The 115343-nt window shown below is 71.2% G+C and carries 104 protein-coding genes (1 of these 104 running past the window's edge); 70 read left to right on the top strand and 34 right to left on the bottom strand.

Going from position 1 to position 115343, the window contains the following annotated elements:
• Window positions 1-1081, top strand: the 3' portion of a protein-coding gene (locus tag EDF33_RS17555; RefSeq protein WP_131881262.1) for a family 1 glycosylhydrolase. It extends 110 nt beyond the left edge of the window; the window shows 1081 of its 1191 coding nt (coding positions 111-1191); the start codon falls outside the window, past its left edge; it ends in the stop codon at window positions 1079-1081.
• 13 nt (window positions 1082-1094) lie between these two features.
• Here EDF33_RS17555 and EDF33_RS17550 read toward each other — a convergent pair whose 3' ends face one another.
• Window positions 1095-2294, bottom strand: a complete 1200-nt coding sequence (locus tag EDF33_RS17550; RefSeq protein ID WP_132100724.1) for an ankyrin repeat domain-containing protein — start codon at window positions 2292-2294, stop codon at window positions 1095-1097.
• Window positions 2295-2380: 86 nt separating this feature from the next.
• Between EDF33_RS17550 and EDF33_RS17545 the strand changes: the two genes are divergently transcribed.
• Both EDF33_RS17545 and EDF33_RS17540 read left to right on the top strand, forming a co-directional pair.
• Complete coding sequence (locus EDF33_RS17545; protein WP_131922172.1) at window positions 2381-4057, top strand: glycosyl hydrolase; 1677 nt, start codon at window positions 2381-2383, stop codon at window positions 4055-4057.
• On the top strand, window positions 4050-5180 hold the full coding sequence (locus tag EDF33_RS17540) for an acyltransferase (protein WP_132100723.1): 1131 nt from the start codon (window positions 4050-4052) through the stop codon (window positions 5178-5180). The genes EDF33_RS17545 and EDF33_RS17540 overlap by 8 nt, the downstream gene beginning before the upstream one ends.
• Here the strand turns inward: EDF33_RS17540 and EDF33_RS17535 are convergent.
• From EDF33_RS17535 to EDF33_RS17520, 4 genes are read right to left on the bottom strand one after another with little or no spacing between them, the layout of a single operon-like run.
• On the bottom strand, window positions 5153-6049 hold the full coding sequence (locus tag EDF33_RS17535; protein ID WP_165918866.1) for a glycosyltransferase: 897 nt from the start codon (window positions 6047-6049) through the stop codon (window positions 5153-5155). The two genes, EDF33_RS17540 and EDF33_RS17535, sit on opposite strands and share 28 nt — an antisense overlap.
• A 33-nt stretch (window positions 6050-6082) precedes the next feature.
• Window positions 6083-7000, bottom strand: coding sequence for a glycosyltransferase (locus tag EDF33_RS17530; RefSeq protein WP_159571017.1), 918 nt, complete (start codon window positions 6998-7000; stop codon window positions 6083-6085).
• The gene (locus EDF33_RS17525; protein WP_131847617.1) at window positions 6997-8076 is read right to left on the bottom strand and encodes a polysaccharide pyruvyl transferase family protein; all 1080 of its coding nucleotides are present in this window, start codon (window positions 8074-8076) and stop codon (window positions 6997-6999) included. The genes EDF33_RS17530 and EDF33_RS17525 overlap by 4 nt, the downstream gene beginning before the upstream one ends.
• Window positions 8073-9500, bottom strand: a complete 1428-nt coding sequence (locus tag EDF33_RS17520; RefSeq protein ID WP_132100720.1) for a polysaccharide biosynthesis tyrosine autokinase — start codon at window positions 9498-9500, stop codon at window positions 8073-8075. Before EDF33_RS17520 ends, EDF33_RS17525 begins: the two co-directional genes overlap by 4 nt.
• 91 nt (window positions 9501-9591) lie before the next feature.
• Between EDF33_RS17520 and EDF33_RS17515 the strand changes: the two genes are divergently transcribed.
• From EDF33_RS17515 to EDF33_RS17510, 3 genes are read left to right on the top strand one after another with little or no spacing between them, the layout of a single operon-like run.
• The gene (locus EDF33_RS17515; protein ID WP_165901156.1) at window positions 9592-10926 is read left to right on the top strand and encodes a hypothetical protein; all 1335 of its coding nucleotides are present in this window, start codon (window positions 9592-9594) and stop codon (window positions 10924-10926) included.
• Window positions 10923-11525, top strand: coding sequence for a low molecular weight phosphatase family protein (locus EDF33_RS20280; RefSeq protein ID WP_165901510.1), 603 nt, complete (start codon window positions 10923-10925; stop codon window positions 11523-11525). Before EDF33_RS17515 ends, EDF33_RS20280 begins: the two co-directional genes overlap by 4 nt.
• The gene (locus tag EDF33_RS17510) at window positions 11503-12630 is read left to right on the top strand and encodes a glycosyltransferase (protein ID WP_131847612.1); all 1128 of its coding nucleotides are present in this window, start codon (window positions 11503-11505) and stop codon (window positions 12628-12630) included. The genes EDF33_RS20280 and EDF33_RS17510 overlap by 23 nt, the downstream gene beginning before the upstream one ends.
• 78 nt (window positions 12631-12708) lie before the next feature.
• Here the strand turns inward: EDF33_RS17510 and EDF33_RS17505 are convergent, their stop codons facing one another.
• Complete coding sequence (locus tag EDF33_RS17505) at window positions 12709-13854, bottom strand: glycosyltransferase (RefSeq protein WP_165901060.1); 1146 nt, start codon at window positions 13852-13854, stop codon at window positions 12709-12711.
• A 104-nt stretch (window positions 13855-13958) separates the two neighbouring features.
• Here EDF33_RS17505 and EDF33_RS17500 point away from each other — a divergent pair, with 104 nt between their 5' ends.
• Genes EDF33_RS17500 through EDF33_RS17490 form a run of 3 tightly spaced genes read left to right on the top strand, consistent with a single transcriptional unit; the run spans window position 13959 to window position 16828 of the window.
• Window positions 13959-14411, top strand: a complete 453-nt coding sequence (locus EDF33_RS17500) for a DUF3060 domain-containing protein (protein ID WP_123937414.1) — start codon at window positions 13959-13961, stop codon at window positions 14409-14411.
• Window positions 14412-14440: 29 nt separating this feature from the next.
• Window positions 14441-15937: a lipopolysaccharide biosynthesis protein gene (locus EDF33_RS17495; protein WP_132100719.1), complete on the top strand. Its 1497-nt coding sequence runs from the start codon at window positions 14441-14443 to the stop codon at window positions 15935-15937.
• Window positions 15938-15952: 15 nt separating this feature from the next.
• Window positions 15953-16828, top strand: a complete 876-nt coding sequence (locus tag EDF33_RS17490) for a glycosyltransferase (RefSeq protein WP_131921357.1) — start codon at window positions 15953-15955, stop codon at window positions 16826-16828.
• Window positions 16829-17117: 289 nt separating this feature from the next.
• Here the strand turns inward: EDF33_RS17490 and EDF33_RS17485 are convergent, their stop codons facing one another.
• Window positions 17118-17375, bottom strand: a complete 258-nt coding sequence (locus tag EDF33_RS17485) for a hypothetical protein (RefSeq protein WP_132100718.1) — start codon at window positions 17373-17375, stop codon at window positions 17118-17120.
• Between the two features lie 189 nt (window positions 17376-17564).
• Window positions 17565-20873: an Ig-like domain-containing protein gene (locus EDF33_RS17480; RefSeq protein WP_165918865.1), complete on the bottom strand. Its 3309-nt coding sequence runs from the start codon at window positions 20871-20873 to the stop codon at window positions 17565-17567.
• Window positions 20874-21707: 834 nt separating this feature from the next.
• Here EDF33_RS17480 and dnaK point away from each other — a divergent pair.
• The 7 genes from dnaK to EDF33_RS17445 all read left to right on the top strand — a co-directional run bounded on the left by dnaK (window position 21708) and on the right by EDF33_RS17445 (window position 31697).
• Window positions 21708-23573, top strand: a complete 1866-nt coding sequence (gene dnaK, locus EDF33_RS17475; protein WP_131847083.1) for a molecular chaperone DnaK — start codon at window positions 21708-21710, stop codon at window positions 23571-23573.
• A gap of 2 nt (window positions 23574-23575) precedes the next feature.
• Window positions 23576-24235: a nucleotide exchange factor GrpE gene (locus EDF33_RS17470; RefSeq protein WP_131921354.1), complete on the top strand. Its 660-nt coding sequence runs from the start codon at window positions 23576-23578 to the stop codon at window positions 24233-24235.
• 23 nt (window positions 24236-24258) lie between these two features.
• Entirely contained in the window at window positions 24259-25269 is a 1011-nt protein-coding gene (locus tag EDF33_RS17465) for a DnaJ C-terminal domain-containing protein (protein WP_132100716.1), read from the top strand.
• 125 nt (window positions 25270-25394) lie between these two features.
• Window positions 25395-25805 carry a MerR family transcriptional regulator gene (locus tag EDF33_RS17460; RefSeq protein ID WP_123293837.1) on the top strand — a complete coding sequence of 137 codons (411 nt, stop codon included), beginning with the start codon at window positions 25395-25397 and terminating at the stop codon, window positions 25803-25805.
• 38 nt (window positions 25806-25843) lie between these two features.
• Window positions 25844-28249: a M60 family metallopeptidase gene (locus EDF33_RS17455; protein WP_132100715.1), complete on the top strand. Its 2406-nt coding sequence runs from the start codon at window positions 25844-25846 to the stop codon at window positions 28247-28249.
• Between the two features lie 148 nt (window positions 28250-28397).
• Window positions 28398-29543 (top strand): class I SAM-dependent methyltransferase, encoded by a 1146-nt coding sequence (locus EDF33_RS17450; RefSeq protein WP_131921352.1) that lies wholly within the window; start codon window positions 28398-28400, stop codon window positions 29541-29543.
• 99 nt (window positions 29544-29642) lie between these two features.
• The gene (locus tag EDF33_RS17445; protein WP_132100714.1) at window positions 29643-31697 is read left to right on the top strand and encodes a hypothetical protein; all 2055 of its coding nucleotides are present in this window, start codon (window positions 29643-29645) and stop codon (window positions 31695-31697) included.
• Window positions 31698-31782: 85 nt separating this feature from the next.
• Here EDF33_RS17445 and EDF33_RS17440 read toward each other — a convergent pair whose 3' ends face one another.
• Window positions 31783-32613 carry an aldo/keto reductase gene (locus tag EDF33_RS17440; protein WP_131847077.1) on the bottom strand — a complete coding sequence of 277 codons (831 nt, stop codon included), beginning with the start codon at window positions 32611-32613 and terminating at the stop codon, window positions 31783-31785.
• A 90-nt stretch (window positions 32614-32703) separates the two neighbouring features.
• Between EDF33_RS17440 and EDF33_RS17435 the strand changes: the two genes are divergently transcribed.
• Window positions 32704-36924: a hypothetical protein gene (locus EDF33_RS17435; RefSeq protein ID WP_132100713.1), complete on the top strand. Its 4221-nt coding sequence runs from the start codon at window positions 32704-32706 to the stop codon at window positions 36922-36924.
• A gap of 78 nt (window positions 36925-37002) precedes the next feature.
• On the opposite strand, the gene EDF33_RS17430 is transcribed toward EDF33_RS17435, so the two are convergent.
• Window positions 37003-37422 (bottom strand): pilus assembly protein CpaE, encoded by a 420-nt coding sequence (locus EDF33_RS17430; protein ID WP_131847075.1) that lies wholly within the window; start codon window positions 37420-37422, stop codon window positions 37003-37005.
• A 256-nt stretch (window positions 37423-37678) separates the two neighbouring features.
• Between EDF33_RS17430 and EDF33_RS17425 the strand changes: the two genes are divergently transcribed.
• The 19 genes from EDF33_RS17425 (at window position 37679) to EDF33_RS17340 (ending at window position 60124) form a co-directional block, all read left to right on the top strand.
• Window positions 37679-40390, top strand: coding sequence for a glycoside hydrolase family 2 protein (locus EDF33_RS17425; RefSeq protein ID WP_132100712.1), 2712 nt, complete (start codon window positions 37679-37681; stop codon window positions 40388-40390).
• 112 nt (window positions 40391-40502) lie between these two features.
• Window positions 40503-41999 (top strand): sugar transferase, encoded by a 1497-nt coding sequence (locus EDF33_RS17420; protein ID WP_132100711.1) that lies wholly within the window; start codon window positions 40503-40505, stop codon window positions 41997-41999.
• Between the two features lie 171 nt (window positions 42000-42170).
• Window positions 42171-42458: a twin-arginine translocase TatA/TatE family subunit gene (gene tatA / locus EDF33_RS17415; protein WP_123293839.1), complete on the top strand. Its 288-nt coding sequence runs from the start codon at window positions 42171-42173 to the stop codon at window positions 42456-42458.
• 115 nt (window positions 42459-42573) lie between these two features.
• A complete protein-coding gene (locus EDF33_RS17410) occupies window positions 42574-43974 on the top strand; it encodes an MFS transporter (RefSeq protein ID WP_131881224.1) in 1401 nt (466 codons plus the stop codon).
• 53 nt (window positions 43975-44027) lie between these two features.
• Window positions 44028-46196 (top strand): AAA family ATPase, encoded by a 2169-nt coding sequence (locus EDF33_RS17405; RefSeq protein WP_131921346.1) that lies wholly within the window; start codon window positions 44028-44030, stop codon window positions 46194-46196.
• A gap of 89 nt (window positions 46197-46285) precedes the next feature.
• On the top strand, window positions 46286-46840 hold the full coding sequence (locus tag EDF33_RS17400; RefSeq protein ID WP_132100710.1) for a DUF2231 domain-containing protein: 555 nt from the start codon (window positions 46286-46288) through the stop codon (window positions 46838-46840).
• A 55-nt stretch (window positions 46841-46895) separates the two neighbouring features.
• Complete coding sequence (locus EDF33_RS20725; protein WP_260154542.1) at window positions 46896-47018, top strand: hypothetical protein; 123 nt, start codon at window positions 46896-46898, stop codon at window positions 47016-47018.
• A 6-nt stretch (window positions 47019-47024) separates the two neighbouring features.
• Complete coding sequence (locus tag EDF33_RS17395; RefSeq protein ID WP_123937429.1) at window positions 47025-47678, top strand: response regulator transcription factor; 654 nt, start codon at window positions 47025-47027, stop codon at window positions 47676-47678.
• Entirely contained in the window at window positions 47675-48841 is a 1167-nt protein-coding gene (locus EDF33_RS17390; protein WP_132100709.1) for an ATP-binding protein, read from the top strand. Before EDF33_RS17395 ends, EDF33_RS17390 begins: the two co-directional genes overlap by 4 nt.
• A gap of 47 nt (window positions 48842-48888) precedes the next feature.
• Window positions 48889-49431, top strand: a complete 543-nt coding sequence (locus EDF33_RS17385; protein ID WP_132100708.1) for a hypothetical protein — start codon at window positions 48889-48891, stop codon at window positions 49429-49431.
• Window positions 49428-50489, top strand: coding sequence for a peptidoglycan-binding protein (locus tag EDF33_RS17380; RefSeq protein ID WP_132100707.1), 1062 nt, complete (start codon window positions 49428-49430; stop codon window positions 50487-50489). The genes EDF33_RS17385 and EDF33_RS17380 overlap by 4 nt, the downstream gene beginning before the upstream one ends.
• On the top strand, window positions 50486-51208 hold the full coding sequence (locus EDF33_RS17375; protein WP_131847068.1) for an ABC transporter ATP-binding protein: 723 nt from the start codon (window positions 50486-50488) through the stop codon (window positions 51206-51208). The genes EDF33_RS17380 and EDF33_RS17375 overlap by 4 nt, the downstream gene beginning before the upstream one ends.
• A complete protein-coding gene (locus EDF33_RS17370; protein WP_243692484.1) occupies window positions 51205-52395 on the top strand; it encodes an ABC transporter permease in 1191 nt (396 codons plus the stop codon). Before EDF33_RS17375 ends, EDF33_RS17370 begins: the two co-directional genes overlap by 4 nt.
• 283 nt (window positions 52396-52678) lie before the next feature.
• Complete coding sequence (locus EDF33_RS17365) at window positions 52679-54004, top strand: sugar ABC transporter substrate-binding protein (RefSeq protein WP_131881211.1); 1326 nt, start codon at window positions 52679-52681, stop codon at window positions 54002-54004.
• Window positions 54005-54007: 3 nt separating this feature from the next.
• Entirely contained in the window at window positions 54008-55060 is a 1053-nt protein-coding gene (locus tag EDF33_RS17360; protein ID WP_132100706.1) for a sugar ABC transporter permease, read from the top strand.
• Complete coding sequence (locus EDF33_RS17355) at window positions 55057-55914, top strand: carbohydrate ABC transporter permease (RefSeq protein WP_243650121.1); 858 nt, start codon at window positions 55057-55059, stop codon at window positions 55912-55914. Before EDF33_RS17360 ends, EDF33_RS17355 begins: the two co-directional genes overlap by 4 nt.
• A gap of 280 nt (window positions 55915-56194) precedes the next feature.
• A complete protein-coding gene (locus EDF33_RS17350) occupies window positions 56195-56983 on the top strand; it encodes a DeoR/GlpR family DNA-binding transcription regulator (RefSeq protein ID WP_123340051.1) in 789 nt (262 codons plus the stop codon).
• Window positions 56980-57975, top strand: a complete 996-nt coding sequence (locus EDF33_RS17345; RefSeq protein ID WP_132100705.1) for a hexose kinase — start codon at window positions 56980-56982, stop codon at window positions 57973-57975. Before EDF33_RS17350 ends, EDF33_RS17345 begins: the two co-directional genes overlap by 4 nt.
• Window positions 57976-58057: 82 nt before the next feature.
• Window positions 58058-60124: a fructose-specific PTS transporter subunit EIIC gene (locus EDF33_RS17340; protein WP_123937437.1), complete on the top strand. Its 2067-nt coding sequence runs from the start codon at window positions 58058-58060 to the stop codon at window positions 60122-60124.
• 199 nt (window positions 60125-60323) lie between these two features.
• On the opposite strand, the gene EDF33_RS17335 is transcribed toward EDF33_RS17340, so the two are convergent.
• Window positions 60324-62069, bottom strand: a complete 1746-nt coding sequence (locus EDF33_RS17335) for a beta-N-acetylhexosaminidase (RefSeq protein ID WP_132100704.1) — start codon at window positions 62067-62069, stop codon at window positions 60324-60326.
• Window positions 62070-62105: 36 nt separating this feature from the next.
• Between EDF33_RS17335 and EDF33_RS17330 the strand changes: the two genes are divergently transcribed.
• Window positions 62106-63281: an ROK family transcriptional regulator gene (locus EDF33_RS17330; protein WP_165918864.1), complete on the top strand. Its 1176-nt coding sequence runs from the start codon at window positions 62106-62108 to the stop codon at window positions 63279-63281.
• A gap of 51 nt (window positions 63282-63332) precedes the next feature.
• A complete protein-coding gene (locus EDF33_RS17325) occupies window positions 63333-64091 on the top strand; it encodes a DedA family protein (protein ID WP_228504475.1) in 759 nt (252 codons plus the stop codon).
• Window positions 64092-64102: 11 nt separating this feature from the next.
• Here the strand turns inward: EDF33_RS17325 and EDF33_RS17320 are convergent, their stop codons facing one another.
• On the bottom strand, window positions 64103-64306 hold the full coding sequence (locus EDF33_RS17320) for a DUF2945 domain-containing protein (RefSeq protein ID WP_123293555.1): 204 nt from the start codon (window positions 64304-64306) through the stop codon (window positions 64103-64105).
• A 201-nt stretch (window positions 64307-64507) separates the two neighbouring features.
• Here EDF33_RS17320 and EDF33_RS17315 point away from each other — a divergent pair, with 201 nt between their 5' ends.
• The gene (locus EDF33_RS17315; protein WP_123293556.1) at window positions 64508-65560 is read left to right on the top strand and encodes a serine/threonine-protein kinase; all 1053 of its coding nucleotides are present in this window, start codon (window positions 64508-64510) and stop codon (window positions 65558-65560) included.
• A gap of 49 nt (window positions 65561-65609) precedes the next feature.
• The gene (locus EDF33_RS17310) at window positions 65610-66233 is read left to right on the top strand and encodes a phosphoribosylanthranilate isomerase (RefSeq protein WP_123293557.1); all 624 of its coding nucleotides are present in this window, start codon (window positions 65610-65612) and stop codon (window positions 66231-66233) included.
• A 37-nt stretch (window positions 66234-66270) separates the two neighbouring features.
• Here EDF33_RS17310 and EDF33_RS17305 read toward each other — a convergent pair whose 3' ends face one another.
• From EDF33_RS17305 to EDF33_RS17295, 3 genes are all read right to left on the bottom strand, one after another.
• Complete coding sequence (locus EDF33_RS17305) at window positions 66271-67029, bottom strand: HAD-IIB family hydrolase (RefSeq protein WP_111086181.1); 759 nt, start codon at window positions 67027-67029, stop codon at window positions 66271-66273.
• Window positions 67030-67129: 100 nt separating this feature from the next.
• A complete protein-coding gene (locus tag EDF33_RS17300; protein ID WP_111086180.1) occupies window positions 67130-67543 on the bottom strand; it encodes a hotdog domain-containing protein in 414 nt (137 codons plus the stop codon).
• Window positions 67544-67622: 79 nt separating this feature from the next.
• A complete protein-coding gene (locus tag EDF33_RS17295; protein ID WP_111086179.1) occupies window positions 67623-68219 on the bottom strand; it encodes a nitroreductase family protein in 597 nt (198 codons plus the stop codon).
• 73 nt (window positions 68220-68292) lie between these two features.
• Between EDF33_RS17295 and EDF33_RS17290 the strand changes: the two genes are divergently transcribed.
• Both EDF33_RS17290 and EDF33_RS17285 read left to right on the top strand, forming a co-directional pair.
• Complete coding sequence (locus EDF33_RS17290; protein WP_123937442.1) at window positions 68293-69216, top strand: AEC family transporter; 924 nt, start codon at window positions 68293-68295, stop codon at window positions 69214-69216.
• 222 nt (window positions 69217-69438) lie between these two features.
• Complete coding sequence (locus EDF33_RS17285; RefSeq protein WP_123293560.1) at window positions 69439-69846, top strand: aldehyde dehydrogenase; 408 nt, start codon at window positions 69439-69441, stop codon at window positions 69844-69846.
• 9 nt (window positions 69847-69855) lie between these two features.
• On the opposite strand, the gene EDF33_RS17280 is transcribed toward EDF33_RS17285, so the two are convergent.
• Window positions 69856-70104, bottom strand: coding sequence for a nuclease (locus EDF33_RS17280; protein WP_132100702.1), 249 nt, complete (start codon window positions 70102-70104; stop codon window positions 69856-69858).
• Window positions 70105-70217: 113 nt separating this feature from the next.
• Window positions 70218-71057: an exodeoxyribonuclease III gene (locus tag EDF33_RS17275; RefSeq protein ID WP_132100701.1), complete on the bottom strand. Its 840-nt coding sequence runs from the start codon at window positions 71055-71057 to the stop codon at window positions 70218-70220.
• Window positions 71058-71177: 120 nt separating this feature from the next.
• Here EDF33_RS17275 and EDF33_RS17270 point away from each other — a divergent pair, with 120 nt between their 5' ends.
• The 6 genes from EDF33_RS17270 to EDF33_RS17245 are packed head-to-tail and all read left to right on the top strand — an operon-like array spanning window position 71178 to window position 74222.
• Window positions 71178-71651 (top strand): Asp23/Gls24 family envelope stress response protein, encoded by a 474-nt coding sequence (locus EDF33_RS17270; RefSeq protein ID WP_132100700.1) that lies wholly within the window; start codon window positions 71178-71180, stop codon window positions 71649-71651.
• Window positions 71648-71839, top strand: a complete 192-nt coding sequence (locus EDF33_RS17265) for a DUF2273 domain-containing protein (protein ID WP_132100699.1) — start codon at window positions 71648-71650, stop codon at window positions 71837-71839. The genes EDF33_RS17270 and EDF33_RS17265 overlap by 4 nt, the downstream gene beginning before the upstream one ends.
• Window positions 71836-72207: a hypothetical protein gene (locus EDF33_RS17260; protein ID WP_131847060.1), complete on the top strand. Its 372-nt coding sequence runs from the start codon at window positions 71836-71838 to the stop codon at window positions 72205-72207. Before EDF33_RS17265 ends, EDF33_RS17260 begins: the two co-directional genes overlap by 4 nt.
• Window positions 72204-72842, top strand: a complete 639-nt coding sequence (locus EDF33_RS17255; protein ID WP_132100698.1) for a hypothetical protein — start codon at window positions 72204-72206, stop codon at window positions 72840-72842. The genes EDF33_RS17260 and EDF33_RS17255 overlap by 4 nt, the downstream gene beginning before the upstream one ends.
• Window positions 72839-73441, top strand: a complete 603-nt coding sequence (locus EDF33_RS17250) for a hypothetical protein (protein WP_132100697.1) — start codon at window positions 72839-72841, stop codon at window positions 73439-73441. The genes EDF33_RS17255 and EDF33_RS17250 overlap by 4 nt, the downstream gene beginning before the upstream one ends.
• Before the next feature lie 7 nt (window positions 73442-73448).
• Complete coding sequence (locus EDF33_RS17245) at window positions 73449-74222, top strand: aminoglycoside 3'-phosphotransferase (protein WP_132100696.1); 774 nt, start codon at window positions 73449-73451, stop codon at window positions 74220-74222.
• On the opposite strand, the gene EDF33_RS17240 is transcribed toward EDF33_RS17245, so the two are convergent.
• Window positions 74219-75565 carry a M23 family metallopeptidase gene (locus tag EDF33_RS17240; protein ID WP_132100695.1) on the bottom strand — a complete coding sequence of 449 codons (1347 nt, stop codon included), beginning with the start codon at window positions 75563-75565 and terminating at the stop codon, window positions 74219-74221. The genes EDF33_RS17245 and EDF33_RS17240 overlap by 4 nt on opposite strands.
• A gap of 64 nt (window positions 75566-75629) precedes the next feature.
• Window positions 75630-77297 carry a hypothetical protein gene (locus tag EDF33_RS17235; RefSeq protein WP_132100694.1) on the bottom strand — a complete coding sequence of 556 codons (1668 nt, stop codon included), beginning with the start codon at window positions 77295-77297 and terminating at the stop codon, window positions 75630-75632.
• Between the two features lie 86 nt (window positions 77298-77383).
• On the opposite strand from EDF33_RS17235, the gene pyrE reads away from it, so the two are divergent.
• Together pyrE and EDF33_RS17225 are read left to right on the top strand one after the other, a co-directional pair.
• Complete coding sequence (gene pyrE, locus EDF33_RS17230; protein WP_132100693.1) at window positions 77384-77935, top strand: orotate phosphoribosyltransferase; 552 nt, start codon at window positions 77384-77386, stop codon at window positions 77933-77935.
• Entirely contained in the window at window positions 77932-80226 is a 2295-nt protein-coding gene (locus tag EDF33_RS17225) for a septum formation family protein (protein WP_132100692.1), read from the top strand. Before pyrE ends, EDF33_RS17225 begins: the two co-directional genes overlap by 4 nt.
• Before the next feature lie 217 nt (window positions 80227-80443).
• On the opposite strand, the gene EDF33_RS17220 is transcribed toward EDF33_RS17225, so the two are convergent.
• Window positions 80444-81397, bottom strand: coding sequence for an aldo/keto reductase (locus EDF33_RS17220; protein WP_132100691.1), 954 nt, complete (start codon window positions 81395-81397; stop codon window positions 80444-80446).
• Window positions 81398-81508: 111 nt separating this feature from the next.
• Between EDF33_RS17220 and EDF33_RS17215 the strand changes: the two genes are divergently transcribed.
• Complete coding sequence (locus EDF33_RS17215; RefSeq protein ID WP_131881182.1) at window positions 81509-82153, top strand: HEAT repeat domain-containing protein; 645 nt, start codon at window positions 81509-81511, stop codon at window positions 82151-82153.
• A gap of 415 nt (window positions 82154-82568) precedes the next feature.
• Here EDF33_RS17215 and EDF33_RS17210 read toward each other — a convergent pair whose 3' ends face one another.
• Entirely contained in the window at window positions 82569-83258 is a 690-nt protein-coding gene (locus EDF33_RS17210; protein WP_123293578.1) for a metal-dependent transcriptional regulator, read from the bottom strand.
• A gap of 37 nt (window positions 83259-83295) precedes the next feature.
• Between EDF33_RS17210 and EDF33_RS17205 the strand changes: the two genes are divergently transcribed.
• On the top strand, window positions 83296-84174 hold the full coding sequence (locus tag EDF33_RS17205) for a CPBP family intramembrane glutamic endopeptidase (RefSeq protein ID WP_165918863.1): 879 nt from the start codon (window positions 83296-83298) through the stop codon (window positions 84172-84174).
• 68 nt (window positions 84175-84242) lie between these two features.
• Here the strand turns inward: EDF33_RS17205 and EDF33_RS17200 are convergent, their stop codons facing one another.
• Together EDF33_RS17200 and EDF33_RS17195 are read right to left on the bottom strand one after the other, a co-directional pair.
• Window positions 84243-85055 (bottom strand): methyltransferase domain-containing protein, encoded by an 813-nt coding sequence (locus EDF33_RS17200; RefSeq protein WP_132100689.1) that lies wholly within the window; start codon window positions 85053-85055, stop codon window positions 84243-84245.
• 2 nt (window positions 85056-85057) lie between these two features.
• A complete protein-coding gene (locus EDF33_RS17195; protein WP_111086157.1) occupies window positions 85058-85855 on the bottom strand; it encodes an HAD-IIA family hydrolase in 798 nt (265 codons plus the stop codon).
• A 182-nt stretch (window positions 85856-86037) separates the two neighbouring features.
• Here EDF33_RS17195 and EDF33_RS17190 point away from each other — a divergent pair, with 182 nt between their 5' ends.
• The 3 genes from EDF33_RS17190 (at window position 86038) to EDF33_RS17175 (ending at window position 88700) form a co-directional block, all read left to right on the top strand.
• A complete protein-coding gene (locus EDF33_RS17190) occupies window positions 86038-86733 on the top strand; it encodes a TetR/AcrR family transcriptional regulator C-terminal domain-containing protein (protein ID WP_132100688.1) in 696 nt (231 codons plus the stop codon).
• A gap of 365 nt (window positions 86734-87098) precedes the next feature.
• The gene (locus EDF33_RS17180; RefSeq protein WP_131881173.1) at window positions 87099-87965 is read left to right on the top strand and encodes a hypothetical protein; all 867 of its coding nucleotides are present in this window, start codon (window positions 87099-87101) and stop codon (window positions 87963-87965) included.
• A gap of 87 nt (window positions 87966-88052) precedes the next feature.
• Window positions 88053-88700 (top strand): TrmH family RNA methyltransferase, encoded by a 648-nt coding sequence (locus EDF33_RS17175; protein ID WP_123672028.1) that lies wholly within the window; start codon window positions 88053-88055, stop codon window positions 88698-88700.
• Between the two features lie 91 nt (window positions 88701-88791).
• On the opposite strand, the gene EDF33_RS17170 is transcribed toward EDF33_RS17175, so the two are convergent.
• Window positions 88792-89787 carry a LacI family DNA-binding transcriptional regulator gene (locus EDF33_RS17170; RefSeq protein ID WP_131881171.1) on the bottom strand — a complete coding sequence of 332 codons (996 nt, stop codon included), beginning with the start codon at window positions 89785-89787 and terminating at the stop codon, window positions 88792-88794.
• Window positions 89788-90294: 507 nt separating this feature from the next.
• Here EDF33_RS17170 and EDF33_RS17165 point away from each other — a divergent pair.
• Window positions 90295-90948, top strand: a complete 654-nt coding sequence (locus EDF33_RS17165; RefSeq protein WP_131881169.1) for a DUF559 domain-containing protein — start codon at window positions 90295-90297, stop codon at window positions 90946-90948.
• A gap of 10 nt (window positions 90949-90958) precedes the next feature.
• Window positions 90959-91762: an NAD(P)-dependent oxidoreductase gene (locus tag EDF33_RS17160; protein ID WP_207906718.1), complete on the top strand. Its 804-nt coding sequence runs from the start codon at window positions 90959-90961 to the stop codon at window positions 91760-91762.
• Window positions 91763-91860: 98 nt separating this feature from the next.
• On the opposite strand, the gene EDF33_RS17155 is transcribed toward EDF33_RS17160, so the two are convergent.
• The 3 genes from EDF33_RS17155 to EDF33_RS17145 are packed head-to-tail and all read right to left on the bottom strand — an operon-like array spanning window position 91861 to window position 95515.
• Window positions 91861-94095, bottom strand: coding sequence for a YhgE/Pip domain-containing protein (locus EDF33_RS17155; protein ID WP_132100687.1), 2235 nt, complete (start codon window positions 94093-94095; stop codon window positions 91861-91863).
• Window positions 94092-94853 (bottom strand): hypothetical protein, encoded by a 762-nt coding sequence (locus EDF33_RS17150; protein ID WP_132100686.1) that lies wholly within the window; start codon window positions 94851-94853, stop codon window positions 94092-94094. The genes EDF33_RS17155 and EDF33_RS17150 overlap by 4 nt, the downstream gene beginning before the upstream one ends.
• Window positions 94850-95515 carry a TetR/AcrR family transcriptional regulator gene (locus EDF33_RS17145; protein ID WP_132100685.1) on the bottom strand — a complete coding sequence of 222 codons (666 nt, stop codon included), beginning with the start codon at window positions 95513-95515 and terminating at the stop codon, window positions 94850-94852. Before EDF33_RS17145 ends, EDF33_RS17150 begins: the two co-directional genes overlap by 4 nt.
• Before the next feature lie 161 nt (window positions 95516-95676).
• Between EDF33_RS17145 and EDF33_RS17140 the strand changes: the two genes are divergently transcribed.
• Together EDF33_RS17140 and EDF33_RS20275 are read left to right on the top strand one after the other, a co-directional pair.
• Entirely contained in the window at window positions 95677-99351 is a 3675-nt protein-coding gene (locus tag EDF33_RS17140) for a S8 family serine peptidase (protein WP_165918862.1), read from the top strand.
• Window positions 99352-99526: 175 nt separating this feature from the next.
• Entirely contained in the window at window positions 99527-99691 is a 165-nt protein-coding gene (locus tag EDF33_RS20275; RefSeq protein ID WP_159573348.1) for a hypothetical protein, read from the top strand.
• 87 nt (window positions 99692-99778) lie between these two features.
• On the opposite strand, the gene EDF33_RS17135 is transcribed toward EDF33_RS20275, so the two are convergent.
• The 3 genes from EDF33_RS17135 to EDF33_RS17125 all read right to left on the bottom strand — a co-directional run bounded on the left by EDF33_RS17135 (window position 99779) and on the right by EDF33_RS17125 (window position 102330).
• Window positions 99779-99952, bottom strand: coding sequence for an antitoxin (locus EDF33_RS17135; protein ID WP_123293590.1), 174 nt, complete (start codon window positions 99950-99952; stop codon window positions 99779-99781).
• A gap of 106 nt (window positions 99953-100058) precedes the next feature.
• Window positions 100059-100940: a L,D-transpeptidase gene (locus tag EDF33_RS17130; protein ID WP_123293843.1), complete on the bottom strand. Its 882-nt coding sequence runs from the start codon at window positions 100938-100940 to the stop codon at window positions 100059-100061.
• 76 nt (window positions 100941-101016) lie between these two features.
• Entirely contained in the window at window positions 101017-102330 is a 1314-nt protein-coding gene (locus EDF33_RS17125) for a hypothetical protein (RefSeq protein ID WP_132100683.1), read from the bottom strand.
• A gap of 382 nt (window positions 102331-102712) precedes the next feature.
• Between EDF33_RS17125 and EDF33_RS17120 the strand changes: the two genes are divergently transcribed.
• The 5 genes from EDF33_RS17120 (at window position 102713) to EDF33_RS17100 (ending at window position 107730) form a co-directional block, all read left to right on the top strand.
• Window positions 102713-104008, top strand: a complete 1296-nt coding sequence (locus EDF33_RS17120; RefSeq protein ID WP_123293844.1) for an adenylosuccinate synthase — start codon at window positions 102713-102715, stop codon at window positions 104006-104008.
• A gap of 2 nt (window positions 104009-104010) precedes the next feature.
• Window positions 104011-104571: a low molecular weight phosphatase family protein gene (locus EDF33_RS17115; RefSeq protein WP_131847040.1), complete on the top strand. Its 561-nt coding sequence runs from the start codon at window positions 104011-104013 to the stop codon at window positions 104569-104571.
• Between the two features lie 225 nt (window positions 104572-104796).
• A complete protein-coding gene (locus EDF33_RS17110; RefSeq protein ID WP_132100682.1) occupies window positions 104797-105771 on the top strand; it encodes a type II CAAX endopeptidase family protein in 975 nt (324 codons plus the stop codon).
• Window positions 105758-107065: a histidine kinase gene (locus EDF33_RS17105; protein WP_132100681.1), complete on the top strand. Its 1308-nt coding sequence runs from the start codon at window positions 105758-105760 to the stop codon at window positions 107063-107065. The genes EDF33_RS17110 and EDF33_RS17105 overlap by 14 nt, the downstream gene beginning before the upstream one ends.
• Entirely contained in the window at window positions 107062-107730 is a 669-nt protein-coding gene (locus EDF33_RS17100) for a response regulator transcription factor (protein ID WP_132100680.1), read from the top strand. The genes EDF33_RS17105 and EDF33_RS17100 overlap by 4 nt, the downstream gene beginning before the upstream one ends.
• A 24-nt stretch (window positions 107731-107754) precedes the next feature.
• Here EDF33_RS17100 and EDF33_RS17095 read toward each other — a convergent pair whose 3' ends face one another.
• Complete coding sequence (locus EDF33_RS17095) at window positions 107755-108234, bottom strand: hypothetical protein (protein ID WP_132100679.1); 480 nt, start codon at window positions 108232-108234, stop codon at window positions 107755-107757.
• Between the two features lie 124 nt (window positions 108235-108358).
• On the opposite strand from EDF33_RS17095, the gene EDF33_RS17090 reads away from it, so the two are divergent.
• Window positions 108359-108994 carry a hypothetical protein gene (locus EDF33_RS17090; RefSeq protein WP_131881141.1) on the top strand — a complete coding sequence of 212 codons (636 nt, stop codon included), beginning with the start codon at window positions 108359-108361 and terminating at the stop codon, window positions 108992-108994.
• Between the two features lie 207 nt (window positions 108995-109201).
• Window positions 109202-109663: a GNAT family N-acetyltransferase gene (locus EDF33_RS17085; RefSeq protein WP_131881139.1), complete on the top strand. Its 462-nt coding sequence runs from the start codon at window positions 109202-109204 to the stop codon at window positions 109661-109663.
• On the opposite strand, the gene EDF33_RS17080 is transcribed toward EDF33_RS17085, so the two are convergent.
• The gene (locus tag EDF33_RS17080; RefSeq protein WP_132100678.1) at window positions 109618-110715 is read right to left on the bottom strand and encodes a BLUF domain-containing protein; all 1098 of its coding nucleotides are present in this window, start codon (window positions 110713-110715) and stop codon (window positions 109618-109620) included. The genes EDF33_RS17085 and EDF33_RS17080 overlap by 46 nt on opposite strands.
• 224 nt (window positions 110716-110939) lie before the next feature.
• Here EDF33_RS17080 and EDF33_RS17075 point away from each other — a divergent pair, with 224 nt between their 5' ends.
• Window positions 110940-111665: a hypothetical protein gene (locus EDF33_RS17075; RefSeq protein WP_132100677.1), complete on the top strand. Its 726-nt coding sequence runs from the start codon at window positions 110940-110942 to the stop codon at window positions 111663-111665.
• Window positions 111666-111694: 29 nt separating this feature from the next.
• Here EDF33_RS17075 and EDF33_RS17070 read toward each other — a convergent pair whose 3' ends face one another.
• On the bottom strand, window positions 111695-112411 hold the full coding sequence (locus EDF33_RS17070) for a TetR/AcrR family transcriptional regulator C-terminal domain-containing protein (protein ID WP_111086143.1): 717 nt from the start codon (window positions 112409-112411) through the stop codon (window positions 111695-111697).
• A gap of 230 nt (window positions 112412-112641) precedes the next feature.
• On the opposite strand from EDF33_RS17070, the gene EDF33_RS17065 reads away from it, so the two are divergent.
• The 3 genes from EDF33_RS17065 to EDF33_RS17055 all read left to right on the top strand — a co-directional run bounded on the left by EDF33_RS17065 (window position 112642) and on the right by EDF33_RS17055 (window position 114867).
• The gene (locus tag EDF33_RS17065) at window positions 112642-113451 is read left to right on the top strand and encodes a PRC and DUF2382 domain-containing protein (protein WP_132100676.1); all 810 of its coding nucleotides are present in this window, start codon (window positions 112642-112644) and stop codon (window positions 113449-113451) included.
• 105 nt (window positions 113452-113556) lie between these two features.
• The gene (locus EDF33_RS17060) at window positions 113557-114324 is read left to right on the top strand and encodes a hypothetical protein (protein WP_132100675.1); all 768 of its coding nucleotides are present in this window, start codon (window positions 113557-113559) and stop codon (window positions 114322-114324) included.
• Window positions 114325-114426: 102 nt separating this feature from the next.
• Window positions 114427-114867, top strand: a complete 441-nt coding sequence (locus tag EDF33_RS17055; protein WP_132100674.1) for a YsnF/AvaK domain-containing protein — start codon at window positions 114427-114429, stop codon at window positions 114865-114867.
• Window positions 114868-114902: 35 nt separating this feature from the next.
• Here EDF33_RS17055 and EDF33_RS17050 read toward each other — a convergent pair.
• The coding region (locus EDF33_RS17050) for a MarR family transcriptional regulator (protein ID WP_207906717.1) at window positions 114903-115343 on the bottom strand (441 nt) is incomplete at its 5' end.

Here is a 115343-nt window from a genome sequence, read left to right as displayed (position 1 = left end):
GGACACCACCATCGTCGAGCCGTCCGGCGACGCCGCGGACAGCTACCACCGCTACCGCGAGGACATCCGGATCGCCGCCGAGCTCGGCCTGAACTCGTACCGGTTCAGCATCGAGTGGGCGCGCATCGAGCCGGAACGCGGGTTCGTCAGCCGCGCCGAGATCGACCACTACCGCCGCATGGTCGACGCCTGCCACGAGTTCGGCATCGAGCCGATCGTCACGCTCATGCACTTCACGGTGCCCCGCTGGTTCGAACGCGACGGCTTCTGGCGCGCACCCGACGCGGCCGACCTGTTCGCCCGCTACACCGAAGCCGCGCTGCCCGTGGTGTCCGATGGTGTCCGGTACGTCTGCACGATCAACGAGCCGAACATCGCCGCGATGCTCGCCGGCGGCGAGGACGCGTCGAACCTGGTGGCGTACGGCCTGCCGAACCCGGACCTGGGCGTCGCCGACGCCCTGCTCGAGTCCCACAAGCGTTCGCGGGAGGTGCTCTCCCAGGTGGATGGCATCCAGAGCGGCTGGACCGTCGCGACGCAGGCGTTCAAGTCCAACGGTGAGCTCGGCGCGGACGCGATGCTCCGCGAGTACGGGTACCCGCGCGACGACTGGTACCTCGAGAACGCCGCCGGCGACGACTTCCTCGGCGTGCAGGCGTACACCCGGACGTTCATCGGCGCTTCCGGTCCGTTGCCCGTGGCGGACGACGTCGAGACGACCCTGACCGGCTGGGAGTTCTACCCGGAGGCCTCGGCCGACGGGCTGCGCAGCGCGTGGGAGCTGTCCGGCGGTGTCCCGCTGATGATCACCGAGAACGGCATCGCCACCGCCGACGACACCCGTCGCCAGGCCTACACGCAGGGCGCGCTCGAGGGCATCCACCGCTGCATCGACGACGGCATCGAGGTCCTCGGCTACCAGCACTGGTCGCTCCTGGACAACTACGAGTGGGCGTCCGGCTTCCGTCCGACCTTCGGCCTGGTGTCGTGGGACCCGGAGACGTTCGAGCGCACGCCGAAGCCGTCCGCGCACTGGTACGGGAAGGTCGCCCAGGCGAACGCCATCGAGACGGCGGAGTAGCCCGCCGGCTCGATCAGCTCCCCGAGTAGTAGTGCGCCAACTGCTCCGCGACCGCTCGGTCGCGGAGCAGTTCTGCGCGAGCGGTGGCGGTCGAGCCCTCGTCGTCCTCGGCGTTCACGTCGACGTCCAGGGCGAGCACGGACCGCACCGTGTCCAGGTCACCGGAGTCGACCGCGGCGATCAGCAGGGACGCGCCCCGTGAGCCGAGCGCCCTGGTGTCCGCACCCGCGGCGGCGAGCGACCGCACGATCGCACCGTGGCCACCCCACGCGGCGCGGACGATCGGGGTGTTGCCGTCGGTGTCCCGGGCCTCCAGGTCGGCGCCCGCAGCCACGAGCACGTCGATCGCCCGACGTGCATCGCGGTCGATCGCCAGCGTCAGCGGCGTCCGCCCCTCGGTGTCGGTGAGCTGCAGCGACGCGCCGCGACGCAGGAGCTCCTCGAGCATCTCGGGCCGGTCGAACCACGCGGCGGCGTGCAGCGGGGCGAAGCCCCAGCGCGGGTCGACGTCGTCGACGTCACTCGCGTCGTCGGCCAGGTGCAGTCCGCCCAGGTCGCCGTACGCGGCGGCACGCACCACCTCGGTGGCGTACTCGACCCAGCCGTCCGGCACCGGACCGTGCCAGCCGCGCGCTGGCCGTGCGTCGAGCTCCGTGTAGACGGACTCGGGCACGCTGCGGATCGCGACCCGGACGCCCCGGAAGCGGATCGCCACCTCGCCGACGGGGGAGACGAGCAGGCGGAGCTCCCACTGGTCGAGCTCGTGCAGGTACTCGAGCTCACCGCGCACGACGTGGGCGTCCCCGGCGAGCAGTGCTGCGGGGTCGGTGTGGGGTGGGTCCACCACGGCGTCGCGGAGTCGGAGCGTGACCCTGGCGTGGTTCCACCGGCGCCACAGGCCGTCGGGGGTGTCGAGCACCTCGTCGTTGCGGACGATGACCTCGGTGTGCACGACGACCGGGTCGGGGACACCGTGCCCGGGCAGGTCGACCGTCGTCGCGGTGTCGTCGTCGTCCTCGTCGTCCGGGTGCGCGAGGTCCGGGTGCTCGACGTCCCATCGTGCGATGCGGGAGTCCGTCCACTTGACGGTCAGGAGTGCGGCGACGGCCGGGGGAGCGTCCTCGAGCACGCGGGCGACGTGTTCCCGCTGCCCGTCGAAGTCCTCGAGGGAGACGTAGCCCACGGACGGCCAGTTCACTCGACTCCATCGCACGGCCCGAGACTAGTTGACGCCACTTCCGAACTCGGCGTCATTCAACATGTTTGGCGTCGGTACCGGCACCGGGCGAGCGTGGTGGGATGCCATCGACCCACGTCCCGTCCGACTCCCGACCTCCCGCGACCCGTCCCCGCAGGAGAGCCTCCGGCGTCGTCGTCCTCGCCGCGGCGACGACCCTGCTGCTGTTCGCCGAAGCGACTGTGCGGCAGCCGGCCCACGCCGCCGGAGCATCGACGGCGACCGCTCGACCGACGATCCAGCCGATGTCGGCCAACGGTCTCTTCGCACCGGATCAACCGGTCACGTTCGCAGTCGGTGCCGCGGGGACACCGGCGCTCGCGGACGTGGGCTGGCGGATCACCGACGCCAGAGGCGTGCTCGTCGAAGCCGGCGACGCCGTCGTCGGTTCCTCCGGACGAGCGGAGATCCGTCCGACTCGACGTCTCAACGCGGGCACGTACCGCGTGACGGCGCACGGCCCCGCTCTGCCCGAGACGTCCTTCCGGTTCGTCCGGACGCCGGGCGTCGAGCACCGTGACGCCTTCTTCAACGTCACGATGAACGGCTCGCCCGGGCCGGTCGCCGCGGCGCTCCCGACACTCGACGGGCTGGGCGCCGCGGGCTTCCGCCAGGACCTGCAGTGGTCCACCGTCGAGAAGGTGCCGGGCGTGTTCGACTTCCGTAGCACTGATGCGCGAGTGGACCCCATCGTGCGCGACCGTGGCGTCGCTCCGCTGTTCGTCCTCGACTACGGTCACATGGCGTACACCGGCGGCGCGATGACCCCGCCGGACGTCTCGGACCCGGCGCAGACAGCAGCCTGGCGCCGGTTCGTGTCCGAGGCGGTGACGCACGTGCGCGACCGGTACCCGGACGCCGACCGCTCGTTCGAGATCTGGAACGAGTGGACGAACACCCACGGCACCCGTTCCGCCGACCCTGCCGCGTACATCGCGCTGTCACGGGTCACGGCCGCGACGATCAGGAGCGTCGACCCGGAAGCACGGATCGTCGGGCCGGCCGAGGACGCCGTGTCGTCGGGCGAACTCCGCTGGCTCGACGAGTGGTTCCGGCTCGGTGGTGCCGACCACATCGATGCGATCAGCGTGCACCCGTACAACCAGCCGTACGCGCCGGAGCACTGTGTCGCGACGAACCCGTGCATCGAGAACGCGCTTCGTTGGCTCCGGGACAAAGCGGCGAAGTACCCCCGTGCGAACGGCGAACCGTTGCCGATCTGGATCACCGAGGTCGGATGGCCGACCCCGAACGGCAGGCCAGGCTGGGTCTCCGAGGACGACCAGGCGGCGTTCCTGGTCCGGACCCACGTGCTCGCCGCGCAGTACGGCGTCGAGCGGGTGTTCTCGTTCGAGATGGCCGCCCCGGACCAACCTGATCCGGACGGCAGTGCCAGGACCTTCGGGCTCGTCGACGCGCCGAGCCGCGCGTACGAGCCGAAGCCCGCTGCCGCTGCGTACGCGACGATGCAGCGCCAGCTCGCCGGCATGCGGTTCGCCGGCCAGTTCGTGACGGGTGCCGTGCGCGAAGCCCGGTTCGTCTCGGCCGACGGCACACGCTCGGTGCGGGTCGTGTGGCAGACCGCTGACCGCTTCGACGAACTGCCCATCAGTGTGGGTCTGCCCGGCGACGGCACCATCGTCGACGCCTACGGGGGCACGAAAGCCGTCCGGGGAACCGGTGGCAAGCTCGCGATGTCGGCGACGTGGAAGCCCCGGTTCGTGGTCTGGAATGGGTGAACCGGCGGACCGCCTCACGCAACTCGACGGGCTCCGCGGCCTCGCGGTCCTGCTCGTCGTCGCGTCGCACACCGCAGAGTCGGTCGTCCCCTACGGCGGGGTCGTCGGGGTGACGACCTTCTTCGTGCTCTCCGGCTTCGTGATCACCCGGGCGCTCCTCGACGAGGCCGAGCGTGCCGGGCGGATCCACCTCGGCCGGTTCTGGCTCCGCCGCGCGGCACGGCTGCTCCCGGCGTGGACGGCCGTCCTGGTGGTGGTGACCGTCGCGGTGATCGTGCTGGCAGACCCGATCCGCGGTGATCTGCCCCGCGTCCTCGCCACCGTCGGGTCCTACACGGGCAACCACGCCCGGGTGCTCGGCGTCGAGCTCGGACCGTTCGAGCACACCTGGTCGCTCGCCGTCGAAGAGCAGTTCTACCTCGTCTGGCCCCTCGTCCTCATCCTGCTCGGCGTCCTCGCCCGCACTCGGCCCCGCACTGCCGCGGTCGCACTCTGTGGACTCGTCGGTGCTGCGGTCACCTGGCGGGTCGTCGGCACGGTCGTGCTGCCGTACGACCGCCTGGCGTACGGGCTCGACACGAGCGCCGCCGCCCTGCTCGTGGGTGCGCTCGCCGCGTTCGCAGTGCGCACGGGCAGTCTCCGCGGTCTCGGTCAGATCGACTTGCGGACCGGACGTCCGAGCGCCGTCGTGCTCGGGGTCGGCGGCGTGGGCGCGACACTGCTCGTGGTGCTGTCGGTGTGCACGCTGCCGATCACGGTCGGGTCCCTGCCCGGTGCGGCTCGCTGGGTCGAGACGGCAGCGGTGGCGGTCGCAGCGCTCGTCGTCGTCGCAGGGGCGCTCGGTGGTGCTCCCGCGCTCGACCTGGCGATCGCTCGCTGGTTCGGGACCATCTCGTACGGGCTCTACTTGTGGCACTACCCGCTGCTCCGTATCGAGCCCGGGGGCGATCCGTCCACCGGTGTGGTGCGCCTGGGGCTCGCGCTGGTGGGCATCGGTGTGGCCTCGGCATCGTGGTACCTGCTCGAGCGGCCGGTGCTCCGCGCGACACGGTCGTGGGGCAGACACCCCACGACCCGTCCCGCGGCCGGCGCACCTCAGCGCGTGCGTGGGGTCACGGGGTGACGGTGCCCGGCGTCATCGCGGCCGAACCACCCCTGCCACCGCCCGGCGAGCTGGGCGTGCTGTTGCTCGACCGCGGCGGCGTCGCGCCGGACGCGAGCGATCACGAGCGCGACCACCGATCGGCTGACCCAGTAGCTCGCCTGCCCCCAGCAACCGTGCTTCCGGAGCACTCGCCCGAACCCACGGTTGTACCGCCTGACCTTTGCGAGGACCGCGGTGGTGGGCCCGTCGTCGCGGAAGTCGCCGTGGTGCACGTACAGGTCCGCGTCGAAGTCGACCCGCACCCCGGCCTCGACCGCGCGCATGACCAGGTCGTTCTCCTCGCCGGAGCCGAAGGGCTCCACACCCGACCCGAGCGTGTCGTCGAAGTCCCCGATGTCGTCGAGGACCTCTCGCCGGAAGAACACCCCGGAGCAGATGACGGTGCGCGGGACGTCCCGCACCCGGATCCGTCGGGATCGCCCGAGCCACCGGAGCATGGTGCCTCGGCCGGTCGCGTCCTTCGTCGGGATGCACAAACCGCCGAGCCGGGGTTCTTCGTCCACCCTGCTGAACCGGGCATCGATCGCGGACAGCACGCCGGTCGGGTACCAGCAGTCGTCGTCCGGGAACCCGACGAGGTCAGCGCGGAGCGTTCGCATCCCGGCGTTCCGGGCGGTACTCACACCGCTGGCGCCGGGCTGGTGGATGTACTCACCGTCGCCGTCCCGGATCATCGCCGCGAGCCGGTCGGGTACTTCGGGGACCGGGCGCTGCGCGACGACCGAGAGGAAGACCCGGTACGGCTCGGCTTGGATCGACCGGATCGCTCGGTCGAGGTACTCGGGCGGCCGGTTCGTGGCGATGATCAAGTGGAATCGATGGTGCATCGGGCCAGTGTCGTGGCGCATCTCGTCAGGATCCTACTTCTCGGTATGTTGTGGACGAAATACCACGGTTCCACAGGCCGGGTACACCCGGCCCTCGTCGTCCCGGCCCCGCCATCCCTGCAACCGAGCGCTCATCTGCGTGTGCTGGAAGCGCGCTCCGTCGCGGTCGCCACGGACGGTCCGGACGACGGTCCCGACCAGGCCGCGACCGATCCAGTACGCGGCCTGCCCGTACAGACCGTGCTTGCGGAGGACCCGACCGAAGCCGCGGTTGTACCGGCGGACCTTCGCGAGGGTCTCGGTCGTCATACCGGCGTCACGGAAGTCCGGGTGCCGCACCGACAGGTCCGGCATGTAGCGCATCCGCGCACCGGAGGCGAGGGCGCGGAGGACCATGTCGGTCTCCTCGCCGGCCCCGAAGGGCGTTCCGGAGCCCGTACCGAGGTCCTCGTCGAAATCGCCGAGGCGTTCGAGGACGTCGCGACGCATGAAGATCCCCGAGCTCACGACGGTCCGCGGCACCCGCCAACTCGTGACGTCACCCGGGCGCCGGCGCCAGCGGAGCATCGTGCCCTGCTCGTCGCTTCCGCGGGAGGGGATCGAGGCCGCGTCGAGCCCCTGCGTCGCGAACCGGTGCGAGATCGTCGCCAGGACGCCGTCGGGGTACCAGCAGTCGTCGTCCGGGAACGCGATCACCTCACCGCGGAGTCGAGTCATCCCGGCGTTCCTGCCCCGGCTGACGCCACGGACGTCCGGCTGGTGCACGTGTTCGGCGTGCCCGGCGTCGATGAGCGGCTGCAGCACGGCCAGTGCATCCGGAGTCGGTCGCTGCTCGACGACGGTGACGAACACCGACACCCCGGCGCGCTCGATCGTCTCGAGGCAGCGGGCGAGGTGGTCCGGCGTCCGGATCGTCGAGACGACGAGGTGGAAGCGGTGGTCGGCGTTCACGCGTGGGCCTTCGTGCGGGCGAAGAGCTCGGCCGTCGGCGAGCCTGCGGTCTGCCAGTCGAGGAGGCGCTGCTGGACGGAGCCCAGCCGCTCCCGGAGCTCGGCCGTCCGGGCGCGGATCCCGTCACGGTGTCGGGTGGCGATCTGCATCTCGTGGACGAGCTCGTCGACGTCGTGGCCCACCGTGAGCGGCGCGGGGCCGTCCGTGACACTGCGCCAGAAGTCGTCACACTTCGACGCGTAGGACAGCGGGACAGTGGGCACGTCGAGCGAAACCGCCGCGATGGCGCCGTGGAGTCGTTCGGACACGACCAGGTCGCATCCCGCGATGGCGGCCATCGTCGTCGGGACGTCGACGTACTCGTGCACGACCGCCGGTGTGCGCAGGCGGGCGGCCAGCCCGTGCGCCGCCATGCGGTCGGCCCCGGAGAGCGCGAACGCGACGACCTCGGTGGTGCCGGTCGCGGCCGCGTGACGGTCGACCGCCTCGGCGATCGTGTCGACGTCGAACCTCGTGGTCGGATCAGATCCGATGCTGACGCCGATCCGGCCGTCGGGCCGGACGGTGCGTTGGACGTGGACGAGCTCGGGGTAGAGCAGCGCCGGATCGCCCACGACGTCGACCGGGCACAGGTTCGTGGTGACCTCGTGTTCGGTGAGCGGCCCACGGACACCGTGCAGCGCGAACCGGTCGAGCGAGCGCCAGGCGTCCCACTGCTGCGGTTGTGTCCCGAGCGAGTAGCTGTCGTCGGCGGCAGCTGCCCCGAGACCGAGTCCGATGGTGCCGGTCGCGCCGAAGTACCGGGTCGCACGGTCGACGTGTCCGGCCCAGGACGCGAACCCGACGGTCGTGCCGCCACCGAGCAGCACGAGCCGCTCGCGGCCGACCAGCCGGGCGCGGTCGCGAACGAAGCGCGGTGAGCGGCGAGCGTAGTCCCGCCGGGTCAGGGGCGCCTCGACGTCCAAGGGGTGACGGAGCGCGGCACGCCAGGTCTCGTGCAGGAGGTCGTCGCCGAAGTTGCCGTACCCCTGCCAGCCGAGGTAGACGAACGATCGGGGCGGTGTGCTGCGGGTCATCGGGTTTCCTTCTGTTCGGTGGTGGCGGTCGAGTCGTTGCGTGCGCGTGACGAGCGGCGAGGGCTCTCGCTCACCGGCGCCGAGGGCTCGTAGTTGTAGTAGGTCTTCATGCGTCGCTGGGCTGGGAGGCGGTTCACCACGAGCCCGAGCAGTCGTGCGCCCACCTGCCGCAGGGTCTGCTCGGCCGCGACGAATTCGGCGCGCCGTGTCTGTCCGTTGACGCTCACGACGAGCAGGACCCCGGAGCAGATGGCGCCGAGGACGGCGGGGTCGGTCACCGGGAGGAGCGGCGGGGCGTCGACGATCACGACGTCGTACCGGGATTCGAGTTCGCGGACGAGGTCCGCCATCCGGCTCGAGCTCAGGAGTTCGCTCGGGTTCGGCGGCACCCGCCCCGCAGCGAGGACGTGCAGGGGGTTGTCCCCACCGACCTCCTGGATGGCATCGTCGAGCGCGACCTGTCGGGTGAGCACGGTGGACAGGCCGACGCGGCTCTCGATCCCCAAGTACGTCCCGGTCGTCGGGCGTCGCAGGTCGGCGTCGACGAGCAGGACCCGCGACCCGTTCTGCGCCAGCATGAGCGCGAGGTTCACGGCGGTCGAGGACTTGCCCTCGCCCGGGGTCGCGCTCGTCACGACGATGCTCTGCGGACCGCCGTCGAGGTTCGTGTACGTCAGGTGCGTCCGCAGCTGCCGGAAGCTCTCGGCCCGGGTGCTGTAGCGGTTGTCGACGGCGACGAGGGGGTGTTTCGCGATGGTGTCGTCCACCCCGAACTCGCCGAGCACACTCGCCGTGGTGAGGCGCCGGAGCGCGTCGAACGACCGCAGCCGGGTGTCGAGGACCTCGCGGAGGACTGCCTGCGCAACACCGAGTGCGAGGCCCGCGAGGACGCCGATCGCGAGGTTGACCGGGATCCGCGGAGCGAACGGCATCGTCGGTGCCTTCGCCTGCTGGAACACGCTCAGGTGGACGAGGTCGCTCTGCTGCGATGAGCGCTCGACCTCGTCCACGACGGCGACGAGCTGCGTGGTGACCGCGTTGGCGGTCGCCGCCGCACGGGCCGGGGACGTGGACGTCGCGCTGAGCGAGATGATCACGGTCTCGTCGGTGGAGGACGCCGTCACGACCTTCGAGAGGTCGGTGCCGGCCGGGAGTCCGAGCTGCTTCGCCGCGGCGCCGAGGACGCGCGGGGTCAGTGCCAGCGCCGTGTACGACTTCACGCGCGCCGCCGAGAAGTTGTTGCCCTGACTGAGGTCGGTGACCGACGAGCCGGCGGCGACCGAGACGAAGACCTCGCTCGAGGCGCGGTACTCCGGCGCCTGCACGAGGGTGACGCCGACGGCAGCCGACGTGGCGAGGAGGACCAGCGCGAGCGCGGAGATCCATCGCCGTCTGATCACTTCGAGGAACTGCGAGAGCGTCACTGGGGGCCTTCCGGGAGGCGATCGGATGTGTGATACTTATCGTAGATGATATGAAATACCACCGCAAGCGACAGTGGAATGGAGGGGGATCATGCCGGTCCTCGGAGCCGTCTTCACGGCTGTGCTCGCCGTTGCGCTGATCGCCCGTCGGACGTGGCTCCCCGCGGTGATCGGCGTCGCCGGCGGCCTGCCGTACACGGCTGCCGTCGTCGCCGGAGGGAACGGCGTGCCCCTGTTCTCGGCTGCGGCGCTCGCGTCGGGCATCGCGCTCCTCGGGACCCGCCCGCTGCGCACCACGCACTGGTCGGCGAACGCGCTCGCAGCCTTCGTCGCGTGGGCGACCATCGCCACCGCCGTCGCCCCCTGGATGTTCGCCGGCGTCCGTGTCCTCGTCCCACGTGGCGGTGTGGACGGTCAGGTGCTGGACCCCGGGTACCTCACCTACTCGATCAGCAACCTCGCGCAGCTCGGGTACCTGTTGCTCGCGGTGTGCGCGTTGCTGTACCTCGTCCGCGTCGGGGCGGCAGAGACCGCGCTCCGGATCGCGCTGGTCGTCGGCACGGTCGTGACCACCGTGCGCGGGGTGCTCGTGCAGGCAGGTGCGGACGTGCTGGCACCCCTGATGGACACGCTGCCGGGGGTCGCCTACGCGTGGGCGCTCCCGGGGGAGCGGTTGCGGGGGGTCTTCAGCGAACCGAGCGAGCTCGCAGCGTTCGCTCTCCCGGCCGCCGCGTACTTCGCCGTCACGGCACTGCGGTCGTCCGGCGGGCAGCGGATGATCTGGGCCGCGGCGAGTGCGTTGTCGTGCGCGAACCTCCTGCAGGCGGCGTCCGGCACCGCTGTCGTCGCCTCCGCCGTCGTGATCGCCGTCGGCCTGCTCGTGGTCGCCGTGCGGTACGTCGTCCGGGGTGGACGCGGCACCGTCTGGTTCGTCCTCGGGGGGCTGACGATCGCGATCGTGCTGCTCGCGGCCGGCCCGCAGCTCGCCGCACCGGTCGAGGCGATCGTGGACGACAAGGTCGGCAGTCAGTCGTACGACTCCCGGACCGGCGCGGACGGCTTCAGCTGGGGGGTCCTCGCCGACACCCTCGGCATCGGCGCCGGGCTCGGCGCGAACCGGCCGTCGTCCTTCGGGATGACGCTGCTGACCTGCGTCGGGATCCCGGGCACGATCGCGTTCGCCGTCTTCGCGCTCGGCGTGCTCGTGCGCGCGGCGCGGTCACCGGCGACCGTCCCGGCCTCGGTCGCGCTCGCCGCGGTGCTCGTCGCGAAGCTCGTCGGCACCCCGGACCTCTCGACGCCGATCCTCTGGCTGCTCCTCGCCGCATGTGCCTCGAGCGTCTGGCGCCCCGTCGCCGAGCCGCCGGAACCGGGACCGGACGCCGCCCGTGCACGACCCGTCACCCTGACAGGAGCCCATCAGTGATCTCGATCCTCATCGTCTGCGAGGGCAACATCTGCCGTTCGCCGTACGTCGAACGTGTCCTCCGGGCGCGCCTCGACGCAGTGCTGCCCGGAGTCTTCCGCGTGGACAGCGCCGGCACCGCTGCGACAGCGGGTACGCCGATGTTCCCGCGTTCCGCCGCCGCTGTCGGACAGGACGGCGGCGACCCGGACGCCTTCGTCTCGACGCCGCTGACCGCCGCGGTGCTGCGCGACAGGGACCTCGTGCTCACGCTCGAGCGCGCGCACCGAGCGCAGGTCCTCGACCTCGCGCCGCACCTCCTGCGGCGGACCTTCACCATTGCGGAGTTCGACCGCCTCGTCCGCCCCCTGCTGGACGCCGATGCCGTCGACGAGCGGTTCTGGGCGGAACTCCCGCGCCTCGTGTCCCGCTTCCGGGTCGCGACGGCCCCGACCGACCCGGCGCTCGACGACGTCGCCGACCCGGCACGCGGCGACGAGCACGACTTCCTGACCATGCGAGAGCGGGCGATCTCCGCCATCGCGACCATCGCGGCGTGCGCGGAACGCGCCGCCACCGACCAGAACGGAGCCGACCGTGCGCGGACTGCTCGTCCATGAGTGGATCGAGGCGGTGGGCGGCGCCGAGCGTGTCGTCGACGCATTCGCCGATGCCTACCCTGCCGCCGACGTGTTCGGGCTGTGGAACGACGCCCCCGGGCGATACGCGGATCGGCGGGTGGTCGAGAGCGTCCTGGCGCGGTCGCCCCTCCGCGGCAGGAAGGCGCTGTCGATGCCGTTCCTCCCGGCCCTGTGGAGTCACGGCCTGCGCACCGTCGGCGAGTACGACTGGGCGATCGTGAGCTCGCACCTGTTCGCCCACCAGGCCCGTGTGACCGGGGTCGCCCCGGACCGGCAGTTCACCTACGTGCACACGCCGGCCCGGTACCTCTGGAACCCGGAACTCGATGCCCGCGGATCGACCATGCTCGCCCGCGCGGGTTCGCCGGTACTCCGCTCCGTCGACCGCCGTCGCGCCCAGGGGCTCCGTCACGTCGCCGCGAACAGTCGCTTCGTGCAGCAGCGCATCCGCGACACCTGGGGCATCGACGCTCAGGTGATCAACCCGCCGGTCGGCGTGGAGCGGCTCGCTGCGGTCGCCGACTGGGCGTCCGTGCTCGACGAGCGCGACCGTGCTGTCCTCGAGGCGCTGCCTGCCGACTTCGTCCTCGGTGCCTCGCGGTTCGTTCCGTACAAGCGCCTCGACGTCGTCATCGATGCCGGTCGGGCGTCCGGGCGTCCGGTGGTGCTCGCCGGCGACGGTCCGGATGCCGAGCGGCTGCGCGCGCTGGCTGCCGAGTCGAGGGTCGAGGTGCACTTCGTCTGCACGCCCTCCGACGCGATGCTCGCGGCGCTCCTGCAGCGTGCCGCGGTCTACGTGTTCCCTCCCGTCGAGGACTTCGGGATCCTGCCCGTCGAGGCGCTGGCCCTCGGCACGCCGGTGGTCGCGAACGCCGAGGGCGGGGCTCGCGACTCGGTGCAGGAAGGAACGAGCGGCACGCTCCTCCACGACCTCGCGGATTCGACCCTGGCCGCAGCGGTCGACGGTGCCGTGCGACTCGACCCAGCGGCCTGTCGTGCGCGCGCCGCCGCGTTCTCGACCGAGCGGTTCCAGCGCGAGATCGCGGAGTGGACCGGCATCCCGGTGGGGGGCCGGACCGGCTGAGGGTCCGCGGGGGTGGACCGGACCGCCTGGAGGCCCGGTGCCGGTCCGTCGGACCTGCACCGGGCCTCCAGTCGGTCGCTACCTGGCTGCGCTCACCAGGACGCGCTCGATCTGCGCCACGATGTGCGGCGTCGCGTAGCGCGCGGCGGAGTGGCGCCCGTTGCGGGCGAGTCGGTTCCGTTCCTGCTCGTCACCGGCCAACCGGAGGATCGCGTGCGCGAGGGCATCGACGTCGCCTGGACGGACGAGGAGCCCGTCCTCGCCGTGCGTGAGCACCTCGGCAGGGCCGCCAGCGTCCGCGGCGATGACCGGTCGACCGAGCGCCATCGCCTCGGTGACCACCTGCCCGAACGGCTCCGGGCGGCGGCTGGCGTGCACGAGCAGATCGCACGCGCTGATCTCGGCATCGACGTCCTGCCGGTGTCCCCGGAACTCGACCACCGCCGTCAGGTCCAGCTCCGTGACCAGGGTGTGCAACTCGGCGGCGTGGTGGTCGTCGGTCCCGAAGTGCGCCGCGCCGATCAGCCGGAGCCTCGCATCGGGGTCGAGACCGAGCGCGCGGGCCGCGGCGAAGGCGCGGACAGCGATGTCCTGCCCCTTCCAACGGGTGAGCCGCCCGACCATGCCGATGGTGAACGGGCCGGGTGCCGACGGGGCGGCCTGGTCCGGGAGGTCCACGGGGCAGCCGATCACCGCGGGTGCCGGACCGGACCGGCCGAGGGAGCGGGCCGTCGTCCGTGAGTTGGCGATTCGGGCTGCGGGGAGCGTCGTCAGCGCCGCGCGGAGTACCAGGGTGTTCGCGCGGGAGGCACCGGCCGCTCCGACGACGTCGTGGACGTACGCCACGACGGGGATGCGTGCGAGCCGGCCGGCCAGTCCGCCGTACACGTGCGCTTTCGCCGAGTGTGTGACGACCACGTCGGCGCCGAGGTCGCGGAGCCGTCGCGCGAGGGCCCGCGTGGAGCGGAGCGTCGACACTCCCTTCGCGAGGAGGCCCCCGGCCGCATCGGCTGCGTGCTCGGTCACGGACGGGTCGAGCGCGACGACCTCGTGCTCGACGCCGAGCCCGGAGAGCAGGGACTCGAGTGGCCCGTGTTCACCGAGGACGACGATCACCTCGGTCTCGACCCGGGCGGCGGCCACCCGCGCCACGAGGAGCTCCGCCCCGGACAGTGCTGCGCTGTGGGTGAGCATGGCGACGAGCGGGAGATTCCGGGTTGTCATGCATCTAGAATACCAGTATTCTATAGAGCGTGACATTGAAACGTCACCGGGGCGACAGTGCCAAGCGTCATCCGCCTCGCCGCGATCCCAGAACGGAACCCGACATGCGTCACACCTCCCGCACCGCCCGCATCGCCGCCACGACCCTGGCTGCGATCGGGATCCTCACCGTCGTCACGGCGTGCTCCGGCACCGGCGGCGACGAGCCCACCAAGAAGCCGACGGCCAGCTCGAGCGCCAAGGCAGACGACCGCTTCTCGACGCCGCCGGCCGACATCCAGAAGGCGACGGCGGAGTGCGCCGACGGCAAGGTCGTCATCGACCAGAGCAACAAGGACGTCACCGTGGGCGACTGCGCCTCGGTCGAGATCACCGCGAGCAACGCGGTCGTCCACCTCGGCAAGGTCGACGCGCTCGTCATGAGCGGCACCATCAACGACGTCGACGCCAAGGAGATCGGCAAGGTCACGGTCAGCGGCAACGGCAACCGGGTCACCACGGACGGCAAGCCGAAGGTCACGGACAAGGGCGCCGAGAACCTGTTCGTCACCCGCTGAGTCCGACCCGACCCGAACGGAGGACTGCCATGACCCGCACGACCCTGCCGGACTGGCAGTCCTCCGCTCCGCTCGCGACTGCGGCAGCCCGTGGCGGCATCGTCACCGCCGCCGGCACCGCGACCCGGTTCCTCGTGCAGCTCGTCACCGTCGTGGTGATCGCCAGGATCCTCGGCCCCGCCGAGTACGGGTTCGCGGTCGTCGTGCTCCTGCTCAGCGGTCTCGCCGAGCTCCTCCGCATCGGTGGCATCGGAGCCCTCGTCACCCGTGCGCCGCGCCTGTCCGCCGGCGTCGCCTCCTCGCTCCACCTCCTCAGCGCCGCAGCCGGACTCGCTGCCGGCGCTGCGCTGGCCCTGTCGGCGCCGGCACTCGCGGTCGTCCTCGGCTTCCCAGCGTCCGGCAGGTCCGTGATGCTGCTCGCAGTTCCCTTCGTGGCGGCCGGGGCCAGCGCGGTCCCCACGGCGCTGCTCGCCCGCAACCTCCGCTTCCGTGCCCTCGCCCTGCTCGAGGTCGCGTCGATGGTCTCCGGCGCCGCCCTGGCGCTCGTGCTCGCGATCGCCGGTGCGGGCTCATCGGCGCTCGTCGCCCAGGCGCTCCTCTTCTCGCTCGTGCTCGGCATCGGTTCGATCGCCGTGTGTCCCTGGCGCCCGACCCGCCCCGCGCGGTGGTCCGCCGTCCGGCCGGAACTCGGCTTCGCAGCGAACGTCACCGCGGTCCAGGTCCTCAACTTCGCGGCCCGCAACCTCGACAAGGTGATCGTCGGGGCGTCGTTCGGCCCGCTCGCCGCCGGCTTGTACGCACAGGCCGGGCAGCTGCTCACGATCCCGCTGGAGCAGGTCAACGGGCCGCTCCAGCGCGTCGCGGTCCCCGTGCTCGCCAAGGTCGCCGACGACCGCGAGCGCTTCCGGCGCTACTACCGGCACCTCACAGCCCTGACCGGGTACGTGCTGTGGCCGACCTTCGCGGTGCTGGCAGTGCTCGCCGACGCCGTCGTCACCGTGCTGTTCGGCCCCGCGTGGGCGGGCTCGGTACCGATCTTCCGCGTGCTGGTGCTCGCTGGCATCGCGCAGACCCTCGGCTACGTCACCGTCTGGGTGTTCGTCGCGACCGGCCAGGGCGCTCGTCAGACCATCTGGGCGCTCGTCAGCCGTCCACTCGTCCTCGCCTCGTTCTTCGTCGGCCTGCCGTGGGGCGTCACCGGGATGGCGTGGGCGTTCTCCGTCAGCTCGCTCGTCCTCGTCGTCCCCGGCTTCGTGGTCGCTGGTCGACGCCCAGGGCTCGGGCTCCGTGACCTCGTCACGCCGATCGTCCGCCCCGGCATCGTGGCCGTGGCGGTGGGTGGTGTCACGCTCCTGACCCGGCTGCTCGACCTCGGCCCCTGGCTCGCGATCACGGTCGGCGGCGCTTCTGCGCTCGTCGTGCTCGCCCTTGCCGTCGTGCTGCCGGGCATCCGCCGCGACGTCATCGCGATGGCGCGCCACGTCGTGCCCGCCCGGTTCGGGCGCACCGCCGCAACCACACCCTGAGAGAGCGAGTCCGCCGTGCCCGTCTCCGCCGTGCCCGTCTCCGTCGTCGTCCCGGTCGGTCGACCCGACACCGCCCTGAGCGCGCAGCTCGGGGCGATCGCCGTGCAACAGCACGAGGGCGACGTCGAAGTCGTCCTCGCTGCCAACGGCGTCAGGCCCAGCGTCCTACGCCCGTTCGTCGACGCCACGGAGTGGCCATCCGGCTGGGCCGTGCGCGTCGTCGACGCGACGGACGTCCGTGGGCCGAGCCACGCTCGCAACGTCGGCTGGCGCGCCGCACGACACGACATCGTGCTGTTCTGCGACGCGGACGACGTGCTCGAACCCGGATGGATCTCGGCGATGGCTGTGGCCGTGCAGCAAGACGGCATCGGCGGCGGCCGACTGGCGTACGACCTGCTCAACGCACCCGCGCTCGCGGCCCGGGTGACCGCGTCGACGACGGAGCTGCCCGTCAAGTTCCGGCACCTGCCCTACACGCCGAGCTGTGCGCTCGGCGTGACCCGCGCGCTGCTCGAGGCCGTCGACGGCTTCGACGAGTCCTTGCACTGCGGCGAGGACATCGACTTCTGCTGGCGGGTGGCTGCGGCTGGTTCGCCCATCGTCTTCGTCCCGCAGGCGGTCGTCCAGTACCGCTTGCGCAGCGCGGCCCGCGGTGCGTTCCACCAGGCGTACCGCTACGGCGTCGACGATGCGCGCCTCCTGCGGGCACACCGCGCCGCCGGTGCACGGTGGCGCGCGGTCGACGGGGTCCGTGAGCTCGCATCGACGGTCAAAGCCGTTCTGCTCGCCGGCACCGGCCAGGAGGCCCGGATCACCGCCGCCTCGCGCGTCGGCGCCGCCTGCGGCCGGTTCGCAGGCTCCGTGCGGCACCGCATCGCCGCCTTCTGATCGCAGTCCGCCGCTGAGCGGCCAGGCCGCCGCACGTCGTCACGACGGGCGGCGGCCTTCGTCGTTGGTGAACGTGGGCTGTGGGCTGTGGGCTGTGGGCTGTGGGCTGTGGGCTGTGGGCTGTGGCAGGGCGGTCGGCGGTCGGCGGTGGGCCGGTGCGGTTGCGGTTGCTGGGTTGTGGTGCCGGTGCCGGTGCCGGTGCGGGTGGCATTGCGCGTTGCGCAGGTGCAGGGAACGCCGAACGGCCCGACCCCTGGGTGGGGTCGGGCCGTCGGGTCCTGCTGGGGTGTTACTGGGTGACGTTGATGGTCGTGACCACCGCGTCGCCGATCAGGTTGCCCTTCGTGATCTGCTTCGTGTAGAGCACGTAGACCTGCGGGGTCAGCGTGCGGCTGATCGTGATGGACCACTCGCCTTCGGAGTTCACCGTGGCCTCGCCGAGTCGGCTCGTGGTGCCGCCGAGGACGACCTTCGAGCCAGCCTGGCCGGTACCGGTGAACGTGATGTCGGTTCCGGGGACCTGTGCGCCCTCGGCCGGGGTGTTCACGACGACCTGGGTCGCCGTGCCGTAGTCGAGCGTCGCCGTCTTGGCGGGGGAGACCTCACCGTCGACCGTCTGGGTGACGGTGAAGGTGCGGACGCCCGCGACGATCGCGCCGGTCTGGGCGTTGCCGCTGATCGTGGACTGCTTCTCGGCGTCAGCCTGGAACGAGCCGGTCGCGGTGAGCTCCGTGACCTACTTGTCCTGCACCGTGACGGTGATCTCGGCCTGCTTCGTCAGCCCGCCCTTGCTCGTCTGGAGCGCGTGCAGCTCGTAGACGTTGGGGGCGAGCTGCCGGGAGACGTCGACCGTCCAGGCGCCGTTGGCGACCTTCGTGTCACCGATCGACGATGTGTTGCCGCGCATGTCGAGCTTGGCGCCGGTGGCACCGGTGCCCGTGAAGCGGATCTGGCCGTTCGTGACGGTGGCGCCGTTCGCCGGGGTGGAGATCACCGGGACGACGGGGTTGCCGTAGTCGAGCGAGCGGTGCAACGGGGCGGACACGGCACCGTTGACGGTCTGGGTGACCGTGAACGTGTTGACACCGAACGCGGCCTTGGCCGGCGGGATCGTGATCGTGTACCGACCCCCGGTCGCCTTCGCGGTGCCGACGACCGAACCGTCGGCAGCCTTCACGGTGACCGTCGCGTCCATCTGGGCCGCGCCGGAGATCGTCGCCGGCAGGTCCTCGTCGGTGGCGTTGAACGCCGCCGTCGCGGTGAGCGGGGTGACCGCCTGCTCGTCCGTGACGGTCACGGTGATCGCCTGCTGGGTGGTCAGACCGCCCTTGGTGGTCTGCACCGCCCACAGGTTGTAGAGGTTGCTCGTCAGCGGGAAGTCGACCTTGGCGGTCCACTCGCCGTTCACGACGTCGCCGCTGGCGATCGCGTTCACGGTGCCGCGGACGGTGACCTTTGCGCCGGTCTGACCGGTGCCGGTGAAGGTCAGGCCGTCCTTGTTGACGGTCGCGCCGTTCGCGGGAGAGGTGATGTTGATCGGCGTCGGGATGCCGTAGTCGAGCGAGACGTTCACGGCTGCGGAGGTCTTGCCGTTCAGCGCCTGGGTGACGCTGAACTCGTTCACGCCGAACTGTGTGCCGTTCGCCGGGATCGGGATCGTGTAGCGGCCGCCGCTTGCGACGACGCGGCCGATCTCGTTGCCGAGGCTGTCCTTGACGACGACGGTCGCGCCGGTGGTCGCCGCGCCCGAGATCGTCGCGGGCTTGGAGGAGTCCTCGTCGAACGCGCCGGTGGCCGTCAGCGCCGTGGAGAACTCCGTGGCGTTGATCGTGAACGAGACGGGCTTCGAGTCGGCGTTGCCGCGGACCGAGGTCTGCGTCGCGGTGAGGTTGTAGACACCGTTGCCGAGGTCGAACGTCGCCGGGGCGGACCAGTTGTCGTTGTCATCGACGACTGCAGTGGCTACGACGCGGCCGGACGTGCCCTTGACCTCGACGCGCGCGCCCTTGTCACCCGTGCCGGAGAACACCGGACGCTTCTGGTTGACCGTGGAACCGTTCGCCGGGGTCTGGACCACGAGCGGGGCCTCGGTGCGGACCGTGAAGTGTACGCGCTTCGTCTCGGCAGAGCCCGTGAGCGGGGTCTGGGTCGCGCGGAGGTCGTAGAACCCCGCGCCGAGGTCGAAGTTCGCCGGAGCGGACCACTTGCCGTCCTTGACCGTCGCCGAGGCGACGACACGGCCGGAAATGCCCTTGACCTCGATGGTCGCGCCTTCGTCACCGGTGCCGGAGAACGTCGGACGCTTGGCTTCCACGACCGAGCCGTTGGCCGGAGCCTGGACGACGAGCGGTGCCGGGTCGGTCGGGATCTCGGCCGCGACGGTGAAGTTGACGCGTGCGTTCGAAGTGTCGCCGCGGACGGGCGACTGGGTGACGGTGAGGTCGTAGGCGCCGTTCGTGAGGTCGATGTCCGAGGGGGCAGACCACTTGCCGTCCTTGACGGTTGCGGTGGCGATGATCACGCCGGCGTTGCTCCTGACCTCGATGCTCGCGCCTTCATCGCCGGTGCCGGAGAACACCGGGCGCTTTGTGGTGACGGTGGATCCGTTGGTCGGGGTCTGGACGATGAGCGGTGCCGGGTCGGCCGGAACCCCTTCGAGGGTCGTCGGCGTCGAACCGTTGACCCGGTAGCTGCCGACGGAGCTCGTGCCCATGAACAGGTAGTTCATCTGGCTCGAGGTCGTCGTGGCGTTCGAGGCGTCGACCTTGAGGCTCCAGCGGAACTGCTGGCCGGCGCTCTGCGAGCCAGTTGTCTTGCCGAAGTTGAACTCCATCTGGCGGTTGTTGTCGAACAGGCGGCCGTTCTTGAGGTTGAGAACCTCGGAGTTCGCCCACGCGCCGCTGGAGCCGTTGCGCCACTGTCCGGTGACCGTGGTCTGGCCGGGCGCGAAGGTGGTGCCGGCTGGAGCGGCAACCGTGACGATCCCCTCCATGCCGGTGCGGGTCGCCTGGTTCTCGACCACGAACGGCACGTTGGTGGGCGTGGTGCGGCTGAGGGTCACGTTCGGCTGGGGCACGCCGATGATGGGGCCGTTCTCGACGATGGTGATCGTGACGCTGGTGCGGTCGACCTCGACGCCGCCGACCTTCTGGATGATGGTGCGGGGGCTCGCTCCGACGGGCAAGTTGCGGATGGTGAGTGACCACTTGCCGGTGCCGTCTGCGGTGGTCGCGAACGAGGTGCCGCTGACGGAGATCGCGGCGCCGGGGGTGGCGGTGCCGGAGACGACGGCGGTCTTCGCGACGTTGTCGACGGTCCCGACCGTGGCGGTCAGTGCCCCGGCAGCCTTCAGCGTCGCCGATCCCTTGGGCGACGAGGAAGTGTACGACGGTGGCGGCGTGAACGAGGCGGTGAGGGTGCCGTCCGCGGTCGGCTTTTCGGTGGCACGGATGCTGAACGAGCGCTCGCCCATGTCGGTGGCTTCGTTCTTCATCGTCTCGCCGGAGACGTTCGTGTTCTTGTAGGTGACGGTTTGCTGGCCGTCGGAGGTGGTGCCCTTCAACCACTCCACGTGCCACCCGTACCAGGTCGACGGATCGGGAAGGTTGACGGCTTCGTAGCCGACCGGCAGGGTGAACGTCCACGAGTAGGACTTGCCGTTCTCGATGTCGATGCCGGTGGGATTCGCCGATACCTGCGGATTCCACCGCACCTTGCCGGTCGTGTCCTTCGTGAACACCTCGCCCGAGTCCGGTGCCGCACCCAGGTTGTGGATGCCGAGCGTGGTGGTCGAGATCGCGGCGATGGTGATCGTGACGCTGGTGCGGGCGACCTCGACCCCGCCGACCTTCTCGACGATGGTGCGGGGGTTCGCTCCGACGGGCAAGTTGCGGATGGTGAGCGACCACTTGCCGGTGCCGTCCGCGGTGGTCGCGAACGAGGTGCCGTTGACCGTGATCGCGGCGCCGGGGGTGGCGGTGCCGGAGACAACGGCGGTCTTCGCGAAGTTGTCGACGGAATCGACCTTCGCCGTGAGTTGTGGCACGCTCCGGAAGGAATTGATAGCGTGAATTGAGTCGCCGTTGGCAGCCTGCCCTTGGCTCAGACTTGACCGACCTGACGATGTGATTTCCTGCACATATCCGAGGTCCTTGGACCAGAGCGCCCACCCCGACGTAAACGACCCTGCAAACGGCGTGAGTTTGAACCGTTGCGCGACCCTTTCTGGATCGCAAGTTTCCCAGGTCATTGCATGCTGACTAGTCCCTGCAGACTGAAGGCAGAGACCGCTGCTCAGTTCTCGCACGGCTCCGAAAGAGTTCCAGCCTGGAATTTCCAATGTTGCCGCCGAGCTCTGCAGCGCAGCGGCAGTCGAGGCTGCGTTCGTGCTCGCCTCCTGACCGGCACGGGTGGGTGGCAAGGCGGCATTGTAGTTTCGCGCAGCCGAAGTCGGATGGCTGAACTGGATGAACTTCCCAACAAGCCGGTCCTCCGCAAGTGGACTGATGGAGGCGGAGGCGGCCGGGCCGAAGGACAAGCCGGAGACGAGCGTGGCTGCGGCGAGTCCTGCTGCGCCGACGGACTTGAGGGCCGTTGCCCTCTTCTTTCGAGACATGTGACGTTCTTTCGGGGAGGGCCGCCGGGGATCCGCGGCACGGTGGAGGATCGCAGCCCAGGACCTCTCGGTTGGCCTGCAAGCCGAGAATATCACATTACACATGGCATACGAGACATTGTATGGCGCGACTGCTGGCTGAGAGTTGAGTGGGATCGACGCAACTTCAGCCTCCCGGAGTTGACGCCGACCGTGTCCTGAGTAGAGTTGAGTCCATCGGACGCAAGTCCAACGACTTACCTCGAGCAAGAAGGAGCACCACACATGGGACGTGCAGTAGGCATCGACCTCGGAACCACCAACTCGGTCGTCAGCGTTCTCGAGGGTGGCGAGCCCACCGTCATCGCGAACGCCGAGGGCCTCCGCACCACGCCGTCGATCGTCGCCTTCACCAAGGACGGCGAGGTCCTGGTCGGCGAGACCGCCAAGCGCCAGGCCGTGACGAACGTCGACCGCACCATCGCGTCGGTCAAGCGTCACGTCGGCACCGACTGGACCACCGAGATCGACGGCAAGAAGTACACGCCGCAGGAGATCTCGGCCCGTACCCTCGGCAAGCTCAAGCGCGACGCCGAGCAGTACCTCGGTGAAGACGTCACCGACGCGGTCATCACCGTGCCGGCGTACTTCAACGACGCCGAGCGCCAGGCCACGAAGGACGCCGGCGAGATCGCCGGCCTGAACGTCCTCCGCATCATCAACGAGCCGACCGCTGCTGCGCTGGCCTACGGCCTCGACAAGGGCAAGGAAGACGAGCTCATCCTGGTCTTCGACCTCGGCGGCGGCACGTTCGACGTCTCCCTGCTCGAGGTGGGCAAGGACGACGACTTCTCGACGATCCAGGTCCGTGCGACCTCCGGTGACAACCGCCTCGGTGGTGACGACTGGGACCAGCGCATCGTCGACTACCTGATCAAGAAGTTCAAGGACGAGCACGGCGTCGACCTGTCCACGGACAAGATCGCCAAGCAGCGCCTGAAGGAAGCCGCTGAGCAGGCCAAGAAGGAGCTGTCGTCGCAGATGTCGGCGAACATCCAGCTGCCGTACCTGACGCTCACGGCCGAGGGCCCGCTCAACCTCGACGAGACCATCTCGCGCGCACAGTTCGAGCAGATGACCTCCGACCTGCTCGACCGCACCAAGAAGCCGTTCAACGACGTCATCAAGGAAGCCGGTGTCTCGGTCAACGACATCGCGCACGTGGTGCTCGTCGGTGGCTCGACCCGCATGCCCGCCGTGGCCGAGGTCGTCAAGCAGCTCACCGGTGGCAAGTCCCCGAACCAGGGCGTCAACCCGGACGAGGTCGTCGCCGTCGGCGCGGCACTGCAGGCCGGTGTGCTGAAGGGTGAGCGCAAGGACGTCCTGCTCATCGACGTCACGCCGCTGTCGCTCGGCATCGAGACCAAGGGCGGCCTGATGACGAAGCTCATCGACCGCAACACCGCGATCCCGACCAAGCGGAGCGAGACCTTCACGACCGCTGACGACAACCAGCCGTCGGTCGCGATCCAGGTCTTCCAGGGCGAGCGCGAGTTCACCCGCGACAACAAGCCGCTCGGCACGTTCGAGCTCACCGGCATCGCGCCGGCTCCCCGTGGCGTCCCACAGGTCGAGGTCACCTTCGACATCGACGCCAACGGCATCGTGCACGTGTCCGCCAAGGACAAGGGCACCGGCAAGGAGCAGTCGATGGTCATCTCCGGCGGCTCGTCGCTGCCGAAGGAGGACATCGAGCGCATGGTCCGCGAAGCCGAGGAGCACGCGGCCGAGGACAAGGCCCGTCGCGAGGCCAACGAGCGTCGCAACCAGGCCGAGCAGCTCGTCTACTCGATCGAGAAGCTCATCAAGGAGAACGACGACAAGCTCCCCGAGGACGTCAAGTCCGAGGTGCAGGCCGACGTCGACGCGCTCAAGTCGGCGCTCGCGGGCGAGGACGAGGACGCCGTGAAGACGGCATTCGACAAGCTCAACGAGTCGCAGGGCAAGCTCGGCCAGGCCATCTACTCCCAGCAGGACGCAGCAGCCGGCGCACCCGGTGGCGAGCAGCCCGCGGGTGAGCAGCCGGCGGACGACGAGGACATCGTCGACGCCGAGGTCGTGGACGACGAGGACGACAAGGACAAGAAGTAACGATGACGGACCCCAAGGGCAACGCGCCCAACGAAGACGAACCCCAGGTCGAGGGCGACGCCACGAACGCGGCCGAGCCCGAGGACCTCATCGAGGCGGAGGGGCCCGACGTCGAAGTACCGACCGACGGCCCCGCCGCCGGCGGTCCGGCAACGGACGCGGCGAACGACCTCTCCCCGGAAGACCAGGCCCTGCTCGACGACGCCGCCCGCGGTATCCAGGAGGACAAGCTGTCCGACACGGACCGCGACCTCGTCGCCGAGATGCGCGCGGACATGCTCCGTGCGCAGGCCGAGCTGGTGAACTTCCGGAAGCGCGTCGAGCGCGACCGCGAGGCCAACCGCGAGGTCGCCATCGCCGAAGTGGTGCGGGCCCTGCTGCCGGCACTCGACGACCTCACCCGGGCCGAGGCCCACGGTGACCTCGCCGAGGGTCCGATGCAGGTCATCGGCCAGAAGATCCGCGGGGGCTTCGACAAGTTCAAGCTCGTGCAGATCGGCGAGAAGGGTGAAGCCTTCGACCCGAACATCCACGAGGCGATCGTCCAGCTCCCGACCCCGGGTGCCACCGGCCAGACCGTGGCGGACGTCGTCGAGCCGGGCTACAAGCTCGGTGAGCGCGTCCTGCGAGCGGCCAAGGTCGCGGTGGCGGTCCCGGCCTGAGCCGGAACGGAAGGTAGGTACCAGTGGCCAGTCAGGACTGGTTCGACAAGGACTTCTACAAGGTCCTCGGAGTGTCGAAGGACGCGTCGGAGGCCGAGCTGAAGAAGACCTACCGGAAGCTCGCGCGGCAGTTCCACCCGGACTCCAACCCGGGTGACGCCGCGGCGGAGAACCGCTTCAAGGAGATCAGCGAGGCCTACTCGGTGCTCTCCGACAAGGAGCAGCGCCAGGAGTACGACCAGGTCCGTGCCATGGGCTCCGGCGCCCGCTTCACGGCGGGCGGCGGAGGCCAGGGCGGTGGCTTCGAGGACGTCTTCGGCGGGATGTTCGGGCAGCAGCAGGGCGGAGGCGGACAGCGCGTCCGTTTCGGCCAGGGTGGCCCGGGCGGTGCCGGCGGCTTCGAGGACATCCTCGGCGGGATGTTCGGCGGCGGTGGTGGCTTCGGCCAGACCTCCGGCGGCTACCGCGGCTTCGGTGGACCGACGAAGGGTCGCGACGTCACGGCGTCGACCACGCTCGACTTCACCACGGCGATCGCCGGCGACACCGTCAAGCTGTCGCAGGGCAACGGTCGCCCGGTGAACGTCCGCATCCCGGCGGGGGTCGCGGACGGCCAGAAGATCCGGCTCCGCGGTCGTGGTGAACCCTCGCCCGACGGCGGCGAGGCCGGCGACCTGGTGGTCGCCGTCACGGTCCGCAAGCACCCCGTCTTCGAGCGCGACGGGCTGAACCTCCGCGTGGACGTCCCCGTGACGTTCGTCGAGGCAGCCCTCGGCGCGACGATCGAGGTCCCGACGCTCGGCGGTTCGCCCGTCAAGCTGAAGGTCGCTCCGGGCACGCCGTCGGGTCGCGTCCTGCGCGTCAAGGGCCGTGGCGTCGCGACGAAGAACGGCACGGGCGACCTGCTCGCGACCGTCCAGGTCGCGGTGCCGTCGCACCTGTCGGACAAGCAGCGCGAGGCCGTCGAGGCACTCGCGGCGACCCTGCCCGACGAGAACCCGCGCGAGGACATCCTCGCCAAGGCGCGTGACTAGCGTCACGCAACCACAGCAGTAGACCCGGCCTGGAGGAACGGCGCGGCTCCGTCAGGAAGCCGCACCGAGCCTCCAGGCTGGTTTTCAATCCACGCGAACGACGGAAGGAACACGCCATGACCGACATGGACGAGAACTCGCCCGTCTTCGCGATCGCGGTCGCCGCGGAGCTCTCCGAGATGCACCCGCAGACGCTGCGGCAGTACGACCGGCTCGGCCTGGTCGTACCCGGCCGTACCCGCGGCGGTTCCCGCCGCTACTCGATGCGCGACGTCGCGCAGCTGCGCGAGATCGCGCGCCTCGGCTCCGAGGGGGTGTCGCTGGAGGGGATCCGGCGCGTGCTCGACCTTGAGAACGAGAACAAGGACCTGCGCGACCGGGTGCGCGAGCTCGAGACCGCGCTGGCGGACCAGCTCATCAACCGGCCCGGCGCGCGCGTGTTCGCGGCGACGACGACGGGTGCCGCGGTGTCGCTGCGGGCCGGTGCGCGGCCGCAGCGGAACACGCAGATCGTGCTGTACCGCGGGCCGCGCTGACCCTTCCCGAATCGCCATACCGCATGTAAAATATCTGCATGCGATTGTTTCCTGCCCTCCCCGCTGTCCTCGTCGTCACGGCACTCGCCATCGGTGGCGGGGTCGCCGCAGCGGCAACCGGCGGAGTCGACGTCCACGAGACGGTGATCGAGCACTCGGCGAACGGCGACGCGACGAGCGTCCTGGTGCACGGCATCGGTGATGCGGCGGCCGCGGCCACAGCAGAGGGACGGCGGTTCCGGCACAGTGATCTGCAGCCTGCCGGACGGTTCGTCGCCGCCGGCGACGTCGTCACCGTGTCGGTACCGACCGGTGCGCCGGCGATGGACGTCGCCATCGGGCTGATCGGCCCGTACGCGGCGCACAACTCGGGCGCCGATGTCGGGTACCAGCAGACGCGACTGACCGCTGGCGTGAACCGTGTCACGGCTCCGCACGACGGGATGGTCTCGATGGTCAGCGCGGCGGACACCGGGGAAGCGACGGTCACGATCGCCGGTGGTGTTGCCGTCCCGACCTACGTCCGGGGCCAGTCGACCGCCGACTCGTTCGCAGCGGACCTCCGGCGGTTCGCCGATGCACCGTTCGTCGAGGTGGTGTCGGACCGGATGTTCGGCGACTTCCAGAAGCCGAAGACCGGCACGGCCATCGCCGGTGCCGACCTCGCGGAGCGCACCGCGAACTGGGACCGGGTGATCGAGCTCACGAACGAGACGTACGGCCTCGACGAGCGTGCCGTCGGGACCTCGCACAAGTACCCGCACCGGATCCACATCGCTTCACCCGACTCCGGTGCCGGGTACGCCAACGCGAGCAACGCGCGCATCATGTTCCAGACCGGCACCGGTGCTGCCGCCGATCTCTTCCGGCTTCCGTTGAGTGGGCTGTGGGGGCTGTGGCACGAGATCGGCCACACCTACGAAGCACCGATCAACATCTTCCCGGGTACCGCGGAGACCATCACCAACCTGTCCGCGCTCGCCGTGCAGGACGGACTCGGGTTCGGGAGCCGGTGGGACGAGAGCATCCCGCTCCTCGAGCGGTACTTCACCACACCGATCGCGGACCGGGACTGGGAAGGCGCCCACGACCGGGTCCGGCTCCTGGCATGGGAACAGCTGCGCCGCGCGTTCGGCGACGGCTACCTGCCGAGGTTCTTCGCGGCGCTGCGTGCCGAGGCGGCGAAGACGAACGTGAACGCCCTGACCATCGACGACAAGCATGCGATCTTCGTCGAGGTCGCCTCGCGGGTGGCCGACCGTGACCTCGCGCCGTTCTACGACCAGCTCGGGTTCCCGATGTCGGACGCGACCCGCGCCGTCATCGGTGCGCTCCCCGACCTGCGGGAGCCCATCTGGGACAACGTCGACTCACGACACCGCATCGTGGAACGACTCGTCCCCGACTACGACCCGCCGGTCGGCGTGGTCACCGGAGCAGTGTCGCCCGTGCCAGTCGGCGAGCACGTGGTCGCCGCGCCGACGGTCACCGGGCTCGGGACCGCGAGCGGCCGAGGGAGCGCGACCGCCGTGGACGCCGCAGCGGTCGCCGATGCCGTCGGTACCGACACCGGACGGCTCCTCGTGCGGCTCCGGAGCGACACCGGCGCCGAGGACACGATCGTCGTCAGGACTGCGGCCGTCGGCGGGGACTCGATCGTGCTGCGCGGGGCGTCGAACCGCGTCGTCGGCGACCTGTGGCTCGATCAGCGGAACGAGGAACTCCGGTGGCGGGCGGTCACGTCCTACGACGCGCACTGGTCCTGGGGATCGAACGCCTACCTGACCGTCACGCACTTCGCGGCGGACGGCACGGTACTCGCCACGGGCACGGTGCAGGGCAACCAGACGGGCAAGGTCCTCGACGAGACCTTCCGGGACCGCCCGTACGCGGACGGCGAGTTCGTGCTCGTCCTGCACGCGCAACCGACGCTCCTCGCCGCGTACCGTTCCGACTCGCTCATCTCGGACTCGAGCGCGCCCCAGGCGTTCCGGATCGCGGACGGCAAACTGCACCTGACCGCGCCCGAGGCGATCCCGGGGTGGCAGTCCCTGTCCGGACTGCAGGGCCCGAAGACCGCCCTGACCCGCGGCGCCGACGTCGAGGTCGAGGCCGGGTTGCAGGTCCACGCCCAGATCTCGACGATCACCGGGGCGATCACGCTGACCAGTCCGGACGGCACGACCTTCGCACCCGGGCAGTCGACGCTCGCCGGCATGTACCGGAAGCCGGGCGAGGACTGGCGGACGAGCGCGAACCTCGTGCTGCGGGGCGGGACGCTCGCCGACGGCGGCACGACGATGCGGTTCACGCTGCAGACGGGTTCGGGGTTCTCGATGCCCCCGGGTTCGACGCTTCGCTGGAAGCCGGTCGTCCGTGTCCCGGCCGACGCGGTCGCGGGCGACTCGTCGCTGGAGCTGCGTGCGGAGGGCACCACCGGCTGAGTCCTCTGCAACGAGGAGCGCCCCCGGACCGACCTGCCGTCGTGGAGCTCGGGCGGCGACGTGCAGTCGCACGCTGGTCCGCGTGAACTGGACGCGGTCGTCCGCGCCGCTGCGAGGTCCGCCGTCGAGGGATGGGTACGCTGACGCGGTGCCAGACTTCGCCGACCTCTTCCGCCGCCGCGACGACACCGCCCCGGACCTCATCGCGATCGACGGCACCGACCGGTTCCTGATCGACGAGGCGCCGCACGTGCACGGGGACGCCCTGCGGCAGCCCGGCGAGGTGGCGGTCGTCGATGACCGTCTTGGAGTCCTGACCCTCGGGCTCATCACGCAGTACGGCGCATCGGACATCCGCGTCGTGCAGGACTCGCTCGTCGGGGAACGCGCGCTCGAGGCCAACGCTGGCACGTTCGGTCTGCGCGGATTCCACCACCCGGACTCGCTCGAAGACGCCTTCCGCGACGTCCGGCTCGTCGTGCTGCGGCTGTCGAAGTCACACGACCGCCTCGACGAGATCGCCCGGGCCGTCGCGCGGTTCGCCGCTCCCGACGTCGTGCTGCTGTGCGGCGGCAACGTCAAGTACATGAACCTGTCGCAGAACGACGTGCTGCGCCGCTCGTTCGGCGAGGTCACGGCTTCGCGGGGGCGGGGGAAGTCGCGCCTGCTCATCGCGCAAGACCCGTTGCGTGCCCAGGCGAACCGTGCGGCCGCGACCAATCCCTGGCCCAGATCGGTGCACGTCGACGACCTCGGCATGACGCTCGTCGCGCACGGCGGGGTGTTCGCCGGTACCTCGCTCGACCAGGGCACCCGGGTGCTGCTCGAGGCGATGGACGCCGCGGTGCCGACCGCGCGGACCGTCGTCGACCTCGGGTCCGGCAACGGTGTCATCGCCGCGGCGATCGCACTGCGGCGGCCGAACGTCAAGGTGATCGCGACCGATGTGTCCCGGATCGCGGTGGCGTCCACACGGGCGACCGCCGAGGCGAACGGCGTCGCTGACCGGGTGACGGCACTGCGCACCGACGCCGGGGACGAGCTCGCCGTCGGGTCCGCCCAGCTCGTGCTCTGCAACCCCCCGTTCCACGCGGACACCACGGTGACCACCGACGCGGCCGAGGCGATGTTCCGGAACGCGGCCACCGTCCTGCAGCCCGGCGGCGAACTGTGGTGCGTGTGGAACGGGCACCTGCGCTACCGGCCGGTACTGGAGCGCCTGGTCGGGCCGACGCGGCAAGTCCTGCGCACCCCGAAGTTCACGGTCACGGCGTCGGTCGCTGCCCCGCACTGAGGCCCGCCATACCGAACGCGGAATATCGTACGGATAATACTTGCGGACCACTCCGCGACCCGTGCACAGTCGTCTCCTGCACCGTCAGAGAGGACTCCCATGCACACTCGCTCCACCCGTGCTCTTCCACCGCCGGCCCGTCCGCCTCGTGCCCGTCCGTCCCGCGCGGCCGTCACCGTCGCGCTGGTCCCGATGGTCGCCCTGGGCGCGCTCGTCGCCGGCGCGGGCGTCGTCGCAGATGCACCACCGGCCCACGCCGTCGACCCGTTCCCGGTCCACGATCCGTTCGTGGACCTGCCCGTCGGCACCACGATGCCGTCGGGTTGGGCTCGCATCGCCTCGAACGACCAGCAGGCCGCGATCGTCGAGAACGGCTCGGCGGGCAAGTGGCTGCGGATGACCGACAACGCCAAGTACATGGCCTCGGCGGTGTACAACGAGGTGCCGTACGACTCGAGCAACGGACTGACCGTCGAGTTCGACCAGCGGATGTGGAGCCCCACCGACACCGGGTACGCCGACGGCATCGGGTTCTTCCTGCAGGACGCCGCGATGCCGCTCGACTCCATCGGCCCCGTGGGCGGCGGACTCGGCTACTTCGACGGCAAGTCCGCCTGCTCGGCAGGACTGGACGGCGGTGTCGTCGGCGTCGGGTTCGACCGGTTCGGCAACTTCGCGCTGCCGGAGTTCATCCAGAACGCCGTCACCGTCCGCGGGGCCGAGGCTGAGTGCTACCCCGTGCTGGCGACGACGGGCAACCGCGGCGACGGGTTCCTCGAGGACCGCGGCGTCGACGCCGAGACGGCGACCTACCGGCACGTGAAGGTCGACGTCGTGCCCCGGGACGCCGGTGGCATCACGGCCATCGTCACGATGTCGGACGCCACCCCCGTCGGCTCGGAGCCGGCGGAGCTGCACCACCTGATCTCGACCGACCTGCCGGCGACGGCGTTGCCTGGCCAGATGCGCTTCGGGTTCAGCGCGTCGACCGGCGGGCGGGCCGAGTTCCACGAGATCCGCAACGTGCGGGCCACACAGCCGACCGACGTCGTGACCACGGCGTCAGTGGACACCGAGGGGCCGGTGACCTCAGGCGACGACGTGTCGTTCCGCGTCCGATCGGTCAACGACGGGCCGGCCACGATCGGTGGGCCCACCGACGCAGTGGCGCGGACGACGGCACTGATCGATGCGCTCCCGCTCGAGGACGTCACCTGGTCGTGCGAGGCCACGGGCGGCGCGTCGTGCGGTGCCGATCAGGGCGCAGGAGTCGTGGCGACCGACTGGACGGCGCCGCCCGGAGGGCAGATCGAGTTGCTGGCCCGCGGGACCGTGCCGGCGACCACGAGGAGCGGGACGTACTCGGCGCCGGTGGAGAGTGTCACCGACTTCACCACCGGCCGGTTCGACGAAGGGCGGGCCGCGGTCGCGCGGGACGGCTCGGTGAGCGACGTCGACCTGACGAACAACACGGACACGATCGCGTTCGACGTCGTGCTGCCGGACGCCGTCGCCTCGGATGACGCTGCGACCGGACAGCAGGGTGAACCAGTGGTCGTGGACGTCGTGGGGAACGACGCGCTCGACGGCAGCGGTGCCGACCTCGGCTCGCTGCGGCTCACCGACGAGGGATTCGACGGTGCGGAGCTGTCCGACGACGGCAAACAGCTGCGCGTTCCGGGCGAGGGCACGTACGTCGTGGACGACGCCGGGCGGGTGACGTTCACGCCCGAGGGCGGCTTCAGCGGGGTCGCGTCGCCGGTGCGGTACGAGATCACGTCGAACGCCGGGCAGGTCGCGTCCGCCGAGCTCCGGGTGGAGATCGAGGCCGGTGCGGTCGACCCGACGCCGGGGCCCACGCCGGAGCCGACGGCGGAACCCACGCCGGATCCGACCACGGCGCCGACCGCGGGGCCGACGGCCGATCCGACCGCGGTACCGGGTGCCGGTTCCGCCGCTGGGCCCGGGGACGGTCCCCAGAACGCGTCGACCGTCGGCGGACCGTCGTCCGGCGGACCGGACCGGCTCGCGTGGACGGGCTCCGACGGGGTGCTCGTCGCAGCGGTCCTCGGCCTGGGGCTCGCGGCCGCCGGTGGCGTGCTCCTGACGCTTCGACGTCGCCGACTCGAGGTGGGCCCGGACGCCGACGCCTGATCCACACCGGTACGACTCCGGACGCGACGGAGACGACGAAGCCGCCCGGGTCTCCCCGGGCGGCTTCGTCGTGTGTTCCGAGCGATCAGGCCGGGACGTAGTCGAACGTGTCCGGGTCCGGACCCGTTCGGTGGCCCTTGTCGAGAGTCGTGATGTCCGTCATGTCCTCGTCGGAGAGCTCGAAGTCGAAGATCGCGAAGTTCTCCTCGACGCGGGCACGCGTGACCGACTTCGGGAACACGATGTCGCCGCGTTGGATGTGCCAGCGGAGCACGACCTGCGCCGGGCTCTTGCCCGTGGCGCCGGCGATGCGGGTGATGGTCTCGTCGTCGAGCACGAGGCCCTGGGCGATCGGGGACCAGGCCTCGGTCGCGATGCCGAGCTCGTTGTTCACGGCGCGGAGCTCGTCCTGGGTCAGGTACGGGTGCACCTCGATCTGGTTCACGGCCGGCGGGACGTCCGTCTCGGCACGCAGGCGGCGCAGGTGGTGGGCCTGGAAGTTGCTGACGCCGATCGAGCGGGAGGTGCCAGCGGCGTAGAGCTCCTCGAGCGCCTTCCACGTCGGCACGAAGTCCGAGACGGTGGGCAGCGGCCAGTGGATGAGGAACAGGTCGGTGTAGCCGCCGAGCAGGTCAGCTGACTTCTTGCCGTTCTCGGCAGCTGCCGAAGGGTCGTGGAAGCCGTTGTTGAGCTTCGAGGTGACGAAGATCTCGTCACGCGGGATGCCGGACGACGCGATGGCCTCGCCGACCTCCTTCTCGTTGCCGTACATCTCGGCGGTGTCGATGTGGCGGTAGCCGACCTCGAGCGCTGTGAGCGTCGCTTCCTTGGTCGACGCGGGGTCGATCTGGAAGACGCCGAAGCCGAGCTGCGGGATGGTCTTGCCGTCGTTCAGGGTGATGTTCGGAACGGTCATGAGTCCAGACAACACCCGACCAGCTCCCAGGCATTCCGCTCGCTCCCAGGACCGTTCAAGTCAAATGCAGAATATTGGTATTCTGGCGTGATGAACCGACACGCTTCACGACGCCCTCGTGCGCGCACCGCGCCGCGCGTCGCCGCCGTGGCGACCGCGGCCGGCCTGGTCGCCGCGCTCGCCACCCCGCTCGCCGCCACGGCAGTCCCGGCCCCCGCGGCCGACGCCGGATCCGCACGGACCGACTCTGCCGCCGACTCCACGATCCTGTTCGTCGAGGACTTCGAGAACGGCGTCACGACGACGCCGGTGCTGTTGAACGCGTACAAGGGCGCGAACGGTGAGACCTACACGGCCGACCCGGCGTGGATCAACGCCGCTGAGTGCAACGGCATCGTCACGAGCGCCAGCAGCTCCGACATGGCATCCTGCGACGCCAACCCCCAGCTCAAGCAGCTCGGGTCGGTCCTCGGGCAGATCACCGGCGAGGACCCGGAGACCAACCACGTCGTGAGTGCTTGGACCGCGTCGCGCAACCTGCCGCGGAACGCCGTTCAGATCGAGTCGCGCGATGACTTCTCGCTCGGGCAGACCGGACGCTTCGTGTCGTTCGGTGTCAGCGCCGCCGCCGGAAGCTGTGTCGGGTTCGACCACCCGCTGCTCGACTTCCTGCTGGTGGACGGATCTGCCGAGCACCCGGTGTCCGAGCGTCCCCTCGACCCTTGCAACGACCCTCGCTCGAGCACCTTCACCGCGGGCGGCAACACGTACAAGGGCGGCGAGTTCGTCTCGAACGGCGGCGTGCTCTTCTCCGGCGACACCCTGCGATGGCGTCTCCGCAACGCCCAGTCGTCCTACAGCGGCAACGACGGCGCGATCGACCGAGTGACGATCGTCGACTCGACCCCGACCCTGGCGAACGAGTTCTCCGGCGCCCCGATCGTCGGGGACACCGCGCGCATGACGGCGCGCGTCGTGAACACGAGCGAGCACGGTTCGAAGCCCGGTTGGTCCTTCGCCGAGGCGCTGCCCGAAGGCCTCAGCGTCGCGTCCGACCCGAAGGTCGCGACCACCTGCGCCGCGGCGGACCTCGACGTCGAGGCAGATGCCACGACCATCGGTGCGTCGGGCGACCTGGACATCGACGCACCGGACTGCACGGTGACGTTCGACGTCAGCGCCTCGGCTCCCGGCACGTACACGATCGGTGCAGACGCCGTGACCGAGCGCACCGGCGTCGACCTGCCGACCGGCTCGGCGAGCATCACCTTCGCCCCCGAGGTGAACGAGCTGCGCGTCACCGACCAGGCCGTCTTGTCCGGCGGCAACGGTGACGCCGTCGCCGACCTCGGCGAGACCGTCTCGTTCCGCACGACCGTCGACAACACCGGCAACGTCCTGGTGCGGGACGTCACGCTGACCAGCCCGAACGGCGACGCGGACTGCGACGTGCGGCAGCTCGCCCCCGGAGCATCCGCCGCGTGCGCGACCGCTCCCCGCCCGGTCACGCAGGACGACCTGGACCACGGCTCGATCGACGACACCGCCACGGTCTCTGCACGATCGCGCGCCGGCCAGGCCGTGACGGCCAGCGCAACCGCCACCGTCCCCACCTCGAGCACCACCTCGCGCGCCTTGCTCGCCATCACGCCCGTCGCGCGGGGCGGTGCCCCCGCGGTCGGTGACGACATCGGGCTCACGGTGACGGTGACCAACGAGGGCAACGTCTCGATCCGCGACCTCGCGGTGACCGTGGCCGACGAGCCCGGCATGACCGTCGCGTGCCCGCCGACCCGCCTCGCGCCCGGCGCGTCCATCGAGTGCGCCGTCGAGGGCTCGCACCCCGTCTCGCAGCACGACGTCGACCGCGGCACCGTCACGTTCGTCGCCACGATGACCGCAGTCGACGCCGCCGGTCAGCCGGTCCGTGGTGACGCCCGGACCGCACAGACCACGGTCGCCCAGGCCCCCGCGCTCGCCACGACCGTCACCCCGGCGCTCGACACCGCCGGCAAGACCCCCGCTCCCGGTGACGAGGTCACGCTGAGCGTCGCCGTACGCAACACCGGGAACGTCACGCTCCGCGACGTCGCCGCCGAGGTCGAGGACCGCGACGGCATGCCCGTCTCCTGCCCGACCTCCCCGCTCGCACCCGGCGCGAGCGTCGACTGCACCGTTCCGGACCACACCCTGAGCCAGCGGGAGATCGACGCCGGCACGGTCGGGTTCGCCCTGACCTCGACCGCCACCGCACCCGACGACCGTCGCGTGACTGCTTCGGACTCTGCGTCGGTGACCGTCGACCGCCAGCACGGCATCGTCGCGACCGCGACCGCCGGCCTGGCCGACGAGTCCCGCGCGCCGAAGGCCGGTGACCACGTCGAGCTGTCCGTCTCGGCGCGCAATTCCGGCAACACCACCCTGCGGGGCCTCGCTGCCGAGGTGGACGGCCTCGACCTGGACGTGGAGTGCGCCGAGGGTGCGCTCGCCCCCGGCGCCGCGGCGACCTGCTCCGTCGGCGACCACGTCCTGACGCAGGACGAGATCGACGCCGGCACCGTCGACTTCGCGCTCACGGTCAACGCGAACGGCCCCGGCGGTTCGCGTGCCCAGGCATCGGACACCGTGGCGGTCGAGCTCGTCAGCGCGCCGGCCATCGCCGTGTCGGCGACGAGCGTCCTCGGTGCGAACGAGCACGAGGTCCCCCTGGCCGGCGACACCGCGACGGTCACGATGACGATCCGGAACACCGGCAACGTCACGGTCACGGGCATCCGCGGCAAGGTCGAAGACCGTGCGGGCCTCGAGGTCGACTGCCCGGACGACGATCTCGCCCCGGGCGCCGCGGTGACGTGCGAGGTGTCCGAGTACACCCTCACCCAGAGCGACGTCGACAGCGGTGCCGTCCGGTTCGTGCTGTCGAGCGCAGCGACCGGTGCCGACCGTCAGCGCGTCGAGGCCCGTGCCGACACGACACTCTCGATCGTGCGAGCGCCGTCGATCACGACGACGGCCACGGCTGCGCTCGACGACACCGACCACGGAGCCCCGACCGCGGGCGACACGGCATCGGTCCGCATGTCGATCACGAACACGGGCAACGTCACGGTGCACGACCTGAGCGGCATCGTCGACGAGCGGGCCGGCACGACGGTCGCCTGCCCCGCCGAGCGGGTCGCTCCCGGTGCTTCGGCGGACTGCGCAGCGGCGGAGTACGCGCTCACCCAGGGCGACGTCGACGCGGGCAAGGTGCAGTTCGCCCTCACCGCAGCGGCCGTCGGCCCGGACGACCAGACCGTGACTGCCGGCGCGAAGGCCGGCACTGCGATCGAGCGCGCCCCGGGCGTGCAGGTCCAGGTCACCGCGCACCTGGCGGAGTCCGAGCACGAGGCGCCGCGCGCCGGTGACCACGTGAGCGTGGGCATCCGCGCCACCAACGCGGGGAACGTCACGCTGACGGGGACCCGCGCCGAGGTCGTCGAACTCGCCGGTCTACCGGTCGAGTGCGTCGGCGAGGGTGTCGCACCGGGTGCGTCGATCGACTGCACGACCCCGCAGTACGTGCTCACCCAGGCGGACGTCGACCACGGCACAGTGACGGTCGCAGCGGTGCTCGACGCGACCGGTCCCGCCGGAGACTCCGTCACCTCGCGCGACGAGGTCCAGGTCGGCCTGACGGCGAAGAGCGCCCTCGACCTGTCCGCCGAGCCGGTGCTGCACGGAACCGACGGCAGCACGAAGGTCGTCGCCGATGACCACGTGCTGCGCCCGGGCGACCGCGTGTCTGTCCGCTACGAGGTGCTCAACACCGGCAACCTCGCGGTGCACGACCTGCAGCAGGCCGAGGGCATGCCCGCGGTGACCTGCGAGGAGTCCACGGTCGAGCCGGGGCAGCGTGCCACGTGCGAGAGCGACGCGCACGTCGTGACCGAGGAAGAAGCAGCGACCGGCGAGGCCGCGATCACCGGTCAGGTGGCCGGCCAGGTCACGCGCGCCGACGGTGCCACGACCGAGGAGCCGGGTGCTGCGAGCACGGGGCAGACCGCGACGCCAGCGACGTTCGGCGTGACCACCGCCGCGGCGTCGACGAAGCCGGTCTGGGTGTTCTCGCTCGAGGTGCACACGAAGCTGCACGCCGAGCCGCAGCCCGTGCCCGCCGCCGAGAAGCCCTCCGCCGCGCCGGTGGAACTCGCGTTCACCGGATCGACCGTCCTCGCGATGGGCGTCCCCGCGACGATCGTGCTCCTGCTCGCCGGAGCGGTCCTGCTGCTCTGGCGCCGCCAGCGCCGCCCGGACGACCGCCAGGTCTGACGCGCAGCGGCGCCGGCACGACACAGCGCAGCCAACACGGACCGCCCCCTGTCCCAGCCCAGGGACAGGGGCGGTCCGTCACTCCAGCGCAGCGGCGATGTACGCCTGCAGCGCCTGGCCGTAGGCGATCGCGGGGACCTCGGACGCGAAGCTGCGGTCAGCACCGCCGATCGTCGCGGTGACCGTGTAGACGATCCGGCCGTTCACCGACACCCGGGTCAACCCGATGAACGACGGACCGAGGAGCTCGCGCAACTGGTCCTCACGCGGCAGCCAGAGCGACTCCGACGCGGTCACGGAGTCGAGCGCCCACTCGGTCGTCCCGTTGAAGCCGAGGATCGTGCCGGTGGGGGAGTCGTGTCGTTCGACGGTCATCTCGGACACGGTGTAGACGTCCTCGTCCACCTCGGGCTTGTCGATGACGAAGCGGTCGCCCGTCTCGGGGTGCCAGCGCAGGCCGGCGTCGCGGAGGGTCCTGGCGAGTGCAACGGTGATCACCTCCCCACCCTGCACGCGCGAGACCGCGCTGTCACCACGAAGTCGCGCTGTCACCACGTAGGTTGCCGAAAGCATCCCGTACTAGCATCGCCGAGCACCCCCACGCGCGAGCGCCACCCGATCGCGCGCGCGACGTGACGACGCCCGGGCAACCGGTGCCGCGCCTCCAGGCCGACCAACCGGCCACGGGGCGGGCCACCGGCCGGCGTCCCGACCGAGGCGACGGACACCCCGTCCGCCGAAGAGAAGGACCTGCATGACCCTCGAACGCGAGGAACTCCGCGACGGCTGGACCGTGACCATGGCCGGAGGAACCGGCGCGCCGGACGGCGTCGCGGGACGCAGCATCCCGGCGACGGTGCCGGGGCAGGTGCACACCGACCTGGAGCGGGAGGGCCTGCTGCCGGACCCGACCTTCCACCTGAACGAGCAGGCGGCGAAGTGGGTCGGCCGGGCCGACTGGGCCTACCGGACCGCGGTCGACGTCGACCCGCGCGGCCACGAGCGTGTCGACCTGGTCTGCGACGGCCTGGACACGGTGTCCGAACTGAGCCTGGACGGCGTCGTCGTGGGCACGACCCGGAACATGCACCGCCGCTACCGCTTCGACGCGCGCGTGCAGACCGGGTCCGGCGCGACGACGAAGGACCTCGAGATCCTGTTCGAGTCGCCGTACCGCGAGGCCGGCCGGGTCGCCGCGAAGGCCGGCAGCATGCCGGGCCCGTACGACGAGCCGTTCCCGTACATCCGCAAGAACGCCTCGAACTTCGGCTGGGACTGGGGGCTCACCGCCGTCACGAGCGGTCCCTGGCGACCGGTCGCGATCGAGCGGTGGTCGACCGCGCGGCTGCGCGAGGTCCGCCCGCTCGTCGACGTCGAGGCCGGCGAGGGCGTGCTCGACGCCCACATCACCGTCGAGCGCTCCGGCCTCAACGACCTGGACCAGGACGGCGAGGACGACGACCTGGTGCTCGTCGTGACCGTGAGCGGCCTGAAGGAGGACGGCACGCCGACGCGGCAGCGGTCGCGGGCGCAGCTGACACCGAAGGACGACGAGACCGTCGTCACCGTGCGCGTGCCCGAGGCGCTGCGCTGGTGGCCCCGCGGCTACGGCGCGCAGGCGCAGTACGACGTGGTCGTCGAGCTGCAGACGGTGGACGGCGAGGTGCTCGACCGCGACACGTTCCGCACCGGCTTCCGGTCGACGCGGATCGACACGCAGGTGGACGACATGGGTCGTCCCTTCGGCATCCACGTCAACGGGACGCTGATCGACGTGCGCGGGGTGAACTGGATCCCCGACGACGTGATCATCTCGCGCGTCGACCGCGCGCGCCTGCAGTCCCGTCTGACCGCGGCGGCCTCGCTCGGCACGAACCTCGTGCGCGTGTGGGGCGGCGGTGTGTACGAGTCGCGCGACTTCTACGAGGTCTGCGACGAGCTCGGCCTGCTCGTCTGGCAGGACTTCCCGTTCGCGTGCTCGGCGTACCCGGAGGTCGAACCGATCCGCAGCGAGGTCATCGCCGAGGCCCGCGACAACGTCGCCCGCCTCGCGCGGCACCCCTCGCTGGTGCTGTGGAACGGCAACAACGAGAACATCTGGCTGCACGACGTGGACGGCTGGGCGGACTCGCTCGGTGACCGCGGCTGGGGCCTCGACTACTACCTCGACCTGCTGCCGACGATCGTCGACGCGGTCGACCCGTCGCGCTTCTACACCGTGGCCTCGCCGTGGTCGGGCGCCGAGTCGCTGCCCGCGAACGACGTCGACCACGAGACGCACCACTCGTGGGACGCCTGGAACCGCCTGCCCGACACCGCCTACCGCGGATCCGTGCCGCGGTTCGTGTCCGAGTTCGGCTGGCAGGCGCCGCCCGCCTGGCGGACGCTGCGGGACGGGGTCGCGGACGAGGTGCTGTCGCAGGACGCACCCGGGGTCGTGCACCACCAGAAGGCTGCCGACGGGATGGGCAAGCTGGCCCGCGGCATCGAGCCCCGGTTCGGCACGGAGCCCTTCTCGTTCGATGCGTGGCACTACCTGACGCAGCTGCAGCAGGCTCGGGCCATCGCGACGGGCGTCGAGCACTGGCGCACCCACTGGCCGCGCAACACGGGCGTGGTGATGTGGCAGCTCAACGACCTGTGGCCGGTGTCGTCGTGGTCGGCGATCGACTCGGCGGGGCGGCTGAAGCCGCTCGCGCACGAGCTGCGTCGGTTGTACGACGACGTCCTGCTGACGATCCGTCCCGTGTCGCGGGTGGCGGTCGCGCCGTCCGCCGTCTCCGGGCCGGCTGCTTCGCCGGCGTCGTCGCCCGTCTCACCGGTCGCGTCTGGTGCGGATCGGACGGGAGGCCCAGATCACCCCGGCCACTCGGCCTCCGCAGGCGAGACGGCTGATCTGGGCGACGTGGCGGACACCCTGTCCCTCGGCGTCTCGCCCGGTGCGTTCGGGTCCTCGCCCGTCGAGGTCGCCGTCCGGTCCACGCGCGGCGGCCACGACAGCGTGGTGCGCGTGCGACGGGTCACCACGGCCGGCACGATCCTGGCCGAGGCGTCGTTGCCCGTGCGCTTGTCGTCCGCCGGGGTCGCCGTCGTCGCCCTGCCCGAGTCCGTCGGCGTGGTCGACGACCCCGCGCGGGAGCTCATCGTGGCGGACATGGACTGGCGTCGGGCGGTCTGGACACCGGGCCCCGACGTCGACGTGCGGTGGGAACCCGCGCGGTACCGCACCTCGTTCACACCCGTCGACGGCGGGCTCGACCTGACCGTCGAAGCCGAGACGCTCGTCCGCGACCTGCTCGTGCAGCCCGACCGGGTGACCGCGGCCGGTGCGGTGGACCGTGGGTTCATGACCCTGCTGCCCGGGGAGCGGGTGACCTTCCGGCTCACCGGCGTGACCGAGGCCGACATCCCGGCGCTCCGTGCCGAACCCGTCCTGTGGAGCCTGGACCGCGCGCTCGAACATTGATATACAGAACGACACAGTGATATATTTGGTGGTGCGCCGCTCGCTGTCGTGACCCGACGACTCCGGCGTCCGGTCGACCTCCCGTCGGCCCGGTCGACAGGAGGACCCCACCATGTCGCTCGCGATGCGCCCACCCACCGCTGCCATCACCGTTCCCCCCGCCGCCGCACCGACCACCGCGCCGCCGTCGGCACCCGCGGGTGGTCGCCGAGGCTTCGCCCCCGCCGTTGCCCTGCTGGACGTCGGACTGCTGGTCCTGGCGTTCGCGGTCGCCCACGTCGTGCGCTTCCCCTGGGAGCTGTCGGCCGTGCGACCCCAGGCCGGCTGGATCGAGTTCGCGACGGCTCCGGTGATCATCCTGGTCTGGATGGCCCTGCTGTCGATGTTCCGCACCCGCGACCCACGCATCGCCGGCATCGGCAGTGACGAGTACCGCCGCCTCGTCACCGCGAGTCTGGTCGCCGTCGCCGTGGTGGCGGTCGTGGCGTACGCCGCGCAGCTCGACCTGGCCAGGGGGTACGTGGCCATCGCCTTCCCGCTCGGGCTCCTCTTCCTCGCCGTCGGGCGGAAGGCCGTCCGCACCGTCCTGGCGCGCAGTCGTGCTCGCGGGCAACGGTTGCAGGACGTCCTGATCGTCGGTGACACCGAGGACGTCCGCTACGTCGGGCGACGGATCGCCGCGACGCCCAGCGCCGGGTACCGGGTCCGCGCGGTCGTGACCGACTGCGAGCCGGTGGGCGCGACGATCGACCTCGGTTCGGCGTCCGTCCCGGTGGTCAGCGGGATCGACGACGTCCTCGCGCTGGCTCGTTCCGAGGGAGTCTCGGCGGTCGTCGTCGCCGGCGCCGTACGCGGCGGGCACGAGCGACTGCGCCGCCTCGGGTGGCAACTCGAGGAGCACGGCGTCGAGCTCGTCGTGTCGTCGCCCCTCGCGGACATCGCCGCAGGTCGCGTGCACGAGCGTCCCGTCGACGGCCTGCCCTTGATGCACGTGGAGACCCCCGACTACCGCCGTCGCACGGGCAAGCGTCTGCTCGACGTCGTCGGAGCCGGCTTCGGTCTCCTGCTGCTTGCGCCCGTGCTCGCGGTGATCGCGCTCGTCATCCGGCTCGACGACCGCGGTCCGGTGTTCTTCCGCCAGACCCGTGTGGGCCGTGGGGGCGCGGAGTTCTCGATCCTGAAGTTCCGCACGATGTGCGTCGACGCCGAAGCGCGGATGGCCGCACTCCAGGCAGTGAACGAGGGTGCGGGCCCGCTCTTCAAGGTGAAGGACGACCCCCGCGTCACCCGCGTCGGGGCGTTCTTGCGGAAGACGTCGCTCGACGAGCTGCCGCAGTTGTGGAACGTGCTCACCGGTTCGATGAGCCTGGTCGGACCCCGCCCGGCGCTCCCGCGCGAGGTCGCCCTGTACCAGGACTTCGCCGACCGCCGACTCCTGGTCACCCCGGGGATCACCGGCCTGTGGCAGGTCAGCGGCCGATCGGATCTGGACTGGGCCGAGGGTGTGCGGCTCGACCTGCACTACGTCGAGAACTGGTCGTTCCTGCACGACCTGGTGATCCTCGCCCGGACGGTGCCGTCGGTGCTCCGGTCGCGCGGCGCTTACTGAGGGTGCTGCGGCGGATCGGCCCGGCGCCTTCCCTGTGCGAACGGTGTCCGTTCCGGTCCTCGGCCTGGGCATCGGGGAGCGGGAGAGTTACGATGGGGAGAACACGGACTTCCGCCGCGTGGGTCGAAGAAGACCTGCGAACGGCGACCAGTTCCAGATCAAGGAGTCATGATGCTCGGAAACCTCGGCGGCGTACACCTGCTGATCATCCTCGGGATCGTCATCCTGCTGTTCGGCGCGACGAAGCTCCCGGCGCTCGCCAAGGGCCTCGGGCAGTCGATCAACATCTTCAAGAAGGAGATGACCGACGACGAGAAGAAGGCTCAGGCAGGCGACACCACGGTGCAGAACACCGCGGCCCCGACCAGCACCGTGCCGAACGCTCCCGCCGAGCCCGCCGCCGGTCCGATCCTGAACCCCGGCCCGAGCGCGCAGCCGAACACCGACTCCCGGCGCTAGAACACCAGCTCAGGACACCCAGCCCCGTCCTGTCGGCAGCCCCCGCGACCACATCGGTCGCGGGGGCTTCGTCGTGCGGGGCGCGCAGCGGTCCGAGGGGGCGCAGGATGAGCACATGACCACTGCCGCACCCCGCGCGACCGCGCCGCTCCGGGACGACCGGCGCACCGTGCTCGTGGTGGCGATCCTGTCGTCGTTCGTCGTCGGGCTCGACTCGAGCGTCGTCAACGTGGCGCTCCCCGCGATCCGACAGGAGCTCGGCGGCGGACTCGTCGTGCAGCAGTGGACCGTGGACGCGTACCTGGTGACGCTCGGCTCGCTCATCCTCGTCGCCGGATCACTGTCGGACGTGTTCGGCCGGGTGCGCATCATCACGTGGGGGCTCGTCGTGTTCGGGATCGCCTCGGTTGCGTGTGCGATCGCCCCGACGGGGGAGTTCCTGATCGTCTCGCGGGCGTTCCAGGGTGTCGGCGGCGCCCTGGTGACCCCGAGCGCGCTCGCCCTCATCGTGGCGGCGTTCCGCGGGGCCGCGCAGTCGAAGGCGATCGGCACGTGGACCGCCTGGTCGAGCGCGTCGACGATCCTCGGACCCGTGTTCGGCGGGATGGTGGTCGACAGCATCGGCTGGCGGTGGATCTTCGTGCTGACCGCCGTCCCGATCGCCGTGACGATCCCGCTCGTGCTGCGGATCACCGGTGACGTACACCCCGCGATCCGACCGCGCATCGACGTGGTCGGCGCCGTGCTGGCGGTCGTCGGGGTCGGTGGGGCGGTGCTCGGGCTCATCGAGCAGGAGCGGCTCGGGTGGGGCGCGCCCGTGGTGGTCACCGCGCTCGTGCTCGGTGCCCTGGCACTCGGGGCCTTCGTGCCGTGGGAACTCCACGTGATCCGGACGACCGGTTCGCCGCTGGTGCCGCTCGCGCTGTTCCGGGCCCGCAACTTCGCGGTGGGCAACCTCGCCACCCTGTCGATCTACGGCGCCCTGAGCATGGTCTTCTTCGTGGTCACCCTGTTCCTGCAGGAGGTCTGGGGGTTCCCGGCCTGGCTCGCCGGCCTGGCGACGCTGCCCCCGACGGTGGTCCTGCTGCTGGTGTCCTCGGCCGTGGGCGGGCTGGCGGGACGGTTCGGGCCGCGCTGGTTCATGGCCGCGGGCCCGGCGGTGGCAGCGGTCGGTGCGCTCCTGATGCTGCTGGTCGGTGCGCAGCCGGACGGGTACTGGATCGCGGTGTTCCCCGGGCTCGTGCTCATCGGGTTCGGGATCGCGCTCATGGTGACACCGCTGACCAGCGCCGTGCTCGGGTCGGTGCCGCAGTCCGAGGCCGGCGTCGGGTCGGCGGTGAACAACGCGATCGCGCGGATCGCCGGCCTGGTGATGGTGGCGCTCGCGGGCGTGGTCCTCGGCGGCGAGATGAGCGTCGCCGGCCTGCACCGGGCGGTCGTCGTGATGGCCGTCCTCCTGCTGGCCGGCGCGGTCGTCAGCGCCGTCGGGATCCGGAATCTCCCGGCGCCGACGTAAGTTGAGTGCAGTAGACTCAAGTACAACACCACCGCAACGAAAGGACGGAACGCATGGCGAACCTCCAGGGTGCTCCTGACTCGCAAGAGCGACAGAAGACCGCCCTCGAGCAGTACGGCGTCGACCTGACGGCGATCGCTCGCAGCGGCAAGCTCGACCCGGTCATCGGACGCGACTCCGAGATCCGACGCGTCAGCCAGGTGCTCACCCGCCGCACCAAGAACAACCCCGTGCTCATCGGCGAGCCCGGGGTCGGCAAGACCGCCGTCGTCGAGGGGCTCGCGCAGCGCATCGTCGCCGGTGACGTCGCCGACTCACTGAAGGACAAGCGGCTCGTCTCGCTCGACATCTCCTCGCTCATCGCGGGCGCGAAGTACCGCGGCGAGTTCGAGGAGCGCCTCAAGGCCGTGCTCAAGGAGATCAACGACTCCGACGGCCAGGTCATCACGTTCATCGACGAGTTGCACACCCTGATGGGCGCCGGCGGCGGCGAAGGGTCCGTCGCGGCCTCGAACATGCTCAAGCCGATGCTCGCGCGCGGCGAACTGCGGCTCATCGGGGCGACGACGCTCGACGAGTACCGCGAGTACATCGAGAAGGACGCCGCCCTCGAGCGACGCTTCCAGCAGGTCTACGTGGGCGAGCCCAGCGTCGAGGACGCCGTGGCGATCCTCCGCGGGCTCAAGGAACGCTACGAGGCACACCACAAGGTGACGATCAACGACTCGGCGCTCGTCGCTGCGGCCAGCCTGTCGAACCGGTACATCTCCGGCCGCCAGCTGCCCGACAAGGCGATCGACCTGATCGACGAGGCCGCCAGCCGGCTCCGCATGGAGATCGACTCCAGCCCGGTCGAGATCGACGAACTGAAGCGCAACGTCGACCGGCTGCGTGTCGAGGAGTTCGCGCTCAAGCAGGAGAAGGACGACGCCTCGAAGGCCCGGCTGGAGACCCTGCGGAACGAACTCCGCACGCGCGAGGAACGACTGGGCGAGCTCGAGCAGCGCTGGCAGGCCGAGCGGGCGAGCCTGAACCGGATCGGTGAGCTGAAGCAGCAGCTCGACGACCTGAACATGCGCAGCCAGCGTGCCCAGCGCGAAGCCGACTACGCGACGGTGTCGCGCCTGGAGTACGCCGAGAAGCCCCGGATCGCAGCGGAGCTCGCGGCCGCCGAGCAGGCCGAGTCCGCCGACCGCATGGTGAACGACAGCGTCACCGACGAGGACATCGCCGCCGTGATCGCGCAGTGGACGGGCATCCCCCTCGGTCGACTGCTGCAGGGCGAGACCGAGAAGCTCCTGCACCTGGAGAACGAGCTCGGCCGCCGGATCATCGGGCAGCGCACCGCCGTGAACACCGTGTCCGAGGCCGTTCGCCGCACCCGCGCCGGCATCTCCGACCCGGACCGTCCGACCGGATCGTTCCTGTTCCTCGGACCGACCGGCGTCGGCAAGACCGAGCTGGCCAAGGCGCTCGCGGAGTTCCTGTTCGACGACGAGAAGGCCCTCGTCCGCATCGACATGAGCGAGTACGGCGAGAAGCACTCGGTCTCGCGGCTGATCGGCGCCCCGCCCGGGTACGTCGGCTACGAGTCCGGCGGGCAGCTCACCGAGGCCGTCCGGCGTCGCCCGTACTCCGTCATCCTGCTCGACGAGATCGAGAAGGCGCACCCCGAGGTGTTCGACGTGCTGCTCCAGGTGCTCGACGACGGCCGGCTGACGGACGGGCAGGGGCGCACGGTCGACTTCCGGAACACGATCCTCGTGCTGACGTCGAACCTCGGCTCGCAGTTCATGACCGACCTGACGCTGACGGACGAGCAGCGCGAGGACGCCGTGCGCGAGCTCGTGCAGCAGGCGTTCCGGCCGGAGTTCATCAACCGTCTCGACGACATCGTGGTGTTCCAGGCCCTGACGGCCGACGACCTCGGCCAGATCGTGTCGCTGTACGTCGACCGGCTCGCCCGTCGCCTGACCGACCGCCGGCTCGAACTCGCGGTCACGCCGGAGGCGCGCGGGTGGCTGGCCGAGCGCGGGTACGACCCGCTCTACGGTGCGCGGCCGCTCCGCCGGCTGATGCAGCGGCAGATCGACGACAAGCTGGCGCGCGCGATCCTGTCCGGTGACGTCCGCGACGGCGACACCGTCCGGGTGGACGTCGCCGAGGACGGCGACGGTCTGACCGTCGAGCCGTTCCAGTTGGCGGAGGTCGTCGAGGAGTAGGCGGCGGCCGCGGTGGGTGGGGTGACCGACGGGAGGCCCGGTGCCGGTTCCTGGGACCCGGCACGGGCCTCCCGGGTTGGCTGCAGGGCATGCCTGAGATCCGCGCGATCCGTCGCCTCACCGACACCGTCGAGCACGCGAGCGTGCTCGACAAGGCCGTCGACATCGACCGTTCGGTCGTGAACGCCCTCGCCCGGCCGAAGGCCCTGCGGCAACTGCTGCACGGTGTGCCGTTCGGGCACCCGCTGCACCCGCTCATGGTGCAGGTACCGCTCGGGGCCTGGATCTCGGCCGCCGTGCTCGACGTGTTCGGCGGGAAGGGCAACGCGAAGGCCGCGAAGACCCTCGTCGGCGTCGGGCTCGTGTCCTCCGGCAGTGCGAGCCTCGCCGGGTACGGGGACTGGTCCGAACTCGACCGCGAGCAGCTGCGCACGGGATGGGTGCACCAGGCCGTCAACTGGGTCGGCATCTCGCTGTACGGCCTGTCGTGGTGGCAGCGCAAGAACGGCAACCACGGCGCCGGCAAGCTGCTCGGGTTCGCCGCGCTCGGCGTCGTGGGGGTGGGCGGGTACCTCGGCGGACACCTGGCCTACCGCCAGCGCGCTGGCGTGAGCGACCACGGTGAGGTGCCGTTCGACGCGTGACCACTGATACGGAAACGTTATGTGGACGAAACGCGGTACGTGAAATGCTCGACCCATGGATCGACTCAGCACCGACACCGTTCCCCTGACCGGCCTTCCCGCCCGCGGCGGCCTCGAGTTCATCGTCCACATCGACGAGGCGGCGGGGGTCGTGTCACTCGACCTCACCGCCGCGTGACCAGCCGTGCGGGTCCTGGTCGTCGATGACGAAGCAGCCCTCGCCGACCTCGTCGCGAAGGGCCTGTCGCGGCAGGACATGGCCGTCGACGTCGCCTACCGCGGCGACGACGCCGACGAACTGCTGGCGGTGAACGACTACGACGTCGTGGTGCTCGACCGTGACGTCCCAGGGGTGCACGGCGACGAGGTCGCACGTCGGCTGGCATCGCGCGGCAGCCTGACCCGCATCCTCATGCTCACCGCGGCGGCGACCCTGACCGACCGCGTCAACGGGCTCGAACTCGGCGCGGACGACTACCTCGCGAAGCCCTTCGAGTACCCGGAACTGGTCGCCCGGGTGCGCGCGCTCGGTCGGCGCAGCGTGGCCCCGGTCGCGCCCGTGCTCGAACGCGTCGGGATCGTCCTCGACACGAACCGTCGGATGGTCACCCGTGACGGCCGACCGCTCGACCTGACCTCGAAGGAACTCGGGGTGCTCGAGGCGCTCCTGCGAGCCGACGGTCGCATCGTCTCCGCCGAGGAACTGCTCGAGAAGGTCTGGGACATGAACATCGACCCGTTCACCGCTGCCGTACGGGTGACGATGTCGAAGCTCCGCAAGAAGCTCGGCCGCCCCGATCCGATCCGGACGGTCCCGGGCGAGGGCTACGCGCTGTGAGACGGGTCCGGCGGACCTGGAGCATCCGGGCCCGCACGGCGCTGACGTTCGCGCTCGCGGCGATGGCGCTCGCCACCGGGGTGGTGGTGTTCTCGAACGTGATGTCCCTGGCCGGGGTCGGTGCGGGTCTCGACACGACGGCGATCCGCGGTGCCTCCCCGGCGGAGACGTTCGTGACCGCCTCGCCGGTGCCGATCGGCGAGCGCTCGGCAGCGAACGACGCACCACCCTCCACCACGGTCGCGGTGGTCCGGCTCGTCGCCGTGCAGCAGTGGCAGTGGTCCGCGATCGGCATCGCCGGGGCGGGCCTCGTCGCCGGTGGCGTCGGGTGGCTGGTGAGCAGGCGCATGCTCCGACCGATCGACCGGATCACCGCGACGGCGAACCGGATCACGGCGTCGAACCTGCACGAACGCATCGCACTCGAGGGCCCGGACGACGAACTCCGACGGTTGTCCGGCACCGTCGACGACCTGCTCGACCGGCTGCAGACCGCGTTCGAGAGCCAGCGACGGTTCGTCGCGCAGGCGTCGCACGAACTCCGGACCCCGCTCGCGGTCCAGCGTGCCGCGATGCAGATCGGGTTGCACGACGGTGCCGGCGCCGATGACGTCCGAGTGGTGCGCGAGGAACTGCTCGAGCAGAACCGGCGCACCGAGCACCTCGTCGAGTCCTTGCTCGTGCTCGCGGAGGCCGATCGAGGGCTCGCAGGCGTCGGGACGTCGATCGACCTCGTGGCCATCGCCGACGAGGTCGTCGCGGGAGCCGCCGGGAGTGCGCACGAGGCGGGCGTGACCATCACCCACGAGGGCCGAGCCGCGCCTCCTGGCAGACCCACCATCACGGGTGAGCCGATGCTCGTCCGGCAGTTGCTCGTCAACCTCGTCGGCAACGCCGTCGAGTACAACGAAGCCGGCGGCTTCGTCCGCGTCACCACGCGCGGTGACGGCCTCGTCGTGGAGAACTCCGGGCCGGTCGTGCCGGACGAGGTCGCGCCACTGCTCGTCGAACCGTTCCGACGCTGCCCCGAGGTCGCATCCGGCGGTCGGCACAGCGGCCTCGGCCTGTCGATCGTCGCGTCCATCGTGCACGCGCACGGGTGGCGACTCGTCGTCACCGCGCGCCGTGAGGGCGGCCTGCGCATCGACGTTTCGTCGGTGTGACCCCACGCGTACCGGGGACGAAACACCGGGTCCGCTGTGCTGGTCCCATGAAGCCATCCACGAAACACTCCACCACCACCACCACCACCACCACCACCATCGTCGCCGTCGCCGCAGCCGTCGTGCTCCTGCCCGGCCTCCTCGCCGGCTGTTCCGGAGCGCCGTCGACCGACTCGACCGACACGGCCTCGGGCGGCGGCAAGGGGGCCGGGGCCTCGCTCGCGTCCTGCATGCGTGACCACGGGTACGACATGCCGGATCCGTCGTCGGATGGGAGCACCCTGTCCCTGTCGGCTCCCGACGGCATCGACGACGAACAGTGGAAGGCGGACCTGCAGGAGTGCATGGGCGACGCCGGAGCCGGTGAGGGGTTCCAGGCGGCGAAGCCCGCCGGGACGCCGGAACAGCGGAAGCAGATCGCGGAGTGCATCCGTGAGAACGGGTTCGCCGACTACCCCGACGGTGACGATGCGATGTCCACGTACCGGCCCGACGACCAGGACGCGTTCCAGGACGCGTCGTCGACGTGCTTCGACGAGGTCCTGGGCAAGGGCGGCAGCTCCGGTTCGAACACGACGGTGCAGCCGTGACCACCGTCCTGACCAGGCGTCGAGCGCTCGTCACGAGCGCGTGCCTCGTCGCGGTGCTCGCCGCAGGTGCTGGCACGTGGGCGTTCATCGACCTGCAGGCCGCGCCGTCCTCGGCAGCAGCCGATTCCGGCAATCAGCAGCACCCGACCGCCGCGGTCACGAAGGGCGACCTGACGGACTCGAAGGTGTTCGCCGGGACCCTCGGGTACGGCACGGCCACCGGGGTCCCCGGCGCCGCCTCGGGCACGCTGACCTGGCTCCCCGCGCCCGGGCAGGTCATCAGGAGCGACGAGTTCCTGTACGCGGTCGACGAGCGCGGGGTGCGGGCGATGCACGGCACGGTGCCGATGTGGCGCTCGCTCGAACGCGGGCTGACGGGCACCGATGTGCAGCAGCTCAACGACAACCTCGCCGCGCTCGGGTACGACGTCGCGCAGGACGACTCCTTCGGCCCGCGGACGCAGCGCGCCGTGCGGCAGTGGCAGGAGGACCGGGGGCAGGAGGTCACCGGCGTGCTGACCTCGGCGGACATCGCGTTCGTCGACGGGGACGTGCGTGTCGCGACCGTCGACGGGAAGCTCGGCCAGCCGGCGGAGGGAGGGAGCGGCGACGTGCTCTCCGTCACGAGCACGAAGCGCATCGTCGTCGCCACCGTCTCCCAGCGCGACGCCGAACGGCTCGCGGTCGGCACGGAGGTGCGGGTCCGGATCAACGGCGCCGGGGCACCGATGACGGGCGAGGTCACCGACGTCCAACCGAGCTCGGGAGACGACGCCGGGTCCAAGGTCGACGTGTCCGTCGCGTTCGACCCCGGCTCGCGACGGCTGCCCGCTGCGGCGTCCGCGCAGATCGACGCCGCGGGAGCCACCGAGAAGGACGTCCTCTCCGTGCCGGTCGCGGCACTCGTGACGACGGGGAACGGCGCGTACGCGGTGGACGTGGTGCGGCGCGACGGCACGACGAAGCGGGTTCCCGTGACCCCCGGGTTCATCGCCGACGGCCGGATCGCGATCACCGGGAACGTCGCGGAAGGCGACCGCGTGGTGGTGCCGGGATGAGCGGCACGGGGCCGGTCCTCGCCCTGCGCGAGGTCACGAAGACCTACGGCGACGTCGGCGCGCTCCGCGGGGTGACGCTCGACGTCGCCGCCGGGGAGCTCGTCGCGGTCGTCGGTCCGTCCGGGTCCGGCAAGTCCACGATGCTCAACATCGTCGGGACCCTCGACCGTCCCACGCAGGGCTCGGTGTCGATCGCCGGGAACGACGTCGCGACCATGTCCGACAACGCCTTGTCCGCGCTGCGAGCTGAGCACGTCGGCTTCGTGTTCCAGCAGTTCCACCTGCAGGCCGGTGCCACCGCGGCGGAGAACGTCGCCGACGGGCTCCTGTACTCGGCGACCGGGCGACGTGAACGGCGCCGACGCGCCCACGAGGCCCTGGAACGAGTCGGCCTCGGGCACCGCACCGACCACCGCCCGACCCAGCTCTCCGGGGGTGAGAAGCAGCGCGTGGCCATCGCCCGCGCGATCGTCGGGAACCCCACGATCCTGCTCGCCGACGAGCCGACCGGCGCGCTGGACTCCGCCTCCGGTGCGGCGATCGTGACGCTCCTGCGTGCGTTGAACGCCACCGGCACCACGGTCCTCGTCATCACGCACGACCTGGGCCTCGCAGCCTCGTTGCCGCGGCAGGTCCGGATGCGTGACGGTCTGGTGGAGCACGACTCGGCGGTCGGGCCGGCTGGGGACATCGCCGCTGCCATCGGTGGCGGCCGGTGACCGGCGTGCGAGCACGGTTGGGTGCCGCTGACCTGCTCCGGCTCGGGGTGTTCGGGCTGCGCACCAGACCCGGCCGTGTCGTCCTGTCGGCGCTCGGCATCGCGATCGGCATCGCCGCGATGATCGCCGTCGTCGGGATCTCGTCGTCGAGCAAGGCGAAGCTCGACCAGGTGCTCGACGCCCTCGGCACGAACGTGCTCACCGCCACGCAGGCCCAGGGGTTCGGTGACGTGCCGCCGTTGCCGTCCACCGCACTCGAGTCGGCACTCCGCCAGGACGACGTGCAGTCGGCTGCCGCGGTCGGCACCGTGGTCGACGCGGCCGTATACCGCAACGAGTTCATCCCGCCGCCGGAGACGAAGGGCATCGGCGTGATGGCGGCTTGGGGCGACGTGCCGCGCGTGCTCGGCGGCGAGCTCGGGTCCGGGCGCTGGATCGATGACTCGGTCGTGGCTCCGCCGCAGGTGGTGCTCGGTGCGGCCGCCGCGTCGGCACTCGGCATCGACCGGGTCCGTGCCGACAGCCGCGTCTGGATCGGCGGGCAGTGGGTGCAGGTGGTCGGGATCCTGGAGCCGATCGCGCTCGCCGACGACCTGGACAGCCAGGTGTTCGTCCCCCGCGGCCTCGCCCGGCAGCTCGGGTTCGACGGGGCGCCGACCGCCGTCTACACCCGCGTCGACCCGTCGCGAGTCGCACCGGCACGGGACATCCTGGCGAATGCGATCAGCCCGGGGTCCCCGCAGGACGTCGGCGTGACCCGACCGTCCGACGCGCTCGCCGCGAAGGACGCCACCGACGACTCGTTCACCGGGTTGCTGGTCGGCATCGGCGGCGTGGCGCTGCTCGTCGGCGGCATCGGCGTCGCGAACACGATGGTGATCACCGTGCTGGAACGTCGTGCCGAGGTCGGGGTGCGGAGAGCCCTCGGAGCGCGGCGGCGGAACATCCGCGACCAGTTCCTGGTCGAGTCGTTGCTGCTGTCGTTCCTGGGCGGGGTGGCCGGTGTGGTGATCGGGGTCGGGGTGACGGTCGCCTTCGCCCTGGCGCAGGGGTGGCCGGTGGCGATCCCGCTGTGGGCCGTCGGCGGCGGGCTCGGCGCGACCGTCGTGATCGGCGGAGTGTCCGGGTGGTACCCGGCCGCGCGCGCAGCGCGCATCCCACCGACGTCCGCCCTGGCGGCCGTCTGAGGCCGTGGTGGTGATCCGGGAGGCCCGGTGCCGGTCTGCGGGACCGGTACCGGGCCTCCCGGTCGTTCCGTCCACCCCGTCGACGCGTGGCGCAGATCATGCCTGGTCATGACCAGTCGCGTCAAGCGTTGGCGACGATCTGTTCGCCATCCGTGATCCCCCGGAAACACGCGGATCGAACCCGCTCACAGGGACCGATCCAACGGTTGACAAGGGCTCTCGGAAGGTCTTCTATTGCGAATACGCAACGACCTTTCATAAAGGCCGGACCAAGGGAGTCAACGTGACACGCACGCGTTTCGCCGCACTCGGTGCGCTCGGCCTGGCGGCCGCGCTCGCCCTCACCGGGTGCTCCGCCGGAAGCAACGGAGCTTCCGACGGTGGCACGAAGGCCATCGGCACACCCGATGGCAAGGGCAAGACCATCACCGTCTGGATGATGAACGGCGACCTGAGCGACAAGGTCCTCGACGCAGCTCAGAAGCAGTTCACGAAGGACACCGGGGCGAAGGTGAAGATCCAGACCCAGCAGTGGGACGGGATCACCACGAAGCTCACCACGGCGCTCGCCCAGGACGACGCCCCGGACGTGGTCGACCTCGGCAACACCCAGGTGCCGGTCTACGCAGCGGCCGGCGGTCTCATGGACCTGACGCCGTACCGCGACGAACTCAAGGACGGCCAGACCTGGCTCACCGGGCTCGAGGGGCCGGCCACGGTGGACGACAAGCTCTACGGTGCTCCGCTGTTCGCCGGCAACCGTGCCGTCGTCTACAACAAGAAGGTCTGGAAGGACGCCGGCGTCACCGACGTGCCGACCACCTACGACGAGCTCACCGCCGACCTGGACAAGGTCAAGGCCGCCAACACGGCGAGCGACTTCTCCGCCTTCTACATGCCCGGCCAGTACTGGTACGGCGGGCTGCAGTGGGTCTGGGACGCCGGCGGCGAGATCGCCTCCGACAAGGACGGCAAGTGGACCGGGAAGCTCGACTCCGACGACGCCGTGCAGGGCCTGACGGCGTGGAAGACGTTCCAGAACGACTACTCCGCGAAGTCGACGCAGGACATCAACACCGACAAGCCCTCGCAGAGCGACGTCTTCGCGCAGGGCAACACCTCGGCGTTCCTCGGCTCGGCGTGGGAGATCGGTTCGATCACCACCGCGAAGCCGGCGCTCGCCGACCAGATCGGCACGTTCCCGATGCCCTCGCAGACGGACGGCAAGACGCAGCCGGTGTTCCTCGGTGGCTCCGACCTCGGGATCCCGGCGAAGGCCGCCAACCAGGACCTCGCGCTGTACTACCTGAAGATCCTGACCTCGAAGGAGTTCCAGCAGGACCAGGTGTTCGGCGTGGACGGCTGGGAGCCGAACTCGACCGAGCTGCTCGACGCCGTGGCCGACGACGTCGACACCCTGCACAAGCCGTACTTCGCGGCAGCGGGCACGAGCCGTCCGACCCCGGCGACACCGGGCTGGGCGACCATCGAGGGCGACGCGTCGTTCCAGTCGATGTTCGCGGACATCGCCACCGGGCGGAAGTCGCCGGAGCAGGCCGCCGAGGGCTTCTCGAAGCACCTCACGACCGCGCTGAACGCGCAGCAGTAGTCGATGACCTCCACTGCAGAGCAGGCGACCGGTTCGGAGCAGTCCGAGCCGGTCGCCGGCGGCGGGGGGACCAGGGGCGCGGGCGCCGGGGGCACCGGGGGCAGCGGCGGTGCCGGGTTCGGGCGGCCGGTTCGTCCCGGCCGCGGGGCGCGTCGTCTGTCGGCGGTGGCGTCGCGCGCACCGCTCGTCCTGCTGGCGCCCGCGGCGATCCTGCTGCTCGCGCTCGTCGTCTACCCGCTCGTCCGGCTCGTCGTCATCTCGTTCCAGGACTACGGGCTCCGGGCGATCTTCACCGGGGAAGCCGGGTTCGCCGGGGTCTCGAACTACACGAACGTCCTGACCGACGCGTCGTTCTGGCCGGTCATCCTGCGCACCGTCCTGGTCACCGGGGCGATGGTGCTCGGCACGATCGTCATCGGGATGGGCGTCGCGCAGCTGCTCACCCGGTTGGGCGTCGCCATGCGCACCGTGGTCAGCGTCGTGCTCGTGCTGGCCTGGGCGATGCCGAACGTCGCATCGAGCCTGGTGTGGCAGTGGCTGTTCCAGCCCTTCTACGGGGTGCTCAACTGGCTCATCACGCAGCTGCGGGTGTTCGGCGACCACACGCAGGACAACTGGGCGTCGCACCCCGGGCAGGCGTACACGATCGTGCTCACGCTCGTGATCTGGCAGGCCGTGCCGTTCGTCGCCCTGACGCTGTACGCCGCACAGTCGCAGATCGCGCCGGAGTACTACGAGGCCGGGGCGCTCGACGGTGCCTCGACGTGGACGATGTACCGCGCGATCACGCTGCCGGCACTCGCCCCGACGCTGCTGCTCGTGTCGATCCTGTCGGTGATCTGGGACTTCAACGTCTTCAACCAGATCTGGTTGCTCACGAGGGGCGGTCCGGAAGAGGCCACCCTGACGCTGGGCATCTGGACGTTCGTGAAGTCGTTCGTCTCCAACGCGTACGGCCAGGGCGCCGCGATCGCCGTCATCTCGACCGTGATCCTCGGCGCGCTCACCAGCTACTACATCCGCCGGCTCGTCCGCAGCGGGGAGGAGGACCTGTGACCGTCTCGAATGCTGCGCCGGTGCGGGCGCGGAAGCGGAAGCCGCGCGTGGTGGCGAACACCATCGCGGTGGTGTTCTGCTTGGTGTGGGTGTTCCCGATCTACTGGATGGTGAACACCGCCTTCAAGCCGGCGGACGAGGTCACCACCATGACCCCGATCTGGGCACCACTGCACCCCACGCTCGACAACTTCACCCGCGCGCTCACGCAAGAGGGCTTCCTGGTCTACCTGCGGAACTCGACCATCGTCGTGGTGGCCGCCGTGCTGCTGTCGATCGTGGTCGGGTTCCTGGCGTCGGCGGCGCTGTCGCGGTTCCGGTTCCGCGGGCGGCGGGCGATCCTGGTCGGCATCCTGTTCGTGCAGATGATCCCGTCGGGCGCGCTGCTCATCCCGCTGTTCCTGTCGTTCCAGACCCTCGGTCTGCTCAACAGCTACGTCGGGCTGATCTTGGCGTACGTCGCGAGCGTGCTGCCGTTCTCGATCTGGGTGATGCGCGGGTTCTTCGTGGCTGTACCCGTCGAGATCGAGGAGGCCGCGAAGGTCGACGGGGCCGGCACCTTCCGGATCCTGTGGAGCGTACTGTTCCCGCTCGTGATGCCGGGGGTCATCGCCACGAGCGTGTTCGCGTTCATCGCGGCGTGGAACGACTACCTGATCGCGTACGTGATGCTCAAGGACCAGGGGATGTACACGCTGCCGGTCTGGCTCGCGGGCTTCTCGACGAACAAGGGCACGGACTTCGGTGGGCTGATGGCGGCGAGCGTGCTGTTCTCGATCCCCGTGGTCGTCTTCTTCCTCATCGTGCAGCGTCGCCTGGTCAGCGGCATGACCGCGGGAGCCGTCAAGGGCTGACGCGCTCGACCGAACACCCCGTCGCACACGCGGCGGGGTGTTCGTGCGTGTGGGGCGTTCGTGCGTGTGGGGTGTTCGTGCGTGTGCCGTCCGTCGAGGTTCCACGACATGCCGCGTGCTGGACGCCGAGGTTCCACGGACGGGCTGTGGGCGCCGCGAGATGCCGAGATTTCGGAACCTCGGGGGAGGGGGCGGGGAGGGACGCGAGGCGGGGTGGTTGTGTTTGTGTGGGTTTGTGGCTTATGGTTCCTGAAACCCACGGGAACGAAGGAGTTCGGGCATGTACGCAACCGAGCGGCACGACGCGATCGCAGCAGCGCTGCAGGACGCCGGCCGGGTCTCCGTCGCCGATCTGGCCGAGCACTTCGACGTCACCACCGAGACCGTGCGCCGTGACCTCGACACCCTCGAGTCCGCCGGGGTCCTGCGCCGCGTGCACGGGGGAGCGGTGCCCATCGGCCGCTCGAGCGTCGTCGAACTCTCCGTCGCCGAGCGCGAAGGGCAGCACGGTTCCGCGAAGTCCGAGATCGCCCGAGCCGCGATGCGCCTGGTGCCCTCGACCTTCACCGGCTCGATCGCGATCGACGCCGGCACCACCTGCGCCGCCGTCGCCGCCGAACTCGCACGCTGGGAGCCCGCCACCGCCGGCGCGACCCTCACCGTCATCACGAACTCCGTCCCGATCGCCGCGACCCTGCAGCACAGCGAGCACGTCGAGCTGCACCTGCTCGGTGGCCGGGTGCGCGGGGTCACGAGCGCCGCCGTCGGGACCGCCACCGTCGAGCAGATCAGCGCCCTGCGGCCCGACATCGCGTTCGTCGGCACGAACGGCCTGTCCGCCGGCTTCGGGCTGAGCACCCCGGACGAGTACGAGGCCGCGGTCAAGGGCGCCTACGTCCTCGCCGCCCGCCGAGCCGTCGTGCTCGCCGACGCCGCGAAGCACGGGGTCGAGGCCCTGATGCGCTTCGCCCGGCTCGACGAGATCGACACCGTGGTCACCGACCAGGAGCCGCCGGCCGACCTCGCCGGCGCCCTGACCGACGCCGACGTCGAGGTCGTCGTCGCATGAGCCGCCGCATCGTCACCGTCACGCCGAACCCGAGCCTCGACCGCACCATCGAGCTCTCCGGCGAACTGCAGCGCGGCGCCGTCCAGCGCGCCATCCGCTCCACCGCGGAGCCCGGCGGCAAGGGCGTCAACGTGTCCCGCGTCGTGGTCGCGAGCGGTGGGGACACCATCGCCGTGCTGCCCGGCGACGAGCTCGACCCCGTGCTGCTCGGCCTCGCCACGCGCGGCATCCCGACCGCCGCCCTGCCGATCGGTGCGCCGCTCCGCTCGAACGTCACCGTGACCGAGCCGACCGGCACCACCACGAAACTCAACGAGCCCGGTCCCTCGCTCGCCGGTCGGCTGGACGACCTGGCCGACCTGGTCGCCGACACGGCCGCGGCGACCGCCACCGGACCCGCCGCCCGCTGGGTGGTCTTCGCCGGCTCGCTCCCGCCCGGACTCCCCGACGACGCGCTCGCCGTGCTCGTCCGCGCCGTCCGCGCACGCCACGGTGAGGACGTCCGGATCGCGGTCGACTCGTCCGGCGTCCCGTTCACCGCACTGCTGCAGTCCGGCGAGCGGATCGACCTGGTCAAGCCGAACGCCGAAGAGCTCGCCGAGGTCGTCGGCGGCGACCCCGACACCTACGAGCAGGACCTCGACGCCGCCGTGGCCGCTGCCGAGCGGTTGCGCGACCGGAACGTCCGCTCGGTCCTGCTGACCCTCGGCAGCGCCGGCGCCGTGCTGGTGTCGGACGAGGGTGCCTTCGCCGCCGCAGCACCGCGGATCGTCGCCCGCTCCACCGTCGGCGCGGGGGACTCCTCGCTCGCGGGCTACCTGCTCGCCGAGGTGGCCGGAGCGTCCCCCGAGCAGCGCCTCGCCCAGGCCGTCGCGACCGGAGCCGCCGCCGCAGCCCTGCCCGGCAGCGACGTGCCGGCCCTCGACCACACCGACCCGACGGCGATCTCGGTCCGGGTGCTCACGACGCACCCGGCGCCCGAGCCCGCCTGACCCCCGCCCCAGCTCGAACACCCCCACTCCCCGAACACCTGCACGACCCGCGCGATCAGCGCCATTGCGAAGGAGCAAGCACATGTCCGCAGACTCGAGTCCGCGCCTCATCAGCGCCCAGCTCGTCGGCCTCGACGAGGACCTCGGTGCCACCTCGGCCGACGTCATCCGCGTCCTCGCCGACCGCGTCGCCGCGACCGGCCGCGCCGCCGACGGCCGGGTCCTGGCCGAGGACGCCATCAAGCGCGAGGCCAGCGTCGGCACCGGGGTTCCCGGCGGCATCGCGATCCCGCACGCCCGTTCGGCATCGGTGTCCGAGCCGACCCTGGCGTTCGCGCGTCTCGCCCGGAAGGTGTCGTTCGGCGCCCCGGACGGCGACGCCGACATCGTGTTCATGATCGCCGTGCCCGAAGGGGCCGACAAGGACCACCTGACGGTCCTCTCGACCCTGGCCCGTGCGCTCATCCGCGACGACTTCACCGCCGCCCTGCGCGCCGCAGCCACCCCGGACGAGATCGTCCAGCTCGTCGACCGCGAGGTGAGCGGCGAGGTGTCCGAAGCCGGCGTCGGGAAGGCGAGCAGCGCCTCCAGTCCGACCGCCGCACCCGCGCCGGGCCGCAAGGTCTTCGTCGGCGTCACCGCCTGCCCGACCGGCATCGCGCACACCTACATGGCGGCCGACGCCCTCGTCGCCGCGGCGCAGCGCGCCGGTGCCGAGATGCACGTCGAGACCCAGGGGTCCTCGCAGGTCGAGCCCCTCGACCCGGCCCTCATCGCCCGCGCCGACGCCGTCGTGTTCGCGGTCGACGTCGACGTCCGCGACCGCGGTCGCTTCGCCGGCAAGCCGCTCGTCTCCGGACCCGTCAAGCGCGGCGTCGACGAGCCCGACAAGATGATCGCCGAGGCCATCCGCGCCTCGGACGACCCGAACGCCGCACGCGTCCAGGGCGGTGCAGCCGTCGACGGTGCGTCCACCGCCAAGAACGAGCACTTCGGCCAGGCGCTCAAGCGCTGGCTGCTCACCGGCGTCAGCTACATGATCCCGTTCGTCGCGGGCGGCGGGCTGCTCATCGCGCTCGGCTTCCTGCTCGCCGGCTACGGCATCGCGCTCACCCACGGTGACGACGGCGTGAACAACGCGGTCTTCGCGCTCCAGCACTACAACCTGGTCGACCTGCCTCCGGAGGGGCTGCGCTACTACCTCGGTGCCGCCGCGTTCCAGATCGGCTCCGTGTCGCTCGGCTTCCTCGTCGCAGCGCTCGCCGGGTACATCGCCTACGCCATGGCCGACCGACCCGGCATCGCGCCCGGCTTCGTCGCCGGTTCCATCGCCGTCTTCATGAACGCCGGGTTCCTCGGTGGCCTGATCGGTGGCCTCATCGCCGGTGCCGCGGCGTACTGGATCGGTCGCATCCCGACCTGGCGCTGGCTGCGTGGCCTGATGCCCGTCGTGATCATCCCGCTGTTCGCCTCGATCATCGCCTCCGGCCTCATGCTGCTCGTGCTCGGTGGACCGATCGCCTGGCTCATGACCCAGCTGACCGAGTTCCTCAACTCGCTGTCCGGCGCCTCGGCGATCCTGCTCGGCATCATCCTCGGCCTGATGATGGCCTTCGACCTCGGCGGCCCGGTCAACAAGGTCGCCTACGCGTTCGCCGTCGCCGGGCTCGGCGCCGGGACCGCCACCAACGTCGTGCCGTTCGAGATCATGGCCGCCGTGATGGCTGCCGGCATGGTGCCGCCGCTCGCCCTGGCACTCGCGTCGACCGTCCTGTACCGCAAGGGCTTCACGAAGCCCGAGCGCGAGAACGGCAAGGCCGCCTGGCTGCTCGGGGCGTCCTTCATCTCCGAGGGAGCGATCCCGTTCGCCGCGGCCGACCCGCTGCGCGTCATCCCGGCGTCGATGGTCGGTGCCGCGGTCACGGGTGCGATCTCGATGGCTGCCGGTGTGACCTCGCGGGCGCCGCACGGTGGGATCTTCGTGTTCTTCGCCATCGGGGACGTCGCGATGTTCATCGTCGCGATCCTGGCCGGCACGATCGTGTCCGCGCTGGTGCTCGTCGGGCTGAAGAAGTTCGTGCGTCGGGCCCCGGCGGCGGACGCCGCCGTGTCCGAGACGGCAGACGACCGCGTGGCCGTCGCCGTGTAGTCGACGTCACCGCGTGACGGACGGGAGGCCCGGAGCCAGCTGGCGCCGGGCCTCCCGTCCGTCCGTGGTCGCGACGCACCGCCGGCCGCACGTCGGGCGGTCACGTTCCGTCGCTGGCGTGGCGCCCAAAAGACGAGACGTGACCGCGCGCCGGCACTGAACGGGGTGTCGTGACCACGCGAGGAGCACGCGCGTCCCGCTACTCGGCGATGTTGGCTGTGACCGCGTCGATGTAGGCGGCACGGTCCTCACGCGAGTGCGGCCGCCCCGGAACGCCCGGACGCCGCTCCCACGGGAACGGCCCGGCCTCGTGCCGGTACTCGATCCCCATCGCCTCGAGCCGCGCGGTGTGCTCGGCCAACCGCCCGCGGAACTCGGCGACGTCGCGCGGTCCGGTGACGTCCGCCGACCAGAGCGCCTCGGCCAGGGCGGCCACCCGCGGGAACAGCTGGTAGTCGAGCTTCCGGGCGGTGTCGACGTGCTCCGTCCACATGTTGCCCTGGCCGCCGATGACGTGGGCACGCTCGGACTCGGTCAGGCCGGACGGCACCGGGTCGAACCCGAAGACGTCGTCGACCGTCAGCACGATGGACACCGGGATCGGTTCGGTCGCCAGGTCGCTCTGGCGGTAGTCGAGGTAGGCCTGGTCGTCGGGCGACGAGATCACGTCGTGCCCGCGCTTCGCCGCCGTCCGGGCGCCGGTCAGACCGCGCCACGACACGATGGTCGCCGAGGGGTCGAGCGTGCCGCCCTCGAGGATCTCGTCCCAGCCGAACGCCTGCCGCCCGTGCGAGGCGACGTGTGCCGCGAGCTGCCCGATGATCCAGGCCTGCAGCTGCTCTTCGTCCTCGAGCCCGAGTGAACGCATGCGCTCCTGCGTGCGGGGGTCCTCGACCCACTGCACCTTCGGGCACTCGTCGCCGCCGATGCCGATGTAGCGGGAGGGGAAGAGCGCGATGACCTCGTCGAGGACGTCCTTGAAGAAGTCGACGGTGCTGTCGTCGGCGTTCAGGACGTCGTCGGCGATGCCCCACTCGGTCCAGACCTCCACCGGCGTCTCGGGGTGCACGCCGAGCGACGGGTAGGCGGCCAAGGCGGCACGGACGTGTCCGGGCGTCTCGATCTCGGGGACGACGGTGACGAACCGGTCCGCTGCGTAGGCGACGATCTCGCGGATGTCGTCCTGCGTGTAGTACCCGCCGTGCGGGCGGCCGTCGAACGCTGCGGGGTGCAGCACACCGTCGGCGTCGGGGACGTGCGCGCCCACCTGGGACTCGCGGCGCCAGGACCCGACCTCGGTCAGGCGCGGGTACTTCCGGATCTCGATGCGCCAGCCCTGGTCCTCCGTCAGGTGGAAGTGCAGCCGGTTGATCCGGTGCGCCGCGAGCTGGTCGACGACGCGCATGACCTCGTGCTTGGTGCGGAAGTGCCGCGCGACGTCGAGCATGACGCCGCGCCAGGCGAAGGCGGGGGCGTCCTCGACGATGGTGGACGGGACGGACCACGGCCCGGTGCCGACGCGGCCGCTCCGGTACACGTCGGCGGGCAGCAGTTGGAGGAGCGCCTGGACGCCGTAGAACACGCCGGCGGCCGAGCCGCCCGCGACGTCCACACCGTCGGGTGTGACGGTCAGGCGGAAGGACTCGGCGCGCTCGCCCTCGGGCGACGGCGGACCGGCGGGCAGGGAGGGATCGTCGGTGACGCGCAGCGAGATGACGCCCGTCCGCACCGGCCCGTCGGCGGAGGCCGCCCCGTCGACGGCCACGTCCTCCGCTGCGTCGCGGACCGGCTGGCCGGTCGACGCCCGCAGCGTCTGCTGCAGGTACAGTCGGACCGATCCGCTCGCTGCGTCCGCTGCGATGCGGGTCGACGGGGTGATCTCGAAGGCGCCGGTACCGGGGACGGCGCGGCGCGGTCGTGGGATGAGCATGTCGGAGTCCACCATTCCTCAATGATCTTTCGTAATGTGGAGGCTATGGCCGTGGACGAGACCGTGTCAACGATCCCGAGTGTCGTGGGGACGACGCCGGGTGTGCTCCGACTCATGAACTCCCGGGCCATCCTCGACGAGCTCCTGCGCGACGACGCGTCGCGCACCGTGACCGAGCTCAGCCGCACCGTCGGGCTCTCCCGCCCCACGGTCGAGGCGGCGCTGGCGGACCTGGTCGACGAGGGCTGGGTGACCGAGGCCGAGGCGATCGCCACCCCGAACAAGGCCGGCCGCCGGGCCAAGCGCTTCGCCGCGGACGCCACCGCCGGTTCCGTGCTCGGCGTCGACCTCGGACTGCACGGCATCGTCGGCATCCGCGCCGACCTGCGCGGGAACACCCTCACCCGGGTCGAGGAGCGCTACACCGACCTCGCCGACGCGGAGCAGGCCTGGACGAGCGTGCAGGACGTCGTCCGCCGCCTGACGGCCGACTCCGAGGCGTCCCCGGTCCTCGCCGCCACGTTCGGCGTCCCCGCCGTCGTCGACCGCGCCGGCGAGATCGACTACACGGTTGCGGTGCCCGAGTGGGTCGAGCGCCGCGTGCCCGGCCGGATCCAGGACCTCTTCCCCGGCATCGCGACGTTCTTCGACAACGACGCCAAGCTCGCCGCCACCGCCGAGGCGATGTGGGGGCGCTTCCGGGGCGTCCAGGACGGCCTGTACCTGGTGATGGGTCGGCAGATCGGTGCGGCCTACGTCATCGACGGGGCGTTGGCGCGCGGGGCGCGCGGTGCGGCTGGCGAGATGGGCGGCCTGGCCTCGACCGGGTGGCCCGGTGCGCCGGCCCGCCTGGAGGCCCGGATCGCGTCCGACACGGACCTCGAGTCGGTCTTTGCCGCGGCCGGGCGCGGGGGCGCAGTGCCGGGTCACGTCGGCGATGGCGTTCCGGATCCGGCGGCGGTCCACGTCGTCCGCGCCTTCGCGGACGACGTGGCACCGGGCGTCGTGCAGCTCGTCACGACGATCGACCCCGAGGTCGTGGTCGTCGGGGGCGAGGTCCTGCCGGCGGCACCGGTGTTCGCCGAGGCGCTCGCCGCGGTCGTCACACCCCAGCTCCGGCACCCCGTCGAGATCGTCCCGTCGACGGTCGGTCGTGACGCCGTCGCCCGCGGTGCCCTCGCGCGGTCGTTGACGCACGTGCGGACCTCGCACATGGGACTCGGCTGACGTTCAGGTACCGCGCCGGGTCCTGACAGGGCGCTCAGGGATGCTGGGGGCATGACGACTGCCGTGACCGCCCGTGCCATGACCGTCGCCACCGGCGACTCCACCGCTCCCTCGGACCTGGGCGGACTCTCCGGCCTCGTGCTCCAGATCATCGACGCCCTGGGGGAGTGGGGCGTCGCGCTCATGCTCTTCATCGAGACGGTGTTCCCGCCGATCCCGTCCGAGCTCATCCTGCCGCTGGCCGGGTTCCTGGCGGGCGCCGGGCAGATGAACCTCGTGCTCGTCCTCGTGCTGGCGACGCTCGGGTCCTACCTCGGGGCGCTGGTGCTCTACTGGCTCGGCGCGAAGATCGGGTTCGAGCGCACCACGAGGTGGTTCGGCAAGCTCCCCCTGGTCGACGAGGACGACTTCCGCAAGGCCGCCGCGTGGTTCCATCGGCACGGCAAGAGCGCGGTGTTCTTCGGCCGCTTCGTCCCGATCGTGCGGAGCCTCATCTCGCTGCCCGCCGGTGCTGACCGCATGCACCTCGGCACGTTCTCGGTGTTCACGATCATCGCGAGCGGCATCTGGAACAGCGCACTCGTGCTGCTCGGTGCCGCGTTCGGCTCGCAGTACGACCGCGTCGAGCAGTACACCGAGTGGATCGACCGGGTGCTCTACGTCGCGATCGCGGTCGTCGTGGTGACGTTCGTGGTCCGGCGGGTCCGACGGTGGCGCGCGGACCGCCGCGCGGACGGGGGCGGCAACGGCGACGGTGCCGCGAGCGGGGGCGCACGAGGTCGTCGTCGCGCCGAGCCCGCCCGCGACTGAGCCGGTCGTCGTCAGGCCTTGGTCAGCGCCGACTCCTTGTGCGCGGCCTGCTTGCCGCTCTTCTCCGACTCGACGATCCAGTACGGATCGTCGTCGGTCGGCTTGAACGTCTGACCGTCGAACTCGAAGTCGCTCGTGCGCTTCCGCACGAGTTTCCCGGTCGTCTTCCCTTGCGAGGTGTTCCAGTGCACCTCGTCACCCTTCGTCAGCGCCATCGCTGTCCTCCTTGCGTGATCGCTCACCCTGGTCGGAGGTCGAACGGTACCCTGATGCATCCGCATGAACACAGGGAAGTACGCCGATCACGATGTCATAACACCCGCCCAAAACGGGAGTCGGACGCGTACCGTTTCTCGTGAGCCAACACGCCGGCAGCAGCCGCGGAACCTGCGGCTCCCGACGGAACGACGGACACCATGACCCTGCTCGACGGCTTGCGGACGGAGACGGTCCTGTCGGGCCGGTACCGACTGGTGAAGCTCATCGGCACGGGTGGCATGGGGACCGTCTACGAAGCCCGCGACGAGCACACCTACCGCGCCGTCGCCGTGAAGCTCTTCGCGACGCCGGACAAGATGACGACGGCCGACCGCGTCCGGCAGGAGCGCGAGATCCGGCTCCTCAGCATGCTGTCGCACCCCGGGCTCATCCCGCTCTACGACGCCGGCACGCACGACTTCCCCGACGGCCCGCACCGGTTCATCGTGATGGAGCTCATCGCCGACACGACGCTGCTCCGCCGACTGTCCGAGGGGGCCCTGCACAACTACGAGGTGGCCGACCTCGGCGCCCAGCTCGCCGACGCCCTGGCCTACGTGCACTCGCGCGGCATCGTGCACCGGGACGTCAAGCCCGCCAACATCCTGATCAGCGACGAGGGCTCGTCCGGCTTCGCCCGGACCGTGAAGCTCACCGACTTCGGCGTCGCGCACTTCGTCGACGGCTCGCGCCTGACGAACGACGGCACGATCATCGGCACGGCGGCGTACCTGAGCCCCGAGCAGGTCGCGGGTGAGCCGATCAGCTTCGCCACCGACGTGTACTCGCTCGGACTGGTGCTGCTCGAGTCCCTGACCGGCAAGCAGGAGTACTCCGGCACCCTGATCGAGGCGGCACTGGCCCGCCTGCGGCACGACCCCGAGATCCCGGACGACGTCGCCTCGGAGTGGCGCGAACTGCTCAGCCGGATGACCGCCCGTGACCCGGAACGTCGTCCGACCGCGGTCGCGATCGCGAACGCCCTGCGGGGTGGGTCCACGCAGGTCACCGGCCCCGTGCCGCTCGGACCGGAGCGGGTCAAGCACCAGCGCGACCACCGGATGCACCGGGCAGCCCACCGGCACGCGAAGCGCGGCACCTTCTCGGCCGTCCGCCGCTGGCGTCGGCGGAACGTGCTCGTCGGCTCGTTCGCGGCGTTCGGCGTGCTGGTCGCGTGCGGCTCCGCCTACGTCGCCGGCATGCTGCACTGACGTCGCGAGCTCGTCCCGTTCGTCCGTGGTCCCTGGCAGGATGGACAGCATGACCGACCAGCGCTGGATCAAGATCTGCGGCCTGTCGACGCCCGACACCGTGGACGCCGCCGTCGATGCGGGCGCCGACGCGGTCGGGTTCGTCTTCGCCGCGAACAGCCCCCGCACCGTGACGGCCGACCTGGCGAAGGAACTCGTCGAACGGCTGCCGGACGGCATCGACGCCGTGGGGGTCTTCCGCGACCAGAAGATCGACGAGATCGTCGGCATCGCGTCCGAGGTCGGGCTCACCACCCTGCAGCTGCACGGTGGCGAGGCCGCGACCGACTTCGCCCGAGCCCGCGACGCCGGCTTCTTCACCATCCGGGCCCTCGCTGCCGAGGACTACCTGCGTGAGACCGCCGAGCAGCGCGCCTCGTACGACCACGACCTGCTGTTGCTCGACGCCGCCGTGCCGGGCAGCGGTCGGCTGATCGACCCCGCCGTGATCGAGGGCGGGATCGACGAGGCCTGGATCCTCGCGGGCGGCCTGACCCCCGCCAACGTCGTCGCCGCGGTCGAGGCGCTCGACCCCGACGGTGTCGACGTGTCGAGCGGCGTGGAGTCGGAGCGCGGCGTGAAGGACCCGGCCAAGATCCGCGCCTTCGTCGAGGCCGTCCGCAGCCTGGGCTGACACGGGGTCAGCTGCCGCGCCGTCGGCTGCCGCGGGGTCAGCGCAGGGTCGGGATGAGCTCGGTCAGGAAGGCGTCGGTGTCCTCCCAGCCCTCGACCGCGTGGCACGGCACACCGAGGGCCTTCACCGGGTAGTCGTTGCCCTCGGGATCGAGCCGGTCGCCGACGAAGAGCATGTCGTCGAGCGCGATGCCGGTGATCTCGGCGAGACGCTGCATGCCGTAGGCCTTGTCGATGCCCTTGCGGGTGATGTCGACGCTGGTGGAGCCGCCCGATCGGACCTCGAGGTCGGGGAGCTCCGCCTGCACCCGTCGACGGAGGTCGTCCTTCTTCGCGCCGGTCGGGTCCCACTGCTTCTTGACGTCGACCGGAGCGGCCTGGCCGAGTGCGGAGAACGTGATCTGCGACCCGCGGTCCTCGAGGATGTCACCCCAGGTCTCGGACTCCCAGTAGCCGGCGTCCTTCGCGACGGACTCGACCGCTGCGAGGGCGCGTGCCTTCTGGTCGTCGGTGAGGTCCTCGGCGTACTGCAGGGCCCAGTCGTCGTCGGACCAGCGGTAGTACCGCGTGCCGCACGTCGGCAGGAGGTGCAGGTCGTCGAGGGTCAGGCCGTCGCGGTGGCGGAGCGGGGTGACGAGTTGCTGCTCGAACTGCGTGAAGTTGCCGCCGGAGATGACCGCGACCGGCACGACCTCGAGCAGGGACGCGAAGGTCTCGAGCATGCGGGGGTCGAGGGAGGACTTCGACGGGGCGAGGGTGTCGTCCAGGTCGAAGGCGACGAGGCGGGGCGTGGTCATGCCCCGATCCTGCCAGAGGCCACCGATCACGTGCCGGGTGCGGTGCTCACAGCGCCCGGCACGTGCGCGATGTCTGCGGGGTCACGCGCGGTCACGCGGGTCAGGCGCGGTGCGTCGCGGGGACCCGGTCGCGGTCGTACGTGATGTCCGTGTAGCCGTGCGGCGCCGGGTTGCCGTCGTCGTCGAGGTTCACGAACACGACCTCGTCGATGGTGAGGATGCTGCGGTGCGTGAAGAGGTTCCGCGCCTCGGCCCGCATCGTGAGCGAGCTGCGGCCGAAGCGGGTGGCGACGAGGCCGATCTCGACGATGTCGCCCTCCTTCGCCGAGGACACGAACTCGATCTCCGACATGTACTTCGTGACGACCTTGCCGTTGCCGAGCTGGATGATCGCGTAGACCGCGGCCTCTTCGTCGATCCAGCGGAGCAGGCTGCCGCCGAACAGGGTGCCGTTGGCGTTGAGGTCCTCGGGGCGGACCCACTTGCGGGTGTAGAAGTTCATCTCGGGCTGCATGTCACGACATTCTACGCGGCAGCGGGTACGGCAGCGGCCGCGCCCCGGCGGGGACGCGGCCGCGTGCTGGTACCGATGACTACTCCTTGACGAGCACGACCTCGTCGAGGGGCAGGCGGGTGCGCGGTGCGACCTCGCGCTCGGCCGCCTTCTCGTCGAGCTGCGACGGGTGCGCGACGGTGCCGATGGCGGTCACGGTGAAGGGCAGGAAGCGCTCCGGCAGGTCGAACGCGGCACGCAGGCCGGCGGCGTCGATGCCCGCCATCTGGTGCACGTGCAGGCCCTCGGCGTGCGCCTGGACGGTCAGGGCGGCGAGCGACTGGCCGAGGTCGTACTGCGCGAAGGGGCGCTCGTCGCCGTCCTCGGTCACGGTCTCGAGCACGCCGACGACGAGGGCGCTGGCACGGAAGGCCCAGGCGGCGTTGAAGCCGAGCAGGTTCTCGTTGATCTTGCGGAACGTCTCGGTGCCACGACGGCCCGCGATGAAGCGGCGGGGCTGGAAGTTCATGGCCGATGCGGCCCAGCGGGCGGCCTCGAGGACGGCGTCGAACTGCTCGTCCGAGATCGTCGCGGTCTCGTCGTAGGAACGGGGGCTCCAGCGCTCTTCGAGCAGGGGTACGAGGGGCTGGCTGGAGTCGGTGGACCGGGTGAGGGTGTCGGCGTTCGTCGAGGTCATGGTGCCGGCAACGGTATTCGATGCGAACGCATTTCCGACCTGAGCGACGTCACATGGTGCAAGGATGGACGCGATGGGTGGCGTGTTGACCGGCTTCGCGATCATCGGCGCGATCATCGCCGGTGGGTACGTCGTCGGGCGCATCGGACTGCTCGGCCCGCACGCACAGTTCGTGATGAGTCGCCTCGCGTTCTTCGTGCTCATGCCCTGCCTGCTCTTCCACACCATCGCCTCGGCCGACATCGAGTCGCTGCTGTCCCCGATGCTCTGGGTCTCGCTGCTGAGCGCGGCCGTCGTCGCACTCGGGGCGGCGGCCGTCTTCCGGTTCGTGCTGCGGCGTCCCGTCACCACCACGACGGTCGGGGCCCTGGCCGCGAGCTACGTCAACGCGAACAACATCGGTCTGCCGGTCGCCGTGTACGTGCTCGGGCAGGCGACCGCGGTGGTGCCGGTGATCCTGTTGCAGCTCATCGTCATCGCGCCGGTCGCGTTGACGATCCTCGACGCCGCGACCTCGGGCGCCGGCGGCTGGGGACGCCGGATCTCCGGGCCGTTCCGGAACCCGATCATCATCGCCTCGCTGGTCGGCCTCGTGTTCTCGGCGACCGGCACCACGCTGCCCGACCCGGTGCTCGAGCCGTTCTCGCTGGTCGGTGCGGCAGCCGTGCCCGTCGTCCTGCTGTCGTTCGGGATGAGCCTGCACGGTGCCGCGCCGTTGCGGGACCCGGCGATCCGGACGGACGTCATCGTGGCGTCGTCGATCAAGCTCGTGGTGATGCCGGCGGTCGCGTACGTGTTCGCACGGTTCGTGTTCGGGCTCGGCGACCAGGACGTGTTCGTGCTCACCACCCTGGCGGCGTTGCCGGCGGCGCAGAACGTGTTCAACTACGCGCAGCGCTACGACGCGGCGGTCCCGGTCGCCCGCGACGTGGTGCTCATCTCGACGATCGGCTCGGTCCCCGTCCTGGTCGCGATCGCCGCGCTGCTGCACCCGTAGCGCGCCCTGGACGCACCGCGAGGCGGACGGGAGGCCCGTGGCGGGGCCGCCCCGTGCCTCCCGTCCGCCGTGGGGTCGCGTGCACCGCGGATGGTGAGCAGAAATGGTCGGGTCGCGGTCACCGACCCGACCATTGCTGCTCACGAAGCGCATCGGGGGCGCGCGTACGCTGACACCCACGGGGCGGACCCGCCTCGGGACCACGACGGACGGAGACCTCCGATGGACACGATGGCGATGATGAAGAACATGTCGATGACGGACATGCCCATGGAGATGGACATGGACGTGATGCAGGACACGATGATGGCGATGAACGCCGCGTCGATGGCCGCCACGATGTGCTCCGCGAGCGACATGCGCATGGGCGGCGAGATGGCCACGTGCGCCGCGATGTGCTCCAACACGGCGATGATGGCCGACACCGGCATGCGGATGATGATGCGTCCGGCCGGCATGGACCTGCCGAGCATGCAGGCGATGCTCATGGCCGTCATGACGATGGGCACGATGTGTGCTGCCGAGTGCCGGAAGCACATGGACATGGACGAGTCGTGCCGCTACTGCGCCATGGCCTGCGACGAGATGGTCGCGAAGTGCGAGGCGATGCTCGCCTCGATGTCAGCCTGAGCCGACGGGCTACGCGCTGCGTGCCGTGGTCTGACGACCGCCGGCACTGAGGATCTCCGCCACCGGGTGGTGGGCGATCGGGTCGCCGACCGACAGGAAGGCGTCGGCGTCCGCCACCCGGAGCTGGGTCACGCCGCCGTCCAGGAACACCACGACGGCGTCTGCGGGACGGGTCTCGACGACGATGCCGTCGCGCCAGGCGCCGGGGGCCGCGTTCGCCATGACGCGCTGGATGGGAAGGATCGTCGTGCGGGACATGGCTTCACCTGCTCTCGAAGGGGTTCGGTGCAGGAAATCTACGTCGGCGCCGTCACCTGCTCAACGAGGGCGGACGCCGGGCGTAACACAACGCGTCACGGCCGCGTGACCGCTCAGAAGATCATCGGGCGGTCGTCGTCGAGCGACGTGTCCAGGTCGAGGTCGACCACCACGGGGACGTGGTCGCTCGGGGCGTCGCCCTTCCGCTCGTTGCGGTGGATCGAGGCATCGGTGACGACGTCGGCGAAGGCCTGGGAGCCCATCACGAAGTCGATGCGCATGCCCTCGTTGCGCGGGAACCGCAGCTGCTTGTAGTCCCAGTAGGTGTAGCCGTCGGGGACGATCGGCCGCACGACGTCCTGCAGGAGCCCCGCTGCCTCGAACGCCCGGAACGCGGCGCGCTCCGGTTCGCTGACGTGGGTGTGCCCCTCGAACACGCGGACGTCCCACACGTCGGTGTCGAGCGGTGCGACGTTCCAGTCGCCCATCAGCGCGAGCGGGGTCTCCGGCGACGCGGCGATCCACTCGGCGGTGCGGTCGGCCAGCTGCGCGAGCCAGTCGAGCTTGTACGTGTAGTGCGGGTCGCCGACGTCGCGCCCGTTCGGCACGTACAGGCTCCACAGGCGCACGCCGTCGACGGTGACGCCGATGGCCCGGGCCTCGACGGGCAGGTCCGGCCCCTCGTGCCCCTTGAGGAAGCCGGGCTGGCCGGGGAAGTCGCGGATCACGTCCGCCATCGGCAGCCGGCTGGCGAACGCGACACCGTTCCACTGGTTCAGGCCGTGCGCCTCGACGTGGTAGCCGGCGTCCTCGAACGCCTGCACCGGGAACTGCTCCGGCTTGCACTTGATCTCCTGCATGCCGAGGACGTCGACGTCCTCGCGCACCAGCCAGTCGACGACCCGCCCCACTCGGGTGCGGACGGAGTTCACGTTCCAGGTCGCCACGCGCATGGCATCGAACCTACCGGGGACGACCGACCCCGCCGTGCAGCGCGCCGCCTGCCGCTCTCGGGCGCAGCGCGGCACGATGGTGTTCGCTGGAAGTCCAGCAAGCGAGCGCAGGAGGCACTGATGGCATCGACGACGAACCGCGTCGACGGGACCGTGACGACCGGCACCACGACCGGCACCACCACCACGCAGGTCACGGCCAAGGGCAAGACGATCATCGACGACACCGTCGTCGCCAAGGTCGCGGGCATCGCCGCGCGCGACGTCCCCGGCGTCTACGCCCTCGGCGGGAACGCCTCGCGGGCCTTCGGCGCCATCCGCGACGCGATCGGCTCGAGCGCGCTCGGCCAGGGCGTCCGTGTCGAGGTCGGCGAGACCCAGGTCGCCGTCGACCTGACGATCGTCGTGGACTACCCGACGCCCATGATGGACGTCGCCACCGCGGTGCGCGCCGCCGTCACGAGCGCCGTCACCGAGCTCGTCGGGCTCGAGGTCACCGAGGTCAACATCGCGATCAACGACGTGAACATCCCGGCACTGAACGGCACCGCCGACGACCTCGACGGCGACGTCCGCGAGGGCCGGGTCCGGTGAACGCCACCGTCGTCGGGATGGGCGTCGGCGCCCTCCTCGCGATCGTCGCGGTGACCCTCGGGTTCTGGGCGTTCGTGGTCGTCGCCGTCTGCATGGCCGTCGGCGGGCTGATCGCCCGCATCGTCGCCGGTGACGTCGACGTGCGTCGCCTGGTCGACGTACTGCGCGGACGCCGGAGCTCGTCGTGACCGACGCCGCCGTCGCCACGGTCGGCGACAGCGGCGTCCGGCTCCGCGGCTCCGACCGCATCGGCACGTCGGCGCTCGTGCACACCGCCCAGGCGGTCGCCGCCGAAGCGCTGCGCGTGGCCTTCCGGGAGGTCCGTGCCCGGGTCTCCGACGACGGTCGCGGCGCGCTGGCGGTCGAGATCACCGCCCCGCTCACCCTGCCCGTGCTGGGGACCCACGCGGTCCCCGACGAACCCGTCGTCACGAGCGCGCACCGGGCCCGCGGCACGATCGCCGAGCGCCTCCGGACCATCACCGGCCGACAGGTGTCCCGGGTGACCGTGACGTTCGCGTCGTCGGTCGTCGACGTCCCGCGGAGGGTCCGGTGACCGCCGTGGACGGCCGGACCGCATCGGTTCCCGGAGCCGGCCTCGCACCGTCCACCGAGTACGCCGCCACGTACCGCCGTCTGCTCCGCCGCGAGACCCACGTGTCCCGGTCGGGCGCCGTCGTCATCGCGATGCTCATCACCCTCGTGCTCGCAGCCGCTGCCGTCTTCGCCGGTGCCCTCGTGCTGCTCGACCAGAACGTCCTCGGCGTCGACCCGCGCGCCGTGGTGGACGCCGCCCTCGCCGCGCCGGACGGCCTCGACACCACGCTCGTCGTCGGGATCGCCGCGATCGTCGCCCTCGTCGGCCTGGTGTTCCTGCTGCAGGGGCTCCTGCCGCAGCGGCGTCCGCGCCACGCGATGGCATCCGACCGGCTCGCCGTCGTGGTCGACGACGAGGTGCTCGCCTCCGCCGCGGCACGTGCAGCCCGATCCGTCACGCGGCTCGGGCCGGACGCCGCCGTCGGCACCGTGGGCCGCCGGACCGTCGAGGTGGTCCTGCGCCCCGCCGCCGGCGTCGACGTGCCCGCCGTGGCCGCGATCGAGGCCGTCGAGCACGAGTTCGCGGGGATCGACGCGCTCCCCGCCCTGGCTGCGCGGGTCCGCGTCCAGCCGACCGGACGGGTGGACGGATGAACGCGACCAACCGTGGGCTCGGCCGGACGGCGCTCGTCGTCGTCGGGCTCGTCCTGTTCGTCGCCGGGGTCGGTGCGATCCTGGTGCAGACGGCCCAGGGCCTGCCGCTCGTGGCGTCGTGGTGGCGCACGGCTGGCGACGCACTCGCGGGCCTCGGCACGGACACGTCGCGCGATGACTCCCTGCTGTCGTGGACGTGGGTGCTCGGCGGCGGGGTCGTCGTCGGCATCCTGGCGATCGTGGTGCTGACGACGCTCGGCGGAGGCCGCGAGAGCACCGTCGTCGAGAGCGACGGATCAGCCGACGGCGTCGCCGGCTCGGTGCGCGTCGAGTCCACGGCCGTGCAGCACGCGCTGTCCTCGGCGATCGGGGAGCTGCCGCAGGTGGCCTCGCTCGCGGTCGACGTGTACCGCGTCCGTGGTGGCCGGGCGATCCGGGTGCGGGTCCGTCCGCGCCGGGGCGCCTCGCCGCGTGAGGTCACCGAACGGGTCGAGGCCGTCGTCGCCGACCTGGACGCCCTGCTCGGCGAACGCCTGCCGGTCCTGCTCGAGATCGCGCGCGGTGGGGCCGGGTCCTCGCGTCCGGACCGCGTGCACTAGGGCCGTCGTGGTGCGGTCGATCGGCGGGCTGCCGGGGCCGGACTCCGTCGTCCCCGTGCCGCTGGTGGTCGTGGAGGCTGCCCGGGGCCGCGAGGTCGCCCTGGTCTGGCACAACGAGATCGGCGGCACGACCTTCCGGATCGGACCGGACGAGCACGCCGACGAGTTCGTCAAGGTCCTGCCGCACGCCTACGGCCGGTGGATCGGCAACGAGGCCGCGCGACTGGAGTGGGCGTCACGGTACGTGCGGGTGCCCGAGGTGCTCGACCACGGTGCGGACGACGACGGCGTGTGGCTGCACACCCGTGCCGTCCCCGGGTGGAGTGCCGTCGACCCGCGGTGGCACGACGAACCCCGGACCGCGGTGGTCGCGGTCGGCGAGGGGCTCCGCGCGTTCCACGACACCCTGCCGGTGGACGACTGCCCCTTCGCGTGGTCGACGGCGGCGCGGCTCGACCGTGCTCGTGCGGCGGGTGCCGACACGGATCGCCTGGGCCCGGAGCCGCCCGGTGACCGCGTCGTGGTGTGTCACGGAGACCCGTGCACGCCGAACACGCTCATCGGTGCCGACGGTCGGTGGAGCGGGCACGTCGACCTGGACGCCACGGGTGTCGCGGACCGCTGGGCGGACCTGGCGGTGGCGACGATGGCGCTCGGGTGGAACTACGGGCCCGGGTGGGGGCCGTTGTTCCACGAGGCGTACGGGCTTCCCGACGACCCGGAGCGGACGGCCTGGTACCGCGCGCTGTGGAACGCCGACGTGGACGACCTCGGGGACTAGAAGGCGACGCCCCGCGCGGACATGAACGGCACCGGGTCGGTCGTGGCGCCGTTGATGTGCACCTCGATGTGGCTGTGGCACCCGGTCGACTGGCCGGTCGACCCGACGAGCGCGATGAGCTGCCCCGCGGAGACCTGCTGGCCGATGCCGACCCGGAAGCCGCCGTTGACGATGTGACCGTAGGCCGTCTGCACGCCGTTGCCGTGGTTGATGCGGACGTAGTTGCCGTAGCCGCCGTACCAGCCGACGTAGTCGACGGTGCCGGCCGACGCGGCGACGATGGGTGTCGAGCAGCCGCTGGCCAGGTCGGTGCCGTCGTGCTTGATGACGGTGCCGTAGATCGGGTGCACGCGGTAGCCGTACGGGCTGATGACGTAGCCGCTGGCCGGACGGACCCAGCCCTGACCGCCACCCGAGCCGGCGGAGCCGCCACTGCCCGAGCCGCTGCTGCCGGAGCCGCCACCGCCGCCGGACGATCCGCCGCCGGCGTTCGCTGCCGCTGCCGCCGCGGCCAGTTCTCGGGCGGCACGGGCTTCGGCCTCGCGCGCGGCCTTCGCCTCAGCTGCCTTGCGGACGCGCTCACCCTTGGCGAACTCGGCCTCGGTCCGGACACGGCCGGAGACCAGGGTCGCGAGCTGGGCGTCGAGCCGGGCCTTGTTCGACTGCTGTTCGTCGTACGCGGTCTGCACGGCGTCGGAGGCGGCCTGCGCCTCTTGCATGCGGGCTTCAGCCTTCGCGGCGAGGCTGTCGAGTTCTTCGGAAGCGCGGTCCGCCTGTGCCTCGAGCGAGCGGGCGACGCCGGCGTCGACGCTGGCGGCGGCCTGCACGCGCTCGGCCTGTTCGGACAGCTTGCTCAGCGCGCCGAGGTCGTAGAGCAGGTCGCGCGCGTCTTCGCCCTTGGTGAGCACCGAGGTCGTGACGTCGGCACCGCCCGAGCGGGCCATCTGCGCGGCGAACTGGCCGGCCTGCGCGGCGCTCTGGTCGGCGACCTTCGCGTGTTCGTCGGCGTCGGCGCGGAGCTTCTGCTCCTTCTCGGCGGCGTCCTGCGCGTCGGACTGCGCGTCGAAGAAGACCTGCCCGAGCTCCTGTGCCTTCGCCTGGGCGGCTTCGACCTTGGCGTCGAGGTCGCTGATGATGCCCTTGATCTCGGTGATCTGCCCCTGCTTCGCGGATTCCTTGCCGCGGGCGTTCTTGACCTCGTCCCACGTGGGGTAGGTCACCGCCTGGGCAGTGGGTGCATCGACGACGACCGTGCCGACGAGGCCCGCGAGTGCCAGTCCGGTGACGGCGAGGCGGAGGCGCACGGAGGCACGAGGGGTGCGGTGGCTGGTGGGGCGAGACATCGACCACGAGCCTATACATCCGTACAGAGAAGATCGGACGCCGACGCGCCGCTGTGGACAACTCCTAGAACCCGCGCTCCTGCCGGATCTCGTCGGCACTGCCGACCACGTCGCGTCGGAGGACGTCCGCGCCGGAGGTCCCCGCGTAGTCGTAGACGTCGAACCCCGTGCAGTGCGTGATCGTCGCCGGGGCACCGAGGGAGTCCTCGACCGCGGTGGTCCACAGGTCGTGCGACCCGACCACCACGAACGTCGGGTCGGCGTCACGGTAGGCCCCGAGGTCGACGAGCCACGGGTACGTGTCGAAGGTGTCGCGGACCTGCAGCAGCTGCACGTTCGTCGCGGAGTACGTGGCGAGTGGCCGCACCGTCCAGAACTGGCCGACCCCGGTGACCGATCGTCCGTCCGCCCAGCGGTCCAGGCAGGACGACGGCGTGTACCGGGCGGTGGCGACGGCGTGCGCGGTGCTCGGTGCGGTGGCGACCCCGGCGGCGAGGACGGCGACGGCGGCGATCGCGACGGTGGCGCGGACCCCGCGGAACGGCCGGTGCACGCGGGTGCGGCGGACCGCGGTGCGGGTGAGCTCGGCCACCGCGACGAGGGCCAGCAGCGGTGCGGTGACGACGGGCTCGAGGTACCGCGGCGTCTCCGACCCGACGAGGACGACCCCGATCGACGCCGCGACCACGGTCACCAGGGGCAACGCGGTCGCGACGAGCACGGTGCGCGCGGTCCGGACCCGCCAGGCCCACACCGTGCCGCCGACGGTGACGAGCACCCCGGCGAACATCAGGAACAGCCCGGCGTCGCCCGCCGCCGTGCCGGCTCGCACGTCGGTCAGCGCCGCGAAGAACTGCAGGGTCTCCACCGCGCGCGACGGCCGGACGTAGGTGGACGGGTCGAGCGACACGAAGGGCTGCAGCGGGATCCGCACCAGGTACCCGAGCAGCGACCCGACCGTCACGGTGCCCGACAGCAGCAGCGCGGGACGCCACGGCACCCGGCGCACCGCCGCCAGCAGCAGGAGCGTGACCACCACGGGTGCGGCGGACCACGGCACGTACAGCGGGTTCGACGCCGTCGTGCACAAGGCCACCAGCCCGAGCACCACGAGCACGACGACGGACGCCCGTCCGACCCGCACGGCGCGGAGCACGAGCACCGCGGTGCCGAGCATCGCCAGCACCACGCCGTAGTAGTACGTCGTCGTCAGCAGCAGGGACGCCAGCTCGAGCGACGTCGCGGTGCCGGACGACTCCGTCAGCACCAGCAGGGTCACGAACGCCACGCTCACCGCCGACACCGTGATGCGGGCCGCTCGTCCGGCCGACGGCATGAGCTCGTTCGCGGCAGCCCGCACCAGCGCGTACACGGCCAGCAGGACGAGCACCCCGTTCAGCGCCAGCGCCTGCTGCGGGGTGCCCGTGACGACGGCGCAGAGCAGGTAGACCGGCAACTCGGGGAAGAAGAACAGCGCCGGGGACATCGCCCACTCGAACGGCTGCCCGAGCTGCATCGACCGGTGCACCAGGGGCAGCAGCACCGAGTCGCCGTCGTACCAGAGCAAGGCGACCCGTTCCGTGGCGACGACGTGGCGGAGGGAGATGACGGACAGGGCCAGCGCGACCAGGGCGCCCAGGGCCTCCCGTCCGATCGCCCCGGCCACACCGCCGGACCGACGGCCGCCGGACGGAGCCGGCGCCACGGCGGAGCGACGCGGTGCTCGGGGCATGTCCCGGAGCGTACCGAGGGCTGCTCGGGACGACCCCACAGGACGGGGGAGCGCGCTGTGAGTCCGACCGGCTACCCTTGTGCGCTGTGACCGACGCGCGCGAACAGTTGATCCAGTACATCTCCTCCGAAGCGGTGTTCCACGGCGACTTCACCCTGACCAGCGGGAAGAAGGCGACGTACTACATCGACCTGCGGAAGGTCAGCCTGGACCACCGGGTCGCGCCGCTGATCGGGCAGGTCATGACCGAGCTCGTGCAGCGGGTGCCGGACGTCTCGGCCGTCGGCGGACTCACCATGGGTGCCGACCCCATCGCCAGCGCCGTGCTGCACCAGGCCGCCGCACAGGGCCTGACCTACGACGCCTTCGTCGTCCGCAAGGAGCCCAAGGACCACGGCCGCGGCAAGCAGGTCGAGGGCCCGGACCTCAAGGGCAAGCGCGTCGTCGTGCTCGAGGACACCTCCACCACGGGCGGCTCGCCGCTCAAGGCGGCCGAAGCGCTCGAGCGTGAGGGCGCGATCATCGCCGCCGTCGCGGTCGTCGTCGACCGCGACACCGGCGCCAAGGAAACCATCGAGGCAGCCGGGTACCCCTACTTCGCGGCCATCGGGTTGGCTGATCTGGGGCTGACCGCGTGAGCGGGGAGCGTCCGGACGACGCGCGCGACCCCGAGGACACGGCCGGCCCCGCAGCGGCGGCCGACGGTGCCGACGGGGTGGACGGCCAGGAGGCCCGGCGCGCGTCCGACCCGGACGCTCCGTTCCACGGTCTCCGCAGCGCCGCGGACATCTTCGGCGCCCCGCGGGGCGAGGAGGACTGGCCCTCGCGACGGGAGCGCCGCGAGGCCGAGCGCACCGCACGCGAGACGGGCGCACCGTTGCCGGAGCCGTTCGAGGCTGCGACCCCTGAGGCCTCGGCCCCCGAGGCGTCGGCGCCCGAGGCGCCCACCGCGCCTGCTGCTCCGGTGCTGGACGACGGCGCGACGCAGGCCATCTCGATGCCCGAGCAGCTGTCGGCGCCGTCCGAGAGCCCGGACGCCGCCGCCGAGCACGAGCGCTCCACCCTGCACGACCGCATCCCGCCGGCCGCCGTAGTGCCGCCGAACCCCACTGCGCCGCACCCCTCGTCGATCGTGCTCCCGACCGCGCAGACCCACCGCGACGAGCGCGCCGCGGCGTCGCAGGCCATCGAGGACGAACGTCGCCGCGTCGATCCGTTCGGCGAGGGCCGTGCCGACGTCGACTGGCTCGGTCGTGCGACCGGCTCCGGCGCACCCGTCCCGCCCGCCGGACCCGTGGCGCACCAGCCGCTCGGCGTCGAGAACGTGCTGCCCCCGTCCGAGGAGCCGCCGAGCTTCACCGACCTGCTCCGGATCGCCGGCACGGGGTCCGTGCCCACGCAGGGCGCCGGACCGGACCGGCCGTTCGACTGGGCCATCCGCGACGACGAGACCGGCGAGGTCCCGACGACCCTGACCGGCGACTCCTTCGACACGACGGCGTTCGGTGGCGGCGGCTCGTGGTCGTTGGCGGACGAGACCGACGCCGAGGACGAGGTCGTCTCCGGCGAGGTCGACACCCCGGTCGACGGGGTGCCGCAGGCGCTTCGGACGTTCCCGGTGCCCCCGGCGGTGCCGACTGCTGCTGCGGCTGCTGCGGTGCCGCCTGCTGCTGTGCCGCCGGCGGCTGCCGTGCCGCCTGCTGCTGTGCCGCCGGCGGTTCCCGGTTCCGGGCCGGTGGCTCCCGCGGAGCCGACCGAGGCCCCGGACGCGACCCGCTCCGCTGCCGAGGGTGACGGGGCGGACGCGGCCACGGGCCTCCCGGACGCCGCGACCACCGCACTGCCGGTCGCCGGGACACCCTGGTGGTCCGAACCCGACGCGACCGCGCCACCGACCGCTGCGCCGCCCCTCGTCGAGCCCGCTGCGTCGCCCGCCTACCCGGCGCACCTGCCGCCCGCGGTGGGCCAGGACCTGGACGCCGTCCTCGGCCTGCGCCGGGACGACACGGGGGCGCAGCCCACGGCGTTGCCGGCCGCTGCGCCGGACGAGCTGGACCAGTCCGAGTGGGACGGCCGCGAGACCAGCGACACGAGTGCGATCAAGGACCTGTTCGGCACCGAGGCCGTCGGGCAGCTCGGTGGCACGGGGTACGACCCGGAGGACACCGGGACGCGGATGATGCCGGCGGCCGCGGTGCCGTCGGCTGGTGCCGGTGCCGGTGCCGGTGCGTCGTCACCTGCTCCCGCTCCGTCGGGCCAGCCGGTCGAGCGTGACAACTTCATCAACCAGGGCGCTGCGCGCCTGCGGAGCGAGGGCAAGCGCGGCAAGCAGCTGCTCGTCTACGGCTCGATCGCCCTGATCGTCGTGCTCATCGTCCTGGTGTTCCTGCTGTCGAAGTGGATCCTCGGCAACAACATCTCCGACCAGGAGATCGCGCCGACGAAGTCCCCGGCGGCAGCGTCATCGGCTCCCGCGACTCCTTCGACTGCGGCGTCTGCCGCTCCCTCGGACGAGGCCGCTGCTCCGGCTGCGACGCTCCAGTTCGCCACCACGCCCGCGCTGCCGGGCGAGCACGCCTGGACCGACCTGGCCGGCGGGGAGTGCCTGTCGCCGTTCACCAACGCCTGGGCGCAGAGCTTCACGGTGGTCGACTGCGCGACGCCGCACATCGGGCAGCTCACCGCACGGATCGCCGTCGACGGGGACGCCTACCCGGGGGCCGAAGCCCTCGCGACGCAGGCGGCCGACCAGTGCCAGTCGGACGCGGCGCTGAACGCTTCGGCGGCTGCGGCCGTCGGGGACGTGCAGGTGCAGGGGTCGTACGCGCCGGACCAGGCGACGTGGGACCAGGGCGACCGGTTCATCTCGTGCTTCGTGACCCGGTCGTCGGGGCAGGAGCTCACGGCGTCGTTGGCGCCGGGGGCGTAGGGCGGCTGCTGCGGCTGCGGCCGGCTGGACGGGGTGCGTGCGGGCGCATCTTCCGACGATCCACGACGTGATCGACGCGTGTTCTGTCGGCACATGCGCACGCATCGGATGCGTGTGCAATGAGCGACGTTCCACGAGTTGATCGTCTGGTGGATCGTCGGAACATGCACACGCATCCGTGGCGCGCGAGCCAGGCCGGGGTCGAGGCGGGCGCGTGTCAGGCGGCCGCGGGGACCTTCGCCGACACGTCGGACAGGGTCTGCAGCTCGTCGGCGCTGAGCTCGAGCTCCGCCGAGGCCAGCAGCGCCGGCAGCTGCTCGGTGTTGCGGGCGCTGGCGATCGGCGCGACGACGTCCGGCTGCGCCTGCAGCCACGCCAGGGCGACGGTCGCGAGCTCGGTGTCGCGGGCCTCGGCGATGGTGGACAGGGCGTCGACCACGGCGAGTCCCTCGTCGTTGAAGTAGCCCGAGACCTGCCCCTCGCGGTCCTTGCCGGCGAAGTCCTCCTTCGAGCGGTACTTGCCGGTCAGGAACCCGGCGGCGAGAGCGAAGTACGGCACGACGCCGAGGCCGTGCGCGTGGGCGAGCGGTGCGACGTCGGACTCGTACGGCTCGCGGGTGACGAGGTTGTAGTGCGGCTGGATCGCGACCGGCTGCGCGAGGCCGTTCTCGGTCGCGATGCGGATCCACTCCTCGGCGCGGTCCTTCGAGTAGTTCGAGATCGCGGTGTAGCGGACGATGCCGTCCGTGACGAGCTGGTCGAAGGCGCGGACGGTCTCCTCGAGCGGGGTCGACTGGTCGTCGAAGTGCGCGTAGTACAGGTCGATCCGGTCGGTGCCGAGGCGCTGCAGGCTGGCACGGGCGGCAGCGGCGACGGTGTCCGCGCCGAGGCCCTGGAACTGCGGGTGCTGCGAGCCCTTCGTGGCGATGACGACGTCGTCACGCTTGCCCGAGGCCGCGAGCCACGAACCGATCACCCGCTCGGACTCGCCGCCCTCGTTGCCGGGGGCCCACGCGGAGTACACGTCGGCGGTGTCGATGAAGTCGCCGCCCGCCGCGGTGTAGGCGTCGAGGACCTGGTGTGAGGTCGACTCGTCCGCCGTCCACCCGAAGACGTTGCCGCCGAGGGCGAGGGGGAACACGTGGAGGTCGCTGGTGCCGATGCGGGGCATACGGGGGTCCTTTCGTGGTCGGGCGAGCGGTCCTCGATGCGAACCGCTCCTCGGCCGACGCTATGCCCCGAGGCTTGACACGGCCCCGGTGGCAGCGGGTTGCATGGACCCATGACCGCACTCACCGATGCCCTCGCCGACCCCCGTTCCTCGGTGCGGCTGCAGGCCGTGATGGCCGCCGGGACCACCCCGGACGCCGCCGATCTCGACGTGCTCGTCGAGCAGTGCGCCGTCGAGCCGGACTTCTTCGTCCGCGACATGCTCACCTGGGCGCTGACCCGGCACCCGTCGGCCGACGTCGTCACGCGGGTGGTCCCGTCGCTCACCCGTTCCGAGCCGCAGGCCCGTAGCCAGGCGTTGCACACCCTGTCGAAGGTCGGCGACCCGTCGGCTTGGCCGTCGGTGCGCCCGTTGCTCGCGGACCACCACGACGAAGTGCTCCGCGCCGCCTGGCGGACCGCCGTCGCACTCGTGCCCGACGACGAGCGGGGCGAGCTGGCCCGGACGTTGGCGGTGCAGCTCGGGGTCGGTCCGCGCGAACGGCGGCTCAGCCTGTCGCGGGCACTGGTCGGGTTGGGCGAGGAGACGGTGGCGCCGGTGCTCGCAGCGGCTGCAGCCCGGGGCTCCGACGCCGTGCGGGACCACGTCGCCGACACGGAGCGGCTGTTGCACGACCCGGACGCTGCGTCCGCGCTCGCCCTCGAACGGGCTCGGCGCGAGGTGGCGCTCGGCCGCACCCGGTCCGTGAAGGGCTAGGGCCGGTGGGCGCGCCCGGCTGGGCGCGTCGAGTGGTCGAGAACCGTCGTCGTCGCGGTGGTGGGGCGGGCGCGTCGCGCGGTCACGAAACCCCGTGCCCTGGGCGCCGAGTGGTCGTGAACCGTCGGTCGCGGGGCTGTCGGGCGGCGGTCCCTGACCGCTCGGCGGACGTGAGCGGGGTGTCGTGACCAGTGGGGGCGACGGACGGGAGGCGCGTGGCGGCCGCGCACCGGGCCTCCCGTCCGACACCACGCGCGTTCGCGGGCCGCGGTGCGGTCGCGACGCCCCGTGCCCTGGGTGCCGAGTGGTCGTGAACCGTCGGTTGCGGGGCTGCCGGGCGACAGATGGTGACCGCTCGGCGGACGTGAGCGGGGTGTCCCGACCGCCCGACCGGCCGACCCGCGCGCGGGCCCGCTCAGTCGGCGTCGGGAGCCAGCCAGATCGCGGTCGCGGCGGCGGCGGGCAGGTCGACGAGCGCCTCGGCGCCGTCGGCCCCGCGTCGGGAGACCGCGATGACGCCGGCGTAGTCCCGCACCCGCTCGACCCGCAGGTGTGTGCCGAGACCGACCCCGAGCTCGTCGAAGTACCGCAGCAGCGAGGGATCGTCGTCGGACACCCGGTCGACGGTGCCGCACGCGCCGGGCTCGATCGCACCGAGCAGCGTGCCGAGCGTGGCGGGCACGGTGCCGTCCGCGGCGGGGATCGGGTCGCCGTGCGGGTCGTGGGTCGGGTGCCCGAGGTCGGCGTCGACCCGGTCGAGGAACCGCTCCGACACCGCGTGCTCGAGCGCCTCGGCCTCGGTGTGGACCTCGTCCCACGTGTAGCCGAGGCGGGACACCAGGAACGACTCGATCAGCCGGTGCCGCCGGACCATCGCGACCGCGACCTGCTGCCCGAGCGGGGTGAGCACGACGCCGTAGTACGGGGTGTGCTCGATGAGGCCGTCGCGGTCGAGCTTCTTGAGGTTGCCCGACACCGTCGAGGCCGACACCTTCAGCGTCGCCGCGATGTCCCGCGTGGCCAGTCCGGCGCCGCCGCGCTCCCCGGCCTTCCAGATGAGCTTGACGTAGTCCTCGGCCATGGTCGACAACGAGGGCAGGCGCATACCGCCAATCGTACGGCTGCACTGGTACAACCGGGACGTGCACCAACCCCGTCGTCGCCGCTGGCCGGTCCCGCCCTCGCTGCTCATCGGCCTCGCGCCCCTCGTGGTCTTCGCGGCGATCAGCGCGTGGCGGTCACGGCCGAGCGACGACTACCCGACGCTCGGCCAGACGGTCGACAGCGTCGTCCGCGCCCTGGTGATCCCCGAGGGCATCGCCGCCGTCGCGCTCGCCGTGGTCGTCACCGGGCTCGGGTGGTGGCGGATCGCGACCGTCGACCGCACCCGGACGCCGCTGCGCTGGTCCGCGCTCGCCCCGGCGCTGGTGCTCGTGGTGTGCCTGGTGCGGCTGCCCCTGATCGACTGGACGGCGCTGCCCGCGCACTACTTCCTGCTGCTCACCGTCGGGGTGCTGTTCGTCGGGGTGTTCGAGGAGCTGATGGCCCGGGGCATGCTCCTGGTCGGCCTCCGTCGCCGGGTGCCCGAGTTCGGGGTGTGGGCGCTGTCGTGCGTGCTGTTCGGGCTGCTGCACCTGCTCAACGCGCTCGCCGGTGCCGGGATCGGACCGACGATGATCCAGGTCGTGTTCGCGGCGTCGTTCGGTTCCACGCTGTACGTCGCACGACGGGTGACTGGTTCGCTGCTCGTCCCGGTGCTGCTGCACGCGTTCTGGGACTTCGGGTCGATCGGGTACTCCGCGACCGCTGACCCATCGGACACGGGTCGCGTCGTGGTGCTCGGCCTGATCGGGCTGTTCTCGTTCGCCGTCCTCGGCTTCGGGATCGTCGCCGGCGGCATGGTCGCGTGGCGCGACGACCGGCCGCGTCGCCTGGCGAAGCGGTGGCGTTCCGTGCCGCCGATGGCGGCCTTCGCCCTGGAGGCCCGTGGCGACCTGGCAGCGCCGACCCCGGCCCGGTAGCGGCCCGGCTCCAGAGCCGGGCGCGCGGGCGCGCGGGCGCGCGCAGCAGCGCCCGGTGGCGCGGGCCGTCAGGGCTTGCGACCGACCGCGAAGACCCGACGGAACGGGTACACCGTGCCGTGGGCGCTCGCCGGGTACGCCTCGCGCAGCGCCACCCGGTACCGCTCGACGTACTCCGCCGTCAGCGCACCGCTCGGGTCGGCGGCGTCGAGGGCAGCCAGTGCCGGTCGCAGCCCGGTGCCGCGCACCCAGTCGAGCACCGGATCCTCTCCCGGCAGCAGCTGCGCGTAAGTCGTCTCCCAGGCGCGGGCCGCGAACCCGGCGTCGAGCATGATGCCGAGGTAGCCGGCGGGGTCGAGCACCGGGTCCTCGCGCAGCACGCCGTCGAGCGCTGACGCCCAAGGACCGGAGGCTCCGATCGACCGCATCAAGGCGTGCGACGGGGACCCGAAGTTGCCCGGCACCTGCATCGCGAACCACGATCCGGACGGCATCGCGTCGAGCCACCGCGGCAGCAGCTCCACGTGCGACCGTACCCACTGCAGCGCCGCGTTCGTCACGACCACGTCGTCGGTCGGCCCGGGCGTCCAGTCCTCGATCGCACCGAGCTCGAACGACAGGTTCGGCAGGCCCGCCAGAGCGGGGTCGGCCGCAGCCGACGCGAGCATCTCCGCCGAGCTGTCGATCCCGACCACCGGCGACGAAGGCCACCGCGCTGCCAGCGTGGCGGTGAGGGACCCGGGACCGCAGCCCAGGTCGACGACGCGACGCGGGGCCTCCCGTCCATCGTCCGCTGGCCACGCGACCTGTGCGACCAGGTCGTGGAACGGACGCCCGCGGTCGTCCGCGAACGCGGCGTACCGCGACGGGTCCCAGCGCATCGCTACAGCTCGACCTCGAAGGGGGCGGTGCGCACGAGTTCGTGCACGCCGGAGATGACCTCGCTCGGACGGAACGGGTAGCGGTCGATCTCGGCCTGGTCGCTGATGCCCGTCATCACGAGGACGGTGTGCAGCCCCGCCTCGATGCCGGCCTGCACGTCGGTGTCCATCCGGTCGCCGATCATGCCGGTGTTCTCGGAGTGCGCGCCGATGCGGTTCATCGCCGAGCGGAACATCATCGGGTTCGGCTTACCGACCACGTACGGCTGCTTGCCGGTGGCCTTCTCGATCATCGCGGCGATCGCGCCCGTGGCGGGCAGGACGCCCTCGGCCGACGGGCCGGTGGCGTCGGGGTTGGTGACGATGAAGCGGGCGCCGTCGCGGATCAGGCGGACGGCCTTGGTGATCGCCTCGAACGAGTAGTTGCGGGTCTCGCCGACGACGACGTAGTCGGGGGCGGTCTCGGTCATGATGAACCCGGCTTCGTGCAGGGCGGTGGTCATGCCGGCCTCGCCGATGACGAACGCGGAGCCGCCGGGCATCTGGGACTTGCAGAAGTCGGCGGTGGCGAGGGCGCTCGTCCAGATGCGCTCCTCGGGGACGTGCAGGCCCGAGCTCCGGAGCCGGGCGCTGAGGTCACGCGGCGTGAAGATCGAGTTGTTCGTCAGGACGAGGAACTCGGTGCCCTCGTCTAGCCACTGCTGGATGAGCTCGGGGGCACCGGGGAGGGCCTGGTTCTCGTGGACGAGCACGCCGTCCATGTCGGTCAGCCAGCACTCGACGTCGTCGCGGGTCGCCATGGGCTCACCCTACTGCGCACGGCCGACGGGCCGGCCCGTCGGCCGGGTTCCTTCGAAGGGGCCGGGAGGCGCGGATCGGCTCTTGCGCGTCGCCTCCGGACCCGAGATGGTCGAGTCACCGAACGCCACTCGGCTTTGCCCTAGGCTTTTCGGGACACGTACCGAATCAAGGAGAACCCGCCGTGCTCGTCGAACCCGGATCCCCGACCGCCACGCCCCGCCCCGCTGCGGTGCCGGACCTGGAAACGGCTCCCGATCTGGTCGAGGCGACACCGCGACGACGACGGGGCCGGCCCAACGTCCTGAGCCGCGAGCAGGTGATCGACGCCGCGACGGCGATCGCGAACGAGGACGGCCTCGACCGCCTGTCGTTCCGTGCGCTCGGGGTGCGGCTCGGCGTCGCGCCGATGACCGTGCACCGGACCATCGGCGGCCTCGACGACCTGCACGGTGAACTCGTCCGTCGCACGGTCGACGAGTTCACCGCCACCTTCGTCTGGCCGGACGAGTGGCACGCCGTGGTGCGCACCTTCGCCACGACGTTCCGCGACCTGATGCGCACCCACCCCCTGGTGCTCGAGTCGCACAGCCGGCGCGGGGCCCTGGTGTCCACCGAGTCCGACGCCGTCGTGGCGAAGGTCGTCGGGGCGCTCCGCTCCGCCGGGCTGGCCGATGCCGAGGCGATGTACGCGTTCTTCGTCGTGTACGACTTCGTGGTCGGGCACACCTCGGTGGAGATCGGGCGGGGCGACGCCGAGGCCGGACGCCCCGAGCGGCACGCGCTCGTCGGAGAGCTCCTGGGGGAGCACTCGTACGACGCACGCTTCGCGCTCGGGCTCGACGTCCTCGTCGCCGGGATCGAATCGCGCGTCCGCTGAATTTCGGTACGCTTCCCAACAAAAAAAGATGTGAGATACCGTCTTTCACGATGTCCACTCAGTACCAATCCCCACAGTCTTCCGTTCCGCAGCCCTACGGTTCCGTCCCGCACCGCACGAACACCCTCGCGATCATCTCGCTCGTCGCGGCGTTCGTCGCACCGCTGATCGGGTTCATCCTCGGTCTCGTCGCGATGTCGCAGGCGCGCAGACGATCCGAGGGGGCCGCGGCCTCGCGCTCGCCGCGGTCATCGTCGGTGGGGTGGTCACGCTGCTGTACATCGGGCTGTTCGTGACGATCGCGGTCCTCGCGGCGAACGCCCCCGATCCGACGTACTCGTACTGACCGACCACGCACGTCGATCATGAGCACCACCGATCCGGCCGCCGCCCTCCGTGCGAAGGCCGCCGCGCAGCAGGGCAGCGCCCGTGCACTCGTCCTGACGATCGTGTGGGCGGCGCTCCTGCTCGCCGTCGGCGTCGTCGCCGGGTACGCGCTCGGGTCCGTCCTCGGCACCATCCGGGACATGACCGTCAACAGCGTGTTCTCGGACACGCCGGACCCGGAGTACCCGTGGTGGGCGATGCCCGTCGCGGTCACGGGGTCGATCGTCACGCTGGGCATGTACTCGAAGTGGAACCACCGCTTCGCAGGCCGGGCGTCGGAGTTCGTCGGGGTGGGACCGGTGAGCATCTGGCTCGTCGGCGCCGCAGCCGGGCTCTGGTGGACGACCGCGACGCAGTGGGCGCCCGTCGACCGCGTCGGGACCACCGTCGACCCGGCGTTCGGCCGCGACGAAGTCTGGGGCATCGGCGGCTGGATCTGGTACGCCGCTGCGTGGTGGATCCCCGCACTGGTCACCGCGCTGGCGCTGGTCGCCCTGATCGGCGGGACGGTTGCACGCCGCGGGCAGGGCGGCCGACGCGGTCGGCTCGAACAGCTGCTGCGTGCGGGACGCCGGGTCGACGGGATCGTCACCGCGGTCAGCGGCTCGACCGCCCACGACGCCTCCTTCACGCTGCTGCGCTGGACCTTCACGTTCACGGACCTCCAGGGACAACAGCGCTGGGTCGACCGGACCGAAGGGTTCCGCGACGGAACCGGCCCGGTGCTCGGAGCGACCGTCGTCGTCGTGTTCGACCCGACCCGTCCGAGTGATCGGAAGCGCATCTTCGCGGCGACCAACGCCGGTGCCGTTCCGGAGGACTTCCTCCGCCCGGGTACGCAGTGACACCGTGACGCGGCGGGCGTTCGGCTGGAACACGGTCGTGGGACTCGCGCCGACCGGCCCGGTTCGCCGCGGCTCTACCCTGGAGGCGTGACCGACGAGCCCGCCCCGACGCACGAACTGACGACGAACGGCGTCGGCCCGCACCCGGAGCCCTGGCCGGACGACCCACGGCTCGACCCGGAGCTGCTGGCAGCGGGGGACTCGCGGAACGTGCTCGACCACTTCCGGTACTGGTCGATGGACGCCATCGTCGCCGAGCTCGACACCCGCCGGCACGCGTTCGACGTGGCGATCGAGAACTGGCAGCACGACCTGAACATCGGGTCGATCGTGCGGAGCGCCAACGCGTTCCTGGCCGGCACGGTGCACATCATCGGGCGGCGGCGCTGGAACAAGCGCGGCGCGATGGTGACCGACCGGTACCAGCACGTCCGGTACCACCCCGACGTGCAGGCGTTCCTGGCCGCGATGGCCGAGGAGCAGCGCCCGGTGATCGCGATCGACAACACCCCTGGCGCCGATCGCATCGAGACCGCGGCGATCCCGGAGCGGTGCGTGTTCCTGTTCGGCCAGGAGGGCCCCGGGCTCACCGACGAAGCGGTGGCCGGGGCGTCCGGGCACCTGGAGATCACGCAGTTCGGGTCGACGCGGAGCATCAACGCCTCGGCGGCGGCTGCGATCGTCATGCACAGCTGGATCGTGCAGCACGCGGCGCCTGCCGACGCGACTTCGTGAGCAGAAATGGTCGGGTACGGGCCCTGGACCCGACCATTTCTGCTCACGAGGCGGGCGTGACGGACGCGGGACGGGCCTCCCGTCAGCCGCGTCAGCGCGGGGCGGTCGTGCGGCGAGCGACCAGGCGGGGCTCGACCAGGGACTCGGTGGCGGCCAGCCCCGGGTCGGCGATGCGGGCGAGCAGGCGCTCGCCGGCGCCGCGGCCGATCTCGACGCTGCGATCGTCGATGCTCGTCAGGCCGACGTAGCGCGTGGCGGCGACGGGGGTGTCGTCGTAGCCGATGACGGAGACGTCCTCGGGGACCCGGAGTCCGCGTTCGGCGAGTTCGGACAGTGCTCCGAGGGCCATCACGTCGTTGGCGGCGAACACCGCGGTGACGTCGGGGTGGTCGTCGAGCAGGGCGCCGAGGGCGCGGGATCCGGCCTCTTCGGTGGGTTCGCCGGGCAGGACCACGACGGCGGGACTTGCACCCGCACTGGCCGCGACGGTTGCCTCGAACCCGGCGCGACGTTCCTTCGACGCCGCCGAGCTCGCCCCCACGAAGCCGAGCCGCGTGTGGCCCAGCGCGAGCAGGTGCTCCGCGGCCATCCCGCCGCCGGCCCGGTCGTCGTTCGCCACGGTGTCCGCGCGGGGGATCGACACGCGCCCGCCGGCGATGACGACCGGCATCGAGGCCGGGATCGCCAGGTCGGTGTCGGGTTCGCCGGCGATGACGATGCCCTCGACGCGCATGGACAGGAAGCCCTCGACCGGCGAGGCGTCGAGCCCCGTGTTCAGGAACCGGTCCGCGACGACGAGACGGTGGCCCTGGTCCTGCAGGGCCTCGCGCAGCCCGGTGAGCAGGTCGACGAACCACTGGTTCCGGAAGTCGTCGAGGACCACGCCGACGGTGCGGCTGCGGGTGCCGGCGAGGGACACCGCGGCAGTGGATGGCCGGTAGTCGAGCTCCTGGATCGCCGTGAGCACGGCGGCCCGGCGCTGGTCACTCACCCGGGGGGAGCGCTGCAGCACCAGGGAGACGAGGGACTTCGAGACCCCGGCGCGCGCGGCGACGTCGTAGATGGTCGCGGGTTTGCCGTCTCCCATGATGCGCTTCGACCTCCGTTGGTTCGTCCGTCGATCGTAGCGGTTGACGTGACATGCGCGGGGTGGGGGGTGGGGCGCGGTGCGCGGGGGCGGTGGTCGGTGCGCTTCGTGAGCAGAAATGGTCGGGTCCGTGGTGCTGACTCGACCATTTCTGCTCACGATGTGCGCGTGGTCACTCCTCCACACGGGAGGCCCGGGGCACGTTGTGCACGGAAGGTGCGTTCGCGCGTGTGGACCTTGCGCCGGGGCGCGAGTGTGGACGGCATGCGAGCACGCCCACTTCCACCCCGGCTCCGGTACCGATCGTTCGACGTCAGGGCCGCCGACCGTGCGGGTGTCAGCCGCCAACGACTCCGACGGCGAGACCTGGTCCGGCCGACCCGATCGATCCGCTGGGCGCGGGGACGCCCACCCGACGGCGTCGAACGGATCCGGGCATTCCGCTCGATCCTGCTGCCCGGACAGTTCGTCAGCCACCTCTCGGCAGCTGTGTTGTGGGAGCTGCCGGTGCCCGTCGGTGCCACAGGGCCGGTGCACATCACGAGTCCCATCCCTGCCGCCCAACCGCGCCGGACCGGGGTCGTCGGACACCGCATCACCGCCGACCGGGCTGCCGTCGCCGAGCGCTGGGGGATGCCCGTGAGCACCCCGGCGGCGCTGTGGGTCGACTGCGGTGCGCTCCTGAGCATCGACCAGCTCGTTGCACTGGGCGATGCGATCGTCACGATCCGGCGGTGTGCCACGACGATCGACGACCTGCGCGGAGCGCTCGACCGGGCCGGGGCGCGCGCAGGAGTCCGGAAGCTGCGGGTGGTGCTCGAGCTCGTGCGGGTCGGTGCGGGCTCGCCGCGGGAGACCCTGGCGCGACTGACGATCGTGCGCGCCGGATTGCCCGAGCCGGAGCTGCAGGTCGACGTGCTCGACGAGGCCGGGCGCTTCGTGGGGCGCGTCGACATGGCGTACCCGGAGCAGCGCATCGTCATCGAGTACGAGGGGGACCAGCACCGGACCGACGCCGAGCAATGGGGTCGTGATCTGCGGCGCTACCGCGATCTCGAACAGCTCGGCTGGGCGGTCGTGCGGTGGACGAAGTCCGACCTGGGCGTGCACGCGGCGGGCGCCGTGGACCACCTGAGGGAACTGCTCGCGCGCCGGGGGTAGCGTCCGCCGCATGGCGACGCTGCTCATCACCGGGGCCGCAGGACGCATCGGGGCGGCTCTCCGGTCCAGGCTCCTGGCGGCCGGACACGACCTCGTCCTGCTCGACGAACGGACGCCCGACGACCCGGTCGTCGCCGGGGAGCGGTTCGTCTCCGGCTCGGTGAACGACCCCGCTGCGCTGGACGACGCGCTCGCCGGGGTCGACACCGTGGTGCACCTGGCCGGTATCCCGACCGAGGCCGCGTGGGACGACCTGCTCGAGGCGAACCTGACCGGCACGAAGAACGTGCTCGAGCGTGCGGCAGCGAACGGTGTGCTCCGGGTGCTGCTCGCGAGCTCGATCCACGCGGTCGGCCGGGTTCCCGAGCCGCTCGACGAACCGGGCAGCGTGCCGGGCGACCGACTGCCGCGGCCGGACACCTACTACGGCGTGACGAAGGCGGCGATGGAACTGCTCGGCAGCCTGTTCGCCGACCGGTACGACATGTCGATCGTCTCGGCGCGCATCGGGGCGTTCGGGGAGCACCCGTCGTCGTCGCGAGCGCTCCTGATGTGGAGCTCGTCCGACGACCTGGCGCGCCTGGTGCTCGCGACCGTCGACCTGCGCGAACCGGGGCACCACGTCGTGTGGGCGCTGTCGCGGAACACCGGCTCGCCCGCCGACCTGACCGCCGGGGAGCGCATCGGCTTCGTCCCGCGCGACGACGCGTCCCGGGCGCTCGACCCCGACGCTCGGGCGGACCTGCCGCCGGAGGACCTGCGGTTCCTCGGCGGCGAGATGGTGTCGTTGCCCCTCGGGCGCAGTACTTCGTGAGCAGAAATGGTCGGGTGGCCTGACGCCACCCGACCATTTCTGCTCACCATGCGAACGCCCGACCCGCGACGCGACGCTGCCGCGCCCCCGCGCCCCCGCTACCCGATCAGGCTCGGGCGCAGGTCGCGCAGCGTGCGGGAGCGGGTCTGCCGCGCCGTGACCACGAAGGACACGAGCAGCGCCCCGAGCAGCCAGCAGAGCAGCACGCCCGCGTCGGACCACGCGGCGCCGAGGTTCCCGCCGTACATCGTCTGCCGGATCGCGTCGACCGAGTACGTCATCGGCAGCGCGAAGTGCAGCGCTGCCAACGGTCCGGGCAGCGTCTGCCACGGGAACGTGCCGCCAGCGGTGACGAGCTGCACGAGCATGAGCACCAGGCCGAGGAACTGCCCCACCGACCCGAGCAGCACGTTGAGTGCCATGATGATCGCCGCGAAGGTCGCCGAGGCCAGCACCATGATCCCGATCGTGCCGCCCACGTGCACCACGTTCAGGTCGAGGGCGAAGCGCACGATGAAGAACAGCGCGACCATCTGCACCAGGCCGAGCAGCGCCGGGGTCAGCCAGCCGCCGAACACGACCGCGAGGGGCTTCCGCACCGCGGTGATCGCCCGCTTCGAGATCGGCTTGAGGATGAGGAACAGCGCGTACATGCCGATCCAGGCTGCGAGCGAGATGAAGAACGGCGCGAGGCCGGCGCCGTAGTTCGACGCCGCGGCGACGTTGTCGTCCCCGACCTTCACCGGGTCGGAGATGACCGAGGCCTGCGACTCCCGCTCCGAGGCGTTCGACGCGGGGATCTTCGTGCGGCCCTCGTCGAGCGACGCGGCGAGCTTCGACGACCCGGTCTTGAGCTTGTCCAAGCCGGAGACGAGCGACGAAGCACCCTTGTCGGCGGACGCTGCGCCCGTGGCGAGCGACGAAGCACCTGACGACAGCGTGGGTGCGGCGGACGCGAGCGCAGACGTACCGTCTGCGACCTTCGCGGCACCCGTCGAGAGCGTCGACGCCCCGTCCGCCGCCGACGAGATGCCCGAGGTCAGTGTCGGCGCCGCGGCGGCCAGCTTCGACGTCCCGGCGGCGAGCGTGTCGGAGCCGTCGGAGAGCTGCTGGATGCCACTCGTCAGCGACGGAGCCTTCTCGGCGAGCTGCGACGCTCCGGCGGACACCTGCGCGCTGCCGGTCTTGAGCTTCTGCAGGTTGCCGGACAGCGCTCCGGCACCGGTGCCGAGATCGGCACTGCCGGCCTGCAGGTCGTCGAGCCCGTCGAGCAGCTGGGTCTTCTGCTCCGCGGTGAGCACCGTCGACGCCTGCACGACGGGCTTCAGCGACGCGACGAGTTCCGGCGACTGCGCCGAGAGCTGCTGGACACCCGCGATGAACGGTGCGGCCTCGTCGGCCAGCGTGGCGTTCCCGGTGGCGACCTGCGACGCACCACTGGACAGGCGCGCAGAGTCGGAGGGAAGCGAAGCCGTCTGGTCGCGGAGCTGGTGCAGCCCGGTCTGCAGCTGCTGCGCCCCACTGTTCAACTGCTGCGTCTGCGACGGCAGCGCCGCCGTCTGCTGCTGCGCACTCGCCAGGCCCGAGGCGAGCGTGGAAGCACCCGACGCAACCTGCTGCGCCCCGCTGTCCAGCTGCTGGGTCTGGGACGGCAACGACGCCGTGCCGGACGCGAGCTCCGCTGCGCCGGACGACAGCTTGCCGGTGCCGTCCGCCAGCTTGCGAGCCCCCGAGTCCGCCTTCGCGGTGCCGGAGGCGAGCTGGTCGGCACCGTCCACGGCGTCGCCGAGGCTGTCGCGGACGTCGGCGAGACCGACGAGCAGGGTCTTCGCCGCCTGCTTGCCGACGCGCTCGGCGACGGCGGTGCGCATGGTCTTGCCGGCCTGCTCGGCGATGGTCGAGGCCAGGTACGAGTTCGTGTCGGCCGTCGTCATGACGAGCTTCGCCTGCGTCGGGTCGTCGGACTGCGCGGACACCAGGTGCTCGGAGAAGTCGTGCGGGATCGTGACGACGAAGTCGTAGGTGCCGTTCCGCACGCCGGAGCGGGCGTCGGCGGCGGTCGTCTTCGTCCACTTGAAGTCGGCGCCGTCGATCGCCTCCTTGGTGACGTCGGTGCCGTAGTCGACCTGGTCGCCGTCGAGGGTGGCCCCGGCGTCGAGGTTGACGATCGCCGCCGGGATCTGGTCGAGCTTGGCGTACGGGTCGCGGTTCGCCCACAGGTACGCGCCGCCGTACAGCAGCGGCACGATCATCAGGGCGATGAACGCCAGTCGTGCGAGCGGGGTCGCGGTGAGTCGCGCCAGTTCGGCGCGGACGAGCGAGGTGGTGGTCACGGGGTTGCCTCCGTCGGGACGGTTGCGGATTCTGCGGTGACGGAAGGGCCGGACGGGAGGCCCGGCTCGGTTCCGCCGGACAGGGCCGCGTCGTCGGGACCCTCGGTCTGGAGCGCGACGTGCGTCGCGGCGTCGTCGTGCGTCTGGACGGTTTCGGTCGTGTCGAGCAGCGTCTCGACGGTCGCGGCTGCGGCCTTCGAGGTGACCAGCACGATGGTCACGCCGCGTCGAGCGACGTCGCGGAGGACCGCGAACCACTCCTCGACGGCGCCGCCGTGCCGCTCGGGCGAGGTGACGACGAGGCCGGTCACGCCGTCGCGGAGCAGGGCGAGCTCGACGAGCAGTCGGACGCGCACGGCGGTCGGCACCCGCTGGACCGGGGTGTCCGCGTAGTGCCCCAGGCCGAGCTCCTCGAGCACGGTGTCGACGTGGTCGCGCGAGGGGCGCTGGGCGGCGAACGCGAGCTCCTCGCGCACGATCTGCTTGACGGTCATCACGGGGAAGGGCTCGGCGACGCCCGGGGTGTCGACGAGGGCGAAGGCGCGGCGCACGGCGGCGGCGTCCTCGTGCCCGTCGAGCAGCAGCCGCCCGGTGTCGGGCTGCATCCGGCCGCCGGCGACGAGCGAGGCGAGCACGGGGGCCTGCTCGGTCTCGACGGCGACGACCCCGGGGTGTCCGGGCGCGGCGACGGCGGAGACGACGGGCAGTGCCGCGCCGGGCTCCTCGCCGATGCCGACGTGGTCCAGTTCGAGCGTCATGCGGGGTCCTTCACGGGGGAGACAGCGGAGCCGGTGGCCGCGGCCGCGGGTTCGGACAGCAGTGCGGTGCGCCAGTCGATGCCGGCCATGCCGAGCGCCGACAGCACCACCATGCGCCGTCCGGCCTCGTCCGGGGTGCCCGACCGGGTCGCCTCGTCGAGGACGGCGATGCACGCACCCTCGACCAGACGCCCGAGGGTGGCCGGGTCGACGTCGTCGCGCATGGCGCCCTCGGCGATCCCGAGGGCGCACGCCTGACGGACCTGGGCGCGCAGGGGTGCGAACACCTCGGCGACGGGCTCGGCGAACGGGCTGCGCACGGCGACCCGGGCCATGGACCGGACGTGCGAGACCTCGGTCCAGAGGGTCACGGCGATCGCGGCGAGCCGGGCGGCCGGCGGCAGCTCCTGCAGGTCCGAGGTGGTCGGCATGGCCGCGGCGATGCGAGCGGCGCCGGAGGTCACGACCTCGCGCACGAGGTCGTCACGTGACGGGAAATGTCCGTACACCGCGCGGCGCGAGAGTCCGGCGGCCGCGGCGATCGTCTCGATGGAGGCGTCCGGATCGCGCTGCAGGCAGGTCCGTGCTGCGTCGAGGAGGGCTGCCCGGTTCTCGGTCGCGTCGCGGCGGGGTGCGCGTGCGGGGTGGGGAGCAGTGGTCACGAACCTCATCGTAATAACGTGCACACGTGTGTGCAACTTAACAGGAAGACCGGCCCTCGAACGGGGGTGTCCCCCAAAGTGCGGACTGCCCTTTCTGAATGTAAGCGCATAACTTCACAGCAATCTCATGCGAACCACGGACTGAGCCTGGAGTGCCCTCTTTGAACCGTGCAACACCGAACCACGACCCGAACCCGACCCCGAACTCCCATCGCATCGCACGCGTCCTGACCGCCGGCATCGCCGCCGTGGCCCTGACGTGCGGCGGCCTCGCAGTCGGGGGCGCGGCCTCCGCAGCTCCGGCCGGGGTGTCGGTGGCCGACCTGAAGCTCTCCGCACCACTGCGCGACGCCAAGCCCACCAAGACCGTCGCCGCCTTCGTGCGCACGACCGGCCAGGGTGCCCTCGAGGTGGACGCGAACGCGAAGGGCGGTGACCTGACCAAGTCCAAGACGCAGTCCTCGGCAGCGAAGAGCCGCGTCAAGGCGATCGAGTCGACGACCGCGGCCGTCCGCGCCGCCGTGAAGCGCTCCGACGCCGACTCCACCGAGCTCTACTCGACCGAGTACACCGTCCCCGGTGTCGCGGTCGTCGCCGACGTCTCCGCGCTGCAGGACATCGCGAAGCGTTCCGACGTCGAGAGCATCATCCCGCTCACGCCGAAGAAGATCGTCGAGCCGACGGTCAACGCCGACGCGAGCGCCGCACCGTCCGGTGTGGACCCGAGCCTCGTGAAGCCGGGCGCCGACGGCGTCTCGCCGAAGAACGCCGCGAGCGACGTCTACACGCGCTCGCTCAACGCCTGGCAGCAGACCGGCCACACCGGCAAGGACGTCAACGTCGCCGTCCTCGACACCGGCCTCGACTACACGCAGGCCGACTTCGGCGGCCCCGGCACCACCGCGGCCTACCAGCAGGCCCTGGCGAACGCGAGCTCCGGCGCCCCGGACCCCAGCCTGTACGACGCGTCGAAGTTCCTCGGCGGGTACGACTTCGCCGGCGCGACCTACAACGCCGACCCGACCGACCCGGCCTACGACCCGGTGCCGGCTCCGGACGACAACCCCATCGACGGCAAGGGCGGCGACCACGGCACGCACGTGTCCGGCTCGATCGCGGGCTACGGCCTGACCGCCGACAAGCAGCAGTTCGACGGCGACTACACGAAGCTCACCACGCAGCAGGTGCAGGACATGTGGATCGGTCCGGGCACCGCGCCCGAGGCCGGCCTCTACGCCCTCAAGGTGTTCGGTGACGGCGGCGGTTCGACCGACGTCACGGGCGCCGCGCTCGACTGGGTGGGCCAGGCGCTCACCGAGGGCAAGGACATCAACGTCCTGAACCTGTCGCTCGGCTCCGACTACGGCGCACCGGACGACCCCGACAACGCCAAGATCGACGCGCTGACCGCACGCGGGGTCCTGCCCGTGATCGCCTCGGGCAACGCCGACGACTTCACCGACATCGGTGGCTCGCCGGGCAACGCTGAGGGTGCGCTCACCGTCGCCGCGAGCGCCACCGGTCAGTCGCTCTACGACGGCGTGCAGGCCACGGCCCCCGCGAACGTCGCGAAGACCTACCGGTCGCAGTACTCGCAGAACTTCACGGGCACGCTGCCGGTCGAGGGTGACGTCGTCGTCCCGACCACGAACATCGACGGCTGCGCCGCGTTCAGCGCCGCCGACGCCGCGAAGATCGCGGGCAAGGTCGTCTGGCTGAAGTGGACGGACGGCGCACTCGAGTGCGGCTCCGGCGTGCGCTTCAACAACGTCCAGGCCGCCGGCGGCATCGGCGTCCTGCTCGCGGGCACGATCAACACCTTCGACTCGGGCATCGCCGGAAACGCGACCATCCCCGGAGCCGAGCTGACGCTGGACGCCGCCACGAGCCTCCAGGCAGCTGCCAAGGCGGGGACCCTGCACGTGCGCTTCGCGGACGAGCTCAAGGGCTTCGAACTCGCCACCGACCCGGAGGCCGTGAACACGCTCGCCGCGTTCACCAGCCGGGGCGTGCACGGGTCGTTCAACGACATCGTCAAGCCGGACATCGCCGGCCCCGGGGTCAACGTGATCTCGGCGGCCAACGGCACCGGTGACGGCCGCATGTCGATGAGCGGCACCTCGATGGCCACGCCGGACGTCGCGGGCATCGCGGCGCTGACGTTCCAGTCCCACCCGGAGTGGAGCGCCCCGCAGGTCAAGGCGGCGCTCATGAACACGGCGACGCACGACGTCAAGGACGGCTCGCGATCGGCGACCCTGCTCCGGCAGGGCACCGGTCGCGTCGACGCCCTGCAGGCCGTGACCGCCGGCACCACCGTCCGGAGCGTCGAGAACGACCTGCTCGTCACCGCCTCGTTCGGTGTCGTCGAGGTCTCGAGCGCGACGACCGAGAGCCGCACCCTGCAGATCGCGAACACCGACGGCGTCGCGCACACCTACGACGTGGCCTACCAGCCGCAGGTGTCGCAGCCCGGCGTGACGTTCGCGCTCAACACGAAGCGGGTCACCGTCCCGGCGAACCGCACCGCGACGGTGAAGCTCACCTTCTCGATCGCCGACCCGACGAAGCTCCGCCGCGTCATCGACCCCACCCAGGAGTCGGTGCAGCAGGGCTACCAGCGCGAGTTCGTCAGCGCCGCCTCGGGCATCGTGGCGTTCACGCCGACCGACACGACCGCGGTGCCGCTGCGCGTCGGTGCGTACCTCGCACCGAAGCCCGTCAGCTCCGTGCAGGGTCGCTCCACCGTCGCCTTCACCGGCCCGGGCAAGTCGGCCGACCTGACGCTCAAGGGGCGCACCGTCGACCAGGGCGGCCTGACGAGCGGCTACCACGCCGCCGTCGCACCGTTCGTGCTCGGCGGGACCGACCCGGTCGAGTCGTTCCCGGCGGGCTCGGCGAAGCGCTCGCTGCAGGCAGCGGACATCCGCTCCTACGGCGCGAGCTACGACAAGGCCTCGGACACGATCGCGTTCGGCATCCAGACGGCCGGTCCCGACGCCAACCCCGGCGCCGTGACCAACGTCGAGGTGCTCATCGACACGAACCGTGACGGCGAGCCCGACTACCTGGTCTACAACGCCAAGTCCGCCGCGGTGGACGCGACGTTCGCGACGACGATCGACCTGGCCAAGGCCGCGTCGGACGACCCGGACGTCGACCCGGTCGTCGACGTCCAGCCGCTGAACGGCGGGGCACCCGGCCAGGACGTCAACACCTTCGACAGCTCGGTGAAGGTGCTCACGACCACGGGTGCGCTGATCGGCGCGAAGGGCAAGTTCACCTACTCGGTCCTGACCGAGTCGGCGTACGCCCCGGGTGCCGCGACCACGGGTTCCTCCGTGGTGGACGAGACGAAGAGCGCCTCGTTCGACCCGTCGAAGCCGGCACTGTCCTTCGCGCAGGGCCGCAGCACCGGCGTCCTGTTCGCCGACTCCGGCGCCCTCCGGGTCACCCGAGCGTCGGGTGTCACGAAGGCCACCGTGCTGCTCCTGCACCTCGGCAACGCGTCGGGCAAGCAGGCCGGCACGTCGACCATCTCGGTGACCCCGCCCACGCTCGCGCTCGCCGCGGGCAGCAAGGTGACGGTCAGCGGGACGGCGAAGGTCGGCTCGAAGCTGTCGGCCAACCACGGCAAGTGGAGCACGACGAAGGCGACGTACAAGTACCAGTGGCTCCGCGACGGCAAGGTCGTCGGGAAGGCCACCGGTGCGACGTACAAGCTCGGCACGTCCGACGCGGGACACAAGTTCTCCGTCAAGGTGACCGCGCACGCCTCGGGCTACAAGGACGGAACCGCGACGTCCAAGTCGACCGCGAAGGTGTCGCGCAAGTAGTCGCCGCGAGCGCGTCCGCGCGCCGCACATGGTGAGCAGAAGATGTCGGGTCCCGCGTTCGGACCCGACATCTTCTGCTCACGAAGCAGGGCCGGGGCCGGGGACCGGGACCCCGGGAACGCGGAATCGGGACAGGTAGTTAGACAAACTAGTTATCGGGTGCCAGGGTTGCAGCATGCAGAACACGCTGAGCCAGCTCCGGGCCAACCCGACCGAGTGGCGCCGGCGGGGGCTCACCCCGCCCGACGTCGTCCAGGCGATGATCGAGCAGCGTCTCGCCGAGCCCGGGTACTCGCAGCCCGTCGGCGACCCGTCGTACCAGGACTTCTTCCGCGCCTGATCGCGGAACGCACGTCACATGCGGACGGGAGGCCCGGTGCCAGCTGGCACCGGGCCTTCCGTCCGTCACCAGGGTGCGTACCGGGCGTTACTCGCCGACCTTGTCGTCAGCCGCCTGCTGGGCCTTGTCGATCTGGTCGCCGTGGCCGCCGCCGGTCGCCTTGTCGGCCGCGTCGCCTGCCTTGTCGAGGCCGGCGTCGGACGCCTGCTCGCCCTTGTCGCTGTTCGCGAAGTCCTTGGCCTTGTCACCGAGGTCACTCATGTCGTGCTCCTTCCGATGGTGGATCTGACGGGTCCGACGGTGCTCCGGACTCACCGAGCGTCCACGCAGCCTGTGTGGTCCGGACGAGAGGTCGCGGTACCGGTGACTACGCGACCATCTGCACGACGGTGCCGAGCGGGAGTGCGTTGATCGCATCGACGGCATCACCGTCGAGGCGGACGCACCCGTGGGACACCGCTCCGCGGGCGACGGATTCGTAGTGCACGCCGATGAGCCCGCCGTCGTCACCGCCGAACGGCTCGTCCGCCGCTGCGGAGTGCAGCGTCGTCAGGTTGATCTGGTGCACCGTCTGGTCCTGGGCGGGATCCAGGTACCTCGCCTGGATGTAGCCGACGACACCGGTCGGGGTCGGAGTGTCCCCGGCACCGACGCCGGCCGGGAACTCGTGCACGACCTTGCCGCTCGCAGCGACGATCGACACGGTCTGGTCGCCGACGGAGATGACGACGTGGTCGTCGAGCGCGCCGCCCTGGTGCAGCAGGCCGCGGCGCATCCAGCCGGCGGTCTGGGCTGGAGCGCCGCCCGGTGCAGCTGACGGCAGTGCCTGTCGGCTCGGGGTCATGACGAGGGCCCAGTCGCCCTGGAACCGCAGCGGGACGACGACGGTGGGGTCGCCGAGGAAGTTCTCGGCTGTGAGTCTCGCGACCGGCTCGGTGCGGTCGTCGCCGTAGAGCGGCGCGTCGCGCTGGATCGTGTACGCGTGTCCTGCGGCCTCCGGGACGTCAGGGTCGTACGAGGGCAGGAGCCCGCCGATGACCGCGTCGTACCGGGCCTCGGGGAGTGCTGCGACCGTCTTCGTCGACGGTGCGCGGTAGGGCTCGGCGGACGCCGTCGGGGCCGCCGTGGCGGTACCCGTGCTGCTCGCAGCGGTCGGGGCGGGATCAGCGTGGCAGGACGCCAGGCCGAGCGAGAGCAGCACTCCGGCGGCGACGGCGAGGACGAGGCGAGCTGAGCGAGTTGCGTGCATGTGCGGATTCCGGGTCGGGACGGCGAACGGGGACGCGACGATCCGTCGCGCCCCCGCTCGGTGGATGGTTCCGGTGTCAGCCGCTGACGACCGGGAGTGCACCCACGGCCGGGGTGCGGCCGGCGGTCGGAGCGGCGCCAGCGCCGGTCTCGGTACCCGTGCCGGTGCCGGTGCCGGTGCCGGGGGTCGCGCCCTGGTCGCCGCCGTCACCGGGGGCCGCTGCCACGGCGGGCAGCGTGATCGAGAACTCGATGTTGCCCTGGCCCTGGCCGCCACCGACCTGGTTGACGCTCAGGTCCTGCTCGACAGCAGCCGAGTCCGAGAAGGTGCCCGTGGTGGACCAGTTGCCGTCGGCGTCCACGATCGTCTGCGGAGCAGCGCGGTTGCCATCGGCGTCCAGCACGTTCACGGTGTCGCCCACGGCGCCGGTCCCGGTGAAGGTCACGGTGCGCGAGTCGACGGTGTCGCCGTCGGTCGGGCTGGTCAGCGAGAAGTTGAAGTCCGCAACCGCGGCTTCGGCGCGAGCCGTGACGGTGACGGAGTCGACCGTCGACAGGTTCGCGCGCTGCTCGTTGATCGTGTAGGTGTGCTCGTCGGTGTCGGTGCCCGGGATCTCGTACGAGATCGTCCAGGTGCCGTCGTCGGCGATCGGGGTGCGGCGGACGGGGTAGCCCACGTCGAAGTTCACCGTGTTGCCGACGGCGCCGGTACCGGAGACCGTCAGCGTGCGGCCGGAGACCGACTGCGACGTGACGGCGAAGGGCAGGACGGCTACTTCGGCGCGAGCCGTGACGGTGACGGAGTCGACCGTCGACAGGTTCGCGCGCTGCTCGTTGATCGTGTAGGTGTGCTCGTCGGTGTCGGTGCCCGGGATCTCGTACGAGATCGTCCAGGTGCCGTCGTCCTTGATGGCGGTGCGCTGCACCGGGAAGCCCACGTCGAAGTTGACGGTGTTGCCGACGGCGCCGGTGCCCGAGACGGTCAGCGTTCGGCCGGAGACCGACTGCGACGTGAAGGCGAAGGGCTTGTCCGTGGCCTCGGGGGCGGCGGTGACCGTCACCGAACCGTCCTGGTTCAGGCCCTTGAGCTGCTCGAACGTGTAGGTCTGCGTCGTCGTGTCCGTACCGGGGATCGTGTACGAGATCGTCCAGGTGCCGCTCGCCGGGATCTCCTGGCGGGTGTTGCGGAAGTCCTCGTCGAGCTGGATGTTCTCACCAGGGGTGCCGGTGCCGGTCACCGTCAGCACGCGGCCGGAGACCGACTGGCTGGTGATGGACAGGTCGGCGGGGTCGGCCATCGCAGGGGAGGCGGCGAAGGTGACGCCACCGACGACGATCGCGGCGCACGCCGGGAGAGCGAGCGCCTTCTTGCTCCAGAGAGCCTTGTTCATCGTTGAACTCTTCTTTCCGTGCTGCATGAGGGCACGACTGTTCTGATGCATCCGGGCGCGCTGCAGCGTCCGGTGGTGCTCACGCGAATCTCGCGCTGGCTGAACGGAGTGGGTTGGACTCCGACGTGACGCCGACAGGGAAACCGACGTCGCGGTGCACGATACGTCGCGCTTCCCGAGATGTTCCGGCCTGGAACTATTTGTCCCCCCTTGTGGGGACGTTCGGTGCGCACCGACGCGTAATGAGGACAATTCACCGACGCGGCGACGGTGCGGGCGACCGTGTCCGATGGGTAGCGCGCGAGTGACCAGCCGATAGACTCGGGTGGACCACCGGCCCGCCTGGTCGCGTGAGGTCCTCCGCCAACGTGAGGAGAACCAGATGCCCGCAGCAGTCATCATCGGAGCCCAGTGGGGCGACGAGGGCAAGGGGAAGGCCACCGACCTCCTCGGCTCCCGCATCGACTACGTCGTGAAGTTCAACGGCGGCAACAACGCCGGCCACACCGTCGTCGTCGGCGGCGAGAAGTACGCGCTGCACCTGCTGCCCTCCGGCATCCTCACGCCCGGCGTCACGCCGATCATCGGCAACGGCGTCGTCGTCGACCTCGAGGTGCTGTTCCAGGAGCTCGACGCGCTGAAGGCCCGCGGCGTCGACACCTCGAAGCTGCTCGTGTCGGCGAACGCCCACCTCATCACGCACTACCACCGCACCATCGACAAGGTGACGGAGCGGTTCCTCGGCAAGCGCCAGATCGGCACCACCGGTCGCGGCATCGGCCCGTCCTACGCCGACAAGATCAACCGCGTCGGCATCCGCGTCCAGGACATCTTCGACGAGAACATCCTGCGGCAGAAGGTCGAAGCGGCCCTCGACCAGAAGAACCACCTGCTCGTCAAGGTCTTCAACCGCCGCGCGATCGACGCCGAAGAAGTGGTCGAGTCGCTGCTGTCCTACGCCGAGCGACTGCGCCCGATGGTCGCGGACACCGCCCTCGAGATCCACCGGGCACTGGAGCGCGGCGACACCGTCCTGTTCGAGGCCGGTCAGGCGACCATGCTCGACGTCGACCACGGCACCTACCCGTTCGTGACGTCGTCGTCGGCGACCGCCGGTGGCGCAGCGACCGGTTCCGGCATCGGCCCGGGCAAGCTCGAGCGCATCATCGGCATCGTCAAGGCGTACACGACCCGCGTCGGTGCCGGTCCGTTCCCGACCGAGCTCTTCGACGAGTCCGGCGAGTTCCTGCGCGCCAACGGCTTCGAGTTCGGCACCACCACGGGCCGTCCGCGCCGCTGTGGTTGGTACGACGCCCCGATCGCCCGGTACACCGCGCGCATCAACGGCGTGACCGACTTCGTGCTCACCAAGCTCGACGTGCTGACCGGGCTGTCGACGATCCCCGTCTGCGTCGCGTACGAGGTCGACGGCGTCCGCGTGGACGAGGTGCCCGTGAACCAGTCGGACTTCCACCACGCGAAGCCCGTGTACGAGGAGTTCCCCGGCTGGACCGAGGACATCACCGGCGCCCGCTCGTTCGACGACCTGCCGAAGAACGCGCAGGACTACGTGCTCGCGGTCGAGGCGATGTCCGGCGCGCGGATCTCCGCGATCGGTGTCGGTCCGGGCCGCGACGCCATCGTCGTCCGGCATGACCTGCTCGGCGCCGGCGCCTGACGATGCGGGTCCTGTTCGTCTGCAGCGGCAACATCTGTCGTTCACCGCTCGGCGCGCAGGTCCTGACGGCGCGACTCGGCCCGGACGCTGCGGCGTTCGTGGTCGAGTCCGCCGGCACCATCGCCGACGACGGTGCCGCGATGGACGGCGCCGCCGCGGCACAGTCCGTCCGGCTCGGCGGTGACCCGTCGGGGCACGGCTCGCGCTACCTGACGGCCGCGATCGTCGAGGAGGCCGACCTGGTGCTGACGGCCGAACGGTCGCACCGCGCGGCCGTGGTGTCGCTCGCACCCCGGGCGACGAAGCGGGCGTTCACCATCAAGCAGTTCGCGCGGGTGCTCGCGGGGCTCGAGCCCGGTGACCTGGCCGACGTGCACTCGCCCGAGGCCCTGGTCGAACGGGTGGCACGCCTGCGCGGCACCGTCCCGCCGCCGGCCGACCCCGCGGACGACGACGTCGACGACCCCTACCGCCGATCCGAGGCGACCCACGCTCGGGTCGCCGACGAGATCGACGCCGCGCTCGCGCTGATCGCCGACGCCCTCCGGGCCGCGCTGCGCTGACGCCGCGCTGCGCTGACCCGCACGGTGCGAGCTCTGTCGTCCGGTGCGAGGTTGGTGGCTCGGTGCGGGGTTGTAGCGGCGCACGGAGCGGTCAACCTCGCACGGGCCGGCGGACACCGCACCGTGCGCCGCGCCGCGCCACCGCCTGCATCCTTCGATGCAAGTCCGGCAGGTGCATCCCGAAGCCGGTCGTCCCGCGACGCCGCAGTTCCTAGCGTCGTGTGCATGACGAACACCACCGAAGTCCGGCCTACCGCCGGCACCACTCCGCAGGAGCGTGGGGGAGTCAGCGGCGTCATCGCCCGGCACCCGCTCGCGTCCTTCTTCACCCTCGCGCTCGGCCTCAGCTGGCTGGCATGGATCCCGTACATCCTGTCGCCGCACGGCATGGGCGTGTGGGACCTGCACTTCCCCGAGGTCCTCGGCTCCGCGCAGTTCGCCGGCGTGCTGCCCGGAGCGCTGCTCGGCCCGTTGGGTGGCGCGTTCATCGTCACCGCGGTCGCCGACGGTCGTCCGGGGCTGCGTCGCTGGGTCGGTCGGCTGTTCCGCTGGCGGGTCGCCTGGTACTGGTACGCCCTGGCGCTCGTCGTCGTGCCGGCCGTGATCGTCGCGTCCGCGCTGCCCTTCGCCGGCGGTGACGTGCGTGCTCCCTCGGCGCTGGCGTTCGCCGCCCTGGTGCCCGGCCTGCTCATCCAGCTGTTCTCGACCGGCCTGAGCGAGGAGCCCGGCTGGCGCGACTTCGCCCTGCCCCGCCTGCAGCACCGCTTCGGTGGGCTCGGTGCGGCTGCGATCCTCGGCCCGATCTGGGCGCTCTGGCACATGCCGCTCTACCTGAGCGACTGGGGCGGGTGGCCGAACGCACACTGGAGCGAGCCCGTGGTCTTCGCCCTGTTCACGATCACGTTCAACGTCGTGATGATCCAGGTGTTCAACAAGACCGGCGAGAGTCTGCCCCTGGCCCTGCTGCTGCACGTCGGCGTGAACAACACGATCTCGACGCTGTTCCCGGAGATGTACCCGAGCATGACCGCCGGCACGCTGATGATCGGCCTGACCATCACCTCGACCGTCGCTGCCGCGGGGCTCCTCGTCGTGACCCGCGGCCGCCTGGGCTACGACCCGGCTCGCCGCGCGCTGCCGATCGACGCCCCGGTCCCCGCCCGCACCCGCCTCGTAGGATCACACGATGGCCTCCGCTGACCCGCGCACGCGCACGTCGCGCGACGGCGACCCGCGCACCCGCGACCGCCGCGTCGACGTGCTCATCGCGGTCGGCACGGCCGTCGTGGCCCTCGGCCTGCTGCTCGGCCTGCCGCCGCTCGACGCCCTCGAGCCGGACGGCCCCGCCCTGGCCATGCGAGTGCCGGCACCGTTGACCGCCGCGTGGACCGTCCTGGCGCTCGGCCTGCTGGTCCAGTCCGCCGCCCTGCTCGCCGCCCGTCGGGCACCACGGACCGTGCTCGTCGCGGTGTCCGCGCTGCCGGTGCTGGTCGCCGCGCTCGCTCCGCAGTCGCTCGACCTGTTCGGCCTCACCGCCCTGCCGGTGGTCGTCGCCGTGGTCCTCGCCGCCCTCCGTGTCCCGCTCGCACGCCTGTGGCCGACCCTGATGGTCGCCGGCGCGCTGGTGGCAGCCGGCAGCGCGGTCCTGTCCGGCGCACTCGGGCAGGGCGTCCTGCAGGCCGTCGGCGCCGTCGGGCTCCCGCTCCTGGTCACCCTGCTGGTGCGCTCCCGCCGCGAGGTCCGCGCCGCCCGCACCGCCGAGGCGAGCGCGGTCTTCCGTGAACAGGACGCCCTGGTCGACGCCGCGGTCTCCCGCGAACGTGCCGCCATGGCCCGCGAGCTCCACGACATCGCCGCCCACCACCTGTCCGGCATCGCCCTGATGGCCGCCGTGATCGACCGGCAGATCGACAGCGACCCGGAGCGCGCGCACGAGGGTGCCCGTCAGGTGCGGGAGCAGAGCACCGCCGTCCTCGACGATCTGCGCCGCCTGGTCGGGCTGCTGCGCGAGGACGTCCCCGCCGAACGTGCGGTCGAGACGGTCGCCGGCATCGTCGACCTGGTCGAGCGTGCCCGGTTCCGCAGCGACGTGCGCCTCGAGGTGCTCGCTGGTGACCACGCGCGCGGAGCGCAGGCGCTGGCCGACGGCGTCGGTCCGCTCGCGCAGCTCGCCGCCTACCGGACGGTGCAGGAGGCGCTGGCCAACGCCGCCCTGCACGCCCCGTCCGCCCCGTGCACGGTCACCGTCGACGACCGCGACCCGACCCGGGTGGTGATCCGGGTCGAGAACGCACGGGCCGCCGCTCCGGCAGCGCCGACCTCACCGTCGGGCGGCAACGGCCTGCGGGGGATGCGCGAGCGAGCGGACCTGGTGGGGGCGAGCCTCCAGACCGGTCCCACCGCCACCGGCGGATGGCTGGTGGAGCTGGCGCTCGGCCGGGAGGCACCTGCCGCAGTCGCGCAGGCCGCCGACGGTGACGAGGTGGTCGCGTGATCCGCGTGCTGGTGGCGGACGACCAGCCGCTGGTCCGGGCCGGGGTGTCCGCCCTGCTCGGCGCGGAGGCCGACATCGAGGTGGTCGGCGTGGCCGCCGACGGCGGCGAGGCGCTCGCGCTGGCGCGCTCGTTGCGGCCCGACGTCGCCTGCCTGGACATCCGGATGCCGGTGCTGAACGGCATCGAGCTCGCGCGGCTGTTCTGCGCTCCCGACGCCGACCCGGCGATCCCGGTGCTGATGCTCACGACGTTCGACCTGGACGACTACGTGTTCGGTGCGCTCGAGGCCGGTGCCTCCGGGTTCCTGCTGAAGGACGCCGAGCCGAACACCATCGTCGACGCCGTGCGGCAGGTCGCCGCGGGGAACGGGACGCTCGACCAGGCCCTGACGCGGCGGGTGCTGCGCGAGTTCGTGTCGCGACGGAGCCTGCAGCCGGTGTCGGGGGACCGGGCCGACGGGGTGCTCACCGCCCGCGAACGCGAGGTCCTGCTGCTGCTCGCGCAGGGGATGTCGAACGAGGAGATCGCGGTCGCACTCGTGCTCGAGGTCTCGACCGTGAAGTCGCACCTGGCGCGGATGCTCCCGAAGCTCGGGGTGCGGTCACGGTTGCAGGCCGTGGTGTGGGCGTACCAGAACCGGATCGTGGCGGTCCCCGAGCCGTAGGGCACGTGTGGTGCGTGCCGGCCGTCAGCCGGTGGTGAGCGGCTCGGCGGCGCCGGGGACGACGAGGCGCCAGACGCTGTCGTCGTCCTCGGGGTCGGCCTTCGTCAGGTAGAGGCGGAAGCGGCCCTCGTCCTCGAGGACGTCGCCGTCGAAGTACTCGACGGGTTCGCCACTCGTCTCGCATTGGTCCGAGGTGCTGATGACCTGGATGGTGTGGCCGGGGTCGTCGCCCTTCGACACGTCGGTGACCGACGCGTCGTAGACGTCGTAGACGCCCTGGAACTCGACGGTGCGGCCGGTCTTGTCGACCTCCGCATCGACGACGAGGTCAGCAGCTGCACGGCGTTCGGCCGGAGTGTCGAGTGCGATGCGCGAGGCACACGCCACGCTCTTCTCCTCGGTGTCCCGGCGGGGCTGGACCCGGCCCTCCGCATCGCACCCCGCGAGCCCGCCGGTGACCACCAGGGCCAGCACCACGACCGGTACGATCCGTCCCCACTGCATGGGATGAGTATCGCTCGCAGGTCGATTGGTGGGAAGTGTCGTGGCCGGAACGTGCTGGTCCGTTTTGCGCGCGATCCCCGTTCGGGGGCTTGGGTGGGACCGGTGTGCCTGGTGGGGTGTATGCATGCACATCGAATCATCGCGCCGGACCTCGGACGATGCTGCCCTCCGATCGGCCGTCGTGGACGGGATGATCACGGCACTGCGGACACGTCCGCTCCACGAGGTGACCCCGGCCGTCGTCGCGGACCACGCCGGCCAGGACGTCGACGTGGTCGAGCGGACGTTCCCCAGCTGGGACGGTCTGCTCCTGGCCACCATCGACCACTGGAACGAGCAGCGCACCGCACCGCTCATGCCACTCGCCGAACGGTTCGGGACGGTGCCGTTCCTGCGTGCGATCGTGACCGCGAACATCGCCGACCCGTCCCTGATGCGCTTCCTCACCGCCACCCTGAACATCGCGGCGTCACCGGAGCACCCGCTCGCGCCGATGTTGCACGCGCGGTGGCGCCGCTTCCACGCCTTCGTGCAGGACTCCCTGCAGCGCGACAGCCTGCTCGGTCGCGAGCCGAGCACCATGGAGCCGTCGCGCGGCGCCGAGCAGCTGCTCGCGACCTACGAGGGACTGCAGCTGCAATCCATGGTGCGCCCCGAGATGGACCTGCTCGAAGCGTTCGACCGGGCAGTCACCCGGTTGCGCGAGGGATGGTCCCGCGAGTACGTCGCCCCCGTGTGGGACCTCGACCTGGTGAGCTGACCCGGACCCACCACAGACCACAGACCACGGACGCTAGGGCGTCCGAGGGCAGACGCCAGCCGTCTGCACGCGCCACCGCTCGATTCGGGTTCGAGCGGAAGCGCGCACACCGTGCCGCCGCTCGATTCGGGTTCGAGCGGCGGCACGCACACCGATCACCCACGGGGCACCCGCGACGACGCGGCGCCGGGCGAGGAACACACCACGATGCAGCACCTGACGTTCTCGGTCGCGGCCGAGCCCTTCGACCACGAGGACGCCGTCCGGCTGCGCGCCGCGGCGCGGATCGAGGTCGACCGGATCTACGGCCGCCCGGCCGACCGTGGCCGTCCGCTGACCGAGGCGACCGCCGCCGTGCACGTCATCGCCCGCGACCCCTCCGGTCTGGCACTCGGTAGCGCGTCGCTCAGTGCCGCGGGAGACGGGGTCTTCGAGATCCGGCGGCTGTTCGTCCGACCGGACTCCCGCGGGCAGGGCGTCGGCGACCTGCTGGTACTCGAACTGCTCGCGCAGGCCGAAGAGCTGCAGGCGCCGGCGGTCGTCGCCGAGTTCGGCGTGCTGCAGCCGCACGCCGCCGCGCTGTTCAGCCGGAACGGGTTCGTGCGGATCCAGCCGTTCGGGCCCTACCGCGACGACCCTGAGTCGGTCTGCTTCTCGCGGGCGTTGTGATCGCCCGTGCCCTCGACCGGGATCTCGAAGAGGTCCGTGTGCCGGTAGTCCTCGGCCCACCCCCGCCGCAGCCGTGACGCCGCACGGTCGAAGGACGCGATGATGTCGAACCCCTCGATGAGGAGCGACTGGATCCGCAGACCGTCGTAGAGCGCGAGGAGCTGCTCGGTGGCACGCGCGGGATCCATGGTGGCCGGTTCGCGACCGACCCGGATGTCCCGCTCGAGTGCTTCCCGGACGGTCCGACGGAACCGGAGGTACAGGGTGCGGTAGTACTCCGCGCCCTCGTGCCCGGGGTCGGTGCTCGAGGCGAGCGTCGAGGCGAGCAGTCGCATCAGCGCCGGTTCCTCCGAGTACGCCACGACCAGCGCGTGCAGGTAGGCGACGGCGCCGTGCGTGTCCGCGATCGGCCGCAGGGGCCGTGACACGGAGCTCGACCACCGGTCGACCGTTGCCGTCAGCAGGCTCTCGCGGGTGGGGAAGTGGGTGCGCAGCTCGTCGACGGTCATCTCGGCCCGGGCGGCGACGGTGTCGACGTCGACCTGCTCGACCCCGGTGTCGTGCAGCGCCGTGATCGTCGCGTTGACGATCCGGGTGCGCAGCTCGATGCCGTCGTCGCCGTGCTGGTTCGTCAGCGGCGCCAGGGGGTGCTTCCGGAACCACTCCAGCAGGGCCGTCGCGCGGGACGTCCCTGTGGCGGGGTCGGGCGCGTGCCCGTCGGCGAAGAGGTCGAGGAACCCCGGGATCTCCTTGATCAACGGGTCCGCCGGTTGGAACGCCATCGACCACTCCGGGAAGGACCGCGTCGTGACGGTGTCCGCGGCGACCTGGCGCACGTTGGTGTGACGGGGGTCCTGACGGATGCCCTCGAACCGTTCCCGCACGACCTCGTCGTCGCCCTCGATGATGCCGATGCAGTTGCTCCCCTGGTGGGCGAGGATCCCCGTGATGCCCAGCTGCAGGTTCTTCTCGCGACCGACCACCAGGATCTCGGCGAGTTCCTCGTCCGTGACCGGTCGGCTCATCGTGCTCACGTACACCAACGACAGCATGTGGCCCCTGTTCCTCGAAGCGAGCTTGTGTTCCACACAGTGGCGCACACCTGCCCCGATGGCAAGGCGTGCCGATCGCGTCGCGCTCCGCCTGTCGTCTGTGGCCCGTGGCCGGCGCGCAAGGTGGATGGCGCGGTGTCCTGGCGGTGGGCCGCTGCCTACGCTGGAGGAACCGGACACCGACCGGGTCCCGGTCGGTGAAGGTGCTCGGAAGAGGTGGGGCAGTGTCACGGACGAAGTCGTTGCGCCGCGCTGCGTTCAGCCTCCCGTCGCGCAGTGCGCGCGTCGTCGAGTTCGTGTTCCGTCGCCTCGACGCGACCGGGGACTTCTACCCGCACGACGCGATGGAGGGCACGGTGCCTGGCCCGGACCCGGATCGCGTGGTGTTCATGGGTGAGCGGGGCGAACTGTCGCTCGGCGTCCGCACCCACGAGGTCTCGCTCCCCGCGTTCTTCGCTCGGCACCGGGCAGCACGGACCGCGCGCGGCGTCTCCTGGAAGATGCTCCCCGCACCGTCGGCGAGTGTCCGGGAACTCCCATCCGTCATCGCCGCCCACCGCGAGGACCTGGGGCGGTGCGACCTCGTCGTCGTGTTGGTCGGCATCACGGATGCGCTCCGGGTCCTGCCGACGAGGGTGTGGGAACAACGCGTCCGTGACACGATCGCTGCCCTGCGCGAGGTGGTGCCCGTGGATGCCGAGGTCGTCATCGGTGAGATCCCACCCCTCGACAACGCCGGGAGTCTGTCCCGGCCGGCTCGGCTCGCAGCCGGGGTGCACGGTCGTCGCCTCAACGCGCGGACTCGACTCGTCGTCGAAGCCTGTCCACGGGTGCGCGCAGTCGGGTTCCCGGACGAGCTGACGCGGTCGGTGTGGCGGCCCGAGTCGGACGAGCACCGGTACCGCGACACGTACAAGGTGTGGGGTGGGCACCTCGACGCCGACTCCTGACGGCCGCGTCGCCGGACCGCGATCGCGGGTCATTGCGACAGTTCGCGGTCCAGTCGGTCGAGGAGTGCCTCGAGGGAGACCTCGAACTCCTCGTCGCTGCGGTCCTCGCTCAACAACGTGCGGAGTCGGCGGACCTCCGGTGCGACGTCGAGGGACGTGTTGCCGTCGCCCTCGGGGATGGCGGCGCCTCCTTCGTCGAGCGGTTCCTCGGCTGGGCCTGCTTCGGCACCGCTGACCACTGACTGCAGGAGGAGCTGGCCGAGCAGGAAGCTGCTGAACGCTCGGTACGCGTTGACCGCCTGGGCGTCCGTGAAGCCGTTCCCCGTCAGCGCGGTCAGGAACGTGTTGACGACCTCGACGCTCCGCAGCGGCGGGCGGAGCCAAGGGGCTGCAGGGTGGCGGGTCGCCACCAGCGGGAACGCCTTCGGGTGGTCCGTGGCGATCTGCCGGACGGCATGGGCGACCGTTTGCAGGAACCCTTGCCAGTGTGCTTCCTCGGCCTCGGTGAGCTGCGAGGTGAGATCCCGCATCAGTGAGGCGACGACGCCTTCGAGCAGGTCTTCCTTCCCGTGCACGTAGCGGTACAGGGACATCGCCTCCACGCTGAGCTCCTGCGCGAGTGACCGCATGGACAGTCCCTGGGGACCTGACCGATCGATCTGGTGCAACGCGGTCTCGACGATGAGGTCACGGCTGAGCCTCGGTGCGTTCGTCTCGGAACGGTTCGCCCTCGATCGTGCTGCCACGGCTGATCTCCCTGCCGATCCGCGGTTCGTGGCTGACAACGGGCGCTGCGCCGAGTTCGCGGCCGACAAACCCACGCTATCGCGACTTACGATGTAAGCTCCCGCTGGGCTTACGCCGTAAGTCCACGAGGTGGTGGTCTCCGCCGATCGAGCGGGCCGTGCGCCGCCGTCACCTCGGATCCACTCCGCATCGAACCCCAGGCGACCTGCCGGGGAAGAGGAGCACCACCATGATCGACAGCAGCAGCATCAACGACCTCACGGGCGCCGACGTCTACGGGAGCGACGACGCCAAGATCGGCACGGTCGGCCAGGTCTACGTCGACAACGACACCCAGGCTCCGACCTGGGTGACGGTGCGGACCGGGCTCTTCGGCACCTCGGAGTCGTTCGCACCCTTGAACGACGCGACGTTCGAAGCCGGCGCCGTCCACGTCGCCTACGAGAAGTCCTTCGTGAAGGACGCTCCGCGGGTCGACGCCGACGGGGCGCTCAGCGCGGACGAGGAGCAGTCGCTCTACTCCTTCTACGGCAACCCGTCGAGCGCGTCGGCGGATGCGGGTCTGTACGACCAGGACGCCGACCGGAGCACGGACTCCGCCGACGTCCAGGGACACGACGCGTCCGGTCCGACGACGGACGACGCCATGACCCGCTCCGAGGAGCGGCTGCACGTGGGTACCGAGCGGATCGAGTCCGGCCGTGCCCGTCTGCGCAAGCACATCGTCACCGAGCAGGTCACCAAGACCGTACCCGTCAGCCACGAGGAGGTCACCCTCAGCCGCGAGCCGATCACCGATGCGACCGCTGACGATGCTTTGTCCGGGCCCGCACTGAGTGAAGAAGAACACGAGGTCGTGCTCACCGAGGAGCGCGTCGTCACCGCCAAGGAGACGGTCCCGGTCGAGCGCGTCCGGCTCGGCACCGAGACCATCGCCGGCGAGCAGGAGGTCACCGAGGACGTCGCGCACGAGGAGATCGTCCTCGACGACACCGCCGTGACCGACGAGACCATCGCGGACCGCGACGCCCGTTCCTGATCGTGCTGGGCGACGGTCGCTCGGCGACAGCCGAACGCCCGTCGCCAGCACAGGACGTTTTCTCTGCGCCCTGTCCACCCGACCCTCACCCGAAAGGCTCACCCCATGGACTTCCCCGCCGCTCTGCAGAACGGACTGGCCGCGGTCATCGCGTTCGTCCCGCTCGCGTTGCTCTTCCTGCTCATCCTCGTCGTCGGCCTGATCGTCGCGAAGCTCATCGAGAAGGGGCTCTCGCGTCTCCTCACCAAGGTCGGCTTCGACCGTGCCGTCGAACGTGGGGGCATCAAGAAGGCCCTCGCGAACTCGAAACTCGACGCCTCCGACATCGTGTCGAAGATCATCTACTACACGCTGGTGCTGTTCGTGCTCCAGTTCGCGTTCGGCGTCTTCGGGTCCAACCCGGTGAGTGATCTCCTCGCCGGCATCATCGGGTTCCTGCCGAAGATCATCGTCGCGATCATCATCATCGTGGTCGCCGCGGCGATCGCGGCCGGAGCGAAGGGCCTGATCCAGAACACGCTCGGTGGTCTCTCCTACGGCAAGCTGCTGGGCAACATCGTCGCGGTCTTCATCGTCTTCATCGGAGCGACCGCGGCGTTGAACCAGATCGACGTGGCCACCTCGGTCACCACCCCGATCCTGATCGCGGTCCTGGCGATCATCGCCGGCGTCGTCATCGTCGGAGCCGGCGGCGGACTCATCAAGCCGATGCAGCACCGCTGGGAGGCGATCCTCGAGAAGGGCGAGGCCGAAGCCCCGAAGATCCAGCAGCACGCCCAGCGTGCGCCGTCCGTCGTCGAGCAGGCAGAAGAGGCTGCCGGGAAGGCCAAGCGAGCTGCCTCGCCGACGACCAGCTCCCATCGCTCGAACTGAGCGAGCCCTGTGTGTCGGCCCCGCTCACCATGGGCGGGGCCGAGGGCCATCCCCGCGCTCCCGTGTTCGCTCGGGACCGTGCCCCCAGCATCGGAGAAGACCATGACCTCTCGCCACGCACCGCGCGACGCTCCGGGTGGTGACGACCGGACGGACCAGTTCGACGTGGTCCGACGCGAAGAGCGACTCGTCATCGGCACCGAACGCCACGCCATCGAACGGGTCCGGCTCGAGCGGGTCATCGTCACCGAGCAGCGGACCATCACGGTGGACGTCAGTCACGAGGAGATCCGACTCGTCCGTGAGCCGATCGGCGGCGCGGTACCGGTGTCGGCCGGCACCACGGACACCGTCCACGAACCGATCGTCGTGGTCCTCCGCGAGGAACAGATCACGGTCTCGACAGCAGTCGTCCCGGTCGAACGCGTCACCCTGACGACCCACACCGTCACGGAGGAGCACCGCGTCGAGGCGGGGCTCCGGCGGGAGGAGATCGACATCGTCACGTCGCACCGTCGGGCCGGAGGAGCTCCACTCCCGTGAGTCGCGTGGGGGACGCGTGAGGGAGTCGGTCGTCCTCAGTCGACGCTGGCTTCGCGGAAGGCGTGCGACACGCGTTCGGTGAAGTGGATGAACACATCCGTGCTCTCCGGCGGCAAGGACTGCCGGAGTGCCCGGCGGTAGGCGGCCCGGAGCGTCCCGACCACCGCGAACCCGTCGGCGCTCAGCTCGATCCGCACGCTCCGGCGGTCGTCCGGGTTGCGGACACGATCGAGCAGGCCTCGCTTGGTCAGACGGTCGAGCAGGGCGGTGACGGCTCCCGTCCCCATCTCCAGGTACCCGCCGAGTTCCTTCGGCGTGCGGTCGTCGTCGACCGCTCCGAGGAACTTCAGCGCGCGGAGGTCGACCGGGTTCAGGTCGTGCGTGACGGCGAGGTGCTGCATCAGGTGCGCGTGCTCGACCTGAGCGCTGTAGAACGCGGCGACCGCCTCGTCCAGCAGTCGATCCTGGTCGGCGTC

The sequence above is a fragment of the Curtobacterium sp. PhB146 genome, from assembly GCF_004342995.1.
Taxonomy (GTDB): Bacteria; Actinomycetota; Actinomycetes; order Actinomycetales; family Microbacteriaceae; genus Curtobacterium.
Note: the sequence above shows the minus strand (reverse complement) of the source record. Positions and strands in the feature narration are given on the sequence as shown.

Excerpts from the sequence above, each read along its gene's own strand:
- EDF33_RS17085 (WP_131881139.1), top strand. The coding sequence starts at position 109,202 with ATGCAGCACCTGACGTTCTCGGTCGCGGCCGAGCCCTTCGACCACGAG.
- EDF33_RS17285 (WP_123293560.1), top strand. The coding sequence starts at position 69,439 with ATGGACACGATGGCGATGATGAAGAACATGTCGATGACGGACATGCCC.
- EDF33_RS17095 (WP_132100679.1), bottom strand. The coding sequence starts at position 108,234 with ATGCAGTGGGGACGGATCGTACCGGTCGTGGTGCTGGCCCTGGTGGTC.
- EDF33_RS17525 (WP_131847617.1), bottom strand. The coding sequence starts at position 8,076 with ATGACCCGCAGCACACCGCCCCGATCGTTCGTCTACCTCGGCTGGCAG.
- EDF33_RS17360 (WP_132100706.1), top strand. The coding sequence starts at position 54,008 with ATGACCTCCACTGCAGAGCAGGCGACCGGTTCGGAGCAGTCCGAGCCG.
- EDF33_RS17115 (WP_131847040.1), top strand. The coding sequence starts at position 104,011 with ATGCGGGTCCTGTTCGTCTGCAGCGGCAACATCTGTCGTTCACCGCTC.
- EDF33_RS17295 (WP_111086179.1), bottom strand. The coding sequence starts at position 68,219 with ATGACCTCGACGAACGCCGACACCCTCACCCGGTCCACCGACTCCAGC.
- EDF33_RS17375 (WP_131847068.1), top strand. The coding sequence starts at position 50,486 with ATGAGCGGCACGGGGCCGGTCCTCGCCCTGCGCGAGGTCACGAAGACC.
- EDF33_RS17090 (WP_131881141.1), top strand. The coding sequence starts at position 108,359 with ATGCACATCGAATCATCGCGCCGGACCTCGGACGATGCTGCCCTCCGA.
- EDF33_RS17080 (WP_132100678.1), bottom strand. The coding sequence starts at position 110,715 with ATGCTGTCGTTGGTGTACGTGAGCACGATGAGCCGACCGGTCACGGAC.
- EDF33_RS17195 (WP_111086157.1), bottom strand. The coding sequence starts at position 85,855 with ATGGCGACCCGCGACGACGTCGAGTGCTGGCTGACCGACATGGACGGC.
- EDF33_RS17335 (WP_132100704.1), bottom strand. The coding sequence starts at position 62,069 with ATGGTGGACTCCGACATGCTCATCCCACGACCGCGCCGCGCCGTCCCC.
- EDF33_RS17440 (WP_131847077.1), bottom strand. The coding sequence starts at position 32,613 with ATGACCGTTCCGAACATCACCCTGAACGACGGCAAGACCATCCCGCAG.
- EDF33_RS17405 (WP_131921346.1), top strand. The coding sequence starts at position 44,028 with ATGGCGAACCTCCAGGGTGCTCCTGACTCGCAAGAGCGACAGAAGACC.
- EDF33_RS17250 (WP_132100697.1), top strand. The coding sequence starts at position 72,839 with ATGAACGCGACCAACCGTGGGCTCGGCCGGACGGCGCTCGTCGTCGTC.
- EDF33_RS17240 (WP_132100695.1), bottom strand. The coding sequence starts at position 75,565 with ATGTCTCGCCCCACCAGCCACCGCACCCCTCGTGCCTCCGTGCGCCTC.
- EDF33_RS20725 (WP_260154542.1), top strand. The coding sequence starts at position 46,896 with ATGGATCGACTCAGCACCGACACCGTTCCCCTGACCGGCCTTCCCGCC.
- EDF33_RS17120 (WP_123293844.1), top strand. The coding sequence starts at position 102,713 with ATGCCCGCAGCAGTCATCATCGGAGCCCAGTGGGGCGACGAGGGCAAG.
- EDF33_RS17420 (WP_132100711.1), top strand. The coding sequence starts at position 40,503 with ATGTCGCTCGCGATGCGCCCACCCACCGCTGCCATCACCGTTCCCCCC.
- EDF33_RS17470 (WP_131921354.1), top strand. The coding sequence starts at position 23,576 with ATGACGGACCCCAAGGGCAACGCGCCCAACGAAGACGAACCCCAGGTC.
- EDF33_RS17425 (WP_132100712.1), top strand. The coding sequence starts at position 37,679 with ATGACCCTCGAACGCGAGGAACTCCGCGACGGCTGGACCGTGACCATG.
- EDF33_RS17310 (WP_123293557.1), top strand. The coding sequence starts at position 65,610 with ATGACCGACCAGCGCTGGATCAAGATCTGCGGCCTGTCGACGCCCGAC.
- EDF33_RS17290 (WP_123937442.1), top strand. The coding sequence starts at position 68,293 with ATGGGTGGCGTGTTGACCGGCTTCGCGATCATCGGCGCGATCATCGCC.
- EDF33_RS17270 (WP_132100700.1), top strand. The coding sequence starts at position 71,178 with ATGGCATCGACGACGAACCGCGTCGACGGGACCGTGACGACCGGCACC.
- EDF33_RS17445 (WP_132100714.1), top strand. The coding sequence starts at position 29,643 with ATGCACACTCGCTCCACCCGTGCTCTTCCACCGCCGGCCCGTCCGCCT.
- EDF33_RS17215 (WP_131881182.1), top strand. The coding sequence starts at position 81,509 with ATGACCGCACTCACCGATGCCCTCGCCGACCCCCGTTCCTCGGTGCGG.
- EDF33_RS17170 (WP_131881171.1), bottom strand. The coding sequence starts at position 89,787 with ATGGGAGACGGCAAACCCGCGACCATCTACGACGTCGCCGCGCGCGCC.
- tatA (WP_123293839.1), top strand. The coding sequence starts at position 42,171 with ATGCTCGGAAACCTCGGCGGCGTACACCTGCTGATCATCCTCGGGATC.
- EDF33_RS17200 (WP_132100689.1), bottom strand. The coding sequence starts at position 85,055 with ATGCGCTGGGACCCGTCGCGGTACGCCGCGTTCGCGGACGACCGCGGG.
- EDF33_RS17410 (WP_131881224.1), top strand. The coding sequence starts at position 42,574 with ATGACCACTGCCGCACCCCGCGCGACCGCGCCGCTCCGGGACGACCGG.
- EDF33_RS17105 (WP_132100681.1), top strand. The coding sequence starts at position 105,758 with ATGGCCTCCGCTGACCCGCGCACGCGCACGTCGCGCGACGGCGACCCG.
- EDF33_RS17460 (WP_123293837.1), top strand. The coding sequence starts at position 25,395 with ATGGACGAGAACTCGCCCGTCTTCGCGATCGCGGTCGCCGCGGAGCTC.
- EDF33_RS17540 (WP_132100723.1), top strand. The coding sequence starts at position 4,050 with ATGGGTGAACCGGCGGACCGCCTCACGCAACTCGACGGGCTCCGCGGC.
- EDF33_RS17150 (WP_132100686.1), bottom strand. The coding sequence starts at position 94,853 with ATGACGCTCGAACTGGACCACGTCGGCATCGGCGAGGAGCCCGGCGCG.
- EDF33_RS17345 (WP_132100705.1), top strand. The coding sequence starts at position 56,980 with ATGAGCCGCCGCATCGTCACCGTCACGCCGAACCCGAGCCTCGACCGC.
- EDF33_RS17065 (WP_132100676.1), top strand. The coding sequence starts at position 112,642 with ATGATCGACAGCAGCAGCATCAACGACCTCACGGGCGCCGACGTCTAC.
- EDF33_RS17220 (WP_132100691.1), bottom strand. The coding sequence starts at position 81,397 with ATGCCCCGCATCGGCACCAGCGACCTCCACGTGTTCCCCCTCGCCCTC.
- EDF33_RS17180 (WP_131881173.1), top strand. The coding sequence starts at position 87,099 with ATGAGCACCACCGATCCGGCCGCCGCCCTCCGTGCGAAGGCCGCCGCG.
- EDF33_RS17385 (WP_132100708.1), top strand. The coding sequence starts at position 48,889 with ATGAAGCCATCCACGAAACACTCCACCACCACCACCACCACCACCACC.
- dnaK (WP_131847083.1), top strand. The coding sequence starts at position 21,708 with ATGGGACGTGCAGTAGGCATCGACCTCGGAACCACCAACTCGGTCGTC.
- EDF33_RS17305 (WP_111086181.1), bottom strand. The coding sequence starts at position 67,029 with ATGACCACGCCCCGCCTCGTCGCCTTCGACCTGGACGACACCCTCGCC.
- EDF33_RS17235 (WP_132100694.1), bottom strand. The coding sequence starts at position 77,297 with ATGCCCCGAGCACCGCGTCGCTCCGCCGTGGCGCCGGCTCCGTCCGGC.
- EDF33_RS17130 (WP_123293843.1), bottom strand. The coding sequence starts at position 100,940 with ATGCACGCAACTCGCTCAGCTCGCCTCGTCCTCGCCGTCGCCGCCGGA.
- EDF33_RS17545 (WP_131922172.1), top strand. The coding sequence starts at position 2,381 with ATGCCATCGACCCACGTCCCGTCCGACTCCCGACCTCCCGCGACCCGT.
- EDF33_RS17060 (WP_132100675.1), top strand. The coding sequence starts at position 113,557 with ATGGACTTCCCCGCCGCTCTGCAGAACGGACTGGCCGCGGTCATCGCG.
- EDF33_RS17535 (WP_165918866.1), bottom strand. The coding sequence starts at position 6,049 with ATGCACCATCGATTCCACTTGATCATCGCCACGAACCGGCCGCCCGAG.
- EDF33_RS17160 (WP_207906718.1), top strand. The coding sequence starts at position 90,959 with ATGGCGACGCTGCTCATCACCGGGGCCGCAGGACGCATCGGGGCGGCT.
- EDF33_RS17340 (WP_123937437.1), top strand. The coding sequence starts at position 58,058 with ATGTCCGCAGACTCGAGTCCGCGCCTCATCAGCGCCCAGCTCGTCGGC.
- EDF33_RS17515 (WP_165901156.1), top strand. The coding sequence starts at position 9,592 with ATGCCGGTCCTCGGAGCCGTCTTCACGGCTGTGCTCGCCGTTGCGCTG.
- EDF33_RS17325 (WP_228504475.1), top strand. The coding sequence starts at position 63,333 with ATGACGACTGCCGTGACCGCCCGTGCCATGACCGTCGCCACCGGCGAC.
- EDF33_RS17500 (WP_123937414.1), top strand. The coding sequence starts at position 13,959 with ATGCGTCACACCTCCCGCACCGCCCGCATCGCCGCCACGACCCTGGCT.
- EDF33_RS17320 (WP_123293555.1), bottom strand. The coding sequence starts at position 64,306 with ATGGCGCTGACGAAGGGTGACGAGGTGCACTGGAACACCTCGCAAGGG.
- EDF33_RS17055 (WP_132100674.1), top strand. The coding sequence starts at position 114,427 with ATGACCTCTCGCCACGCACCGCGCGACGCTCCGGGTGGTGACGACCGG.
- EDF33_RS17505 (WP_165901060.1), bottom strand. The coding sequence starts at position 13,854 with ATGACAACCCGGAATCTCCCGCTCGTCGCCATGCTCACCCACAGCGCA.
- EDF33_RS17350 (WP_123340051.1), top strand. The coding sequence starts at position 56,195 with ATGTACGCAACCGAGCGGCACGACGCGATCGCAGCAGCGCTGCAGGAC.
- EDF33_RS17400 (WP_132100710.1), top strand. The coding sequence starts at position 46,286 with ATGCCTGAGATCCGCGCGATCCGTCGCCTCACCGACACCGTCGAGCAC.
- EDF33_RS17135 (WP_123293590.1), bottom strand. The coding sequence starts at position 99,952 with ATGAGTGACCTCGGTGACAAGGCCAAGGACTTCGCGAACAGCGACAAG.
- EDF33_RS17125 (WP_132100683.1), bottom strand. The coding sequence starts at position 102,330 with ATGAACAAGGCTCTCTGGAGCAAGAAGGCGCTCGCTCTCCCGGCGTGC.
- EDF33_RS17110 (WP_132100682.1), top strand. The coding sequence starts at position 104,797 with ATGACGAACACCACCGAAGTCCGGCCTACCGCCGGCACCACTCCGCAG.
- EDF33_RS17435 (WP_132100713.1), top strand. The coding sequence starts at position 32,704 with ATGAACCGACACGCTTCACGACGCCCTCGTGCGCGCACCGCGCCGCGC.
- EDF33_RS17455 (WP_132100715.1), top strand. The coding sequence starts at position 25,844 with ATGCGATTGTTTCCTGCCCTCCCCGCTGTCCTCGTCGTCACGGCACTC.
- EDF33_RS17300 (WP_111086180.1), bottom strand. The coding sequence starts at position 67,543 with ATGCAGCCCGAGATGAACTTCTACACCCGCAAGTGGGTCCGCCCCGAG.
- EDF33_RS17210 (WP_123293578.1), bottom strand. The coding sequence starts at position 83,258 with ATGCGCCTGCCCTCGTTGTCGACCATGGCCGAGGACTACGTCAAGCTC.
- EDF33_RS17495 (WP_132100719.1), top strand. The coding sequence starts at position 14,441 with ATGACCCGCACGACCCTGCCGGACTGGCAGTCCTCCGCTCCGCTCGCG.
- EDF33_RS17280 (WP_132100702.1), bottom strand. The coding sequence starts at position 70,104 with ATGTCCCGCACGACGATCCTTCCCATCCAGCGCGTCATGGCGAACGCG.
- EDF33_RS20275 (WP_159573348.1), top strand. The coding sequence starts at position 99,527 with ATGCAGAACACGCTGAGCCAGCTCCGGGCCAACCCGACCGAGTGGCGC.
- EDF33_RS17315 (WP_123293556.1), top strand. The coding sequence starts at position 64,508 with ATGACCCTGCTCGACGGCTTGCGGACGGAGACGGTCCTGTCGGGCCGG.
- EDF33_RS17275 (WP_132100701.1), bottom strand. The coding sequence starts at position 71,057 with ATGCGCGTGGCGACCTGGAACGTGAACTCCGTCCGCACCCGAGTGGGG.